88 protein-coding genes, 2 tRNA genes, 2 pseudogenes and 1 riboswitch are annotated in these 115,113 nt (G+C 60.0%); of the genes and pseudogenes, 42 read left to right on the top strand and 50 right to left on the bottom strand.

Annotated elements, in window-relative coordinates; genetic code table 11:
- The 4 genes from AXW79_RS11570 to guaB all read right to left on the bottom strand — a co-directional run.
- Positions 1–1,722, bottom strand: a 1,722-nt coding sequence (locus tag AXW79_RS11570; protein ID WP_043151378.1) for a P-loop NTPase family protein, incomplete at its 3' end; no start/stop codon positions are given.
- A 296-nt stretch (positions 1,723–2,018) separates the two neighbouring features.
- Positions 2,019–2,291, bottom strand: coding sequence for a hypothetical protein (locus AXW79_RS11565; RefSeq protein ID WP_005315337.1), 273 nt, complete (start codon positions 2,289–2,291; stop codon positions 2,019–2,021).
- A 393-nt stretch (positions 2,292–2,684) separates the two neighbouring features.
- A complete protein-coding gene (gene guaA / locus AXW79_RS11560; RefSeq protein WP_005315336.1) occupies positions 2,685–4,265 on the bottom strand; it encodes a glutamine-hydrolyzing GMP synthase in 1,581 nt (526 codons plus the stop codon).
- A gap of 83 nt (positions 4,266–4,348) precedes the next feature.
- Complete coding sequence (guaB, locus tag AXW79_RS11555) at positions 4,349–5,812, bottom strand: IMP dehydrogenase (protein ID WP_005315330.1); 1,464 nt, start codon at positions 5,810–5,812, stop codon at positions 4,349–4,351.
- Between the two features lie 785 nt (positions 5,813–6,597).
- On the opposite strand from guaB, the gene AXW79_RS11550 reads away from it, so the two are divergent.
- Genes AXW79_RS11550 through AXW79_RS11540 form a run of 3 tightly spaced genes read left to right on the top strand, consistent with a single transcriptional unit; the run spans position 6,598 to position 8,524 of the window.
- Entirely contained in the window at positions 6,598–7,347 is a 750-nt protein-coding gene (locus tag AXW79_RS11550) for an energy transducer TonB (protein ID WP_005315328.1), read from the top strand.
- Between the two features lie 2 nt (positions 7,348–7,349).
- The gene (locus tag AXW79_RS11545; protein WP_005315317.1) at positions 7,350–8,102 is read left to right on the top strand and encodes a MotA/TolQ/ExbB proton channel family protein; all 753 of its coding nucleotides are present in this window, start codon (positions 7,350–7,352) and stop codon (positions 8,100–8,102) included.
- Positions 8,102–8,524 (top strand): ExbD/TolR family protein, encoded by a 423-nt coding sequence (locus AXW79_RS11540; RefSeq protein WP_005315311.1) that lies wholly within the window; start codon positions 8,102–8,104, stop codon positions 8,522–8,524. Before AXW79_RS11545 ends, AXW79_RS11540 begins: the two co-directional genes overlap by 1 nt.
- Before the next feature lie 284 nt (positions 8,525–8,808).
- Here the strand turns inward: AXW79_RS11540 and AXW79_RS11535 are convergent, their stop codons facing one another.
- A complete protein-coding gene (locus tag AXW79_RS11535; RefSeq protein ID WP_005315310.1) occupies positions 8,809–9,360 on the bottom strand; it encodes a cytochrome b in 552 nt (183 codons plus the stop codon).
- A 315-nt stretch (positions 9,361–9,675) separates the two neighbouring features.
- Between AXW79_RS11535 and xseA the strand changes: the two genes are divergently transcribed.
- Positions 9,676–11,046: an exodeoxyribonuclease VII large subunit gene (gene xseA, locus AXW79_RS11530; protein ID WP_005315309.1), complete on the top strand. Its 1,371-nt coding sequence runs from the start codon at positions 9,676–9,678 to the stop codon at positions 11,044–11,046.
- Positions 11,047–11,110: 64 nt separating this feature from the next.
- Here the strand turns inward: xseA and hutW are convergent, their stop codons facing one another.
- The gene (gene hutW, locus AXW79_RS11525; RefSeq protein ID WP_005315308.1) at positions 11,111–12,478 is read right to left on the bottom strand and encodes a heme anaerobic degradation radical SAM methyltransferase ChuW/HutW; all 1,368 of its coding nucleotides are present in this window, start codon (positions 12,476–12,478) and stop codon (positions 11,111–11,113) included.
- A 262-nt stretch (positions 12,479–12,740) separates the two neighbouring features.
- On the opposite strand from hutW, the pseudogene AXW79_RS11520 reads away from it, so the two are divergent.
- A pseudogene (locus AXW79_RS11520) lies at positions 12,741–14,333 on the top strand (methyl-accepting chemotaxis protein).
- A gap of 93 nt (positions 14,334–14,426) precedes the next feature.
- Here the strand turns inward: AXW79_RS11520 and aroG are convergent.
- The 5 genes from aroG to AXW79_RS11495 form a co-directional block, all read right to left on the bottom strand.
- On the bottom strand, positions 14,427–15,482 hold the full coding sequence (gene aroG / locus AXW79_RS11515; protein ID WP_005315306.1) for a 3-deoxy-7-phosphoheptulonate synthase AroG: 1,056 nt from the start codon (positions 15,480–15,482) through the stop codon (positions 14,427–14,429).
- Between the two features lie 228 nt (positions 15,483–15,710).
- A complete protein-coding gene (gene aroA / locus AXW79_RS11510; RefSeq protein WP_005315305.1) occupies positions 15,711–16,994 on the bottom strand; it encodes a 3-phosphoshikimate 1-carboxyvinyltransferase in 1,284 nt (427 codons plus the stop codon).
- A 170-nt stretch (positions 16,995–17,164) separates the two neighbouring features.
- Entirely contained in the window at positions 17,165–18,253 is a 1,089-nt protein-coding gene (gene serC / locus AXW79_RS11505; RefSeq protein WP_005315304.1) for a 3-phosphoserine/phosphohydroxythreonine transaminase, read from the bottom strand.
- 224 nt (positions 18,254–18,477) lie between these two features.
- Positions 18,478–19,407, bottom strand: a complete 930-nt coding sequence (locus tag AXW79_RS11500) for an electron transfer flavoprotein subunit alpha/FixB family protein (RefSeq protein WP_005315303.1) — start codon at positions 19,405–19,407, stop codon at positions 18,478–18,480.
- A gap of 94 nt (positions 19,408–19,501) precedes the next feature.
- The gene (locus AXW79_RS11495; protein ID WP_005315299.1) at positions 19,502–20,254 is read right to left on the bottom strand and encodes an electron transfer flavoprotein subunit beta/FixA family protein; all 753 of its coding nucleotides are present in this window, start codon (positions 20,252–20,254) and stop codon (positions 19,502–19,504) included.
- Positions 20,255–20,380: 126 nt separating this feature from the next.
- On the opposite strand from AXW79_RS11495, the gene AXW79_RS11490 reads away from it, so the two are divergent.
- From AXW79_RS11490 to AXW79_RS11480, 4 genes are all read left to right on the top strand, one after another.
- A complete protein-coding gene (locus AXW79_RS11490; RefSeq protein WP_005315298.1) occupies positions 20,381–22,030 on the top strand; it encodes an electron transfer flavoprotein-ubiquinone oxidoreductase in 1,650 nt (549 codons plus the stop codon).
- Positions 22,031–22,042: 12 nt separating this feature from the next.
- Positions 22,043–22,135, top strand: a complete 93-nt coding sequence (locus AXW79_RS24155) for a 4Fe-4S dicluster domain-containing protein (RefSeq protein WP_100766231.1) — start codon at positions 22,043–22,045, stop codon at positions 22,133–22,135.
- A gap of 350 nt (positions 22,136–22,485) precedes the next feature.
- A complete protein-coding gene (corA, locus tag AXW79_RS11485) occupies positions 22,486–23,433 on the top strand; it encodes a magnesium/cobalt transporter CorA (RefSeq protein ID WP_005315297.1) in 948 nt (315 codons plus the stop codon).
- A 151-nt stretch (positions 23,434–23,584) separates the two neighbouring features.
- Complete coding sequence (locus AXW79_RS11480) at positions 23,585–24,046, top strand: DUF2919 domain-containing protein (RefSeq protein ID WP_005315296.1); 462 nt, start codon at positions 23,585–23,587, stop codon at positions 24,044–24,046.
- Positions 24,047–24,061: 15 nt separating this feature from the next.
- Here the strand turns inward: AXW79_RS11480 and AXW79_RS11475 are convergent, their stop codons facing one another.
- Complete coding sequence (locus tag AXW79_RS11475) at positions 24,062–24,814, bottom strand: hypothetical protein (RefSeq protein WP_042468070.1); 753 nt, start codon at positions 24,812–24,814, stop codon at positions 24,062–24,064.
- A gap of 256 nt (positions 24,815–25,070) precedes the next feature.
- Between AXW79_RS11475 and AXW79_RS11470 the strand changes: the two genes are divergently transcribed.
- From AXW79_RS11470 to AXW79_RS11450, 5 genes are all read left to right on the top strand, one after another.
- Complete coding sequence (locus tag AXW79_RS11470) at positions 25,071–26,309, top strand: siderophore amonabactin export MFS transporter (RefSeq protein ID WP_005315294.1); 1,239 nt, start codon at positions 25,071–25,073, stop codon at positions 26,307–26,309.
- A 57-nt stretch (positions 26,310–26,366) separates the two neighbouring features.
- On the top strand, positions 26,367–28,340 hold the full coding sequence (locus AXW79_RS11465; protein WP_005315289.1) for a siderophore amonabactin TonB-dependent receptor: 1,974 nt from the start codon (positions 26,367–26,369) through the stop codon (positions 28,338–28,340).
- Positions 28,341–28,410: 70 nt separating this feature from the next.
- Entirely contained in the window at positions 28,411–29,427 is a 1,017-nt protein-coding gene (locus AXW79_RS11460; protein ID WP_005315288.1) for an amonabactin ABC transporter permease subunit 2, read from the top strand.
- A gap of 14 nt (positions 29,428–29,441) precedes the next feature.
- Entirely contained in the window at positions 29,442–30,509 is a 1,068-nt protein-coding gene (locus AXW79_RS11455) for an amonabactin ABC transporter permease subunit 1 (protein WP_011898657.1), read from the top strand.
- The gene (locus tag AXW79_RS11450; protein ID WP_005315285.1) at positions 30,509–31,324 is read left to right on the top strand and encodes an amonabactin ABC transporter ATP-binding protein; all 816 of its coding nucleotides are present in this window, start codon (positions 30,509–30,511) and stop codon (positions 31,322–31,324) included. Before AXW79_RS11455 ends, AXW79_RS11450 begins: the two co-directional genes overlap by 1 nt.
- Before the next feature lie 58 nt (positions 31,325–31,382).
- Here the strand turns inward: AXW79_RS11450 and amoD are convergent, their stop codons facing one another.
- Positions 31,383–32,108: an amonabactin biosynthesis phosphopantetheinyl transferase AmoD gene (amoD, locus tag AXW79_RS11445; protein WP_005315278.1), complete on the bottom strand. Its 726-nt coding sequence runs from the start codon at positions 32,106–32,108 to the stop codon at positions 31,383–31,385.
- Between the two features lie 158 nt (positions 32,109–32,266).
- Here amoD and AXW79_RS11440 point away from each other — a divergent pair, with 158 nt between their 5' ends.
- Positions 32,267–33,211 (top strand): amonabactin ABC transporter substrate-binding protein, encoded by a 945-nt coding sequence (locus tag AXW79_RS11440; protein WP_005315275.1) that lies wholly within the window; start codon positions 32,267–32,269, stop codon positions 33,209–33,211.
- An 82-nt stretch (positions 33,212–33,293) separates the two neighbouring features.
- Here AXW79_RS11440 and amoH read toward each other — a convergent pair whose 3' ends face one another.
- From amoH to AXW79_RS11405, 7 genes are read right to left on the bottom strand one after another with little or no spacing between them, the layout of a single operon-like run.
- The gene (gene amoH, locus AXW79_RS11435; protein WP_005315273.1) at positions 33,294–34,904 is read right to left on the bottom strand and encodes an amonabactin biosynthesis glycine adenylation protein AmoH; all 1,611 of its coding nucleotides are present in this window, start codon (positions 34,902–34,904) and stop codon (positions 33,294–33,296) included.
- Positions 34,901–41,137 carry an amonabactin biosynthesis non-ribosomal peptide synthetase AmoG gene (gene amoG / locus AXW79_RS11430; RefSeq protein ID WP_005315270.1) on the bottom strand — a complete coding sequence of 2,079 codons (6,237 nt, stop codon included), beginning with the start codon at positions 41,135–41,137 and terminating at the stop codon, positions 34,901–34,903. Before amoG ends, amoH begins: the two co-directional genes overlap by 4 nt.
- Before the next feature lie 8 nt (positions 41,138–41,145).
- Positions 41,146–41,895: a 2,3-dihydro-2,3-dihydroxybenzoate dehydrogenase gene (gene dhbA / locus AXW79_RS11425; RefSeq protein WP_005315268.1), complete on the bottom strand. Its 750-nt coding sequence runs from the start codon at positions 41,893–41,895 to the stop codon at positions 41,146–41,148.
- 29 nt (positions 41,896–41,924) lie between these two features.
- Positions 41,925–45,014, bottom strand: a complete 3,090-nt coding sequence (gene amoF, locus AXW79_RS11420; RefSeq protein ID WP_005315267.1) for an amonabactin biosynthesis non-ribosomal peptide synthetase AmoF — start codon at positions 45,012–45,014, stop codon at positions 41,925–41,927.
- Positions 45,011–45,919: an isochorismatase family protein gene (locus tag AXW79_RS11415; RefSeq protein ID WP_005315266.1), complete on the bottom strand. Its 909-nt coding sequence runs from the start codon at positions 45,917–45,919 to the stop codon at positions 45,011–45,013. Before AXW79_RS11415 ends, amoF begins: the two co-directional genes overlap by 4 nt.
- A gap of 24 nt (positions 45,920–45,943) precedes the next feature.
- Complete coding sequence (locus AXW79_RS11410; RefSeq protein WP_005315264.1) at positions 45,944–47,614, bottom strand: (2,3-dihydroxybenzoyl)adenylate synthase; 1,671 nt, start codon at positions 47,612–47,614, stop codon at positions 45,944–45,946.
- Positions 47,611–48,789: an isochorismate synthase gene (locus tag AXW79_RS11405; protein ID WP_017412289.1), complete on the bottom strand. Its 1,179-nt coding sequence runs from the start codon at positions 48,787–48,789 to the stop codon at positions 47,611–47,613. The genes AXW79_RS11410 and AXW79_RS11405 overlap by 4 nt, the downstream gene beginning before the upstream one ends.
- A gap of 429 nt (positions 48,790–49,218) precedes the next feature.
- On the opposite strand from AXW79_RS11405, the gene AXW79_RS11400 reads away from it, so the two are divergent.
- Positions 49,219–49,770 carry a lipoprotein gene (locus AXW79_RS11400; RefSeq protein WP_005315260.1) on the top strand — a complete coding sequence of 184 codons (552 nt, stop codon included), beginning with the start codon at positions 49,219–49,221 and terminating at the stop codon, positions 49,768–49,770.
- A 146-nt stretch (positions 49,771–49,916) separates the two neighbouring features.
- Positions 49,917–51,917, top strand: a complete 2,001-nt coding sequence (locus AXW79_RS11395) for a hypothetical protein (RefSeq protein WP_005315258.1) — start codon at positions 49,917–49,919, stop codon at positions 51,915–51,917.
- A 96-nt stretch (positions 51,918–52,013) separates the two neighbouring features.
- Here AXW79_RS11395 and glgC read toward each other — a convergent pair whose 3' ends face one another.
- Complete coding sequence (gene glgC / locus AXW79_RS11390; RefSeq protein WP_005315256.1) at positions 52,014–53,288, bottom strand: glucose-1-phosphate adenylyltransferase; 1,275 nt, start codon at positions 53,286–53,288, stop codon at positions 52,014–52,016.
- Between the two features lie 187 nt (positions 53,289–53,475).
- Between glgC and AXW79_RS11385 the strand changes: the two genes are divergently transcribed.
- Positions 53,476–55,119 (top strand): EAL domain-containing protein, encoded by a 1,644-nt coding sequence (locus tag AXW79_RS11385; RefSeq protein ID WP_005315254.1) that lies wholly within the window; start codon positions 53,476–53,478, stop codon positions 55,117–55,119.
- Here the strand turns inward: AXW79_RS11385 and AXW79_RS11380 are convergent.
- From AXW79_RS11380 to AXW79_RS11305, 14 genes are all read right to left on the bottom strand, one after another.
- Positions 55,082–55,576, bottom strand: a complete 495-nt coding sequence (locus AXW79_RS11380; RefSeq protein ID WP_005315253.1) for a hypothetical protein — start codon at positions 55,574–55,576, stop codon at positions 55,082–55,084. The genes AXW79_RS11385 and AXW79_RS11380 overlap by 38 nt on opposite strands.
- A 180-nt stretch (positions 55,577–55,756) precedes the next feature.
- Positions 55,757–56,119: a DUF2750 domain-containing protein gene (locus AXW79_RS11375; RefSeq protein ID WP_005315249.1), complete on the bottom strand. Its 363-nt coding sequence runs from the start codon at positions 56,117–56,119 to the stop codon at positions 55,757–55,759.
- A gap of 113 nt (positions 56,120–56,232) precedes the next feature.
- Entirely contained in the window at positions 56,233–57,864 is a 1,632-nt protein-coding gene (locus tag AXW79_RS11370; RefSeq protein ID WP_011898654.1) for a methyl-accepting chemotaxis protein, read from the bottom strand.
- Positions 57,865–58,022: 158 nt separating this feature from the next.
- Positions 58,023–59,327 carry an inosine/guanosine kinase gene (locus AXW79_RS11365; protein ID WP_005315243.1) on the bottom strand — a complete coding sequence of 435 codons (1,305 nt, stop codon included), beginning with the start codon at positions 59,325–59,327 and terminating at the stop codon, positions 58,023–58,025.
- Positions 59,328–59,513: 186 nt separating this feature from the next.
- On the bottom strand, positions 59,514–59,906 hold the full coding sequence (locus tag AXW79_RS11360) for an MAPEG family protein (protein ID WP_005315228.1): 393 nt from the start codon (positions 59,904–59,906) through the stop codon (positions 59,514–59,516).
- A 71-nt stretch (positions 59,907–59,977) separates the two neighbouring features.
- Positions 59,978–60,952 (bottom strand): ferrochelatase, encoded by a 975-nt coding sequence (gene hemH, locus AXW79_RS11355; RefSeq protein ID WP_005315225.1) that lies wholly within the window; start codon positions 60,950–60,952, stop codon positions 59,978–59,980.
- A gap of 105 nt (positions 60,953–61,057) precedes the next feature.
- Positions 61,058–61,702: an adenylate kinase gene (gene adk, locus AXW79_RS11350; RefSeq protein WP_005315223.1), complete on the bottom strand. Its 645-nt coding sequence runs from the start codon at positions 61,700–61,702 to the stop codon at positions 61,058–61,060.
- A 257-nt stretch (positions 61,703–61,959) separates the two neighbouring features.
- Positions 61,960–63,873, bottom strand: coding sequence for a molecular chaperone HtpG (gene htpG, locus AXW79_RS11340; RefSeq protein ID WP_005315218.1), 1,914 nt, complete (start codon positions 63,871–63,873; stop codon positions 61,960–61,962).
- A 217-nt stretch (positions 63,874–64,090) separates the two neighbouring features.
- Entirely contained in the window at positions 64,091–64,693 is a 603-nt protein-coding gene (recR, locus tag AXW79_RS11335) for a recombination mediator RecR (protein ID WP_005315214.1), read from the bottom strand.
- A 195-nt stretch (positions 64,694–64,888) separates the two neighbouring features.
- Entirely contained in the window at positions 64,889–65,713 is an 825-nt protein-coding gene (gene fdhD / locus AXW79_RS11330) for a formate dehydrogenase accessory sulfurtransferase FdhD (RefSeq protein WP_005315205.1), read from the bottom strand.
- A 12-nt stretch (positions 65,714–65,725) separates the two neighbouring features.
- On the bottom strand, positions 65,726–67,840 hold the full coding sequence (locus AXW79_RS11325) for a sigma 54-interacting transcriptional regulator (RefSeq protein ID WP_005315202.1): 2,115 nt from the start codon (positions 67,838–67,840) through the stop codon (positions 65,726–65,728).
- A 362-nt stretch (positions 67,841–68,202) separates the two neighbouring features.
- On the bottom strand, positions 68,203–68,601 hold the full coding sequence (locus AXW79_RS11320) for a hypothetical protein (protein WP_005315184.1): 399 nt from the start codon (positions 68,599–68,601) through the stop codon (positions 68,203–68,205).
- An 81-nt stretch (positions 68,602–68,682) separates the two neighbouring features.
- Positions 68,683–70,827, bottom strand: coding sequence for a formate dehydrogenase H subunit alpha, selenocysteine-containing (locus AXW79_RS11315; RefSeq protein WP_011898652.1), 2,145 nt, complete (start codon positions 70,825–70,827; stop codon positions 68,683–68,685).
- Positions 70,828–70,862: 35 nt separating this feature from the next.
- On the bottom strand, positions 70,863–71,552 hold the full coding sequence (locus AXW79_RS11305; protein ID WP_005315182.1) for a 4Fe-4S dicluster domain-containing protein: 690 nt from the start codon (positions 71,550–71,552) through the stop codon (positions 70,863–70,865).
- Positions 71,553–72,142: 590 nt separating this feature from the next.
- Between AXW79_RS11305 and AXW79_RS22275 the strand changes: the two genes are divergently transcribed.
- The 21 genes and pseudogenes from AXW79_RS22275 (at position 72,143) to hypB (ending at position 95,953) form a co-directional block, all read left to right on the top strand.
- Entirely contained in the window at positions 72,143–72,454 is a 312-nt protein-coding gene (locus AXW79_RS22275) for a P-loop NTPase fold protein (RefSeq protein WP_005315180.1), read from the top strand.
- A 133-nt stretch (positions 72,455–72,587) separates the two neighbouring features.
- On the top strand, positions 72,588–73,286 hold the full coding sequence (locus AXW79_RS22270; RefSeq protein ID WP_129712356.1) for a P-loop NTPase fold protein: 699 nt from the start codon (positions 72,588–72,590) through the stop codon (positions 73,284–73,286).
- A complete protein-coding gene (locus AXW79_RS11300; protein WP_129712358.1) occupies positions 73,237–75,423 on the top strand; it encodes a hypothetical protein in 2,187 nt (728 codons plus the stop codon). Before AXW79_RS22270 ends, AXW79_RS11300 begins: the two co-directional genes overlap by 50 nt.
- Before the next feature lie 487 nt (positions 75,424–75,910).
- Positions 75,911–77,766, top strand: a pseudogene (gene kup, locus AXW79_RS11295) (low affinity potassium transporter Kup).
- Between the two features lie 536 nt (positions 77,767–78,302).
- Positions 78,303–78,998 carry a 4Fe-4S dicluster domain-containing protein gene (locus tag AXW79_RS11290; RefSeq protein WP_005315173.1) on the top strand — a complete coding sequence of 232 codons (696 nt, stop codon included), beginning with the start codon at positions 78,303–78,305 and terminating at the stop codon, positions 78,996–78,998.
- On the top strand, positions 78,998–80,881 hold the full coding sequence (gene hyfB, locus AXW79_RS11285) for a hydrogenase 4 subunit B (protein ID WP_005315170.1): 1,884 nt from the start codon (positions 78,998–79,000) through the stop codon (positions 80,879–80,881). Before AXW79_RS11290 ends, hyfB begins: the two co-directional genes overlap by 1 nt.
- Before the next feature lies 1 nt (position 80,882).
- Positions 80,883–81,836: a respiratory chain complex I subunit 1 family protein gene (locus tag AXW79_RS11280; RefSeq protein ID WP_011898650.1), complete on the top strand. Its 954-nt coding sequence runs from the start codon at positions 80,883–80,885 to the stop codon at positions 81,834–81,836.
- A gap of 79 nt (positions 81,837–81,915) precedes the next feature.
- Positions 81,916–83,634, top strand: coding sequence for a hydrogenase large subunit (locus AXW79_RS11275; RefSeq protein ID WP_005315165.1), 1,719 nt, complete (start codon positions 81,916–81,918; stop codon positions 83,632–83,634).
- 9 nt (positions 83,635–83,643) lie between these two features.
- The gene (locus tag AXW79_RS11270) at positions 83,644–84,201 is read left to right on the top strand and encodes a formate hydrogenlyase complex iron-sulfur subunit (RefSeq protein ID WP_005315161.1); all 558 of its coding nucleotides are present in this window, start codon (positions 83,644–83,646) and stop codon (positions 84,199–84,201) included.
- A complete protein-coding gene (locus AXW79_RS11265) occupies positions 84,201–85,016 on the top strand; it encodes an NADH-quinone oxidoreductase subunit B family protein (protein ID WP_005315156.1) in 816 nt (271 codons plus the stop codon). Before AXW79_RS11270 ends, AXW79_RS11265 begins: the two co-directional genes overlap by 1 nt.
- Complete coding sequence (locus tag AXW79_RS11260; RefSeq protein WP_005315153.1) at positions 85,009–85,422, top strand: formate hydrogenlyase maturation HycH family protein; 414 nt, start codon at positions 85,009–85,011, stop codon at positions 85,420–85,422. The genes AXW79_RS11265 and AXW79_RS11260 overlap by 8 nt, the downstream gene beginning before the upstream one ends.
- Positions 85,422–85,913, top strand: coding sequence for a hydrogenase maturation peptidase HycI (hycI, locus tag AXW79_RS11255; protein ID WP_005315151.1), 492 nt, complete (start codon positions 85,422–85,424; stop codon positions 85,911–85,913). The genes AXW79_RS11260 and hycI overlap by 1 nt, the downstream gene beginning before the upstream one ends.
- A gap of 213 nt (positions 85,914–86,126) precedes the next feature.
- Positions 86,127–86,218: transfer RNA gene (locus tag AXW79_RS22915), tRNA-Sec, on the top strand.
- Positions 86,219–86,485: 267 nt separating this feature from the next.
- Positions 86,486–87,955 (top strand): L-seryl-tRNA(Sec) selenium transferase, encoded by a 1,470-nt coding sequence (gene selA, locus AXW79_RS11250; protein WP_005315148.1) that lies wholly within the window; start codon positions 86,486–86,488, stop codon positions 87,953–87,955.
- Positions 87,956–87,959: 4 nt separating this feature from the next.
- Positions 87,960–89,879 carry a selenocysteine-specific translation elongation factor gene (gene selB, locus AXW79_RS11245; protein ID WP_005315145.1) on the top strand — a complete coding sequence of 640 codons (1,920 nt, stop codon included), beginning with the start codon at positions 87,960–87,962 and terminating at the stop codon, positions 89,877–89,879.
- A complete protein-coding gene (gene hypF, locus AXW79_RS11240) occupies positions 89,876–92,302 on the top strand; it encodes a carbamoyltransferase HypF (RefSeq protein WP_005315144.1) in 2,427 nt (808 codons plus the stop codon). The genes selB and hypF overlap by 4 nt, the downstream gene beginning before the upstream one ends.
- A 5-nt stretch (positions 92,303–92,307) precedes the next feature.
- Positions 92,308–92,559 (top strand): HypC/HybG/HupF family hydrogenase formation chaperone, encoded by a 252-nt coding sequence (locus AXW79_RS11235; RefSeq protein ID WP_005315143.1) that lies wholly within the window; start codon positions 92,308–92,310, stop codon positions 92,557–92,559.
- Complete coding sequence (hypD, locus tag AXW79_RS11230; protein ID WP_005315141.1) at positions 92,553–93,671, top strand: hydrogenase formation protein HypD; 1,119 nt, start codon at positions 92,553–92,555, stop codon at positions 93,669–93,671. The genes AXW79_RS11235 and hypD overlap by 7 nt, the downstream gene beginning before the upstream one ends.
- 85 nt (positions 93,672–93,756) lie before the next feature.
- On the top strand, positions 93,757–94,761 hold the full coding sequence (hypE, locus tag AXW79_RS11225) for a hydrogenase expression/formation protein HypE (protein ID WP_011898647.1): 1,005 nt from the start codon (positions 93,757–93,759) through the stop codon (positions 94,759–94,761).
- A 9-nt stretch (positions 94,762–94,770) separates the two neighbouring features.
- The gene (gene hypA, locus AXW79_RS11220) at positions 94,771–95,112 is read left to right on the top strand and encodes a hydrogenase maturation nickel metallochaperone HypA (protein ID WP_005315136.1); all 342 of its coding nucleotides are present in this window, start codon (positions 94,771–94,773) and stop codon (positions 95,110–95,112) included.
- Position 95,113: 1 nt separating this feature from the next.
- Positions 95,114–95,953: a hydrogenase nickel incorporation protein HypB gene (hypB, locus tag AXW79_RS11215; protein WP_011898646.1), complete on the top strand. Its 840-nt coding sequence runs from the start codon at positions 95,114–95,116 to the stop codon at positions 95,951–95,953.
- A 216-nt stretch (positions 95,954–96,169) separates the two neighbouring features.
- Here the strand turns inward: hypB and AXW79_RS11210 are convergent, their stop codons facing one another.
- The 11 genes from AXW79_RS11210 to hybO form a co-directional block, all read right to left on the bottom strand.
- Positions 96,170–96,811 carry an ATP-binding cassette domain-containing protein gene (locus AXW79_RS11210; protein ID WP_005315125.1) on the bottom strand — a complete coding sequence of 214 codons (642 nt, stop codon included), beginning with the start codon at positions 96,809–96,811 and terminating at the stop codon, positions 96,170–96,172.
- Positions 96,811–97,599, bottom strand: a complete 789-nt coding sequence (locus AXW79_RS11205) for an ATP-binding cassette domain-containing protein (protein WP_005315122.1) — start codon at positions 97,597–97,599, stop codon at positions 96,811–96,813. Before AXW79_RS11205 ends, AXW79_RS11210 begins: the two co-directional genes overlap by 1 nt.
- Positions 97,593–98,408: an ABC transporter permease gene (locus AXW79_RS11200; RefSeq protein WP_005315119.1), complete on the bottom strand. Its 816-nt coding sequence runs from the start codon at positions 98,406–98,408 to the stop codon at positions 97,593–97,595. Before AXW79_RS11200 ends, AXW79_RS11205 begins: the two co-directional genes overlap by 7 nt.
- Entirely contained in the window at positions 98,398–99,408 is a 1,011-nt protein-coding gene (locus tag AXW79_RS11195; RefSeq protein ID WP_011898645.1) for an ABC transporter permease, read from the bottom strand. Before AXW79_RS11195 ends, AXW79_RS11200 begins: the two co-directional genes overlap by 11 nt.
- Positions 99,393–101,000, bottom strand: coding sequence for an ABC transporter substrate-binding protein (locus AXW79_RS11190; protein ID WP_005315114.1), 1,608 nt, complete (start codon positions 100,998–101,000; stop codon positions 99,393–99,395). Before AXW79_RS11190 ends, AXW79_RS11195 begins: the two co-directional genes overlap by 16 nt.
- 115 nt (positions 101,001–101,115) lie before the next feature.
- The gene (hybE, locus tag AXW79_RS11185) at positions 101,116–101,643 is read right to left on the bottom strand and encodes a hydrogenase-2 assembly chaperone (RefSeq protein WP_005315112.1); all 528 of its coding nucleotides are present in this window, start codon (positions 101,641–101,643) and stop codon (positions 101,116–101,118) included.
- Entirely contained in the window at positions 101,625–102,155 is a 531-nt protein-coding gene (locus AXW79_RS11180) for a HyaD/HybD family hydrogenase maturation endopeptidase (protein ID WP_005315110.1), read from the bottom strand. Before AXW79_RS11180 ends, hybE begins: the two co-directional genes overlap by 19 nt.
- Positions 102,155–103,858: a hydrogenase 2 large subunit gene (gene hybC / locus AXW79_RS11175; RefSeq protein ID WP_005315108.1), complete on the bottom strand. Its 1,704-nt coding sequence runs from the start codon at positions 103,856–103,858 to the stop codon at positions 102,155–102,157. The genes AXW79_RS11180 and hybC overlap by 1 nt, the downstream gene beginning before the upstream one ends.
- Positions 103,855–105,042, bottom strand: a complete 1,188-nt coding sequence (hybB, locus tag AXW79_RS11170; protein WP_005315106.1) for a Ni/Fe-hydrogenase cytochrome b subunit — start codon at positions 105,040–105,042, stop codon at positions 103,855–103,857. The genes hybC and hybB overlap by 4 nt, the downstream gene beginning before the upstream one ends.
- Positions 105,035–106,075, bottom strand: a complete 1,041-nt coding sequence (gene hybA, locus AXW79_RS11165; protein WP_005315103.1) for a hydrogenase 2 operon protein HybA — start codon at positions 106,073–106,075, stop codon at positions 105,035–105,037. The genes hybB and hybA overlap by 8 nt, the downstream gene beginning before the upstream one ends.
- A gap of 2 nt (positions 106,076–106,077) precedes the next feature.
- Entirely contained in the window at positions 106,078–107,211 is a 1,134-nt protein-coding gene (gene hybO, locus AXW79_RS11160; protein ID WP_005315099.1) for a hydrogenase 2 small subunit, read from the bottom strand.
- Between the two features lie 1,235 nt (positions 107,212–108,446).
- On the opposite strand from hybO, the gene alr reads away from it, so the two are divergent.
- On the top strand, positions 108,447–109,550 hold the full coding sequence (gene alr / locus AXW79_RS11155) for an alanine racemase (protein WP_005315097.1): 1,104 nt from the start codon (positions 108,447–108,449) through the stop codon (positions 109,548–109,550).
- 150 nt (positions 109,551–109,700) lie between these two features.
- Positions 109,701–109,901 carry a hypothetical protein gene (locus AXW79_RS11150; protein WP_017413071.1) on the top strand — a complete coding sequence of 67 codons (201 nt, stop codon included), beginning with the start codon at positions 109,701–109,703 and terminating at the stop codon, positions 109,899–109,901.
- Positions 109,902–109,991: 90 nt separating this feature from the next.
- Here AXW79_RS11150 and AXW79_RS11145 read toward each other — a convergent pair.
- Positions 109,992–110,079: transfer RNA gene (locus AXW79_RS11145), tRNA-Ser, on the bottom strand.
- 237 nt (positions 110,080–110,316) lie between these two features.
- Positions 110,317–110,772, bottom strand: coding sequence for a type III secretion system chaperone family protein (locus AXW79_RS11140; protein ID WP_080561576.1), 456 nt, complete (start codon positions 110,770–110,772; stop codon positions 110,317–110,319).
- Positions 110,773–110,930: 158 nt separating this feature from the next.
- Between AXW79_RS11140 and AXW79_RS11135 the strand changes: the two genes are divergently transcribed.
- Entirely contained in the window at positions 110,931–112,268 is a 1,338-nt protein-coding gene (locus AXW79_RS11135) for a flavohemoglobin expression-modulating QEGLA motif protein (protein ID WP_005315095.1), read from the top strand.
- Positions 112,269–112,327: 59 nt separating this feature from the next.
- On the opposite strand, the gene AXW79_RS11130 is transcribed toward AXW79_RS11135, so the two are convergent.
- Together AXW79_RS11130 and AXW79_RS11125 are read right to left on the bottom strand one after the other, a co-directional pair.
- Positions 112,328–112,909, bottom strand: a complete 582-nt coding sequence (locus tag AXW79_RS11130; RefSeq protein ID WP_005315094.1) for a thymidine kinase — start codon at positions 112,907–112,909, stop codon at positions 112,328–112,330.
- Positions 112,910–113,013: 104 nt separating this feature from the next.
- On the bottom strand, positions 113,014–114,594 hold the full coding sequence (locus tag AXW79_RS11125; RefSeq protein WP_005315093.1) for a Na+/H+ antiporter NhaC family protein: 1,581 nt from the start codon (positions 114,592–114,594) through the stop codon (positions 113,014–113,016).
- Positions 114,595–114,680: 86 nt separating this feature from the next.
- Positions 114,681–114,852: riboswitch (Lysine riboswitch) on the bottom strand.
- Positions 114,853–115,113: the final 261 nt, after the last annotated feature.

The raw sequence follows: 115,113 nt of genomic DNA, 5'->3' as shown, positions 1-115,113 counted from the left end.
TTCGGAACAGCTATTTAGCAATGCTTCTGGAGCAACTGGCGCGATATAGTTCAGTATTTTGTCATATATATCGCTTAATTCTGTTAACCGTCCCAACAGCCCGTCAGGCTGAAGCCAACATTCAGCAATCTCTTTCGCCACGGGATGCTCGTGCAGCAGCCCTAACCTGTGCGCGAAAGACATGAGTAAGCGTTGACGACCGGCAGCTTCAAAGGTCGCCCTGAGTTGATCAACAGGAATACTATCAAGTGCCGATGACGCCAACCTGTTGGCAATCGCATGAGGCAGTATGGCTCGCCAATGGGCCCTCTTCTGTACGATATGGCGGTCTGACAACTTGCTTGTTGCCCTGAACAACTGGTTTGCGGAATACCCTGAGATAGAGCCCAATACCTCCAGTTCGTTTTGACCTTCCTCAGCCGTTGAAACCGAAAATGAATAGACCAGAGACAATATTTCAGCCTGCTCCCGCAGGTCATCGTCCGGATGATTACGCTGCTCAAATAAGCGGTTAAACAACTGAGCATGAGAAAGCTGAGCAAGACTTTCACCTTCCTCAACTCTCTCGGCGATAGCCAGAGAAACCCGCGTATTGCCATCAGAAAATTCGGCTATTCGGCGGGCGTTACTCCGACCAATGCTCGGAAAACGACGCAGAAGAAGCTGTTCGGCCACCTCAGGACCAATCGCTTCTATCTGAATGACCTCTGTGGTCTGAGGCTTGTCATCTCTGATGTCGTATTCAACCGTGATAAGGCTGATCGTACCTTTGGCCGCTACTTTACTGGCTAGAAGTGTGTGCAATTCAGAAGGGCAATTATCGAGGATCATAATGGCCCGTCGCCCCTCAGCGATCAGTCGATCCAGCATTGCTGTAGCAGAGGGATCCGGGCTTTCTCCGGTATCAACATAAACTGCGATAGTCCGATCGAGCGCATCTGTTCCGACCGTTTCATCGAAAAGTGCTTGTACGATTCGGGTCTTCCCAACACCGGATAATCCCGTGATGCGAACTGCTTTATTGGTTGAGCGAATCAGCTCGCGCATTGGACCGATAGCGTCCTGAATGGCTAGCTTTTGCCCCTTTCCGGATGGCAGATTAATTGTCACCCCAGGTGCTGAAATCAAGGTATCTACTGACCCCTGAGGCGGATTGCTCCAAGCACCATATGGCTGCCACCCAGAATATCCCTGACCAAGTATTCTTTTTGCCCAGAGCATCACTGATGGATGCTGTCGCAACCATTGCACCAACTTCGAACGGTCGAAAAAATCCAAGTGAATATTGGAGCGATTAGGATCATCCGCTACAGCATCCTGCATTGCTTGGAGGCGGTCCTCTTTCATAGGAGGAGAGCAATCATCACCCAAACTGACGATGATATAACTCCCTCCCTTTGCCGCTTGCTCTGCAATAGAGCGTGATAATTTTCCTGCGGGAGCCATTTCCTTGCTAATTGCCGATTTCGGCATACAGTGTATTTTGGCTTGAAAGATGGTATCAGGTCTTTCGATAAAGCCCGTACTCATGTGCTCGACCGGTACTTGAACGTGCACATCGATACCACCATCAGGAGCATTTATAGAGCCAGACCAGTGTACATAGGCAGGGCTATGACCGCGGGCTGAAATTTCCGCCTCGGCAAGGCGTGCTATTAACTCTTCAAGCAAGGTATCAGAGAGCCGGAGTAATTCGTCTTTCTCAATATCAAAAATCGCCACGATGCCCTCTGATGTTTACGAGTTATAGGCAACTATATTATTCATATATAAATCAATAATCTACTTGTATAGGAAGTTGTGTGACCTATATCGGAAGGTGATTATATTTCAACCAAAAATTATCTGCGCATGTCAACAATCGCATGAGTTTCATTCTTCACTGTTCCGTTGTCAGAACAAAAATTGACACGCAAACTCCTGGAAGAAAAAAGACGCCCTCGGGCGTCTCTCTTGTTGTGGAGTTTGCGGCAAGCCAGTTGGAAGCTATACCCTCCCCGCCTTGCCCCGCAACCCACTCAGATCGGGGTAATGGAGGTGATATGGGCCGAGCCATCCAGAGACTGGAAGATCTGCACCACGGCTTCGCCATGGATCGGTTTGGCAAGCGGCACTGTGCTCTTGCACTTGAAGCGGTAGTTGGTGCCGGCCACCACCTGGGTGCAGACTTCAAAGGGTACGTACTGCACCCCGACAAATCCTTTCAGCGCCTGGTCAAATACCGCCTGATCCTCGGCGGTCAGCTTGTGATATGCGGTCCATCCACCCACCAACACTGCTTGTTCTGACATAGCAAACCCTCCGTGATCTCTTGTCCCTACTCGTTTGGCTGTTCGGGTTCCGCCCCGTTGATTCAAGTGGTTTCCGGTCTCCACCGGGGTGACATACCGAGAAAGTTCAATGGTATGACGGTGGGCCATCTTGCGCTGGTTAACGCGCCTGTTGGCCCTCCCCTCTTGCCACGACCGCCACCTCACGCCACCTCACAGTAACGGTCTCAATTGGCATGGCAGAGCCTAGTACCGGATCCGCAAAGCGCCTCTGTCATATCTGACAGGGGCGAAGAGGTCCAAAAGCGGCTAATGAGCAGAAAATTAAGGCGCAAACGATTGGAAAAAGAAAAGACGCCGCAAGGGCGTCTTTTTTGCATTTTTATGCTCGAAGGGCAGAAGGGCGCGAGCCGCTTATTCCCATTCGATAGTGGCGGGCGGCTTGCCGGAGACGTCGTACACCACGCGGGAAATGCCATTGATCTCGTTGATGATGCGGTTCGACACATGACCCAGGAAGTCGTAGGGCAAATGGGCCCAGTGGGCTGTCATGAAGTCGATGGTTTCGACGGCGCGCAGGGCAATCACCCAGTCGTACTTGCGGCCATCGCCCATGACGCCGACGGAGCGCACCGGCAAGAAGACGGCGAACGCCTGGCTGACCTGGTTGTAGAGGTCTGCTTTGCGCAGCTCTTCGATAAAGACGGCGTCGGCGCGGCGCAAGATATCGCAGTACTCTTTCTTCACTTCGCCAAGGACGCGCACGCCCAGACCCGGGCCCGGGAAGGGGTGACGGTAGAGCATGTCGTAGGGCAGACCCAGCTCCAGACCGACACGGCGTACTTCGTCCTTGAACAGCTCGCGCAGCGGCTCCACCAGACCCATCTTCATCTCGGCCGGCAGGCCACCGACGTTGTGGTGGGACTTGATGACGTGGGCCTTGCCGGTCTTGCTGGCAGCCGATTCGATCACATCCGGATAGATGGTGCCTTGTGCCAGCCAGCGGGCATTTTTCAGCTTCTTGGCTTCGTCGTCGAACACTTCGACGAAGACGCGGCCGATGATCTTGCGCTTGGCTTCCGGCTCATCTTCACCCGCCAGGGCGGAGAGGAAGCGCTCTTCGGCTTCGACCTTGATGATGTTCAGACCAAAATGATCGCCAAACATCTCCATCACCTGCTCACCCTCGTTCAGGCGCAGCAGACCATTGTCGACGAAGACGCAAGTCAGGCGATCACCGATGGCGCGGTGTACCAGCATGGCAACCACGGAGGAGTCGACGCCGCCGGAGAGGCCCAGGATCACTTCATCGTCACCCACCTGCTCGCGAATGCGGGCAACGGCGTCGTCGATGATGGTGGCCGGGGTCCACAGGCATTCGCAGCCGCAGATGTCCTTGACGAAGTGCTCCAGCATGCGGGCACCCTGACGGGTGTGGGTCACTTCCGGGTGGAACTGCACGCCGTAGAAGTGCTTGGACTCACAGGCCATGGCGGCATGGGGGCAGGTGGCAGTCTGGGCTATGGTGGTGAAGTCGGCCGGGATGGCGGTGACCTTGTCGCCGTGGCTCATCCAGACGTCCAGCAGCGCATTGCCGTTGGGGGCGATGGCATCTTCGATGCTGCGCAGCAGGGCATTGGTCTGGCCCAGCACTTCAACCTGGGCATAACCGAATTCACGTTCGGTGGAGGATTGCACCTTGCCACCCAGCTGTTCGGCCATGGTCTGCATGCCGTAGCAGATGCCGAACACAGGCACACCGGCGTTGAACACATACTCGGGGGCACGGGGGCTGCCAGCCTCTGTCACGGACTCGGGGCCGCCGGAGAGGATGATGCCGCTCGGATTGAATTCGCGGATCTGCTCTTCGGTCACGTCCCAGGCCCACAGTTCGCAGTAGACGCCGATTTCACGGACACGGCGGGCGATAAGCTGGGTGTACTGGGAACCGAAATCCAGGATCAGGATACGGTGCTGGTGAATGTCTTTAGTCATTTTATTCCTGCATCAGGCTGATGTTGTAACAAAAGGCTCGGGGATAAAAACTGGTGGAGAAACGGGGCCGCTGCCCCGTTTTATCAGCCCATCCGATAGTTGGGGGCTTCTTTGGTTATGGTCACATCGTGGACGTGGGACTCTTTCATCCCGGCGCCGGAGATGCGCACGAACTCGGCCTTGGTGCGCATATCGTCTATGGTGGCGCAGCCGGTCAAGCCCATGGAGGAGCGCAGGCCGCCCATCTGCTGGTGAATGATCTCTTTGAGGCGGCCCTTGTACGGTACGCGCCCTTCGATCCCTTCCGGCACCAGCTTGTCAGCGGCGTTGTCAGTCTGGAAGTAACGGTCACTGGAGCCCTTGGACATGGCGCCCAAAGAACCCATGCCACGGTAGGACTTGAAGGAGCGGCCCTGATAGAGCTCGATTTCGCCCGGCGCTTCTTCAGTACCAGCGAACATGGAGCCCACCATGACGCAGCTGGCGCCAGCGGCGATGGCCTTGGCCACGTCGCCTGAGAAGCGGATGCCGCCATCGGCAATCACGGGCACGCCAGTGCCTTCCAGCGCGTCAACGGCGTCGGAGATGGCGGTAATTTGGGGGACACCGACACCGGTCACGATGCGGGTAGTACAGATGGAGCCCGGGCCGATACCCACCTTGATCGCATTGACGCCAGCGGCGACCAGCGCCAGGGCGCCAGCGGCAGTGGCCACGTTGCCACCGATGATTTGCAGCTCAGGATAGGCATCGCGGGTCGCCTTGATGCGATCCAGCACCCCCTGGGAGTGGCCATGGGAGGAGTCAATCAGCAGCACGTCCACACCGGCTTCCACCAGGGCTGCAACGCGCTCTTCGTTGCCGGCACCGGCACCGACGGCGGCACCGACGCGCAGGCGACCGCGCTCGTCTTTACAGGCGTTCGGCTTGCGTTCGGCTTTCTGGAAGTCTTTGACGGTGATCATGCCCTTGAGTTTGAAATCGGCGTTGACCACCAGCACCTTCTCGATACGGTGCTTCTGCATCAGGGCAACCACCTCTTCACGAGGGGCCCCTTCACGCACTGTCACCAGACGATCTTTCTGGGTCATGATCTGTTCGACTGTCTGGGAGAGATCGATCACGAAGCGCACATCGCGGCCGGTGATGATACCGACCAGCAGGTTGCCCTCGGTCACGACCGGGTAGCCGGCGAAGCCGTTCTTGTGGCTCAGCTCCTTGACCTGGGCAATGGTCATGTCAGGGCGTACTGTGACGGGGTCAGTGACCACGCCGCTCTCGTACTTCTTGACCTTGCGCACTTCTGCAGCCTGCTGCTCGATGGACATGTTCTTGTGGATAAAGCCAATGCCCCCTTCCTGGGCCAGTGCGATAGCCAGACGGGCTTCGGTCACTGTGTCCATGGCAGCGGAAATCATGGGGATATTCAAGCTGATAGAGGATGTCAGCTGGGTACGCAGATCGGCAGTATTGGGAAGAACATCGGAGTGGGCGGGAACCAACAGTACATCGTCGAAGGTTAACGCTTCTTTGGCAATCCTGAGCATGGCAATATCTCACCGTTGAGGAAGTGGGAGTGTAAAATATTGCCGACGAAGTTTACTCACCGATTGGTCACTGGTAAAGAAGTTTTTTGAATTTTTTATGGCGTAGCCCGTGTTTGACGTGCCAAGAGGCCAAAAAACCAAGATTATCAGTCCTAAAAGGGCACTTTGGGGTCAGAAGAGTTGCCAGACTGCTGTTTTATGCAAAAAGCGCCCAACGACTTTTTCTTGCCAACGGCTGCACCCCTTTCCCCACTCCCGTCCCTCAACGGCATCCCTCCCCTCGCAAACCGGAGCATGAGCCGACAACACAAGATCCTCGTCGCCCATACCTGAATACGATTGTGAATATATTGATCAATATCCATTTAAAATAATGACCATCACCTGTCGCTATCTATCACTGGGCCCTCATTGATTATCTTTGACAAGATAGACAACAAAATAAACGCTATTTTTGATGTTCAAAAAGCCATCAAATAAACAAATCTAAAAATCCTCACCAGAATATTTAAGCGCCTTGAATTGCTCATGAAAAATAGAACTAAAAATAGAGGGGTTTAATTAATTTTATAATTTCACCTGACCCCTCTCGCGTCTTTTCATTCCAGCATTCGCTCTGAACAGGCCCCCTGATCGACGCTGAAACGTGCACCATATGATTAAAACGCGATTGATAATAGTTATTGTTTGAGGTGCTGAATATGGGGCATGCTGCCGCCATTGGAGCCTGCTTTCATGGCTTAACGCACACTTTTGAGTATCAATATCCGGAGGATAGAGAAGTGATGGAGGCTTGTAATCCGAGGCCAGCGCTGACCACTGACAACCCTGGTTCGGTCCGCCTGTGTTGCCTTGCCATCACTGTCGTCTTGCACCTGGCTGTGTTGTGGCTGATATATGAAAACCGCCCCGCAGCCATCACGCCCCCCCTACCGCTGACCCTGTCTGCCCGCTGGGTCGGCGATGCCAGCGTCAATGACTCACCGGCCAAAGCGGCAGCGGCGGCAATCCCAACTCAAGCTGTCGTTAAAAAACCTGTACCCGCCCAAAAGCAGGCAGTTCAAAAACCGGCCAGCAAGCCCATTCCCAAACAGGTACCCAGACCACCAACCCCCAAGGCCACTCAGGTGGCCAGGGCCGAACCGGTCGCGGCGCCCTCGGCCTCCGCCACGCCGGTGGCTGCCAATGCCCCACAAGGCGACAGTGGCAGTGCGCCGGTCAAGTCCCGGCAGAGCGGCAGCGGGGCTGGCAGCAGCGCCCCCATCGCCCGTGATGCACGGCTGAACAACCCTGAGCCACCCTATCCCTATGAATCCAGAAGACGTGGCGAGGAGGGACACGTCATTCTGAATGTACTGGTGGCGGCTGATGGCACAGCCTCCTCGGTGGACGTAGACAAGGGCAGCGGTTATCGGCGGCTGGATATGACGGCACGCCGGACAGTCAGTCGCTGGCGCTTTATTCCCGCCAAACAGAACAATGCGGCCGTCGAGGCCTGGGCAAAGGTCACCATCATTTTTAAATTAAGGGCTTGAATATGGATCCGGAAATTGCAAACAACGGGATGGGCGTCGCCCATCTGCTCAGTCAAAATACCGGCGTGGGGCTGCTGCCATTCATTTTGCTGGTATTGATGTCCCTCGGCACCTGTTATTACACCCTGCTGAAAATAGTGCTGGGTCAGCGCGAGCGCCGCCTCAACGCACAATTCGTGACCCGCTTCTGGCAGCACGAAAGCGTGCAGGATATGGAGCGCCAGCTGGCCCATCTCACGCCGCAGGAGGCCTATGGGCGTGTGACCAGCACGGCGCTGGCGACGGTGGCGCAACTGAACCGGGCTGGGGAGCGGACAGTGTCGCTCAAGCTGGGTTCACCGGATGAGTTTTTGCTGCGAGCACTGCGCCAGGCCATTACCCATGAGCGGGTACGGCTGGAACGGGGCCTTGCCTTCCTCGCATCGGTAGGTTCGGCGGCCCCTTTTATCGGGCTGTTCGGTACCGTCTGGGGTATCTATCATGCACTGCTGGCCATAGGTGCGGCAGGCCAGAGCAGCCTGGACAAGGTGGCAGGCCCCGTGGGTGAAGCCCTGATCATGACGGGATTTGGCCTCGCCGTCGCCCTGCCGGCTGTGCTTGTCTACAACTTCTTTGTGCGGCGCAACCGCCTGAAATTGGCAGCGCTTGAGGCCTTTGCCTACGACCTGTTTGCCCTGCTGGTGACGGGATTTGAACAGAGCACCTCCAACGTGACCCAGCTGGCCGAGCGGGAAACCGGCAAGGGGCGCAGATAATGGCATTTGGCAAATTGTCGGACGACGGGGACGATCAGCCCCTCTCCGAGATCAACATGATCCCCATGATCGACGTCATGCTGGTGCTGCTCATCGTCTTCATGATCACGGCCCCCTTGCTCACCAATGCGATCAAGCTCGAGCTGCCCGAAGCCAGCAGTCAGATCAATCAGCCGGAGAAGGAGGATATCGCCATCTCCATTGATGAGACCGGCAAACTCTACTGGAACGACAAGGAGGTCGATGAGGCCGCCTTGCTCGCCCAAATGGAGACTGCCGGCAAGGCCGAGGGGGAGCTGCCCGAGATCCAGCTGCGCATCGACAAGCGGGTCGAGTACGGCATCATAGCCAGGGTGATGGCGCAGGCGTCACAGCATGGATTGCACAAGATTGCCTTTGTCAGTCAGCCTGACGGCAAGTAAGGGGACAGAGGAGGGTCATGTCAGAAGCAGGGGCCAGATAACGGCTCCTGCCGCGCGCCAGGTTAAGACAGCGGCCATCGTCTTATCCCGGCGCAGCCAGGACAGACAACAGGTATTCCATTGACCCCATATACCCTATCCAGTACGGCGACAGGTCGTGAGCCGCGGGTCTTTACCATCCCCCCATCTCAACAACACCCAGCCAGTAACAACTGCCCTTGCCCCTTTGCCGCGGCACAACCGACCACTTGATATTTCCCTCGACCCAACCCCCATAGAACCGGTTATTTCCGGCCAAGCATTCGCAGCAAGGTAAGGTCTTTATCCAACAGGTGATGTTTTAACGCCCCGACAATATGAGCCAGCAACATGGCCAGCATGATATAGGGCAAATAAACATGGACGGTATGGGCAATATCCCGAATGGATTCACTGTATGGAATGACATTGGCAGGATCATTGATATCTGGATTCATCGGGATAATAAACCAGCCAAACAGGGCAACGCCACGCCCGGCCGCGCCGGAATAGCAGAGACCTGAAACCGGAATAAGCAGGGTCGAAACAAGCAATCCCCAATGGATCGCCTTGGCAGCCAATGCCTCGTAAGCGGGATATTGGCGAACTGGCGTCGGCCACCCTTTGCCAAAACGGATAATGGCGCGTGGCAGGATCAATACCAGTGCAATGACCCCCAGAGATTTATGCAGGGCGTAGAGATCCCATATTTCAAATTTCACCATCAGATAACCCAGCAGGGTCAAGCCAATCATCAGCAAGGCGACCGACCAGTGCAGCAAACGGGTCGTCAAACTTAACGGGATCGAGGAATTCATGAGCTACTCCAAACAGGGTTGTTGATCACACGCAGCCACAGCCGGTGGTGTCGCAGATATCAGTGGCATCGAGACGATACCGCAAGATGTACAGCTGCTGCGGTCGCAGGCAATCTTGCCGGAAAACATGCTACTCGCCCCCATGGCCAAGCGCGTTTCCAATCTTGCTCTTCTGCCGCTTGCTCCTGACAGATGCCCCCTCTCTTTGCAAAGACATGTCACCATTGCCATCCTTCGCTCCCGCCCCCCGTTTCGGGTTAAGATAGCGGCCATCGTTTTATCCCGGCGCAGCCGGAGCAGACCAGAGGTGCGCCATTGAACCGATATACCCCATCCAGTGCGGCGAACGGCCGCGAGCAGCAGGTCTTTACCGTCACCCGCCTCAACAGCGCCGTACGCATGATCCTGGAGCAGGATCTGGGGCTGGTGTGGCTGACGGGGGAGCTCTCCAATCTGGCGATGCCAAGCTCGGGCCACTGGTACTTCTCGCTAAAAGATCTGGGCGCCCAGGTGCGCTGCGCCATGTTCAAGGGCAACAACCGGCGGGTGGCGTTTCGTCCGCAGGATGGCATGCAGGTGCTGGTGCAGGCCCGAGTCTCCCTCTATGAGCCCCGCGGCGACTATCAGCTGATCATCGAGTCGATGCAACCCGCTGGCGACGGCGTGCTGGCCCTGCGCTTTGAAGAGCTCAAGCGCCGGCTAGGGGCAGAAGGATTGTTTGACGAGGGCCGCAAACGGCCGCTACCTCGCGAACCGCGCGCCGTGGGGCTGGTTACCTCCGCCACCGGCGCCGCCCTGCACGACATGCTGACCGTGCTCAAGCGCCGCGCGCCGGATCTCCCCGTCTTCATCTACCCGACCCAGGTGCAGGGCAGCGCGGCCATCGGCCAGATAGTGGCGGCCATTGCCCTGGCCAACCGCCGCGCCGAGGTGGATGTGCTGATCGTCGGTCGCGGCGGCGGCTCCCTTGAAGATCTCTGGTGCTTCAACGAAGAGGTGGTAGCGCGTGCCATCGCCAACTCTGCCATTCCGGTGATCAGCGCTGTGGGCCACGAGGTGGATGTCACCATCAGCGACTTTGCCGCTGATCTTCGCGCCCCCACACCATCGGCTGCCGCCGAACTGGTGGCACCGGATCAAAGCGCTCGCGCCCAGCGCCTCGCCCACCTCTGGCAGCGACTGGTGCAGGCGATGAATCGCCACCAAACCGCCGCCCGCCACGGCTTTGTGCTGCTGCAAAAGCGGCTCGACCATCAGGATCCCAAACGCCGACTGGAGCAGCAATCCCAACGTCTCGACGAGCTCTCCGCCCGCTTGCAGCAACTGCTGAACCAGCGGCTGCATCAGGGGGAGCGGCGCCTCGCCAACCTCGAACTTCGCCTGCAGGCCAAAAGCCCGGAGCGGCTGCTGGCAATCGGTCGTCGTCGCCACCAACTGGCGCAAGAGCGGCTGTATGCATTGATCACCAAGCGCCAGGATCAGGCCAGCCATCGCCTCGCCATGCTGACTGCCCGCCTCGACGGCGTAAGCCCGCTCGCCACCCTGGGGCGCGGTTACTCCATCACTCGCACCCAGAGCGGCGACGTGATCAACCGCGCCGCTCAGGTGAACGCCGGGCAAACCCTGGTCACCACGCTGGCGGAAGGGCACTTGCAGGTACGGGTAGAAGAAGTGCACAACCGATGACTAAAAACAGGGGCACTGAAAAGTGCCCCTGTTTTATCTCCCCCCTCTTTTTGACGCCAGCCTGTTACACCAGCGAGTGACGCACGGCTTCAGTCGAATGAACGGCGCTCTGCACACCACCCAGCGGGTTGAGCTGCAAGAACTCGAACAAGCCCGCCTGCAGATTGACGTTCCAGAAACGCCCCGCCAGGGTCAACACAAGCTTGTCCTCTGTCAGCGCTACCAGCCCGTGCAACTGCCAAGCCTGAAAGAGCGGCAGCAGATGGGCCCTCAGCGGCACGGGCAGGCGATCCAGCGTCAACCTGCCGCTGTCGAGGGCACCGCGCAGCAGGCCGTCCATGGGAGCATTGGGGTTCTGCCCCATCACCATGCCAGGCGCTCGCACACCGCCAGCCAGCGCCTCGTGCCAGAGGGCAAGATCCCGGCCATACATGAGGCCATGGCCATGCACGCTACCTCCGGCCCCCGCCCCGAAGGGAAGGATCTCGGCGCCGCGCTTGGCCATCTGGTTGTAGCGGCTCTGCTCGGCATCGTCGCGCCGCCAGTGGCTGCAGGAGAGCCGCTGCCAGCCGCCCTGCTCCAGTGTCTGGGCACCGTAGGCGTACATGGCGGCCCTCTGCTGACCATCGGCCGCCCAGCCCAGCTTGCCGCTCGCCTCGGCCCGCTCCAGGTTGGTACCTGCCATGGGGATGAGCTGATAGAGATCCACGCCGTGTACCCCGCTTGCCATCACATCCGCAATATCCTGGCGCCATACCTCGTCATCCTGACCCGGCAGGCCGAAGATGAGATCCGCCACTATTACGGCCGCATCATCTTGGGTCAGCTCGCCGAGACGAGCCAGCAGGGTCTGCCTGTCATCGAAGCGGGCAGCCTGCTGGCGCACCCGGGTGTCAAAACTCTGTACCCCGAACGAGAAGCGGTTGAAGCCCCCCGCCAGCGCTGTCTGCCACTTGGCATCATCAAAACCGTTGAGGCGCCCTTCCAGGGTCACCTCGGCATCTAGGGTCAGTGGAAAGCGTTGAATCGCCCTGGCCAGCCTCGCCAGATCCTCGAGTGCCATGTCGGTCGGCGTGCCGCCTCCCACATAGACAGCCGAAAAGGGTCTGCTTTGGGCCAAGGGAGTATCCGCTGCCCGGTTCAGGCTATCGCACAAGGCGGCCATATAGCGGCTCATTCGCGCCGGATTGGCGCCATTTTCGAAGAAATTGCAGAAGCTGCAGCGCTTTCGGCAAAACGGAACATGGATGTAAAGCGCACGCTCATCGGCCTGGCTCCCTTGCTGCCACCAGGCTTGCCAGCCTGCATCGTCGAGGGAAAAGGGGCGAATGCCGCCCCGGCTGGCGTGGGCAGAGGTTTTGGCGCTGAAGGCAAACTTGAGAGGATCCGGCGTAGAGAGTCCGGTCATGGTCGGGGTCAGGTGTAATGTCATCGCTGGCTGGTTACCGCATGGAAATAATGCAAATGATAACCACTATCAATTAATACCAAGTTTGTGCTGGATCAAACCAATCTCATCCAACTCACCCTTGCTACCCACTATTAACCTCTATCATGGATCCAGTTAACAGATAATTTACTCAAGATGAGGTAGGGTGTGCCGATAGAGAACCATCTCCCCCTCCCTGACGAGCGAGCGTGGGGAGAGTCGCCCACCATTGACGATCGCCCACCTGCGCATGGACCAGCTAACTATGCAAAATCTGTCACTGAACTGGAAAATTTTTCTCCCTCTCACCCTGGTCATCGGCTGTACCTTCGCCCTCAGTTTCGAACTCTCAGCCTGATGGCGAGATCTCGCCATCAGGCTGGCCGGTGAAAAAGTCGACAGTGCTGCCAACACCTATATGGATCAACTCAACGTTCTCATGATGACTGGCGGCATGGCCAACCGACAAATTGTGCAGACCAAACTCAAGAGCGAGGCCGGGATAGTCGAGGCTCGTCTGATCCGCGCCCCCGCCGTGAGCGATCTGTTCGGACCCGGCCACCCGGATCAGAAGGTGCAGGACAACCTGGATGAAAGAGCCATAGTTCAGGGAGAGACCATCATCGAGCAGCAGGGCAACCAGCTCACCCTGATCAAACCCTTCAAGGCTTTCAAAGAGTATCGCGGCACCCAATGCACCACCTGCCATCAGGTACCGGAAGGCACCGTCATGGGGGCAGTGCGGATCAGTTACGATCTCAGCCACACCTTTGGCGAGATCCGCCATAACAACCTGATCCTGAGCGGCAGCCTGGTGGTGGTGTTCGGGCTCGGTTTCGGGCTGCTGGCCTGGGTGCTGCAACACTACATCAAGCGACCTGTGCGCCACCTGCAACTGACCATGACCCGCATGGCCAAGGAGCGGGATCTCTCCCTCCCCCTGCTCAATCCGAGCCAGGATGAGCTGGGCCAGATGACCCGCGCCGTCAGTGACATGGTGCAAGGTTTTCGCCACAGCCTGCAGGAGGTGGAGCACGCGACTCAGCAGCTCTATCAGGAGTCAAACCAGATCCGCCAGGTCGCCACCCAGACCGAAGGCTCGGCCCGCCAGCAGGAGGGCATGACGACCCAGGTCGCCGCCGCCGTCAGCGAATTGGCCGCCAGCTCCCACGAGGTACGCGAGCATGCCCGCCACAGTGCCGAGCTCTCCGCCCTCACCAACCAGGATGCCGCCAACACCAGCCGCCTCGCCCAGCACTCCATCACCGACATGGGGGAGATGTCAGCCGAAATTGAGCGGGTCGACCGGGTGATCCAGCAGCTCGACAGCCGCTGCCTGGCCGTCGACGGTGTGCTGGAAGTGATCAAGGGCATAGCGGATCAGACCAACTTGCTGGCGCTGAATGCCGCCATTGAGGCTGCTCGCGCTGGTGAACAGGGACGCGGTTTTGCGGTGGTCGCCGACGAAGTGCGGGCCCTGTCCAACCGCAGTCGCGCCGCCAGCGAAGAGATCTCCCAGATGATTGCCGCGCGGCAAAAAGAGGCACAGAGCGCCGTTGAGGTGATCGGGGATGCAAAATCCAAGGCAGATGAAAGCATTCACAAGACGGAAGCCACCCTGGCCGCCATGCAGAACATCATTGGCCGCATCGCCAGCATCAACGACCTCAATGCCCAGATGGCGCAATCTGCCGAGGAGCAGGACAGGGTTTGCAGCGAAGTGGACAGCTCGGTGAGCGACATTCGCAACACCTCCAACGACACCCTGGGTCAGGCCCACGCCGCCAATCTCGCCAGTATCCAGCTGGTAGAACAGTGCAAGAAGCTGGATCAGTTGCTCAAGACGTACCGCTGGTAAGACACAGCTGTACTCAGCAAAAGCGCGACCATGAGGTCGCGCTTTTTAGTTTCTTGCTGTTTGCCTGCGGGGCCAGCCGCGGGCGGGCACAGATCAGCCTGCGTTGCGGGTAGCCACCGCATCCGCCAGATTGCGCAGCAGGACTTCGGTATCGGCCCAGCCGATGCAGGCATCCGTGATGCTCTGACCGACGGTGAGCTCGCACCCTTCCACCAGATCCTGACGGCCTTCCACCAGGTGGCTCTCCACCATGACGCCAAATACCGCCTTGCTGCCGGCACGCAGCTGACCGGCCACATCTTCGGCCACCAGCATCTGGTTCTTGAACTGCTTGCTGCTGTTGGCGTGGCTGAAGTCGATCATCACCTTTTGCGGCAGACCGGCCTTGTCCAACCCCTTCACTACCTCGTCAACATGGGCGGCGCTGTAGTTCGGCTCGCGGCCACCGCGCAGAATGATGTGGCAATCCGGGTTGCCCCGGGTGGCGACGATGGCGGAGTGGCCATACTTGGTGACCGACAGGAAGTGGTGCGGCGCGCTGGCGGCACCGATGGCATCGATGGCCACCTTGATGGTGCCATCCGTGCCGTTCTTGAAGCCCACCGGGCAAGAAAGACCGGAGGCCAGCTCACGGTGCACCTGGGATTCGGTAGTACGGGCACCGATGGCGCCCCAGCTCATCAGATCCGCCACGTATTGCGGGGTGATCATGTCGAGGAATTCGGAGGCGGTCGGCAGCCCCATGTCATTGAGATCCAGCAGCAGCTTGCGACCGATGCGCAGGCCGTCGTTGATCTTGCAGGTGTTGTCGAGGTAAGGGTCGTTGATCAGCCCCTTCCAGCCCACTGTGGTGCGGGGCTTCTCGAAGTAGACTCGCATCACGATTTCCAGCTGGCCCTTGAGCTCGTCACGCAAGGTCTTGAGACGCTTGCCATATTCCAGCGCGGCCACGGGGTCGTGGATGGAGCAGGGACCTATCACCACCAGCAGGCGCTGATCTTCACCGGCCAGGATCTGATGAATGGCCTGGCGGGATTCGAATACGGTATTTGATGCGGTCTCGGTGGCCGGAAACTTCTCGAGCACCGCAACCGGGGGTAATAACTCTTTGATTTCACTGATACGAACGTCGTCGGTTTGATGCTGCATGACAAGGCTTCCTGCTAGATGACTGCGATAAAGAAACTTCAATCTAGCCCGCAGCAGAGACGGTGTAAATAGAAAATTACATTACCTCACCAGGAATTTTCTGATCGTGTCTTGCAAGTTTGGATATTACTGCTAGCGATCTGGAATGAGTGGGTTGAACAGAGCAATAACGGGGCAGACAAGCGGGGCAGATATGAAAAGGCCCGCACCAAGGCGGGCCCGACAGGGTCAAACGGCCTGGCTGACGCTGGCCAATTTATCGAAGTAGTCCGGGAAGGTCTTGGAAGTACAACCCGGATCATTGATGGTGACGGCGATATCGGACAGCGCCACCAGCGAGAAGCACATGGCGATGCGGTGATCGTTGTAGGTGTCGATCTCGGCGTGCTTGAGCTGGGTCGGCGGCGTCACGGTAATGAAGTCGTGCCCCTCTTCCACCTCCACACCCAGCTTGCGCAGCTCGGTGGCCATGGCGTGCAGACGATCCGTCTCCTTCACCCGCCAGTTGTAGATGTTGCGAATGGAGGTGGGCCCCTCGGCAAACAGTGCCGCGACCGCTATGGTCATGGCCGCATCCGGAATATGGTTCATGTCCATGTCGACGCCGTGCAGCGGGCCTTGCTCTGCCTCGATGAAGTCGTCACCCCAGGTGATGCGGGCGCCCATCCTCTCCAGCACGTCGGCGAAGTGGATATCGCCCTGAATACTGTGCTTGCCGATGCCGGTCACCCGCACCTTGCCCTTGATGGCACCTGCCGCGAGGAAGTAAGAAGCGCTGGAGGCGTCCCCTTCCACCAGGAAGTCACCCGGGCTGACATAGCTCTGGTTGCCCTTGATGTAGAACAGCTTGTAGTTGTCGTGCTCGATGACCACCCCGAACTGTTTCATGATGTGCAACGTGATGTCGATGTAGGGCTTGGAGACCAGCTCACCCTTGATGTGGATACGGGTATCACCGGCCGCCATGGGCGCCGCCATCAAAAACGCCGTCAGGAACTGGCTGGAGACGGACCCATCGACGTGTACGTCACCGCCCCAGAGACCCTTGGCATCCACCACCAGCGGCGGGTAGCCATCTTTTTTCAGGTACTGGATATGGGCGCCCGCTTCACGCAAGGCATCCACCAGATGGCCGATGGGACGCTCTTCCATCCTGGGTTCACCGCCCAGCATGTATTCACCGGATCCCAGACACAGGGCCGCACAGAGGGGACGCATGGCAGTACCGGCATTGCCGAGGAACAGGTTGACCGGTGCCGATACCGCAAAGCTGCGACCCAGACCGTGCACTGTGCACTCTGTCTTGTCGGCGGAAAGCTTGTACTTGACCCCGAGCTGGGTCAGCGCCGCCAGCATATGACGAATATCATCGCTGTCGAGCAGATTGGTCAGCCGGGTGGTGCCACGGGCAAGGGCCGCCAGCAACAAAGCCCGATTGGATACGCTCTTGGAGCCGGGCAGATTGACCTCACCGGCCACACGAGAAATGGGTTCCAAACGCAACGAATTCATAGACTTCCTGTACTATCTCAATTAAATCACCTGACCGGACGTTAGCAGCCCGCGCCTTGCTCGGCAAGACCGCTCGTGGCACAAAAGCGGGCCAGACTCGCGGCCGATCAGGATCCACTGAAAAAACAGACGCCGGGGACTCCCCGGCGCCTGCAATTGGGGAAAACGCCTCAGCCGTGGCGCTTGGCAAAGCCATCCATAAAGCTCACCAGGGCCTTGACCCCTTCCAGTGGCATGGCGTTATAGAGGCTGGCGCGCATGCCACCGACGATACGGTGCCCTTTCAGTGCCAACAGACCGGCGGCTTCGGACTCGGCCAGGAACTGCTTGTCCAGGGCGTCATTTTTCAGCTGGAAAGGTATGTTCATGCGGGAACGGCAGCTGACATCCACCTTGTTGCCGTAGAAGCTGGAGTCGTCGAGGTAGCCGTAGAGGAAATCGGCCTTCGCCTTGTTGCGCGCGGCCATCGCCTCGAGCCCACCCTGTTCTTTCAGCCACTCGAACACCAGACCGGCCAGATACCAGGCATAGGTGGGCGGGGTATTGAACATGGAGTCGTTCTTGGCAGTGAGCTGGTAGTCAAAAATCGAGGGCACGTCGGCTCTCGCCTGGTTCAGCAGATCGTCACGTACGATGGCGATGGCCAGCCCTGACGGGCCTATGTTCTTCTGGGCTCCGGCGTAGATGACCCCAAAACGGCTCACATCCATGGGACGGGAGAGGATGGTGGAGGAGAGATCGGCGACCAGGGGCACATCGCCGGTGGCAGGGATGTCGAACATCTCTATGCCATCAATGGTTTCGTTCGGGCAGTAGTGCACATAGGCTGCATCGGCGCGAAACGCCGGACTCTGCAGCAAATGGGAGATCCCCTGCTCGTTCTTGGCAACCCCTTGTACCGTCTGGATATCACCATACTTGCGGGCTTCATCCACTGCACTCTGGGACCAGACACCGGTCAGCAGGAAGTCAGCCTTCTTGTTGGCCCCGCCCAGCAGATTCATGGGCACGGCGGAGAACTGGCCGCGACCACCACCGTGCATGAAGAGCACCTTGTAGTTGTCCGGCACCGCCAGCAAGTCGCGCAGATCGGCTTCGGCCTTCTCGGCGACCGCCATATAAGGCTTGCCGCGATGGGACAGCTCCATGACCGAGGCTCCCAGCCCCTGAAAATTACAAAATTCGCGCTGGGCGCGCTCCATGACTTCAACCGGCAACATGGCTGGGCCGGCGCAGAAGTTGTAAATCTGTTTGCTCATGACGCTTTCCGTGAGTGGATGAGAGTAATCGATGACTTGTCTGGTTTTACACAAGAGCCGCCCCGGGATCAAAGGCTTTTTGGGAGCTGGCTCAAGCTTTTGTCACCCGGGTCAAGTCGGGCTGCCATCGAAAAAGCCCTGAACGGGTCAGGGCTTGCGGGGAATGTGCATGGAAATGGGGCTTTGCACGCATCCAAAGCAGCAAACCCCCATTGCAGACAAGATCAGAGTTTGGCGGTGAGCTCGGGCAGCAGGGTGAACAGATCCCCCACCAGACCGTAGTCTGCCACCTGGAAAATGGGGGCCTCGCTGTCCTTGTTGATGGCCACTATCACCTTCGACTCCTTCATGCCCGCCAGATGCTGGATGGCCCCCGAGATGCCGACTGCGATATAGAGCTCGGGAGCGACCACCTTGCCGGTCTGACCCACCTGCAGATCGTTGGCCACAAAACCGGCGTCAACGGCGGCGCGCGAGGCCCCCACCGCCCCGCCCAGCTTGTCGGCCAGCGCTTCAATGAGGGCAAACTGCGCCTTGGAGCCAAGGGCCCGTCCGCCGGAGACCACGACCCGCGCTGCCGCGAGTTCCGGCCTGACGGACAACACGGCGCGGCGCTCGACCAGACGGGTACGACATGCCACATCGGCCACCGGCAGCCGCTCAACCGCAGCCTGCCCAGTCCCGAACTCGGCTTTGGCAAAGGCGGTCGGCCTGATGGTCAGCACCTTGATGGGCGCCGAGCTCGCTACCCTGGCAATGGCGTTGCCCGCATAGATGGGGCGCAGGAAGGTATCGCCACTCTCTATGCCGATCACCTCGGAGAGCATCTCCATCCCGAGCCGTGCCGCCACCCTGGGCAACATATCCTTGCCCTGGGTACTCGCCGCCATCAGGCAGTGCTGATAGTCCCGTGCAATATCAGACAGCAGGGGATCGACGCCGTCGTTCAACCCTTCCGCCAACATGGGATGCTCGGCCAGCAGCACCCTGTCCACTCCTTGCAGGCTGGCACCCTGCTCGCCCGCCTCGGTCAGTCCCTGGCCCAGCAGCAACAGATGCACCTCGCCGCCGAGCTGGCCCGCTGCCGTGACCAGTTGGGCCACATTGTCGGCAAGCTTGCCCTGATGATGTTCAGCAATAACCAGTACGCTCATGGCTGCACCTTATCGTTAGCGACTCTTTTCACCGCGCCAGCCCTTATCCCAGCCAGGGGGCGACACCCAATATGTTCCATCATGACCAGAGTGCTCATGGCAGCACCTTGGCTTCGTTCCTGAGTTTATCCAGCAACTCGTCCACAGAGCCGACCTTGATGCCTGCACTGCGCACGGCTGGCGCCATCACACCGAGCAGCCGGGTGTGGCCGGCAGGTTCGACGCCAAGGGTCGCGAAGGGGGCACTCTCGAGTGGCTTGCGCTTGGCTTTCATGATGTTGGGAAGCGAGGCAAAGCGGGGCTCGTTCAGGCGCAGATCCACCGTCACCACGGCAGGCAACGGCATGCCGAGGGTCTCCAGGCCGCCGTCGATTTCGCGGGTCACCTGCAACTCCTCCTCCACCAGCTTGATGGCAGAGGCGAAGGTGGCCAGCGGCCAGTCGGTGAGGGCCGAGAGCATCTGGCCCACCTGGTTGTTGTCAGAATCGATGGACTGCTTGCCGAGCAGCACCAGTGATGGCTGCTCCTGCTCACACACCTTTTTCAGGGCGCGAGCAACCGTCAGCGGAGTGAGCGTCTCATCGGTCACATAGTGAAGGGCCCGATCCGCCCCCAGCGCCAGGGCATGGCGCAACTGCTCGGCGGCCGCCTCAGGTCCGAAGGTCACCACCACCAGCTCGTTTGCGATGCCGGCTTCCCGTAGCCGAACACCTTCCTCTACCGCAATTTCACAAAACGGGTTGATCCCCATCTTCACATTGGCGAGCTCCACGTTGGAGCCGTCTCCCTTCACCCGGATCTTGACGTTGTAGTCGACTACCCGTTTGATCGCGACCAGCAGCTTCATGACGCGCATCCCTCGCTTTTCTTGAGTGAATCCATTGACGAACCCTCGCATTTTTTTGCTTACAATTGCTTTACGTTTACGTAAACTACCAGCACTACCCTAGGCCAAGTCGAGCGCAGAGGCAAGATGGAACGCGAAGCAATGGAATTTGATGTCGTCATCGTCGGTGGCGGCCCAGCAGGACTCAGTGCAGCCATCGCCCTGAAGCAGCACAATGCCGATCTCTCGGTCTGCGTGCTGGAAAAAGGAGCGGAAATCGGCGCCCATCTGCTCTCTGGCGCCCTGTTCGATCCCGTCGCCCTCAAGGAGCTGTTGCCGGACAGCTGGCAGCAGGCGCCCCTTGGCATCCCCGTCAACGATGACCAGGTTCATCTGTTGCAAAACGAGCGTCGCGCCCTGCAACTGCCCCACTGGGCCGTGCCGCCGCGCATGCACAATGATGGCAGCCATATTCTGAGCCTGGGCAACCTCTGCCGCTGGCTCGGTCAACAGGCCGAGCAGCTGGGAGTCGAAATATACCCGGGTTTTACCGCAAGCGAGCTCATCATGGAAGCGGGACGGGTGCGGGGTGTGATCACCGGCGATCTCGGGCTGGACAGAGCGGGCAATCCCAAATCGGATCACGTGCCCGGCATGGCGCTCCATGGTCGCTATACCCTGTTTGCCGAAGGTGCTCGCGGCCATCTGGGCAAGCAGTTGATCGCCGAGTTCAATCTGGAAAACAGCGCCCAGCCGCAGCATTACGCCATCGGTTTCAAGGAGTTGTGGCAAGTCCCCCCTGGCCAGGCCAAACCGGGCCAGGTGCTGCACGGCAGCGGCTGGCCACTGGCCGGGCTGCGCACCGGCAAGAGCCAGGGCGGCTTCTACCTCTATCATATGGATGGCAATCAAGTGGCGGTCGGGCTGATTGTCGATCTCAACTACAGCAACCCCTGGCTCAGCCCGTTCGACGAGTTCCAGCGCCTCAAGCACCATCCCCTCATCGCACAGACTCTGCTGGGGGGCGAGCGCATCAGCTACGGTGCCCGCGCCATCACCAAGGGTGGCTGGCACTCCCTGCCCCGCATGCACTTCCCCGGCGGTCTCTTGATCGGCTGCGACGCCGGTACCCTGGATTTTTCCCGCATCAAGGGCATCCACACCGCCATGAAGTCGGGGATGCTGGCGGCGAAAACCGTCGCCATGACGCTGCGCGGCGGTGATGAGGGGGGCCGGGATCTGGCCGAGTATCAGGATGCGCTGCAACAAAGCTGGCTGGGGCAGGAGCTCAAAACCGCCCGCAACTTTGGGGCGGCCCTGCATCGTTGGGGCCGCTGGCTCGGCGGCGCCTTCAACTGGCTGGAGCAGCGGGGTGCCTCCTTCCCTCTGCTGGGCTCTATCACCCTGTTGGACAAGGAGCCTGACTACCGTCAGCTGCGCATGGCCAGCCGTTGTCAGCCCATCGGCTATCCCAAACCGGACGGCAAACTCAGCTTTGACAAGCTCTCTTCTGTTTATCTCGCCAACACCAGCCACGATGAGGATCAGCCCTGCCACCTCAAGTTGCAGGACGCGAGTATCCCGGTGGCGGTCAACCTGCCCACCTGGGCCGAGCCCGCCCAGCGCTATTGCCCGGCCGGGGTGTTCGAGATAGTGGAAAGCGAGAGCCAGCCTTATTTGCAGATCAACGCGGCCAACTGCATTCACTGCAAGACCTGCGACATCAAGGATCCGAGCCAGAACATCATCTGGACACCACCGCAGGGAGGGTCCGGGCCCAACTATCCCAATATGTGATGAAGTGCAGCGATACCAAGAGGTGACATCAAAGATGCTCAGCCCCAGAACATCGTCTGGACGCCACCACAGGGAGGGGCAGGGCCCAATTATCCCAATATGTGACAGGTAGCTACCAGACCGTCTGGACACCACCGCAAGGAGGGTCAGGACCCAACTATCCCAATCGGTGATACCTGTCCCCTCGGGTGGGTACTTGGCACAATGCGGCAATGAACAGACAGTCACTTTTACGGCCGGATCCGCTGATCCGACCTCGATGTTTTTTTGAGCAAACAGGCTGAACCTAGGATGAATAGGCCCTGACAAGCGCTCCCCGCCCCTGTATAGTTCGCCGCATTCAGGTTTTCCATCGGCCCGTTTCGCTTATCCACGGGATCGCTTTCTACGCGATCTAAGGCCGCATGACCTGTGCAACCATCCCTGATGACCCACGACTTTTTAAGGGGGGACAGATGATCACCGCCTACATTCTCAATAACAAGGTACTGGACATAGTCACGCTCGGGCCTGACGACATACTGCCTGACAACACCGTCTGGCTGGATGCCTACAAGCCGGACACGGCGGAGCGAGAATGGTTGACCGGCCTGTTTCTGGAAGAGGTCCCCGACAAGGAAGAGCTGGACGACATCGAAGCATCCGCCCGCTTTTACTGGGATACCGATGGTCTGCACATTCACTCCCTGTTTCCCCAGCGGATCGGCCGTGACACCAAGGGTGTCCACGTCTCCTTTACCCTGCGCAACAATCTGCTGATCAGCATCCGCGAGGATGACATCGGCCTGGTGCGCCTGCTGCGCCACTACATGCGCCAGGACAGGCTGGAAGTGGAGGATGCCCTCGACATACTGCTGGAGGTGCAGAACCTCAAGGTGGAGTATCTCTCAGATCTCATCGAAGATGGTTACAAGACCCTGGAAAACACAGCCGATCAAATCTTCGAGCCGGATCAGATCAATCCCATGCTCAAGGAGTTGATGGCGCAGGAAGAGGCCAACGGCCAGATCCGTCTCTCCCTGCACGATACCCGCCGCGCCCTGCGCTTTCTCAAACGCAGCCTGCGCCAGCGCATGACGGGCGAGCAGAACAAGTGGATCGACGAGATGCTGCACGACGTGGAGTCCCTCTTGCCCCACACCCAGTTCCTGTTCGACAAGATCAACTTCCAGCTGGAGGCCTCCATGGGGGTCACCAATCTGGAGCAGAACAAGGTGATCAAGATCTTCTCGGTGGCCGCCGTGATCTTCCTGCCGCCCACCCTGATCGCCAGCATCTACGGCATGAACTTCGGTCGCATGCCGGAGCTCGCCTGGGAGTATGGCTATCCCATGTCGCTGGTGCTGATGGTGATGTCATCCCTCGGCACCGGCCTCTTCTTCAAGCGCAAAGGCTGGCTGTAAACGCCGCCAGAAAGTGCGATAAAAAGAGACGATGGATTGGGGGGCACTGGCCCCCCGATTAATTCGTGTCACCCGGCACGCCTTGCAAAGGGCGCCACTCTGCCCCATATCCTCTTCATCATTTGCACAACCCAGGCGATAACGGGCGACCATGACCCTCTACCCCGAACACAGATATGACGATCACGGCCAGTTGCGCCCTCCCCTCTGGTTTTGGCCCATCGCCCTCTTGCTGACCCGCTCGGTCTGGCTGTTTCTGATGGCCGGGGTCACCCGCGAGAGCGGCAGCGAGATCCTGACCCTCTTCTATCCGGACAAGATCAGCCTCTACATCAGCCTGCTGACCGACGTGCCCGCCATGCTGGCACTGCTCGCCTTCGGCGGCACCTATCAGCAGACTGACAGCGTGCGCGCCTGGCTCAGACGCCACAGCCGCGGCCTCTTGCTCTGCTCCACCGTCAGCGGCCTGGTGATGCAGCTGCACAGCCTCAACCTGCAGAAATGGTCGTTCAGCTGGCCCACCGCCCTGGTGCTGATCGGCAGCCTCTGGGCACTCTGGTATCTGCTGCGCAGCCGCCAGATCCGCGAATACGCGGCCGATCAATCTCACTGAGAAAATAGGGGTCACTCATTGCCGCGTGACCCGGATCTGCAGGGTCTGGCGATCGCTCTGAGTACCACTCCCCCCCTGCAACTGGGTACCCAGGCTGCTCCCTTGCTGCGCCGAGCTGGTGGATAACTCCCCTACCGTCAGCCACTGACCCGGGGCGCCGCTCACCTCGGTGGCATTCTGCCCCGTGGTGACGGTGCCCTGCTCCAGCCTGGCCTGCTCGCTGCTGAGCGCTATCTGCACCCTGTCCCCTATCAGGGTGGCGGTGGCGTAGAGACCGTTGATGAGCGGCATCAAGCCCACCACCTGACCACCGCGCCACTGATAGAAGGTGACCGGCTGGTAGGAGCCCATCTGCAGCAACACGGGCCGCCCCGACAGGCCGCGCACCTGCCAGCTGTCGTTCTGGCTGCGCTGGTATTGCCGGGCATTGCCCTCAAGCAGCCATTGCCGTTTGGCCGCATCACCACCGATACCCGCCTCTATCTGCTGACCGCTTGAGGCACCATCCACCCGCCATTCGACAAACAGGCTCTGGGGCGGCTGGTTGAGTTTGGCCAGGGTCGCTTCGGCCTCCTGCAACTGGGCCGCACTGCCGCTCAGCACCAGCTGGTTGCCCATGGCACTCACCCCGAGGTCCGGGTAGATCTCCTTGAGGGTCTGCACCATGGCCTCGGCCTCGAATACCGGGATCACCTTGACCTCGGCCCGCAGCGGCAGGCACCAGAACCCCCACAGCAACAAGATCCCGCTCCAACGCCACCTTTTCATCTCTCTCTCCTGTCCGGAAGCCCGGCTCACCGCTTCTGCCAGTCTGGCTATCACCATCATGATCCATCTGCCTCGCTTTTCAATGACTTTGCACCCCAGGGGCAATGGCGGCATGGGCCGGAGCGCCCCCCTTGGCAGCCTGCGAGCGGAAAGGACGGAGATAGATCAAATAACACAAATAAAAATGATTACCATTTGTTGTCACGTAAAAATCGCTCGGATACAATTCGGACTCATTTTTTCGAGCCCACTTCTGATGAAGCCAGCAAACGCCGTCACCACTACCCCTGCTGCCATCCATCTGGCGATGCTGATCAACATGCTCTCCATGGGCAGCATGATGATGGTGATGCCGCTCGGGCCGGATCTGGTCATCAGCCTCGGCATGCAACCGGAGCAAACCGGTTATTTCAGCGGCGGCGCCACCCTTGGCGCGGCCCTGATGGGCCTCATCGCAGCCCCCTGGCTCGATCGCGTCAACCGCAAACCCGCCCTGCTGGTGCTGCTGACCCTGCGCTTCTTGCTGCTGATGGCCTGCGCCCTGGTCCAGAACAGCCAGCAGCTGCTGATGCTGTTCATACTGTCCGGCTGCGTGGCCGGGCCTCTTTCCGCCATCCTGATGGCCGCCGTGCTGGACCTGGTTCCTCCGGCCGAGCGGGGCCGCCGCCTCGCCTATGTGGGAATGGCGTTCTCGCTGGCCGCCATCCTGATAGTGCCCATTGCCCTCATCCTGGCCCAGTGGCTCGGCTGGCAGAGCCCCTTCCTGCTGTTCGGTGCTGGCGGCCTGCTGCTGGCCCTGCTGTGCGCCCTGCTGCTGCCCTCCCTGCCGGTCACCCGTTCTCCCCAGGGTAGCGGACTGCGCCAGCTGCTGGGATCGCCGCTCTGCCAGGGCGCTCTGCTCATTCTCTGTTTGCAGATGTTCGGTCATTTCCTGCTGATCCCGCATTTTGCCAACTACTTCCAGTTCAACCTCGCCTTCCCCCGCGAGCAGATCGCCGCCCTCTACCTGTGTGGCGGCCTCGCCAGCATGGCAACCATGCGGCTGTGCGGTGGCTGGATCGATCAGGGCCGGGCGCTGGCCGCCATTCTGATCACCAGCCTGTTGCTGGCACTGATCACTCTGCTCGGCTTCGCCGCCCCCATTGGCGTGCCCGTCTATCTGTTGTTTACCCTCTTCATGGCGCTGAGCTCGGCACGCTCCAGCACCACGCTCGCCATCACGGCAGCCATTCCGGCCCCCCATCAGCGCGCCGCCTTCATGTCTTTTCAGGGCACGGTGACCAATGTGGCGGCAGGTCTCGGCAGCCTGATCTCGGCCAGGTATCTCTTCTCGGACAGCACTGGTGCCCTGCACGGCTTTGCAGGGCTTGCCTGGATCAATATTACCTGCAGCCTGCTGGCCTGTGGTGGCGTCTGGCTCCTGCTCAAGGGGCTGGCGCAGACAAGGAATAACAATAACCCCACGTCTGGTACGGCCAGACAGGGAAGTCAGTGAGCCACCGGCCCCAGAGCCGGACCCCATAACCTCTGTTTTATTCATGGAGTTTTGACTATGCAGTTGCAGCCTGGCGTATTTCGCTTGAACCCGATTTTGCTTTCCCTCGGTCTGTTTGCCCTGCCGGGCCTGGCCCAGGCCGAGTTGCCCAAAGCCAACGAGACCATGGTGGTCACCGCCACCCAGACCAAGCACACGGAACTGTCCGCTCCGGCCAGCGTCTCTGTGGTGACCCGCGCCGATCTGGACAAGATGAACGCCAACAACATAGGCGATGCCCTCAAGCATGTGCCGGGTGTCAACATCATAGGCACCAACCCCACGGGTCGCAGCGAGATCAAGATCCGCGGTATGGGCGGCGACTACACACTGCTGCTGATCAACGGCAAACGGGTCAACGCCCGCGAGACCCTGGGCAGCTCCTTTGGCAATGACTTCGACTTGAGCTCCATCCCCATGGCGGCCATAGAGCGCATCGAAGTGATCCGTGGTCCCGTCTCCTCTCTGTACGGTGCCGACGCCCTCGGCGGCGTGGTCAACGTGATCCTGCGCCAGGCCAAGGAGAAGACGGAAGCGGCCTTCGGCTACACCCACTCCATGCCCACCAAGGGCGACGGGGGCGATGCCAACCAGGGCAGCGCCTTTGTCTCCGGTGCCCTCATCGACAACAAGCTGCTGGGCAGCGTGGTGGTCGAAGGCTACCAGCGTGACCGCTGGCACAGCGATCAGTCCAACAACCTGGATGCCGATGCGCTGGAAAAACGGGAAGTGGTCAATGTGCTCTCCAGCCTGAAGTGGCTGGTCAGTGACAACCAGGATATCGATTTCGATCTGGGCTACAACCAGAACGACATGGACAGCTACTTCAACAACGTGCCCCGTGCCCCGACCGCACCGGCCACCCCGCACAACGTGCAAAAACTCGATCGTCTGAGCCTGGGGCTGACCCACAACGGCCGTTGGGAGCACTTCGACAGCCGCGCCCGCTACTACTTCGAGCAGACGGATCTGATGGATGACTCCCAGCTCAATGGCGGCGCCGCCGATGTCACCCAGACCAACCACACGGTCGATGGCCAGCTGAGCGGCTATCTGGGGAATCACCTGCTGACCTCGGGTGCCGAGATGCGCAAGACCGAGCTGGAGCACAGCCGCAGCATCACCAACGGCAGCGTGGATGCCAGCCAGAGTGCCCTCTATCTGCAGGACGAATTCAGCCTGGGGGATCTGGCGTTGACCCTCTCCGGCCGCCTCGACCACCATGAAACCTATGGCAACGAATTCAGCCCGCGCGCCTATGCCCTCTACAAACTGACCGACGAGTGGGTGATCAAGGGTGGCGCCGGCAAGGCGTTCAAGGCACCGACCCTGGCCCAGTCCAGCGAAGGCTTCGCCACCACCGCCTGCCGTGGCGCCTGCAAGGTGGTCGGCAACCCGAACCTGAAACCGGAAACCGCCGTCAGCTATGAGCTGGGCACCGCCTACGAGAGTGAGCGTTTCGGCGCCGGTGTGACCGGCTTCCACAACGACATCGAAGATCTGATCCAGAGCGATCAGTGGGGCCCGGGCTACCGTCCGACCGTCATGACCTACCTCAACGTCAAGAAGGCACGGGTGAAAGGGCTGGAGCTGACCGGCTGGGTCGACGTACTGGACAACGTCAAGCTGACCGGCAACTGGAGCCTGCTGGATTCCCAAGACAAGAGCACGGGCGACGATCTGACCAAGACCCCGGACCACACCGGCAACCTCAGCCTGGATTGGCAAGCCACCGAGATCGTCAGTACCAACCTGGCCTGGCAATACGTGGGCAGCCAGTTCATCAAGGTGCCGATGCACAACTCCCAGGCGCTCAAGTCCAAGCACTATCAGACCCTGGACCTCAACACCAACTGGAAAGTCACGCCGGCGCTCGACTTCAAACTCGGCATCACCAACCTGACCAACACCCAGCGTGACCAGGTCGCCACCGACGCCGATTTCATTCTGGAAGGTCGCACCGTCTATGCCGGGGTGAATTACAAGCTGTAATCCCCCGTTCGGGAGCCCAAGCGGGCTCCCTTTTTCCGTTTTTATCGCCTCGACAATAAGGAGTATCCGGGTGCTCAGACACCAAACACAGCTGTTCTGGCTGGGAGTTGTTCTCCTGTTTATGCTGATCTGTCTGTCACTGGCCACCGGTGCCGGTGTCTATGGTGGCCGCGAGGTCGCCGGATTTCTGCTGGGCGATCCCGCCCTCATGGCCGACGAAAAGCTCGCCATGATCATTCATACCCTGCGTCTGCCCCGCACCCTGTGTGCCCTGGTGGTGGGCGTCTGTCTCGCGCTGGCGGCTTCCATGCTGCAAAGCGCCACCCGCAATCCGCTGGCCGAGCCCGGCCTGCTCGGCGTCAACGCCGGCGCCGTCTTCGCCCTGGTGATAGGGCTGACTTATTTCGGCGTCGAATCTGCTTACGGTTATCTGCTCTGGTCCGGCATGGGTGCCCTGCTTGGCAACCTCATAGTTCTGGGCCTCGGCCTGATGGTGGGTCGCTCCAATCCGCTCAAGCTCATCCTGGTGGGGGTCGCCCTCTCCGCCACCTTTGGCGGCCTCTCCAACTTCCTGCTGCTCTCCAACAAGGTGGTGCTGGAGCAGTTCCGCTTCTGGAACCTGGGGTCTCTGGCCGCCTCGGATCTCGACGCCGTGCTCACCGTGGTGCCCTTCGCCTTGGCCGGTCTGCTGCTGACCCTGGCCCTGTGCCGCCAGCTCACCCTGATGCAGATGGGAGATAACCAGGCCCAGGCCCTCGGCATACGGCCGACCCGGGTGAGGATCGGTGTGCTGCTGGCCGCCACCCTGTTTACCGCCTGTGCCATCGCCATCGCCGGCCCCATCGGCTTCGTCGGCTTTCTGGCCGCCTACTGCGCCCGTCTGGTGGAGCCGGTGCGCCTCGCCATCCAGGTGCGTTTCTCCGCCCTGTTTGGTGTGCTGTTCCTGCTGGGGGCCGACATACTGGCCCGCTGGCTGATCCAGCCGTTCGAGCTGCCCAACGGCGTGATCCTGGCGCTGATCGGCGCCCCCGTGCTCATCATGGTGGTGCGCAGCGGTGGCTTCCGCTCCCTGCTGGCCGTCAAATAAGGTCACCCTGCCTCATGAACAATCCAATGAACACATCGCTGAACGCTTCACTCCCCTCCGGCACCCTCTGCCTGCGACTGGGTGAACGCACCCTGCTGCTGCACCGCCGCGCCTGGCTTATCACGCTGGGCTTGGTGCTCACACTGGCGTTGCTCTCCCTGCTGGCGCTGACCCTGGGCTCAAGCAAACTCACCATGCTGGGGGTAGTGCAAACCCTGCTTGGCGAGGGGAGCCGGCTCGATGAGGTGACTGTCTTCAAGATCCGGCTGCCGCGCATCGTCGCCGTCTTGGTGGCAGGCGCCGCCATGGGCCTCTCCGGCTGCCTGGTGCAGACCCTCATTCGCAACCGCCTCGCTACCCCGGACATGATAGGGGTCAACGAGGGGGCATCGCTGACCATCATCGCCTTCTCCCTCTACCTCACTCTCGGCAGCTGGCCCTGGTGGGCCGCGCCCCTTGGCGCCCTGTTTGCCGCCGCCGTGCTCTATGCCCTGTGCAACAAGCCGGGGGAGCAGGGCTATCTGTTCGTGGTGATCGGCATCGGCGTCTCCGAGCTGATGAACGCCATCGGCCAGTTCGTCATGTCCACCCAGTCGCTGGTGCACCTCACCAGCCTCTACCTGTGGAACATGGGCAACTTCGTCGGCCAGGGCTACGGCACAGTGGTGCCTGTGGGGATCCTGATCCTGCTGGTCTGCCCCTGGATCATTTATCTCTCACGTGCCCTGGGCGTGCTGCGTCTGGGCCCTGTCACCGCACAGAGTCTGGGGGTAAACGTCAACCGGGTGCAGCTCGGCGTGCTGGCTCAGGCCATCGTCGTAGCGGCCCTTGGCACCGCCATCGGCGGTCCTGTGGTGTTCATCGCCATGGCGGCCCCCATACTCGCCTCCTGGATGAGCCGGGATCGCATAGTGCCGCTGTGGATTGCCGCCCTGTGTGGCGCCCTGCTGCTGCTGGCCAGTGACACCCTGGTGCGGGTACTGGCCAGCCCCCATGAGGTCGCCACCGGCATCATGACCCGTATTCTTGGCGGCATACTGCTGCTGTTTATTCTGATAAAAGACAGACAGAGAACCGACTGATGACCCTCACCCTAAATCGCCTCCACTTCGGCTATCAGCAAAAACCCGTCTTCAACGACATCTCCTTCACCATTCCCAAGGGCAAGCTGGTCGGCATCGTCGGCCCCAATGGCGGCGGCAAATCCACCCTGCTCAAGCTGCTGGCCGGCCAGGAACAGCCCCAATCCGGTGAGATACTGCTCAAGGGCAAACCGCTGGAGAGTTACGGCATGAAGGCGCTGGCCCGGGAGCTCGCCTACCTGCCCCAGCGCCCCCTGGTGCCCGCCGGCATTCAGGTCGAACAGCTGGTGCAGTACGGCCGCCATCCCCATCAGGGCTGGTTCAATCAGTGGAGTGAAGAGGATGCCCGCATGGTGCGCTGGGCCTGCGAGCGGATGCAGCTTGGCGACATCTTGCAACAGAGCGCCAGCTCCCTCTCCGGTGGCCAAGCCCAGCGGGTGTGGCTGGCCATGGTGCTGGCCCAGGACGCGGACATCATATTGCTGGATGAACCCACCAGTGTGCTGGATATCGGCCACCAGACGGAAGTGATGGAAGCCATCCACCAGATCACCACCGAGGGCAAGACGGTGCTCATCGTCATCCACGATCTCGCCACCGCCGCCCGCTACTGCGACGAGCTGATCGCCATCGGCGAGGGCAAGATCCAGGCCATGGGCCCGGCTCGCGAGGTGGTGACCAAACCCCTCATCGACCGCCTCTATCAGACGGACGTGGACATACTGCACGCCCCCGGTGATGGCGCCCCCATCATAGTGCCGCGCCGCCGCCCGCAGGCCTTTGCCATGAAGCATGCAAGCCTGAACGCAGGATAAAAAAAACCGTCTGATGACGGTTTTTTTTATCCCATGACACCGAGCGGCAGCGGCACGTTCAGAGCACAAGCGTGGTCAGCACGCCCCCCGGCAAGCGTTGCCAGTGCAGGGTACAGTGCCAGCCTGCGGGCAGATCCGGGGTCAGCGCGCTTTTTAGTTCGAGGGTGAGGGTCTGCTCCGTCACGGCCAGCCAGCGAGCATCGAGAAAGTCAAAATAGCGCCCCACCCTGGGGTAGAGCGCCTTGAACAGGCTCTCCTTGGCAGAGAACACCAGGGTCAACCCCTGGGCCGGACCGAGCGGACAGCGCTGCAGCCGTCCCCACTCCTCATCATTCACAATGCCTAGCCAGAGATTGCACGCCTGCTCATCCTCCAGCCAGGCTTCCAGATCCAGCCCCATCCCCCCCTGGCCCGGACGCACCGCACACAGGGCCATGCCGCGCCCCAGCAACAGGCTGTGGCTGATGCTGCCCTCAAACCCCGTAGGCCAGCGCGGCTCGCGGGCCGATCCTATGGCCACCACATGATCACCAAGCCCAAAGCGGCGCAGAGCCTCACGGGCCGCCAGCCGACCGGCCAGAAACTCCCCCAGCCGCTTGGGGGCCGCACGCTGCAAGCTGGCGGGCAGCAGGATCTCGGCCTGCTCATAGCAGGCCGGGGTGAAGGCGGCGGGATCGAAGCAGACCCGGTGCAGCGCAAGCGGCGCAAAACCGGGCAGCGGCAGGCAGTCGGCATGCAGGATAAAGCTGCCTCGGGATCCGGCAGCCAGGGGAGCAATTGGCATCGAAAAAGCCCTTGGTTCGAGAGCGGTCATGGTAGCAAATCACCCCCTCTCAGCACCACAAACGCAAATGACAATTTTTATCATTTGAATTTTTGATAGCATAAGTCCGCCCGTTTGGGGCCCGGTTTTTCGCTGATTTCACCAAGAAGGATGTAACGATGAAGATCTCCTCCCCTCTGGCCGCCGCGCTCATGCTGGCCAGCCTGGTCGGTTTTCAGGCCCAGGCCAGCACCGAGACCCGTCAGGTGACCGATGCCGATGGCAAGACCCAGGTCGTGCCCGCCCAACCCAAGCGGGTGGTGGTGCTGAGCGAAATCGATCTGGATACGGCCCTGACCCTGGGGTTGCAGCCAGTCGGCACGGTCAACGGTCGTGGCCAGGGCACATTGCCCCGTTACCTGCTGAACAAGGCGGGCAAGGATATCGCCGTGGTCGGCGACCTGGACAACCCCAATCTGGAGCGGCTGATCGATCTGGAGCCGGATCTCATCCTGACCGGCCAGACCAAACCCGAGCTGCTGACCCTGCTGCAAGAGATAGCCCCCACAGTCGTCACCGGCAACTGGGGTGATTCCTGGAAGGAGATCTTCAATCGCAGCGCCCACGTGCTGAACCGGGACGCCGAGGGCAAGGCCTTCCTCGCCCAGTATGACGCCCGCCTGCAAGAGGCCCGCAGCAAGCTTGCCAAGCATCAGGGCGAGCGCCTGAGCATAGTACGCTGGAACCCGAAGGGCCCGAGCTACATGCACAGCGGCACCTTCGCCAGCAGCGTGGTGGAAGAGATGGGGCTGGCCCGTCCGACCCACCAGATCGGCGACAAGACCCCCCACTCCCCGGCCCTGAGCCTCGAATCCCTCAACCTGCTCGACGGTGACTGGCTGGTGATAGGCACCCTGAGCGCCAGCGGCGATGCGGTGGATGCCATGAAGCAGGCCGAGCAGACACCGGCCTTCCAGCAACTGAACGCCATCAAGGGCAAGCGCTTTGGCGCCGTGGATGGCTCGCTGTGGACCTCCACCGGCGGCCCCCAGGCGGCCCTCAAGGTGATCGACGACGTCGAGCAGCTGCTCGCCAAACCGGACGCGGCCCCCATCACCCAATAAGCCCGCGCTCATATGACAGCCAAAAAGAAGCCCGCATCATGCGGGCTTCTTTTTTATGGACGTTTGGCGCTTTCCAGTCGCCCTATTCAGGCAGTGGCAGCGCCTTTCTATCCAATTTCCCGCTGCCTGTCTTGGGCAGGGCATCGAGCAGGAGGATCCGCGCCGGCACCATGTAGTGCGGCAGCGTGGCCTGCAACCCCTTGCGCAGGGCGAGGCGATTGAGGGTCGCCCCGGCTTTGGCCTCCACATAGCCCACCAGCATGGCCTCGTCCCCCTCACCGACCAGGCGCACCGCCGCCTCCTGCACCCCGGGTTGACGGCGAAGGCCCGCCTCCACCTCCCCCAGTTCGATGCGAAAACCCCGCAGCTTGACCTGATCGTCCCGCCGCCCCAGATAAAGGAAGTTGTCTGCCCCCAGCCGCCGCACCCTATCCCCGGTGCGATAGAGGCGATGGGTGTCAAGGCGTAGGAAGGCGGCGCTCGTCAAGGCCGGCTTGCGCCAGTAGCCTTCACACAGGGCCGGGCTCTCGATGCAAAGCTCCCCGCACTCCCCCTCAGATACCGGCAACCCCGCCTCGTCCAGAACCCAGTGGCGGTAGCCGGGCAGGCTGTGGCTGATGGTGATCTGCCCATCCGCCGGTGGCCAGCGCACCTCGCTCACCAGGGACCAGACGGTGGCCTCGGTCGGCCCGTAGCAGTTCCACAGCCGCTGGGTACGACTGCAAAGCTGCTCGGCCAATCCCGAGTCCAGCGCCTCGCCGCCACACAGGGCGGTGAGGGTATCGCGCCCCTGCCAGCCCGCTTTGAGCAGCATGCGCCAGCAGGCCGGGGTGGCTTGCAGCCAGTTGATGGAAGGATCCGCCTCGAGCAGCGCCATCATTCCCAGCGGATCCTTGTTGTGCTGGCCGCCGGCCACCGTCAGCCGGCCACCACCCCAGAGCGGGCCCAGCATCTCCAGCAAGGAGATGTCAAAGGCCGGGGTGGTGATAAAGAGCCAATGGCTGTTAGGTGATAGCCCGAGCCGCTCGCGGATCCCGTCGAGGAAGCAGAGCAGGGCCCGCCGGCTGATGACAACCCCCTTGGGCTCGCCGGTGGAGCCCGAGGTGAACATCATGTAGGCCGCCAGCGCATCGTCCACGCTGGGCCAGGAGACGACAGCTGGCGGTTGCTCCCCCTCTTGCTCGAAAGCTGGGATAGATCGCAATGGACAGCCAAACGCGGGCACATCACCATGCCCATCACAGATCACCGCCGAGAGCCGGGCCTGACGGGCGATACCCTGCAGCCGCTCCACCGGAAAATCCGGCTCGAGCGGCACAAAGGTGAGGCCGAGGCGCAGGAAGGCGAGCAGGCAGGCCACCAGATCCGGGCCTCTCTCCAAGTAGAGGCCGACCCGCTCTCCCACCGCCAACCCCTGCAGGCGGGCGGCGATCTGACCGACCCGCAGACTGAGCTCGCCATAGTTGAGCCAGGCGTCGGGGCCGGCCTCGCCCGTACCGTGCTCACTCATGCCTTGCTCACTCATACCGACCCCGCCCATGCCGATGGCGGGGGCCAGCGGGGTGGCGGCGAGGCAATCGGCCAGGCGCGAGCCCAGGGTCTGCTCGGCTGCTGTACGGCGTTGCAAGCTGTCCATCTCCCGGCTTGCGAGCGGTCTGACGATCTCTTTTTCAACTTGGGGCAGGGCCGTCATAGCACCTCCTCGGGCAGTCGCACCAGCCAGTGCTGATAGAGCCGGCTGGGGGATGAATGGGCCTTGAGATCCCGCAAAGTGAGCGGCGCTCGCTCGCCGGCAAAGGCGGCATTGAGGGCCGCCAGCAAGGCGAGCTGCTGCACCGAATCCACCCCGAGTTCACACAGGGTCTGTTGCCAGACGCCGGGCACGCCGCACTGGCGCTCCCACAGGGCCACCAGCGGACGAGCCGCAGGCGGGCAGGGCTCAGCGACTGGCGCCGCGACGCGCGCTGCCACGGGGGCAGGCAGGCTCATCTCATCGGGTCTGGCCGGCAGCGCAAGGCTCGCCCCCGCCAGCCAGCCAAGCTCGGTCAGCCAGGCGGCCAGCACGGCTTCGGCCTTCGCCATGGGGATCAGATCCCCGTCGAACTCAAAGCGCAGATTGAACTGACCGCCGCGGGCGTTCACCACCAGGGAGAGCGGCAGCTCCACCTTCTCCACCACGGCGCCAAAGCGCGGCACCAGCTGATGGGGCTCCGGCTCCTCCGGCAGCGCCGGCACAGGGTAGTTCTCGAACACGAACAGGCTCTGGAACAGGCGCGCCCTGCCCTGCGTCAGCGCGGCGAGCGACTGGGTGCCGTGCTCATTGAGGGCCATCAAATCCGACTGCAGCCGGGCAATATGCTCGGCCAGGGTCGCCTCGGTGCGCCAATCCAGGATAAGCGGCAGGCTGTTGATATAGAGGCCGACGCTCTGGGTGATCCCCTCGATGGGGAAATCCCGGCCTGGGGTCACGTTGCCCACCAGGGTGATGTCGTCGCCACAGCAGCGGGCCAACAGGCGATGCCAGGCATACTGGGCCAGCAAGCCCGTGGTCACCCCCAGCTCGCGAGCGCGGGCTTCCAGTTGAGCCGACACGTGCGGCGCCAGGGTCTGGCCGCACACCGCAGGCCTGTGCTGCGTCAGCTGCGGCTCCAGCGCCACCCCAAACAAGCGGGAGAGATCATTGGGTCGGGCCAGCTGCTCCGCGCGTCCCTGCCAGTAGGCCTCGCTGGCGCGGGTTTGGCTCGCGATATGGCGGCCAAATTCGAGCCAGGCCCCATCCGCTTCGGCTTGCGGCAGCAGGCCGTTCATCAGGGCTTGATAGCAGCGATGCAGGGAGCCCAGCAATACGGGACCACTCCAGCCATCCAGCACGCCATGGTGGGCACTGAAAATGACCTTGTGGTGATCGGGTGCCAGTTTGAAGCAGGCGACCCGCAGCAAGGGAGCCTGCTCCAGCGGGATCGGGCGGGCCAGATCCTGCTGGCGATAGGCCGCGATGCGCGCCTCGGCCTGCTCATCCCCCACCAGATCCTGATAGTGGAATGGCAGCTCGGCATGGCGCAGGATGCGCTGCAGTGCCACCCCATCCGCCAGCACCAGCTCGCTGCGCAGGGCCGGCCAGCGAGCGATCTGCGCCTGCCAGGCCTGGCGGTAGACCGCCAGGTCCAGTGGCTGGTGATACGCCATTTCGGTCTGCAGATGGTAAGCCGTATCACGAGGCGCCAGCGCCCTGTGATAGAGCATGCTCTGCTGCAAGGACGTCATGGGCAGCAGTGTCTCCACCTCGCGCCCGCTCAGCACCTGGTCGAGCGCCGATTGCGAGAGGCCAAGCCCCGGGAAGTCGCTCGGGGTGTGGCGCGGGGCGCTCACCCCACAGCAGTGATCCACTAGCGCCTTCAGGTTGGCAAAAAGCCGCACCATCAAGGCGTCGCTCCCTTGCTGGTTGAGGGCGCCGACCTGGCGCAGGGTGAGACAGCCGTCATAGACGCCCCCGTGCAGGCTGATGAGCTCCCGCGGCAGGTTGTCCGGCGAAGTAGGCGCCCCCGGCGCCATGGGCAGGGGCTGCCAGGGCTGACCTGCAGCGCCCTGATGGCTGACCCCCAGGTAATTGAAGACGATGAGGGCTTCGGGCAGCTCCCAACCACGGGGATGGTGCAGACGAAGGGCGTTGAAGCCTACCCCCTTGTCCGGTACGGCCCGCAGCCGCTCCTTGGTGGCGCACACCAGCGCATCCCACTCTTGCTCATCGGCCAGCGCCAGCGGATAGGTGCTGGTGAACCAGCCCAGGGTACGGCTCACATCGATTTCAGCATCGATTGCCTCACGGCCGTGCCCTTCCAGCATCACGCAGTGGCGTGCGCCATAACCCAGCTCGCTCAAGGTGCGGGTCAGGGCGGCCAGCAGCAGGTCGGGCACCCGGGTGAAGAAGGCCTGATTGGCCGGGTCTATCAAGCGGGCCGTGGTCTCCTTGTCCAGTTGCAGCAGGCTGGCGGCGGCGCGGCCATCTTCGGCGCGTTCGGCCTCCAGCAGACCTTGCTGACTACCTTCCCCCTGGGCCAGCCAGAACGCCAGTTGATCCTCTTCGCGCAGGGCGTAGGCGGCCAGCCCTTCGCCCCACTGGCGATAGCTGCTGCCCTTGGCGGGCAGGGGCTCGCCCCTGCTCACCCGGGCGAGATCCTCGGCCAGAATGCGCCAGGAGACGGCATCGATGACCAGATGGTGGAAGGCGAGGAAAAGCCCCTCCACCGGCTCTGCCTCGCCCTCGATGGCCAGGTTGCGCAGGCGGGTCCAGGCCAGGGTGTGGCCGCTGGCAGGCTCCAGATCCCCTTGCAACTCGGTCAGGCGGGCCTGCAGTTCAGCCCCGCCGAGTGTTCCTGCATCCAGGGTCGGCAGCGGCGGCAGCGCCAGCTCGGCCAGATAGCGCTGACCGCTCGGGGTCACCGCCAGACGCAGGGCGTCATGATGCTGGCGCAGTGTGGTCAGCCAGCCGGCCAGGGTGTCATCATCGATCCCGGCGGGCAGGCGCAGTATTACCCCCTGGTTCCAGTGGCCTGGCTTGGCGAAGCCCTGCTCGAAGAACCAGTGCTGGATGGGATGGAGCGGGAAGTCGCCGACCAGGTTGCCCTGTTCGGTCTGGTGGCTGACCGCCTGCTGCTGGCCGAGCTGGCGGCAGAGGCGGCGCACAGTCTTGGCCTCGAACACGTCCTTGACGCTGCAGTGCAGCCCCGCATCCCGCAGCCTTGTGGTGAGCTGGATGCTGAGGATGGAATCTCCCCCCAAGCGGAAGAAGTCATCCTCCACCCCGAGGGGTTGCTTGAGCACCCCCTGCCAGATGGCGAGCACAGTCTGCTCCAGCTCGCTTTGTGGCTCACTCTTGCTCTGCTGCCAATCAATGGCGGGCAGGCGGCGCACATCCAGCTTGCCGTTGGGGGTGAGCGGCATCTCGGGCAGCCAGCAGAGCCGCACCGGCACCATGTATTCGGGCAGGCATTCACCGGCCCGTTGCAGCAGGGCCTCGCCGTCCGGCTCGCTCGCCCCCTCATGCAGGCAGGCGTACGCCAGCAGGCGACCCTCCTGCACCACCACCTTGATCTGGCGGATGGCCGGGCACAGCGCGGCGACTTGCGTCTCTATCTCGCCGGGCTCGATGCGATAGCCCCGCAGCTTGATCTGCTCGTCAATCCGGCCCAGATATTGGATGTTGCCGTCGCGGCGCCTGAGCGCCCGATCGCCTGTGCGGTAGAGGCGATAAGTACGACCCGCCAAGGCGAGATCGATAAAGGCCTCTTGAGTACGCTCAGGCAGATTGAGGTAGCCACGGGCAAGGCCGAGACCACTCAGGCAGAGCTCACCGGGCACACCGACGGGGCAGAGGTTGCCCCCTTCGTCCAGGATCAGCGCTTTTAAATTGCTGATAGGCTGGCCTATGGTGATGGGCTGACCCGGCACGAGCCGCGCGCAGAGCGCCGTGACTGTGCACTCGGTCGGGCCGTACATGTTAAAGAGTGCTATCCGCTCCCCCCAGCGTTCCACCAGGCTGCTCGGGCAGGCTTCACCGCCAAAACCGATGGCGCGCAGAGAACCGAGATCGGTCGGTGGCAACAGGTTCGCCAGCAGGGCGGTGGGCAGGATCATATGGCTGGCGCCACAGTTGATCGCGGCCGTGATGGCCCCCTCGCCCGGCTCGCCAAAGTGCAGGGCCGCGCCGCAGTAGAGCGGCAGCAGGGTTGTCATGTTGCCCGCATCGAACGACAGGGACATGCAGTTGAACATGGCGCCATCCTGATCAAGGACGATGCGCGCGCCGTGATCCGCCATCAGGTTGACCAGGCTGCCCTGCTCCACCATGACCCCCTTGGGCAAGCCGGTACTGCCGGAGGTGTAGATGATCTGGGCCAGCATGGCCGCGTCCCGGGGGATGGTGGGAGCCTTGCTTGGCAGCCCATCCAGCGCCAGCCGATGCAGGTTGTGGTAACCGGCATCTGTGCCCTTGATGGCTTCGGCGAGCCGGGCATCCGGCTCTCCTCCCAGCACCAGCACAATGCTGGCGTCACCGAGGATATGGGCCAATCGCTCGGCGGGATAGGCGGGATCGAGCGGCACATAGGCCGCCCCCGCCTTCCAGCAGGCGAGCAGGGCGACCGCGAAAGCCACATCCCGTCTGGCCTGGATGCCGATGGCGGCGCCCGGCTTCACGCCTCGGGTCAGCAGCCAGTGGGCCAGCCGGTTGGCGCGCGCCTCCAGCTCGCCGTAACTCAGGGCGCCTTCGCCATCACTCACCGCCAGCGCGTCGGGACGCTCCGCCGCGCGGCGCTCTATGTGGCAGAGCAGGGTGTCGCGGCTGGGGTAATCCAGGGGCAGGCTGGCGAGCTCGGCGGCCAGCGCTGCTTGGTCTGTGCCCGCCTCCAGCGGCAGCTGCCAGATGTCGGTCTCGGGGGCCGCCACCACGGCGCGCATCAGGTGCAGCAGACGATCGGCGTAAGACTGGATGGTCTCTCGCTCGAACAGGGCGGTGGCGAACAGCCAATCCACCCTGACGGAATCCATCAACTCGGTCACCTTGACCGAGATGTCGGTCTTGGCGGGCAGCACCGGCGAGGTCTCCTCCACCAGCTGGCAGCCAGGGATGAGATCGTTGAAATCCACCTTGGCCTGATAGACCAGCATGATCTGGAAGATGGGGTTGATGGCGGTGGTGCGATCGGCGCCTATGGCCTCGGCCAGCGCCTCGAAGCGGTAGAGCTGGTGATCGAAGGCCGCCAGATCCTCCTCCCGACACTGCTGCAGGTAGTCGACAAAGCTGGGGCGACCGTCGAGCCGGGTGCGCAGTACCAGGGTATTGACGAAGAAGCCCACCAGGGACTCTATCTCGTGGCGCTCGCGGTAGGCGAGCGGCGTGCCTATGACGACCTCCTTCTCGCCACTCTGGCGCACCATCAGCAGGGCAAACAGGGCATGCAGGCCGATGAAGTTGGAGGTGTTGTGGCGCTGGCACAGCCGTTTGAAGCTCTCCCACAGGGTGTTGTCTATGGTGGAGAAGACCAGCTCGCCGCCGCTGGCCTGATGGGCCGGGCGGGGCTTGTCCAGCGGCAGGCCGTGCACCTCGGGGCTGCCACCGAGCCGGTCGACCCAGAACGGCTTGAACTCGGCGTGATAGTCAAGAAAGCGCGGCGAATTGAACCAGTGGGCATAGTCGAGATAGGTGAGCGGCAACTCGGGCACGCTCAAGGGCTCCCGGTTCTGATGGGCCAGGAAGGCGCGCTTCAAGTCGGCAAACATGTTCTTGACCGACCAGCCGTCCGAGACGATGTGGTGCTGGGTGATCAACAGCACATGTTCATGAGACCCCAACCGAATAAGGTGCACCCGACTCAAGTCCCCTTTGGTCAGAGAGAAGGGGCGCCCTATCTCCTCGCGCACCCGCCTGGCCACATAGGCCTCGCGTTCGGCTTGCGGCTGCTGGCTGACGTCTTCAACAGGCAAGGTGAAGGGAAGGTGCGGCAGTATCTCCTGGGCCCCCCTGCCCGCCTCGTCCTTGATGAAGCGAGTGCGCATGCTGGGGTGGCGGGCAAACAGGTGATCGAAGGCAAATTCCAGGGCTCGGGTATCCAGCTCGCCACGGACCCTGAAGTAGACTGGCATATTGTAGAGATGGGAGGCCTCCTCATACTGCTCGATAAACCAGAGCCCGCTCTGGGAGGAAGAGAGCGGCCCGCTCTGGGCTCCCTGGGCGACGATAGGTGCCTCGAAGGCGGCGCGGGCCGCCAGACAGCGCACCAGCTCATCCTTGTGCGCCTTGATTTGGGTGCCGATGGCGGGGGTCAGTGCCTCCTTGCTCGACTGGGAAATCAGCTGCCCTTTCTCGTTGAGGGCCAGCCTGACACCCTGGCGTTCCAGCTGTTTTAGCAGCGTTATCATATTGTTCATGACTTACCTCAGGCGCTCAGGGTGGCGCCGCCATCGACGACCAGATCCTGCAGCGTGATATGGCTGGCCAAGTCCGAGGCCAGGAAGAGCACTGTATTGGCGATCTCCGCCGGGGTGGCGATTTTGCGCAGGGGAATACCGAGCTTGAACTGATCCGGCAGCCCGGCAATGGTGCGGGCCATGGCCCCCTCGTCCGGCAGCATGCCGCGCAACATGGGGGTATCCGTCGAGCCCGGCGACACCAGGTTGACCCGCACACCGAAGGGGGCCAACTCCAGCCCCACCGTCTGGGTCAGGCTGGTGACCGCCGCCTTGGAGGCGCAGTAGGCCGCCATCTGCATGCGCGGCACATGGGCCGCGTTGGAGCCTATGGTGACGATGGCGCCGCGCCGCTGCGTCTTGAAGTGGGGCACCAGGGCCCGCAGCAGATAGAAGACGCCGGTGGCGTTGACCGTCATGCAGTCGTGCCAATCCTGGTCGCTCAAGTTTTCGGTGGGGCCGAGGCGCAGCACCCCGGCCCCGTTGACCAGCACATCCAGCCCGCCGTCTGCCAGCAGCGCTGCGCAACAGGCGTTCACCGCTGCGGCATCACCGATGTCGAGCAGCCGGGTGGCATAGGGGTAGTCTGCCTCGGGGAACGCCAGATCCAGCCCCACCACGGCGGCGCCGGCGGCCACGAACTGCTCTGCCACCTCGCGCCCTATGCCACGGCCAGCTCCGGTCACCCAGACCCGCTTGCCACTGAAATCAAACGCCATTTTTTGCGGCTCCTTCGTCATCTTGCTCATCACCAGACCATCTCCACACTCTCTTCATCCTCGGTCAGCTTGCCGTCGAGGAAGCGGCAGAAGTCGTCCAGACGGGGGTGGTCGAACACATCGGATACCTTGACCTGCACCCCGAACTCGGCACCGAGCCGGTTCACTATCTGTATGGTCTGCAGGGACTGCCCCCCCAGCTCGAAGAAGTTGTCCGCCGGCGCCATGGTGGCCAGCCCCAGGATCTGCTGCCAGATGGCGCCGACCCGGTTCTCGGTTTCACTGCCGAGGGTCAGTGCCTCATCCGTGGACTGGTACTGAGCCAGCAGGGCCTTGCGATCCAGCTTGTTGGAGCCGGTGCGGGGCAGCTGGTCATAGTGGCGATAGTCGGTGGGGATCATGGCGGCGGGCAGCATCTTGGCGAGCTGCGCCTTGATGGCCCGACTGTCGCGCTCGCTGCCTGCCACGAAGGCCACCAGCCGGCGTACGCTGCCGATGCTCACCCCCTGCACGCAGGCCTCGTCCACCCCGGGCAGGGCCAGCAGTTGAGCCTCCACCTCGCCGGGCTGGATGCGATAGCCGCTGATCTTGAATTCGTTGTCGCGCCGGCCCAGATAGACCAGCCGGCCGGCCGCCAGCCGCACCCGATCGCCTGTGCGATAGACGGGCAGCGCCTGCTCACCGACCCTAAGGGTCTCAAAGCTCCCCTGCACGCCACCCACATAGCCGTTGGCAAGCTGTGGGCCGAGCAGCACCATCTCCCCCTCGCTGGCAGGCTGTTCCCCTGCCCCCAGAATGAGCGCCTGCATGCCGGGCAGCGGCAGACCGATGGGCAGCTGGGCCTGGTTCGGGTCTTCCTGCTGCAGCTCCTGGGTAGTGACCACCACAGTGGTCTCGGTGGGGCCATAGGTGTTGAACAGACGCACATCTGAGCGACCTTGGCGCTGCCACTGGGCCAGTTGCTCGGGGTAAACCGCCTCGCCGCCTATGATGACGGTGGCAAGGGAGGCCGGAATGTGGGCCTGGCCCGCCGTCAGCGCCACCACCCACTCGTTCCAGAAGGCGGTGGGCAGGTCGAGGTGGGTGATCCCCATCTGCTCCACCCCGGCCGCGAAGGCGGCCATGGATTCGAGCAGGGCGTCGGTACGCAGCACCAGGGTGGCACCGGCGCTCAGTGTGGCAAACACCTCCTCTATGCTGGCGTCGAAATTGAAGGGGGCAAATTGCAACATCCGGGCCCCCTCGTTCAGGTGATAGCGGCAGCGGGCGGCAGCGGCGAAGTGATCGAGCGCCCCGTGACTGACCGCCACCCCCTTGGGTAGGCCGGTCGAGCCCGAGGTGAACATCAGGTAGGCGACGGCGCGGCCGGCGGCTGGCTGGTTCAAGCGGTTGTCGCTCACCAGATCCCCCGCCAGGAGCGTGCGCCCCTCGAACAGGCTGGCCAGCTTGTGGCGATACTCCGCCTGGGTGATCAGGGTCTTGACCTCCCCAAGGCGCAGTATATGGCCCTGGCGCTCCAGCGGCTGCTCGGGGTCGAGGGGCACATAGACGGCGCCCGCCAGCAGCACCGCCAGCTGGGTGAAGATGGCCAGGGGAGAGCGGGCCAGCATGACCCCGACCCTGTCCCCGGGTTGCACGCCGGACGCCTGCAGGGCCGCTGCCATCTGCTCGCAGCGGGCCAGCAGTGCCTCGTAGCTGACGCTCGCCTCCCCTTGTATCAGGGCAATCTTGTTCGGGGTCTGGGCGGCGAAGTGGCAGAGCGCGTCCAGCACCGGCCGCACCTTGATCACTTCGTGAGCGGGAGCCGTGATCATGGCTCCCTGCCGCTGCTCGGCCAGCCAGTCGGCCTTGAGGCTGCCCAGGTTCTGGGCGGGCTGGGCCAGCCAGCGGCCCAGCAGGGCGAACAGGGTATCGGCGATGGTCGCCAGATCTTGCTGCTGGTAACAGCCGGGGTTGGCGTCCAGATCCAGTCTGGGCTGGCCATCGGCGCCGACCTGCACCTCAATGGTGAGATCCTCCACCGGGCCGGCGCTGATGTTGAGGATATGGGCACTGAGCGGCCCGAAACGGCGGGCGTGATCGAACGGCATGATGTTGACCAAGGGGCCGAACAATCGCTTGTCGCCCCCCACCAGGCCAAGGTCGCGGCGCAGCAGTTCGTAGCGGTAGTGCTGGTGCTTGCGCACGCCGCGCTTGGCCTTGGCCACGGCGCCGGCCGCCCCCGCCAGATCCAGTTCTTCACCGAGCGCCAGCGCCAACGGGGTGATGTTCATCTGCATACAGGGCACGGTCAGGGAGGCCGAGCCGATGCGGTTCATCATCATCAGGCCAAGCAACGTTTGTTGCTGGCCACTGGCAAGGGAGAGCTGGGCCGATAGGCCGGCCAGCAGCAGCTCAGGCCAACCCAGCTTGTGCTCGTCGGCAAAGCCGGTCAGGGATTGCCACAGCGCCGCGGGCAGCGGACGGCTCTCGCGGATAAATTCGGCGGCGATGGGCGCGCGGGTCTCGCCAAAGGACTTCACCTCGGGCCAGGCCTGCAATTGCTCCTGCCAGAAGCTGCGGGCGGCGGCGTTCTTGCCGCTCTCCTCACGGGCCAGCTCTTCGGCCAGCACCTCATCCAGCAGGCCAAACGGCGATGGCGACGGCACAGCCCCTGCCAGCCCTTCGCCATAGAGTTCGGCGATACGCTGGAACAGCAAGGTGGTGCCAAAACCGTCCAGCGCTATGTGGTGCACGCAACTGTAGAGGTAATCCCGACCGGGGCCACGCAGCAGGGCTAAGCGGCAGGGAGCCTCTTCGGTCAGTTTGAACGGGCGGCGCAGATCGGCCCATGCCCAGGCGCGGGCGACGACCTCGTCATCGCTTTCAAGGTTCACCTCGCCATAGGCGAGTGGCGCCTCGTCCGAGACGAAGCAGACCGCCTCCCCATCGTCTTCGAAGTGGCCCTTGAGCGCCTCGCACTCACCCACAGCCCGGGTGAGCGCGGCCACCAGCACGGCCACGTCGACCTTGCCATCAAAGGCGATGCACTCGGCGGTGTTGAACATGGCCTTGTCGTCGTTGAGCAAATGACCGGACCAGAGCCCCTGTTGGGGTATAGTCAGAGGGAAGCGGCTCATCGCGTCACCTCCAGCGCCTGTGCTGCCAGCTTGGCCTCGATCAAACGCCACCAGCCATTGAGGGTCGGCAGCTTGGCCAAGTCCACGAAGCCCAGCTCCACCCCGGCGGCGCGCCACTCTGTGAGCAGAGACATGATGCGCACCGAATCCAGGCCGTAGTCGATGAGGTTCTCGTCCGGGTCAAACTCCCCTTCGTCTTCATCGATATGGCTCAGCAGCCGCGCCTTGAGCCCCTCATACGTCAGCAACGGATTAGTCTGGACGGCGAAAGTGGAAGCCGGGGCAAGTGCCAGCACCTCCTCGCAGGGGATTACCTTGCCGCAGCGGGTCGCCACGTAGTCGAGCGCCATCTGGTGATCGGCCAGGGAGAAGTCCGCTATCCCGTCTGCCAGGAAGAAGGGCTGGATGTCGCGCATGAAGGCGTCACAGGCGGTCATCATGCAGCCAATATGGCCGTAGATGCCGCCTATGATGAGCTGATCCCGCCCCAGGTCTTTGAGCATCTGTTCGAATTCGGAGCGCTGGAAGGCGCTGTAGCGCCACTTGACCAGCACTGTGTCGTCACGCTCCGGGCGCAGCCCTGCCACCACCTGTTGCAGCTCGGGACTCTTGTTCAGACCCGGGCCCCACATGTCGTTGAGCAGGGCACGATCTTCGGGGGATTGATCCTTGGGCTGGGCCGTGTAGAAAACCGGGATGCCGAGGGCCTTGCACTGCTTGCGCACCGCGGCGAGTCGCTCGGTGAGGGCCTGGATCAGCGGGCTGTCCTCACCATAAAACGCGGTGAAGTACTCCTGCATGTCGTGGATCAGCAGGGCGGCGCGCTTGGGGTTCAGGGTCCAGTTGACCTTGTTGGCCTTCCACTGGCTGGGCATGGCGTAGTTGTTCAGGGTTGGGATAGCCATAACGTCATGATTCCTTTTTTAGTTTTAAGCTGTGGTCAGGGGCTGGCCGGCGGCGATTAACTCGGCGATTTGCGCGCGCAGCCCCTGCTTGTCAATCTTGCCCACCGCCGTCATGGGCAGGGCATCCAGAGTTTCGAAACGGTCGGGCAGCTTGAAATCCGCCACGCCGCGCTCACGCAGAAACTTGCGCAAGGCCAGCGGCTTCAACCCGGGATCCGTGCTGACGATGAAGGCGCAGCTCTTCTCCCCCATGGCGCTGTCGGGCATGGAGACCAGGGCCGCCTGGGTGATGGCCGGGTGGTGCAGCAGCTGGTTCTCCACCTCTTCCGCCGCGATTTTCTCGCCGCCCCGGTTGATCTGATCCTTCTGCCGCCCCACAACAGTGAGGTAACCATCGGCATCCTGCACCACCAGATCGCCGGAGCAGTAGAAGCCATCTGCATCGAACACACGGGCGTTGTGGGCCTGGCTCTGGTAGTAACCGCGGAAGGTGTAGGGGCCACGGGTATGCAGGGCGCCAGGCTGGCCCGGGGCGACCGGCTGGCCCTCCTCGTCCAGAATGCCCACCTCGTCATCCAGGCTCATGGGGCGGCCCTGGGTGTGGATTATTTTGTCATCGCTATCGTCCAGCCGGGTGTAGTTGACCAGCCCCTCCGCCATGCCGAACACCTGTTGCAGCTGGCAGCCGAGCAGCGGGGTGATCTTTCTGGCCACCGCTTCGGCCAGCTTGGCGCCGCCTACTTGCAGCAAGTCGAGGCTCGCGAGCTGACTGCGGACGGACGGGTCAGATTCGGTGGCCTGCAACCAGAGAGAGACGGCCGGTGGCACCAGGGAAGTGAGGTTGACCTTGTGGCGGGCCACCAGCGGAAAACAGCTCATGGGGCCGGGATCCGGCGCCAGCACCACGGCGCCGCCCGCCTCGAACACACCGAGGGCACCTGGGGAGCTCAAGGGGAAGTTGTGGGGAGCCGGCAGGGCACAGAGATAACGGGTATGGGGGCCGAGTCCACAGATTTCATTGCTGCGGCGCACGCTGTAGTAGTAGTCGTCATGGGTGCGCGGGATCAGCTTGGGGGTGCCGGTGCTGCCGCCGGAGAGCTGGAAGAAGGCCACCTCGTCCGCAGGACTCGGGCCATAGGCGGGGACAGCCAATCCTTCGGTCTTGGCCAGATCACTCAGCCAATGAGTCAGCCCCAGCTCCCCGCTCTCACCATCGAGCAGCACCAGCTCGGCGCCTATGCCTCGCAGCAGGTCACTGTGGCGCGCCCCATTGGCAAACAGCGCATGGGCGAGCGAGCCGATAAAGAGGCGGGGGGTGATCTGCTCGGCGTAAGAGATGAGCTCCAGCCGGTTGTGGCTAAAGAGCGCGTTGACCGGCGCTATGCCTGCTTTGAGCAGGGCGAAGAAGACCAGATAGAATTCGGCCACATTGGGCAGCTGCACCAGGGCTGTGTCCCCGACCCCCAGACCATGGCGGGCCAATCGCCCGGCCAGTCGGCTCGAGGCAGCGTCCAGCTCGCGATAACTGAAACTGCGTTCGCCGCAGAGGATGGCGGTGGCATCCGGCGCCACTTCGCACTGGCGATCCAGCATGGCGGTCAGGGGCTCGCCGCGCCAATAGCCCTTGGCACGATACTGCTCCGCCAAGGCTTCGGGCCAGCGGGTATAGGGCAGGAAGCGGTTGGACTGCGTCATTGTGCCACCTCCAGATCCAGACCAAGCGCGTTGAGCATGGTGCCCAGCTTGGTGCCGGTCTCGGCCCACTCCATGGCGGGATCCGAGCCTGCCACTATGCCGGCGCCGGCAAACAGCTCCACCTGATGGCCATCGAGCACACCGCAGCGGATCACCACGGCCCACTCGCCATTGCCCTGACTGTCGCACCAGCCGACGATGCCGCTGAACAGGGCACGCCGGAAGGGTTCCTGCTCGCGGATGAACTGGCGCGCCAGCTCGGTGGGATAACCGCACAGGGCTGGGGTCGGATGCAGCTGGCAAGCCAGGGAGAGCACAGAAGCCTGACCCGGATTCAGCTGGCCGGCGATGGGCGTGCCCAGATGCCAGAGGGTATCCGTGCTCATCAGGGTAGGATTGGCGGGAATGGCCAGCTCACGGCAGTGCGGTGTCAGCACCCGGCGGATCTCGTCGATCACCAGGCGGTGTTCATGCTGATCCTTGCGGGAGGCCAGCAGATCCCGGGCCACCCGTTTGTCCTGTTCTGGCTCGTTACCGCGCTTGGCAGAGCCCGCCAGCGGGTGAGTGAACACCTCTCCCCCGCTGACCCGCAGCAGCAGCTCGGGGCTGGCCCCAAGCAGGCGGCGATCTTGCCCGAGCGGCAGGGAGAAGTGGAAGGCATGGGGGTTCTGGCTCATCAGCCGGGCCAGCACCTGCTCGGGATCGGCTGGCTTGTGCAGAGTGAGCGATAGCTTGCGCGACAGCACCACCTTGGAGAGACGACCTTGTGCAAACGCATCCAGCGCCGAGCTGACCGAAGCTTTGAACTCGGCCGCCGCCGGTGTGCTCTGTACCGAAATGACCTGGTTGCTCGCAGGTGCACTGGCAAGGGCGGCTTTGGCTGCAAACGTCATCGGCTCGGAGGCCATGCGCACGCCCCGCTCATAGCGGCCAGGCACATAGAGGCAAGAGGCTTCGGCCGGATCGAAGGCAAAGGCACCGACCAGCAGCGGATTGGCTTGCCCTGCGGCCTCGGCCGCCGCCAGCGCCCGGGCTATCTGTCGCTCCAGCAAGGGCCATTCACAGGCGGGCGTGGTGATAGGCTGGCCCAGGTCGTAGGCACTGATCGTGCCCTGACCTGAGGTAAACAAGAAATCGGGCGGGGACGCAGCCTGGGCAGGCGCGCTATTTTCCATCGCAGCCTGGGCAGGCGCGCTATTTTCCATCGCAGCCTGGGCAGGCGCGCTATTTTCCATCGCAGCCTGGGCAGGCGCGCTATTTTCCATCACAAGAGTATCCACGTTACACCCTCAAACATGATTCAAAATGATAATGATTATCAATTTGTATTTGTGCGGCGGTAAAATACTCGCTTTGAAATCACCCGGTCAATGGGATTTTTATATCGTTAAAACGGGAACTTATCTGTGGATATTGGGTGGGCCGCGCCAGCCGCGGGCTGCCTTGTCATTACACCCGCAGTTACTCGTATGAAGACGCAGCTCACACCCCATATGAGGCTGCGACAAAAACGGGGGCTAGGTGCTCATGCTGGCAGCCAGGGGCGTTTCCCCCTAAGATGGCGCCATCTTTTTGGTCATGTCTCTCAACTCACGGAACTGTCGATGTTAAAGCACCTGCTTCTGCTTCCCCTCAGCCTGCTGCTGGCAGCCTGTTCGCTCACCCAGTACAACGTCAGCGAAAGCGAAATCAACCAATACCTCAAAGAGAGGGTCGCCTTCGAGAAACAGCTGGGGATCCCCGGCATCATGTCGAGCAAGGTTCGTCTCGACGAGATGCAGAGCCGCATCGGCCGCAGCAGCGCCGATCGGATCGAGCTGGATGCTGCCGGTGATCTGCAGGTCAGCAGCCCCCTTGGCAGCCAGCAGATGAAGATCCGCTTCTCCCTCAGCGCCCGCCCCGACTATGTGGCCGAACAGGGTGCCATCTATCTGCGCGATCTGGAGCTCGTCTCGGTCAAGACGGAGCCAGCCGACGTGGGCGCCGCCCTCACTCCCCTGCTCTCCACCTTCAACCAGTCCCTCTCCCTGTTCTTCTCCCAGACCCCCGTCTACCGTCTGGATGGCAGTCGCAAAAACGAAGCCAGGATCAAAGACAAGATAGAGGCTCTCAAGGTAGAACCGGGTCGACTGGTCATCCCCTTCAAGCTGCTGTGACCCTCTGGCCGCGCCCCTCTTCTCTTCAACCCCCGGGGCGCGGTTTTTTCTTCTCAAGCTCCCCCCTTTGTCTCATAATGCACACCATTCTCATTTAGATTCATGAGAAGCGTCATAATAAAATCAAACATATGGTGAGAAGGGACATGAGAAAAACCGTACTGGTACAGGCGATCGCCTGCGCACTGCTCAGTGGCGCCGCACAGGCTGCCGTCAAGGTGGAAGACAAGACGTTCAACACAGCCGCCAACATGCTGGCCTATACCGAATTCGAGCTCTCCGGCGAGCCGCTGGCCGAAGCGCTGGGACTGGATCTGGATGTGCTGGATGCCAACCGCGCCGATGAGCCGACCCCGTTCGACTTTGCCGCCGGTATCGAATCCTATGAATATTCCGAAGAGGCCATGTACGCGCTGAACTATCAGTCCGGCATGGGCCCCCATCTGGTGAACGGTCCGCAAAACCTGGCCCGCGGCGGCACCCTGGCCGACCTCGGCAAGCGAGTGCTGGCCATGGCCGAGGCTGTCGGCTTCCCGGCCGATGAAGTGCCACAGGGCATGTATCCCCTCTCCCTGCCCTATGCTTCCGCCAATCCGGAGTTTGCCCAGGCGGTAAACACCACCCCGGTCAACGGTGATCAGGTCACCATCAAGACCGCCAAGGGCACAGAGAAAACCGTCAAGACTCAGGTGCCCGCCTATTTTCGTGACTACGCCACCCTGCGCTGGAGCGGTGCCGACAACCTGCTGAACCCGGCGGCCGTGGGCGGCATACTGCTCAAGGAAGTGATGTGGTCCCAGGATTTCCTCGGTGGCATGCACGTGGCCGAGAGCGATGAAGAGGTGGAAGCCGCGTCCGCCACCATGGATCAGGACGGCAAGCACAAGCTCGGCGTCTCTGCCGCCGACGGCTTCAACGGCATGATGCTGACCGAGCAGTCCATCGACAAGCTGGCCATCATGCAGGGCCAGCTCGGCTTCGATGGCAAGCAGCTGGGTGCCAACATCACACCGCAATACGATCCGTCCAAGGGTATCGTCTACTTCCCCCATCAGGTGAAAGTGACCGAAGCCAGCAAGAATGACGTGGGCGCCATCGGCAAGCTGGAGGTGGTGGATGGCTCAGCCCAGCTGCGCGATGCCTGGATGATGCTGTGGCCGCTCTCCGAATTCTACGCCTTCAGCGATCAACGCACGGCCAACACCAACCAGAACCCGGCCTTCCACGCCGTGTTTGACGGTGCCCCGTTCGCCGCTGCACCTGCCGCCAACAAGGGCAGCGATGCCGCCAAGCTGGTGGCAGGGGAAGATGCCTTCTCCCTGGCGCTGAATCTCTCCGGCATGGTGTTCAAGAACCTCAACGCCCTGCACTTCGAGCCCAAGGCCGGTACCCTGGTCGACAGCTGGCAGGCCGGCAAACAGGGCAAGCACGTCACCACTTTCGACGCCGCTTACGCCCTGGTCGCCTTGCAGATTTTTCAGCGTGCGCAGGATGCTCTGCCGGTCGGTTATGCCGCCGGTGATAACGGCGAGCTGGATCTGAAAACCGCACAAGGCCAACAGGCGCTGGTACTCATTCGCCAGCAGGCTGATTTCATTCTCGGCCAGTTGATGGGCAAGAACGGCCTGGTGTATGACGGCCTGACCCTGGGTGGCAAGCCGGATGCGGGTCAATCCGTGGATGCGCAATTTGCCGCCGTGCGCGGGCTGACCGCGGCCTTCCTCGCCACCTCCGATGCCAAGTACCGCAATGCCGCACGCGAGCTGTTCATCGCGACCGACAAGGCGTACTTCAATACCAAGGCAGGCACCTGGCTTGCGGGCAAGCAGGGTGAATACACTCCCTGGACCCAGGCCGCAATCTCTGGTGCCCTGCGTGCTGCCATGCTGAATCTGCGCAACGAAGGCACGGAGAAGGCCCCCGAGCTGGAGCTGGCACAGCTGACCCAACGCTATGTGGGCTGGTTCCGTGGCACAGTCAACGGCGGCATGCAGATGGCCGAGTGGATCGGCGACTCCGGTGAAAACGTCATCGAAGGGGCCGGTGGCGACACCGACGAAGATGGCGTGCCGCAAGTCACCGCCGCCGGTGGCAAGCACGGCACCGCCATGGTGATGGCCGCCAAGGCCATTGTGAGCGAAAAATAAGTCCGCGAGTAAATCCAGCGATCACACCATAAAGAAAGGGAGCCGATTCGGCTCCCTTATGCATTACAACGTCTGACACAGTTTCAAGCTTCTCTCTCACGCCAGCTTGGCCAGCATCTCCTTGGTCACCAGCACGATTCCCTGCTCTGAACGGTAGAAGCGACGCACATCTTCATCGGCGTTCTCACCCACTACCAGTCCATCTGGCAACACGCAGCCTTTATCCACCACCACCCGGCGCAGACGGCAACCGGCACCTATCTCGACACCGGGGAAAATCACCGCCTGATCCAGGGTACAGAAGGAGTGCACCCGCACATTGGTAAAGAGCACAGAGTTGAGTACGAAAGAGCCGCTGACAATCGATCCCCCCGCGAACATGGAGTTGATGGTCATGCCATGCTGGCCGTTTCTGTCCTGCACGAATTTGGCGGGGGGAGACATGTTCTGGCTGGTCCAGATGGGCCAGCTCTCGTCATAAATGTCGAGCTCGGGCACCACAGAGGCGAGATCCATGTTCGCCTCCCAGAACGAATCCAGGGTCCCCACGTCACGCCAGTAGGGTTCCTGCCCTTCCTTGGCACCGACACAGGACATGGTGAAGGGGTGAGCAAACGCCTTGCCCTCGTCCACGATGCGCGGGATCAGGTCCATGCCGAAGTCATGCTTAGACTCCAGATTGTTGATGTCCTCTTCAAGCAGCTGATAGAGGTACTCCGCCTCGAAGGTATAGATGCCCATGGAGGCCAGGGAGCGATCTTCGCAGCCGGGCATGGCCGGTGGATTGGCCGGTTTCTCCACGAAGGCGCGGATCTTGCGCTGCTCGTCTATGTCCATGACACCGAAGGCAGACGCCTCGGCGCGCGGCACCTCGATACAGGCCACTGTCACCTTGGCACCGAGGCGCACATGATCGAGCAGCATGGCGGCGTAATCCATCTTGTAGATGTGATCCCCCGCCAGCACCACTATGTATTTGGGACCGTAGTCGCGAATGATGTCAACGTTCTGATAGATGGCATCGGCAGTGCCGCGATACCAGTGCACCTCGTCCACCCTTTGTTGGGCAGGCAGCAGGTCGATGAATTCGTTCATCTGGTAGCGCAGGAATGACCAGCCCGATTGCAGGTGGCGCAGCAGGCTGTGGGACTTGTACTGGGTCACCACACCCACCCGGCGAATGCCGGAGTTGATGCAGTTGGAGAGCACGAAATCGATGATCCGGAACTTGCCGCCGAAATGGACGGCAGGCTTGGCGCGGTTGTCAGTCAACTGCTTCAAGCGACTGCCGCGTCCCCCCGCGAGCACCAAGGCCATACTCTGATTCAATAGTTGCCGTGCTTTGGCAGTATTTACGGGTTCTAACAACATAATTACCTCTGCCTTGTTTGATCTATTTTCAACCCATCTTCGCCTTTTTAAGGGCTTATGAAAGTGGTTTCACTCACATTTAGCCGATTTCAATTGGCCCTTTTCCAGGAGTTGAGCGGTATCCCATGCTTTGCGTCGTGAGCTTGGTTAGAATTTCAGCATCACAAACATCATCAAGGATGACAAGATGTTGAACAAGCTCGGGAGTAACCTGTTACTGATCGCAGCCGTCACCTGTGCTCCTCTGCTGCTGTTGCAAGGCATCTGGCTCGCCGCACAGGCAACCCCTCTCACCCTGACACTCATTCTTGGCACCTCTCTGCTCGGTTTCGGACTGATGTTCATGCTGGCCTATCGCGCCCGCAATGCCGAGCGGGCCCAGCAGGACCGCGTCTGGATCAAAGCCCTGCAACTGCGTGACCCTGCGGTTCTGGAGACGGCAGAGGCCCAGGCTGCACTGCAGCAGTTGCTTTCTCACTTCAATGAAGCCGATCTTGATGCCCATCGCCAGATAGACGAGTTGCACAATCTGGCGACTCAGGATGAGCTGACCCAGCTGCAAAACCGCCACGCATTTCGCCGCGACATGACGGCTCTGCTGCAACGGGATCAGGATACCCAGACCGCCACCCTGGTGCTGATCCGTGCCACCGAGCTTGGCAAACTCAATGCTCAGCGCGGCTTTCAGTCGGGGGATGCCTATATCAAGGACATCGCCAATCTGATCACCCGGGTGGTGAGCCGCTTTCCCGGCCATCAGGTTTACCGTATCTCGGGGGCCGACTTCGCCGTGCTGGTGCAGCCGGTGGCCAACATACCGCCCCCCCTGCTCGGGCGAGATCTGAAGATTGCCTTTGACCACTATCAACAGCAGCACGAGCTGGAGAGCGCCGCCTATTCGGGGCTGACGCGCCTGAGCAGCGGGCAGAAGATAGAAGCCATACTGGCGCGGGCCGATCTGGCGCTCGCTCGCGCCCAGACGGAGACAGTCAACGGCTGGGCCATCCAGCAGGACGATGATGAGGTAGTCGACTTGCAGGGTCAGCACCACTGGAAACTGGTGCTCAACGAGCTGCTGGATCAGGAACGGATAAGCTTCACCTATCAACCCATTCAATCCATGCACCGCAGCATGCTGGCCTACAACGAGATTTATACCCGCTTCAGCAGTGCTGACGGCACTGTGCTGCCAACGGACACCCTGTTTGCCATGGCCCAGCGCCTCGACATGGTGATGAAGCTGGAACAGATGCTGGTGGTTCACATCATGCGCCAGTACCGGGCATTTGGCGCCAACCAGAGCCGCTGGGGCATCAACCTCTCCAGCAACCTGTTGCAAAACAGCACCTTCCTGATCTGGCTGGACAGGCAGCTGCTCAAGGATCCCAACACCAGCGCCAATCTGGTGTTCGAACTGGATGAGGAGCATCTGGAGCGCAACATGACGGGGGCCAAACGGGTGTTCGAGCTGCTCAGGCGCAACGGCAGTCGCTCCGCCATCTGCAACTTCGGCAAGGGAATAGGGTCATTCAACCTGTTTCGTGAGCTCAAACCCGATTACATCAAGCTGGATCCCGCCCTCATCACAGGGCTGGAGCAGGATCTGACCAACCAGCAGTTCGTGCGGATGATCGTCGATGTGTCACACCGCATGGGTTGCCAGGTGATAGCGGAAGGGGTGGAGCAACTGGGGCAGAAGCAATTGCTGCAAGGCATGTATGTGGACGGATTGCAGGGCTATCTCATCGCCAGGCCGCAACCGCTGCGACCGGACATCAGCCAGCTGGGGCTGTTTACTGAGGACGTTTCAACTTCAGCAGAGTCAGAATGATGTCGTTGAGCTGGCGATAGCGCTCCAGCTCTTTCTGATCGTAACGGGTCGCCAGCGTGGTGGGATTGTGGCGATTCTTGAGGTAACGGTTGATCTGCAGGCGATTGAAACCCGCCACCTGATAGATTTGACCAAGCAGCGCATTGAGCTCTTCATGTTCAAAGCCGGCTCTGGCGAGGTAATCGGTCTGGGCGGGACTCTCCAGCTGGCTGCTCTGCCTGGCGATACGGCCAGTCTCCTGCAAATAAGAGAGCCACTGTTCCACATAGAGGGGCTTGCTGCCGGCCAGCAGATTGAAGAAGCCGACCGCATCACAGCGACAGTCGGTGAGCAGCAGCACCGCCAGTTTATCGTCATCACAGCTGAAGGTGACAGGGCCTGTCTGCCCCCAGTCCAGCGCCTGGACCCGGATCTCGGCACGCTCCCCTGCAACGCCGGTTACGTCAAATACAAACATGGCTCCTCCCGATCGGCAAAAGAGTGATGATGGACCATCCCCCTGACAGGTGCAAAGCCAAATCGCCTTTTAATCCATCATGGTGGCGCTGGGCCACAAAAAAACCGACATCCTTGCGGATATCGGTTCTTTGTTGCTGCCGGTGGCCTTGTTAGGGGCCATCCATCAATGCAGAACTGTTCAGGCGTCCAGTTCAACCAGCGCCTTGGCCAGCTCGATGGGCTCGAGCTCCTGGCCTTCCAGATCGGCGTTCCAGTTCGGACCGATCAGCACATCATCCTCGTTCAGGTCATTGATCCAGATGTCGAGGAACTCTTCCAGCTCGATCACTTCCGGCTCGTAGTCAGCCCACTCGTCTACGCAGTGCAGGCGGGCATCTACTTCGGCGGACCAGAGCGGCATCACATCGGCATCTTCGAATTCGGCAGAGCGGCAGACAACCCAGTCTTCACCGTAACGCAAGCCCCAGACCTGACCCGACTCGCGGACTTCTTCGATGAACAGTTTGAAATTGGCGTCAAGATTGTCAGTTAGTTTGCTCATGGGGTCTCTCTCTTACAGGCTGTCGGCCAGTGCTGGCCAAGAATGGGGCAGATGGTGTCCCAAAAGCCCCCCAGACTCAAGTCAAATCCCTAAAAAGGCGGGAGCCCCCCTCATTAAGTGCGATATCGCCCCACCAGGGCACTCAGCTCATCGCTGGAGTGAGCCAAGGTACCTGCCGCCTGCCCTGTGCGCTGATTTTCAGCAAGTGCCTTGTTGGCAAGCTGGGTGATGGCGGAGAGGCGCTGCGTGATCTCGTCCGTCGATCGACTCTGCTCGCTGGCGGCCTCGGCTATCTGATTGTTCATGGTCATGATGGTGCCGACCGCCTCATCGATGTCACCGATGGCGCCCTCGGCATCCCCGGCCTTCTCTGCCGTCGAACGCGAGAGTTGTTGCAACTGCCCAATCCCGGTCGCCACCTTGCCAGCCCCCTCTTGCAACCGCTGGATCATCTGCCGGATCTCGTCGGTCGAGTTATGGGTGCGGGTCGCCAGTGTACGCACCTCATCGGCCACCACCGCAAATCCACGCCCCTGTTCACCGGCGCGCGCCGCTTCAATGGCCGCATTGAGCGCCAGCAGGTTGGTCTGCTCGGCGATCCCCCTTATCACGTCAAGCACTGAGCCTATCTGCTTGGTGTCCTGCTCGAGGCGTGCCACCGCCTGCACAGTCTCCTCCATCTCATCGGCCAGTTGCCCTATGGTGGCAATGGTCTGCGCTACGACCTGGCGGCCATGCTGAGCCAGGTGCTGCGCCGTATCGGCTGCCGTTGCGGCCTGCTCGGCATTCACGCCGACGGCGCGACTGCTGATGGTCATCTGGGCCATGGCGTCGGCGACCCGCTGGGTATCCTGTTCCTGATCCGTGACGATGGCGCTGGTTCGCACCACAACCTGCTCCAGTTGATGAGCCGCCTCCCGGTTCTGATAGGCGATCTGCTGGGTGCGAGCCACCAACTGAGCCATCTGGTTGGCAAAGAGGTTGAAATTGGCCGACAGCAGACTCACCTCATCTCGTCCGCTCTCTGGCAGACGAAAACGCAGATCCCCCTCACCCTTTGCAATATTGCCCAGGGCCGAGACGGACTGAGCCAGCGGTGTCACTATGCTGCGCCCAATCAGGGTCACGGCGCCCAGCAACAGCAAGGCCAAGACGGCACCGATCCCCAGCAGGGTGCGCAGCACTTCCTGATACTGGGCATCGACATCATCCACATAGACACCGGTACCTATGATCCAGTCCCAGGGGGCAAAGTGCTTGACGTAGGAGATCTTGCGAACCGGCTCGTCAACGCCGGGTTTGGGCCAGTAGTAAGCCACCTCACCACCAGCAGCCTGCTGCTTGACCCGCTCGACAAAGGCAACGAATAGCTTGAGTCCCTGCTTGTCTTCCACCCCGGAGAGATCCTTGCCATCGAGTTCGGGTTTCATGGGATGCATCACCATGGTGGGGTGACTGTCATTGACCCAGAAATAGTCGTCCTGGCCGTACCGCAATCCCCGCAGGGCCGCCAGGGCCTGGGTCCTGGCACTAGCGTCGTCCAGCTCACCCTGTCTTGCCCTCGCCTCGAAACCGGCAACCAGACTGTAGGCGGTCTCCACCTGGGCGCGGGTCTGATTGCTCTTCTCCGCCATCAATCCCTGATGATAAACCCGCAGGCAGGTAACGAGGAGCGCAGCCACTATGACCAGCACCATCAACGCCACCAGCAATAACCGGTGGCCAATACTCCATTGCCTCAACATAGCGTGAACCCGACCTTGGTACAGTTTGTTAACAAGGTATGTCGCCAGCTTGATAAATGTCCATGACCATAGCCAAATGAGCGTCAGAAACATGATCCAGCCCCAAAACAGAAAGGCGCCCTGTTGGGCGCCTTTCTCGATACGGGAAAACGGGGGGATCAACGCTCCCAGTAAACCTCTTCCAGACTGTCTTCCTTCTCGGGCAGACCACGGGAAAGACGGGGGCTGCTCTGGGCCAGCACTTCATAGCTCACCCGGTTGGCGTACTTGCACACCTGGGCCAGGGAGGAGTAGGTCAAGAACTCGGACAGGTGCTTGGCGGAGTTCGGCACATTCATCCGGTGATAGGCGTTGGCCACCATGTCATGCAACACGGCAGACAGGGCACCATCCCCTGCCCCGTTGGTGTTCTTGATCTTCTCCGGGCCCCCCATGTAAGGGGAGATGTGGGAGTAGATGCGCGCCGGATTGCGGCACTTGTCACGGGCCATGGGGCGGCTGAACTCATACATGTTGAACTCGGGGATGACGCCGGGCAACAGGGTATGGGTGGTCTCGCGCTTGTAGTCTTCCTCGGTGTAACTCGCCATGTAGAGGCCGATGGGGCCTGCGGTGCAGAGCACCATGTCGGCCCAGTCCAGCGCCTTGTCGGCTGCGCCGAGGGGATCGGCGATGCCGGTCAGGGCCTCGGCCTCATCTTCATTCATCGCAAGCACTGTCACGTTCTCGGCGATGAAGTCGCGCCACCACTGGGGATTGCCTTCAATCACGAAGCGGGTGCCCAGAGTCAGTACCACGGGCACACCGGCCTCGCGGGCGTAGCGCACGGCGGCCATGGCGGCCTCCTTCATGAGAGTGCCATCTTCACCGCGCACCAGATAGGCGGTGATCACCAGAGCGGAGGACTCCTTGATGATGGCTTCGGGAATGTGCGCCACATCGAGGTGATCCATCTTGCCGGCATTGATGCCGAAACTGCGCTCTCCCCCCTCGGTAATGAAGGTGAAGCAGCGACCGACAGGGCCATTGACCGGCTGCAGGTAGTCGAGGTTGACGCGAGAAGAGGTATTGCACAGATAACGGTAGGCGTAGCTGCCGATGCGGATGTCCTGGCTCATGACCCCGAGCAGGATGGAATGGGAGTCGGCCAGCACTGAGTAGTTGTGCATTGTGTTGCCAATGGTGCCACCGGCAAACTCGCTCACCACCATGTTGTTGGCCTTGAGCTCTTCGTAAACACGCTCGGCCACGTCGTCGCTGATCACCACTGAGTGGCCTTTGCTCAGGCCATAACGGTTCAGGAAGTCTTCATCCACATGGGCTTCGATGTCCACCAGTGTCTGATCGATACCCACTACATAGGCTTTGCCCAGTTCGGTAAGCAGGGGATTTTGCGGGATCAGAGGATCGCGTCTGTCGACCGGGAAGTAGTGTTTGGACTTGCGCTGACCGGAAAATTTCATGGCAATCTTCTGTGCTCTGGGGGAAAGAGGGGCGGGATTTTAACACAATCCGCCGTGCCGAAAAGTCGCCTGATTAAAATATGGGGTCAGTATAGACAAGGGCTGCAGAGGAAAACGTTTACCATGATTCATCTTAAAAACCACCTCGCCGGGAGGTGGTTTTTCGGGTCGGCCGAGACGAGGATATCAGCCGAACGAGAGCCCCTGTACCAGTGCCAGCACAGAAAACAGCCCCAGTGCCAACCAGAACAACAGGGTACCAAACAGCCGCGGCATGTTGGGGGCCTTGGGGATCTGGATACCGATGGCGTGCAGGATACGCCCCACCAGGAGGCAAAGACCGCCGACGTGGAGCCAGAGCGCCCCCACCCCAGCCAGCTCACACAGGGCCATCAGCAGCAGGGTCAGTGGCACATACTCGGCGAAGTTGCCATGAGCACGGATCGCGGAGCGCATCTCGGGCGCCTCCCCTTCCCCTATCATCACCTTGAACTGGGCACGGCGCTTGACCACCCAGAAGGAGAGCAACAGAAACAGCAGCCCCAGCAGGCCTGCGTAAATCAACGTGATATGCATCATCATGACACTCCTTATCCTTGGGTTCTGAACGCGGGAAACTTATGCCAGCTGGCGGCACATGAAAGAGACCATCATGCCAGCTCGCGGCAAATAAGGGAGACCATCATGCGAATGTGAGCCTGATCGCTGTTGAGCGCAGGTATGTATTCGAACTGCTCGCCACCGGCTTCCATGAAGATCTCCCGGTTCTGCACTTCGATCTCTTCCAGGGTTTCGAGGCAATCGGCGGCAAAGGCCGGACAGACCACATCGAGCCGCTTGATGCCCGCTGCCGGCAAACCGGCGATGGTCACATCTGTGTAGGGTTTGAGCCACTCCTCCTTGCCAAAGCGGGACTGGAAACAAGCTGTCCACTGCCCGGCTTCAAGCTCGAGCGCCTCGGCCAGCAAGGCGGCGGTACGACGACACTGGTGACCATAAGGGTCGCCTTCGTTTTCGTAACGCTCGGGAATGCCGTGAAACGACATCAGCAGATGATCGCCCTGACCTTTCTGCTCCCAATGACGGCGCACGCTCATGGCCAGCGCCTGAATGTATTCGGGGTGTGCATGGTAATCACGAATGAGCCGCACCACAGGCAGGTTGCGCTCTTTCTTCATCGCCTTGGCCCAGGCATCAAACACAGAGGCTGTGGTGCTGACCGAATATTGCGGATAGAGCGGCAACAGTATCACCCGGTTGACCCCCTTGGCCTTGAGCGCCTGCCAGCCATCGTCCATGGAGGGCGAGCCATAGGTCATGGCCAGTTCCACCGGCACATCGACCCCTTCCCGCTTGAGCTCCTGCTCCAGCGCAGCACGCTGCTGCTTGCTGATCACCATCAAGGGTGAACCCTGCTCGGTCCACACCTGCTGATAAAGCTTGGCGACTCTGGGAGAGCGGGTTGGCAATATGATGAAGTGGAGCAGCGGGCACCAGAGATAGCGAGGCAAGTCGACCACTCGCGGGTCGTGCAGAAACTGGCTGAGAAAGGCCTTGACGGCCGCCGTGGTTGGCGCGGCTGGGGTACCCAGATTGACCAGCAAGATCCCGGTTTTTGTGGTCACGATTGCTTCCTGTCTTTCTGTTGTTCTATCTGAATGCAAGAAAGGGCCCTGCATGGACCCTTGTCTAATGGCACAGTGCCATTGCTCATTTTCGCAATGTCGGGCTTAGCCCAGGATTCTCGCCAGCTGCTTGCTGACCTGATCCACCGGCTGGGTACCATCAATCTTGACGTAACGGGTGTTGCCCGCCTCCGCCTCTTTACCGTAGAAACCGATGAGCGGCGCAGTCTGCTGATGATACACATCCAGACGCTTGCGCACTGTGGTCTCTTCGTCGTCGGCACGGATCACCAGATCTTCGCCGGTCACGTCATCCTTGCCTTCCACTTTCGGCGGGTTGAACACCACGTGGTAGGTACGGCCGGAGCCGGAGTGAACGCGACGACCGCTCATGCGCTTGACGATCTCTTCGTCCGGCACGTCGAATTCCAGCACGAAATCGACCACGACACCGGCATCCTTCATGGCTTGCGCCTGGGGAATGGTGCGCGGGAAACCGTCCAGCAGGAAGCCGTTGGCGCAATCTGGTTGGGCAATACGCTCTTTGACCAGGCCGATGATGATGTCGTCAGAGACGAGCTGACCTGCGTCCATCACGGCTTTGGCATTGAGGCCCAGCTCGGTGCCCGCCTTGATCGCCGCACGCAGCATGTCGCCGGTGGAGATCTGCGGAATACCGTGTTTTTCCATGATGAACTGAGCCTGAGTACCTTTGCCGGCACCCGGAGCCCCCAACAGAACAATGCGCATACACGCTCCTATTGATTGGTTATTCAATTCTTGAGAAGGCAAAAAACTACACGGTTTCGCTCATTTTCACAAGCTTGCCCCGTGTGAGTGGCTTATTTTTCACCATGTTCCCGCAGCGGCGATGCGACTCGAGCCGCAATGCTGCCCTGAAAAAATGAGTGAAAATGCAGCGTCCCTCAATAACGAAGAGAGGCGCTTGCCCCTTGTCGGACAAGCGCCACATAAAAAAAGCCCACTGCATGCAGTGGGCCGAAACATCATGCCTGGAGTAGCAGACGGTTGATACGGGAGACGAAGCTCGCCGGATCATTCAGACCGCCCTGCTCTGCCAACTGGGCCTGTTCGTGCAGCAGGGTGACCCACTCGCCAAACAGCGCCTCGTCTTCGATGGTGTCGAGTTTCTTCACCAGAGCGTGATCCGGGTTCAGTTCCAGAATGTATTTCTGCTCCGGCACCGGCTGACCGGCGGCGCGCATCAGCTTGATCATCTGGGTGCTCATGCCGTGGTTATCGGTGACGATGCAAGACGGTGAATCGGTCAGACGGTGGGTGACACGTACCTCTTTCACCGCTTCACCCAGGCTGGTCTTGACCCGCTCCACCAGACCGGCGTTGGCCTTCTCGGCCTCTTCCTGCGCCTGCTTGGACGCTTCATCTTCCAGATCGCCCAGATCCAGCTCGCCACGGGTGACGGAGACCAGCTGCTTGCCATCGAACTCGGTCAGGTGGCTCATCAGCCACTCGTCGACACGCTCCCACATCAGCAGCACTTCGACACCCTTCTTGCGGAAGATTTCGAGGTGCGGGCTGTTCTTGGCAGCGGCGAAGCTGTCGGCGGTGATGTAGTAAATCTTCTGCTGGCCTTCCTTCATGCGGCCAACATAATCCTCGAGAGAGACGGTCTGGGCTTCGCCCTCGCCCGCCGTGCTGGCAAAGCGCAAGAGCTTCGCGATCTCTTCGCGGTTGGCGTAATCCTCGGCCGGGCCTTCTTTCAGCACGTTGCCGAACTCGCTCCAGAACTTGGCGTACTTCTCGGCGTCATCCTTGGCCAGTTTGGCCAGCATGGTCAGCACCCGCTTGGAGCAGGCCTTGCGCAGGGAGACGGTCACCTTGTTGTCTTGCAGAATTTCACGGCTGACGTTGAGGGGCAGATCGTTGGAATCCAGCACCCCTTTCACAAACCGGAGATACGTCGGCATAAACTGCTCGGCGTCATCCATGATGAAAACGCGCTGCACGTAGAGTTTCAGGCCGTGCTTCTGCTCGCGGTTGTAGAGGTCGAACGGTGCTCGGGCCGGCACGTAGAGCAGACTGGTGTACTCCTGCGCCCCTTCCACCCGGTTGTGACCCCACAAGAGCGGATCTTCGAAATCGTGGGCAACGTGCTTGTAGAACTCCTGATACTCCTCGTCCTTGATCTCCTTCGGATTACGAGTCCAGAGTGCGGTGGCGCGGTTGACCTGCTCCCACTCGCCCGGCGTACCGACGACGGTCTCGCCATCTTCTTCGCGATCCGGGGTGCCCTCTTTGAACATCTCCACCGGCACGCTGATGTGGTCGGAATACTTGGCAACCACGGCGCGCAGACGCCAGTCGTCGAGGAACTCTTCCTCTTCGGCACGCAGGTGCAGGATGACGTCAGTACCACGGCCCTCCTTGGTCACATCGGCCACGGTGAAGGAGCCTTCCCCTTCCGATTCCCACTGCACGCCCTGCTCTGGAGCAGTACCGGCGGCGCGGGAGACCACTGTCACCTTGTCGGCGACGATGAAGGCGGAGTAGAAGCCCACACCAAACTGACCGATCAGTTGGGAGTCGCGGCCCTGATCACCTGACAAGTTCTTGAAGAACTCGGCGGTGCCGGACTTGGCGATGGTGCCCAGATGCTCGATCACCTGATCACGGGTCATACCGATACCGTTATCAGAGATGGTCAGGGTCCGATTTTCTTTATCAACCACCAGGCGAACGCGCAACTGGCCGTCGTTTTCGAACAAAGAGGCATCGGAAAGCGCCTTGAAGCGCAGCTTGTCCGCCGCATCGGAGGCGTTGGAGATCAGCTCGCGCAGGAACACTTCTTTGTTGGAGTAGAGGCTGTGGGCCATCAGGCTCAGCAGTTGTTTGACTTCAGTCTGAAACCCGTGGGTTTCGGCATGAACGCTTTGGGTCATCGACACTATCCTCAGGCGATTCGGGTTGAACATATTCCTGATACAAGATGGGGCCTGGGATCCCCATTTCAAGGGGGAAAAATATCTTGGCAGTGCGAATGGCGATTTTTACGCCAACGCCCACGATGCGCCGCACAGCAGCCAAACAAAAACCCGCCGAAGCGGGTTTGAGAAACAGTGAGCCTGACGCGGACTCAATTCAAGGGCTGACGCGGCCTCAATTAAGGGGCTGACGCCCCATCAAGGAGTGAGAAAGCGTGGTGCCATCCACCAGCTCCAACTCGCCGCCCACCGGCACGCCGTGGGCAATCCGGCTCACCTTGACGCCAGCGGCGCGGGCCATGTCGGCGATATACCAGGCGGTGGCATCCCCTTCGATGGTGGGGTTGGTGGCCAGGATCAGCTCGCTGATGGACTCTGCTTTCAGACGCTGCTCCAGGATCTCCAGCCCCAGCTCCTCAGGGCCGATGCCATCGAGGGGGGACAGGTGCCCCATCAGCACGAAGTAACGGCCGGAGAACTGGCCTGTGTGCTCGATGGCAGCCACATCCGCCGGGCTCTCCACCACACACAGCAAGCCGCTCTCTTCGCGCTTGGGATTGGCGCAGATCTCGCAAAGCGCATTCTCGGTGAAGGTGCGGCAGTGGCTGCAGTGGCCTATCTCGGTCAGCGCCCGATTGAGCAGCTGGGCCAGACGCAAGCCGCCGCTGCGCTCGCGCTCGAGCAGGGTAAAGGCCATGCGCTGGGCCGACTTGGGGCCGACACCCGGCAGCACCTGCAGGGCCTTCATCATCTCATCCAGCAGGGGGCTGAATTTCATGGGCTAAGTATCCTTTGACGCTGTGTTGGCGGGCGGCGACCTCAGGCACCCTTACGGGTGCGGGTTGCTCTTCGCCCGGCCGAACCAATCTTGTTGGCGCAGGACTATACCCGAGCCGCCCCCCGTCCGCCAATGGCCTTGTACCTGCCAACCCTCTAAAACCACCGACCGGATAACCCGGCATCCATGGCTGCACTACCCCAGCCCAATGCGCTGACAACCGCTGTAGATCTCTGCCCGCCCCGGGCGGCAAAAGCCCACCAGGGTGAGCCCGGTCTGCTCCGCCCGCTCGACCGCAAGTTCGGTGGCGGCCGAGATGGCGAGCAGGATCTCCACGCCAGCACTGGCGCACTTTTGCACCATCTCGAAGCTGGCGCGGCTGGTCACCAGGATGGCGCCGTCACGCCGACCGGTGCGCTGCAGGTGCCCCACCAGCTTGTCGAGCGCTATGTGGCGCCCCACGTCCTCGCGAATGGCGAGAATATTGCCCTCCCCGTCCACATGGACGGCGGCATGGGTGGCGCCCGTGCTCTGCCCCAGCAACTGCAAGGGCCGCAGCGCCGCCAGTACCTTATCGATCAGGGTCACCTCGAAGCGCTGGCTGTCCGGCAGTTGCGGCAGGGTGCGCACCACCTGCTCCAGGCTCTCGCTGCCACAGATGCCGCACCCCGTGCGCCCGGCCAGGGTGCGCCGCTTCTCTTTGAGGCGATACACACAGCGATTGGCAAGGGTGATATGCAGCTCGATCCCCTGACAGCCGTCAACTTGCTCGATATCGTGGATGTCCTGCAGGCCATCGATGATCCCCTCAGAGAGGGAAAACCCGATGGCAAAGTCCTCCAGATCGGCGGCTGAACACATCATGACGCTGTGGGCGATGCCGTTGTAGACCAGCGCCACCGGGGTTTCGCAGGGCAGCTGCATGGCGCTGTCCGTGGTGACACCATCGCGCTGGTAATGGACCACCTCCCGGTGGGCGCAAAGCGCCTGCGGGGTATCGCTATCGAGTTCGAGCAACATCTGTAGTGTCCCTTAGTTGAGGGTCTGGGGGGCTTTCGCCGAGATACCGAGCCGTTTCATCTTCGACAGCAGAGTGGTGCGTTTCATGCCGAGCCGGTTGGCGGCGCCCCGCTCCCCCGCGACTATGCCGTTGCATTCGCGCAAGGTGTCTATGATGGTTTGGCGCTCGTCCTCCACCCCGTCACTCTGGCCGTTGCCGCCCTTGAACAAGGCCTGCTCGGGCTCGTCATAGACCAGGGTCTCTATCTTGTGATAGCCCTTGAGCGGCATCAGTTCATCCGGGGAGAGGTTGAGCACATGGCCCCGGGTCATTACCACGGCGCGCTCTATGATGTTTTCCAGCTCGCGGATATTGCCGTACCAGGGGAGCGACACCAGCATCTTCATGGCGTCTGCCGGGATAGAGGTGATGTTGCGGCGCATCCGCTTGGCGATCTTCTTGATGAAGAAGTTGACCAGCAGCGGTATGTCTTCGCGCCGCTCGCGCAGGGGCGGCAACTCGATGGGAAAGACGTTGAGCCGGTAGTAGAGATCGCTTCTGAAGCGCTTGTTCTTGACCATGGAGAGCAGATCGCAATTGGTGGCCGCCACCAGCCGCACGTCGATGGCGATGGGATTGCTGTTGCCGACCCGCTCCAGCTCGTGTTCCTGCAATACCCGCAAGAGCTTGGGCTGCAAGTCCAGCGGCATGTCCCCCACTTCGTCGAGGAACAATGTGCCCTTGTGGGCCCGCTCGAAGCGACCGATGCGCTGGGCCAGGGCGCCGGTAAAGGCCCCCTTCTCGTGGCCGAACAGATCGCTCTCGATGAGGCCGGTGGGAATGGCGGCGCAGTTCACCTTCACCATCTCCTGTTCGCGGCGATCGCTCAGCCGATGGATGGCCTGGGCGATCAGCTCCTTGCCGGTGCCGGTTTCCCCCAAAATCAACACTGAGCAATCGCTCTGGGCCACCAGTTTCACCTTCTCCAGCACGCTCTCCATGGCGGCGCTTTGATAGATGATGCTGGAAAAATCGGCGTTTGGCTCGAGCTCCGCCACCCGGATCGTCTTCTCGCGGGCGCCGTTGGTGTTGGAGATCTCCTGCTGCGCCTGCACGTTGTTCATGGCAATGGCGGTGCGGGCCGCCACCTGTTCGAGCAGGGAGATGTCGATGTCGGCAAAAAAATCGGCATCCGGGTGGGAGAGGATCAAGACCCCCAGCATATTGCCCCGATAACGCAGCGGCAATATGCAGGAGCTGTCCGCATCGGCCGGCAGTATCTGGGTGCTGAAGCGGCAGCTCGAATCGCAACCGTGGCCCTGCTCCCGATAGATGAAGAAGGGCTCGCTATGACCGAGCGCCCCCTGCAGACAGTTCTTCTCGAAACAGGAGTGGTTGATGATGCCGGGCTGATCGCTCTGCTGCTGATTGACCAGATAGCTTTTGAAGCTGTCGGAGGTGGCATTGTACTCCGCCAGACACAGGCTGCTGATGGCGAAGTGGTGCTGCAGTATGGAGAAGAGGCTCCTCGGCAGCTCGGCGATGCGCACCAATTTAATCACCGCATTGGTGACATCCACCAGGATCTTGCAGCTGTCGCGCTCCAGACGCAGGGAGTTGGCCTGCTCCAGGGTGCGCTCCTTGTCGAGCACGTTTTCGAGCGCAATGGCGACGATGGCCGCCAGCTGGGTCAGCTTGGCCAGGGTCTCCATCGGGAAGGCATTGACCGCCGGGCTGATGAATTCCACCCCGCCCAGATGGCTGCGGGCCGTGGTGATGGGCAGCTGGCAGTAAGAGTGCAACCCCTCATACACTCTGGCCGCCGCCAGCCACTCGCAGCGGTTGTGAAAGCGGGCCATGGGCAGCACTATGGCCTGCTCCCTGGAGAAATAGAGATCGGCCTTGGCGCAGACCAGGTGCTTGGGGCCCTTCTCCCCCATGAAGTAGAAGAGGGCCTCCTCCCCCGCCCCCAGATTGAGGATCAGGTTGACCCGGGTCACCCCGGCGAAGCAGGCGTCGATCCGGTTCAGCTTCTTGATGAAATCATCCAGAGTGACGGCGGAGAGCAGGTTCTTGGAGAGGGAGAGGAAGCCGTCATCCCAGATGGGTGAGATGTCGGTTAACGGAATGGCACTCACATTCAGCATTCTGGCCTCACGTTACATCTATATGGGCAAAAGATTGCGGGCACATTGCGGTCAGCAACGACGGTAAACAACAGGTCAGCCAGATCCATCAGATGTTATAATTAATTTTTAAAAACTTAACGCTTAATTATAAAAACTAACATGCCTTGAAATAGCCGCTCACTGCCTGTCGCATAATAAGGTAGCCCTACCCCCATTACAACCAGACAGGCTTGGGCCAATATCCCGCCATCGCCAAAAATATGCCCACTTTGGCGCATATATATCGCCGCGATCCGCCAGAAGCTGTCGGTCTGCGTTGCCGTATTGCGTAGCGTGATGGATTGACTGGATAGCCGCCGGTTGCCCATGCCTGCGCTGCGTCAGGAGGAGATGAGCTGGTAGTTGTAGAGCTTGAGCCCACCCAGGATGAAACCGGCCGACAGCACTTGAAAGGCCATCAATAACCCACTGATATTGTCAGCTATTTCTGCCGAGACGGCCTGATGGGTCAGGTAGATGGTCAGCGTCATCAGACACATCAGCAGGCAGTTGACCAGGGTGGTGGAGAGAAAGGCAATCAGCCAGGCCGCCTGCACGCTCAGCGCCGCCAGCACGGCGCCCATGGCGATGCGCGCGGCGATAAAACAGCCGAAGAAACCAAACCCCAGCAGAAATATCAACTCATCGTGCCACCAGAAGCAGACCAGCCCCAATAACATCACCAAAAAATAAGCGGAAACATAAAAGATCCCGAATGAGAGAGTTAATTCATTTTTCATGAAGGACACCTCCAGCTGAAAAAAGGATGAGGGGATCCGGGCCCTGTGAACAGAGCCTGGATCCACTTTATTTAACGACGATTACCCCTTGGCGGCGCTGCGCAATTTCGCCTTGAGCGCGCTGTATTCAGTCTGGACGTACACTTCCGCCTCAGGCTGATCCTCAATACGCTCAATCTTCACCGCGCAGTACTTGTACTCGGGGGTGTAGGAGACGGGATCAAGGTGCTCTATGGTCAGCTCGTTGCACGCCCCGATCCACCACTGGTAGGTCATGTAGACCACACCGGCGTTGACCCGCTCGTTGTAGTTGGCCCGGGTGATCACCTTGCCGCGTCGCGACGAGATCCACACCAGCGCCTGATCCTTCACCCCAAGCTTTTGCGCATCGCTCGGGTGGATCTGCACATAGCCGGGCTCATCGGCCAGGGTCTGCAGCGCCGAGCAGTTGCCTGTCATGGAGCGGCAGGAGTAGTGTCCCACCTCCCGCACGGTGGAGAGCACCAGCGGATACTCAGCACAAGGCTGCTCCAGCGGCGCACGCCACTCGGAGGCAATCAGCTGGCCCTTGCCACTCGGGGTGGTGAACACATTCCCCTCGAACAGGGTGCTGGTGCCCGGGTGATCCTCGGTCGGGCAAGGCCACTGCACGCTCTTGAGATCCGCTATCTTGTCGTAGCTGACCCCGGTATAGAGCGGGCAAAGGGCGCGCATCTCGTCCCAGATCTGTTGGGTGTCGCGATACTCCATGGGGTACCCCATGGCGGTGGCCATCAGCGAGAAGATTGCCCAGTCCGGTTTCACGTTCTCGGGTGGCGTAACTGCCTTGTAGAAGCGCTGGAAGCCGCGATCTGCCGAGCTGTAAACCCCCTCGTGCTCACCCCAACTGGTGGCGGGCAGGATCACATCCGCCATCTCGGCGGTCTGGGTCATGAAGATGTCCTGCACTATCACCAGCTCCATGCCGCCCAGGGTGCGCCTGAACTGGGCCAGATCGGCTTCAGTCTGCGCCGGATCTTCGCCAAAGATATAGAAGGCCTTGCACTTGCCCTCCTCCACCTTGTGGCCAAGCTCCGTCAGACGGTAGCCGGGCTTCTGGGAGAGCGCCGGTACGCCCCACGCCTTGGCAAACTTGGCGCTGATCGCAGGATCGCTCACCGACTGATAGCCCGGGAACTGGTGTGGCAGCATCCCCATGTCACAGGTGCCCTGCACGTTGTTCTGCCCGCGCACCGGACCGCAGCCGGTGCCACGGCGACCGAAGTTGCCGGTCAGCAACGCCAGACCCGCGAGCCCCTTGACCACATCCACCGCCTGACCGTACTGGGTCACCCCCATGCCCCACAGGATCATGGAAGCAGGCGAGGCAGCATAGGTGCGAATGGCGGCGCGGATATCAGCGGCTTTGAGGCCGGTGATCCCCTCCACGTATTCCGGGGTGTACTTGGCGACCGTGGCCTTGAAGGTGTCAAACCCCTCGGTGTAGTTGGCGACGAACTCCTTGTTGTAGAGCCCTTCACTGATCAACACGTTGGCGAAGGCGTTGACCAGCGCCATGTTGGATCCGTTTTTGAGCGGCAGCCACTGATCGGCGATACGGGCGGTTTCCACCATGCGGGGATCACACACAATCACCTTGGCCCCGTTCGCCTTCGCCTTGAGGATATGGCGGGCGACTATGGGGTGAGAGTCAGCAGCGTTGTAACCAAACACCAGCAGGCACTTGGTCTCTTGAATTTCGGGAATGGCGTTGCTCATGGCGCCGTTGCCTACAGTTGTCTCCAGACCGGAGACTGAGGGTGCGTGTCACACCCTCGCGCAGTGGTCGACGTTGTTCGTCCCCAGCACAGCGCGGGCAAATTTCTGCATCACATAGTTGGCTTCGTTGCCAGGGCCACGGGCCGAGCCGGTGGTCATGATGGCGTCGGCACCGTACTTCGTCTTGATGGCAGACAGACGGCTGCTGGCAAAGTCGATCGCCTCATCCCAGGAGACGGATTCGAGCTTGCCACCGCGCTCGCGGCGGATCATCGGGCTCTTGAGACGGGGGGTCAGCAGGTTGGTGTCGTTGAGGAAATCCCAACCGTAATAACCCTTGAGGCAGAGCTGCCCCTCGTTGGTCCGGCCGTTGGCGCCTTCGGCCCCCACCACCTTGTCGTTTTCAACCAGCAGGTTGATCTTGCAACCGGTGCCGCAATAGGGGCAGACGGTAATGACTTTTTTCATGACTCACACTCTTGTTTGTTAACGGTAAAAGGCTGTTAACGATAAAAGGCCTTTAACGAAAATGGCTTGTCAGGGATAGAGAGCACAGAGGCGCAAGCGGCGGCCAGCAAGGGCCTGCGCACGCCATCCAATGCATTACCCTTGTGCCAAGACCGGCTGGCGCTGGCCAACTGCTTCTGGCGGTTCAGCTCGCCGAGGGATTCCGGGGTCACCAAGCGCAGCGCCTGGGTCGGGCACACCTCGACACAGGCCGGGCCCGCTTCACGGTGACGGCAGAGATCGCACTTCAAGGCTTGCGCCTTGGTCTGCGGGCGCTTGAACAGCGCATCGGCAGCGGGCGCCACCTCTTTCACCACCACCGCCATGGCACCGTAAGGACAGGCCACCACGCAGGATTTGCAGCCGATGCAGCGCGCCTGCAGCACCTTGACGCAACCATCCTCACTGACAATGGCATTGTTGGGGCAGGCCACAGCACACGGCTTGTCTTCACACTGGCGGCACAGCACAGGCGTGGTCACCTTGCTGCCGACGATCACCTTCAGGCGCGGCTGGAAATAGCTGTCCTTGGAGACCAGATGTCCATCCTCGATGGCAAGACGCAGGCCGCCCTCCCGCTCAACGGTACCCGCGCAGGACGTTGACTGGTGTGACACGGCGCAGGCCACCTCACAGGTACGACACCCAATACAAAGACTGGGATCTGCAATCACGAAGCTGTTCATAGAGAGGGATCCTAAATGGTTCGTTACTGCCGCACTGGCATCGTCCGGCGTGCCCAAGTGTCATCACCACAAGGGGCGCACACTCGCACACCGACGACGCAGCCAGCTCACCCACAAAGCATTTATCAGACCAGAAAAGAAAATGAGCGAAATGAAATTGGCAAACAACTGAAAATAAAGGGGTAATCAGAATCGTAGACGAAGGTTTTCAGGCTGGTGACGATGACGACAGCAGGCCGTAACAGTGATCGACACGACAAAAGTGACGAGCTCGACACCGGCTGACAAAGGCGTATCACCCTGCCCTTTCCGTTCAAACACACAAAAGAACGCCAATCAATGACCAATTTGTTGATCTTGGGCAGATTTTTCGCCAATCGCTCTTTTTCCCCCCTATCCGATTGGATAACATGCTTCAGTTGGCAACCAGCTCCGCTAAGGGAGTTTCTATACTGTTGCCAGAAATAACCGCACAGATTTACAGATTAGAGCTGCACACTGGAAATTCAATCTTAAGACAGAATAATTTTTAAGTTAACAATTACAATCTCAACTTTATAATAATGATGACCATAAGGTAATGTTCATATATGAATAATGAAGAAACAATATCAAGTTTTGATTTTTCAATTTTATGTGAGGATGCTTCCAATGAAGACCTTTTTGAAGATCAGACTCATCAACGCATAAGTGACAACTTACATAACCTCATAGATAAATCTCCTAAAGGAATAACCATAGGGCTAGAAGGATCGTGGGGCTCAGGAAAGTCTACCGTAATTAATCTTCTTAAAGACAAACTGAATTCTAGCCCACGAGATAACAGATTGTTCTTTATGTTTGATGCCTGGGCTCATGACGGTGATCCATTAAGAATGGATTTTCTTAGAGTCATTAATTAGAAAAATAGATCCACAAGAAAAAAACAAAGAATTAAATGAGATTAAAGGCAAAATAACTGGAAGAACAAAAACTATAACTGCAAAAGCTAAAAAAAGCACATCAAGATTAGGTAAATTTATATCATTATCTGCATTGCTAATTCCATTAGGCACATCACTCCTGAATAAAGTAAATTATAGCCACCTAGTTTTCCCTTGGTCAGAAAATAATGGGCCTTATTATACATTTATATTTGGTCTAATGCTTTGCTTAGCTCCTGTTATAGTTTTAGCTTATTGGTTTTTCTGTGGAGATAAAGATCCTGACACTAAGAAAATATCATGGGAATTTTTTAGAATAGACTCTCAGGAAAACTACACACAAGATATTACAGAGGATGGAGAAAGAACCTCTATTGAATTTGAGGATTATTTCAGGCAAATAATAAATACGGCAATAAAAAACCATAATATCGAAAAAATTATAATCGTCATAGATAATTTGGATAGAGTAACACCAGAGCACGCTAAAAATGTATGGTCTACCTTACAAACATTTTTCCAGCGGCTCTCTACAACAGGCACAACTGAAACTTGGCCTGACCAAGTTTGGTTTATAGTGCCATTTGATAGAGATGGATTTAAAAAAATATGGAACTCAGATGACAATGACAAAAAAATCTCTGATTCCTTTTTAAAAAAATGTTTTCAGTTGGTTGCGGAAGTCCCACATCCTGTAATGTCTGGTTGGTCCCAATATGTTGAAAAATGTATTAATCTTTCATTACATAAATGGCCATTAGATGAAAAAAAAAGTTGTATCAACATATATACGCTATGCAAGCCGCCTTGATAAATCACCAACACCTAGAGACATAAGGATATTTGTGAATCAAGTCGGCCTACTCGGTTCCATGTGGGGAAACGAGACTTCTGTTGAAGCCATGAGCTTATATGTTTTATTAAGAGAAAATTCTTCAACCGATCAACTAAGATCATCTTTAATCAGCAATGATGCACTAGGTAATTATCAACCAGATACAGAACGCTCTGTTTTATTGCCCCAGCTCGCTGGTTTGCTGTTTGGGGTCAATTCTAATAAGGGCCTTCAGTTGCTACTTGCTCCTGAGATTCATTCCGCATTTAAAACTGGTGATGGCAACGCTCTTAAAAAACTATCTCAAGATCATAACAATGCCTTCTGGATAGCTTATGAAGCATCGAAGGATTTATGGGAATTGACGATGAAAAAGACTGATGATTATAAGTATTCATTCACCACCGCATTATTTCTAGGTCTAGTAAATAGCAGACATAAAATAAAAAGAGAAATAAATTGCCTTCCTAAGATATGGATAGATTCATATCCAAGTCTCAATTTTGATAGTAATGATTATTCGAGCGTAATAAATTACACATTCCAGCTATGTGGAGATAATAACTTTCTTAAAAAGATCAAAGAACTCACAACTGAAAAGATTTCACAAGAAATTTCAAAAATCGATAATGAAGCATTCTCAGTGAAGGTTTTTCGCAATCTACTGTCCTTAATTGAGTTATTAAAAGAACACCAGTATAAAATAGAACCAAAAGTCAATCCTAAGTTAAATTGTAAAAATTGGATGTTATGGCTTGAAAAGATTAACGATGAAAAAATATCATTCAATCTTGTTTTACCTAAAAAACAAGCAATTATAGACCTAGCAAATGAAGTTCAATTCTCATACTCAAAGTTAGAAGACCAAGCGTTAGACCATCTTATTCAAACGTATAAAATACATCCAACATCTAACGAATGGGATGAAGTAACTAATAGCATTGTTAGTTGGCTCAATATGTCTAATCGTGATGTTGATTGTGAGAAAATATATGATTTTGCACTTAAGCTAGTTATCGGCGATAATGATAAAATTTCAGATAAAATTACCAATTGTATTGATGGGAGTGACTTCTGGTATAACATGGAAGACGCCTCAATATCAAAAAAACCCTCTCTTCCAATTTTGACAGCATTATCCATTCAGCAGAAATTACAAAATCATGATTTTGTTTCTTCTGCGGTGAAATCATACTGGAATAATTCAATAGACAAGAACTCTACAGATGAGATATATAATAAACTTAAAGAAATAAATAGCTTGTATGTCTTGTGGCTTTTATCTAGAGACTGCAATAATGCCGTAGCTATAGAAATAGTCAAAAAATATGTAACGCCTGAGTTATATGGTGATCTTAATGGTGTAAGATTTATTGATGAGTTTACATGGGCTGATGAAAAAACCATATCAGAAATCGCTCACAATCTTATTGTGCATGGTGCATTCATTAAAAATCAACCTGATATGGTAGACAGGGCGACTATTTATGATAAGGTTTATCAAATTTTTTATTCATTAAATGATAAAAACACCTCGCACTTTATCGATTCAGAGACTAATAAGCTAGCTCAGGAAGCATGGTATAAGTCTATTGAGACAAATAGTCCGCTAACCCTTCTTGTAAAAGAAAAGAATCCACATTTTTCAGATGCTCTATGCAACTATTTAATTAAGACCATACAAGGTGAAGCTAAGAAACCTCGAGGTTGGGATTTTTCTATAGTTTCCGGCTTCGTTGCAAAAGTGGCAGATCTTGAAAAGACTTTTTTACCCGCCATTACAGAATCATATTTCAGTCATACGGGTGATAACTTGGATGCTTTAGAGTTTAATACTCTTTCACCATACTTTTCATCATATATAAATAAAATAAGCAGTACCCGAATCATGCAAAAAATAAATCTTTGGCTGGATAATAACCAGTGGGATAAAATAGAGTGGCTATTTTCCCACAATATTATTTTCAACGAGGCCCCTTTAGAAAGTTTGATTGGTAGAATCCATCTGTTTATGGAATCAAATGATGACAATAAAATATCCATTGCAAATATTATTTGCAATGGATTAAATATAATTATAGAAAAGAAAGATGGCTTGGTTGAAACTACATAAACATAATTAAAGTTAGTGACCGTCAGCATGACGGTCACTAATCTCTTTTTTATATTACGCAGACAGACGAAATAAAGACTCTATCGCCACCCAATTTCGACCTCTTTACCCACAGCACCATCAATTTATTGGTCAGCATTTTATAGTCTATTTTTCAGCCAGCCAGACTGAAAACTCTGGCAAAAATGGATACTCAGAGAAAACAAACGCTTGTACGCATCCCGACGGGTTATTTCAATCAACGAATAATTAATGATTTCGTTCAAAAGTCCCTTTTGATTATTTATACCAGAGCATAAACCCACGATGTGTGTGTCATCATACGCTTAACGGCAGATGAACAGACTGTGTCCCATAATGAGCCCCTTTATATCCAGTTAGCTCCCTTTCCCATCGCAATTTCTTAATGCTATCCCGATTGAATATCAGGGTTTGTCCTGATCGTTCGGGCCCTTGTGCTTTGGCAAACGTGTAACAAGATAACCTCATGAGCTGTGATAACAAACAAGCCCTGTCCGGCGTCACGCTGGCGGCGATTGGCGTGGTCTATGGTGATATCGGCACCAGCCCCCTCTATACCCTGCGAGAGTGCCTGTCGGGTCAATTCGGGATTAGGGCCGAACCCGCCGCCATCCTGGGATTTCTCTCCCTCATCTTCTGGCTGCTGATCCTGGTGGTCTCGGTCAAGTACCTCTCCTTCGTGATGCGGGCCGACAATGCCGGTGAAGGGGGCATTCTCACCCTGATGTCGCTGGCCACCCGCAACGCCTCTCCCCGCTGGACGCCAGTGCTGATCATCCTCGGGCTGATTGGCGGCAGTTTCTTCTATGGGGAGGTGGTGATCACCCCGGCCATGTCGGTGATGTCGGCCATCGAGGGCTTGAGCCTGATGGCCCCCTCGCTCGACCCTTATATAGTGCCGCTCTCGGTGCTGGTGCTGACCCTGCTGTTTGCCATTCAAAAACATGGCACCGCCATGGTGGGCAAGCTGTTCGCCCCCATCATGCTCACCTGGTTTCTGACCCTGGCCGTGCTGGGACTGCGCAGCATCATCCAGAATCCCGAGGTGCTGGGAGCACTCAACCCCATCTGGGCGCTGCGCTTCTTCGCCGAGTACCAGACCACCTCGTTTTTTGCCCTCGGCGCCGTGGTGCTGGCCATCACAGGGGTGGAGGCGCTCTACGCCGACATGGGCCACTTTGGCAAGAACCCGATCCGGCTCGCCTGGTTTGTGGTGGTGCTGCCCTCCCTGGTGCTCAACTACTTCGGGCAAGGCGCGCTGCTGCTGGACAACCCGGCGGCCATCGCCAACCCCTTCTTCCTGCTCGCTCCCAAATGGGCGCTGCTGCCGCTGCTGGTGTTGGCGACCATGGCGACCGTGATCGCCTCCCAGGCGGTGATCTCCGGGGTCTTCTCCCTCACCCGGCAGGCGGTGCGGCTCGGTTATCTCTCACCCATCCGCATCGTCCACACCTCCGAGCAGGAGTCCGGCCAGATCTATATTCCCGTCATCAACTGGATACTCTATATCTCTGTGGTGATCGTCATCATGAGCTTCGAGCACTCCAGCAATCTGGCAGCGGCCTACGGCATCGCCGTCACCGGCACCATGGTGCTCACCTCCATCCTCTTCTGCTCCGTGGCCAAGAACAGCTGGCACTGGCCCACCTATCTGGTGGCTGCCCTGTTCGCCCTGCTGCTGGCCATCGACGTGCCGCTGTTTGCCGCCAACCTGGGCAAGATCTTCTCCGGTGGCTGGCTGCCGCTCACCCTGGGCGCCGTCATGTTCACCCTGATGACCAGCTGGAAGAGCGAGCGCTTCCAGCTTATTCGCCGCCTGAACGAGCACGGCAATTCGCTGGAGCCCATGATCGCCTCGCTGGAAAAATCCCCGCCGACCCGGGTGGCAGGCACCGCCGTCTATATGTCGCGTGTGGTCAATGTGATCCCCCATGCGCTGCTCCACAACCTCAAGCACAACAAGGTGCTGCACGAGCGGATAATCCTGCTCACCCTGCGGGTGGAGGATGTGCCCTACGTCCACAACGTGCGCCGGGTCTGCATAGAGCAGCTCTCCCCCACCTTCTGGCGGGTGGTGGCCAGCTACGGTTGGCGCGAGACCCCCAACATGGAGGAGATCTTCCACCGCTGCAACGCCGAGGGGCTGAGCTGCCGCATGATGGAAACCTCGTTCTTTATGGCCCACGAGTCGCTGATCATGAAGGAGCGTCCCTGCGCGGCAAACTGTTTATGCTGCTGCAGCGCAACGCCCTGCGCGCAGCGGATCAGTTCGAGATCCCGCCCAATCGGGTGATAGAGCTGGGCTCGCAGGTAGATATTTGATGGCGTTCTGAGGGCAGAAAGAACGCCAGCAAGAGAGAGGGAGGCATTGGCCTCCCTCTTTTTTTTCCGTTAACCCCAATTACCGGCCCCCTCATCCCCAGCCCTGCTCCCCCGAGGGAAGAAGGGGGCAAACCGCGATTACACCAACAGGCACGCCACCGTAGGGTGCAACAAGCGCAGCGCCGTGCACCGCGAACATATATTGGAGAGCGGTGCAATTCACTTCGTTCATTGCACCCTACTCCCTCCCCCCGACTCCCGACCGCAGGCGAGTAACCCTTTCTCCCCTTATCACGGCCCAGCATTCATCCATCTCGACACCGTTTTTACGGGGTGACGAAACCTCTCCCGCCCTTCGTCACAAGTGACGAATGTCACAATTCGACACTGTACTGCGTCCTCGCCATGGCTCGACATGAAAATTAAAACCATTTAAAAACAGTAGCTTAAACTAATTTTTGGCATCACCTAAGATTTGGCCCGCATTTTGCCATCCTGCCCCTATTCTCTCCGTTCGCGACACGACAAGGTAGGCTATGAACCGCTTCGTTATCGCTGACCCCAAGCTGTGTATCGGCTGTGGCACCTGTATGGCGGCCTGCAGCACGGTTCACAAGGCGCAAGGTTTGCAGCAAGCCCCCCGTTTAACCGTTATGCGACACGAGCAGGCGACCATGCCGGTTCAGTGCCGTCACTGTGACGATGCCCCCTGCATCAAGGTGTGCCCGGTCGAGGCAATTGCCCAGACCGGCGATTGCGTGCAGCTCAACGAGTCGCTCTGCATCGGCTGCAACCTCTGCGCAGTGGCCTGCCCGTTCGGCGCCATCCAGAGCGGTGGCAGCCGTCCGGTAGCCATGGCCAACAGCTACGACACCTATATCCCCTGCTCCATCCGCTCCAGCAACCCCTCCACCTCCGCCGGTCTGCGCTGCTTTGGCGAGGATCTGCTGAGCTGGGAGCCGGGCGTGCGCAGCATTGCGGTCAAATGTGACCTTTGCGAGTTTCGCGCTGAAGGCCCCGCCTGTGTCAGTGCCTGCCCCTCCCAGTCACTGAGCATCGTCAACGACACGGCCTGTGCCAACGCCGCCCGCGACCGTCGCCTGCAAGCGGCCAATGCTCACCCGCAAGGTGCCCCCGCATTCTCGGCCTCTGCTTGCACGACCGCGTCTTGTTCGACCGCCACGACTGCGCCGGTTTCACCCGACGCTTCAATCACTGAGGGATCCTACTGATGTTGTCCCCCCTTGTTATGGGCACGCTCCTGCTCTTTTTGCTGGGCGCTGCCGCCGGTCTGATGCTGCAAAAGCAGCCTTGGCTGGCAAACCGTCTCAATAGTGGCTTCGCCCTGCTGGGCTCGCTCGTCGGTGTTGTTGCCGCCATCAAGGCGCTGGCCCAAGATGCAACCATCGACGGCCAGCTCTGGCTGCTGGGCTCGGTGCATCTGGATATGTTGGCAGCCCTGATGCTGCTGGTGATCACGCTTGTGGGCTTGGCTGTCTCCCTCTACTCCTTTGCCTATATCCGCGAATATCAGGGCAAGGGGGATGTGGCCATTGGCGTGCTAATGAACCTCTTCCTGTTCGCCATGGTGGGCATGGTGCTGGCCGACAACGCATTGGGCTTTTTGCTCTGCTACGAGCTGGTGACCCTCACCACCTACTGGCTGGTCAAGACCAATACGGATGCTACCAAACAGAGCCGCCTTTATCTGGTGATGAACCATATCGGCATGGCGCTGGTGCTGGTTGCCTTCTGGCTGCTCTGCCGCGAGTCTGGCTCGCTGGAGTTCGCCGCGCTGCGTGAGCACCATCTGGCGGGCGGATTGGCATCCCTGGTGTTCCTGCTCAGCTTCTGCGGCTTTGGCCTGCGCGCCGGTTTCGTGCCGCTGCACGGCTGGCTGCCAGTAGCCGAGCCCGTCGCCCCCTCCCATATTTCGGCGCTGATGTCTGGCGTGATGGTGAAGCTGGGTCTGTTCGGCATTTTGCGGGTCAGCATCGATTTTCTCGGCGCCAGCCAGCTCTGGTGGGGCTACATGGTGCTGATCTTTGGTGCCTGCTCGGCAGTGCTCGGGGTGCTGTTTGCGCTGGCCGAGCACGATCTCAAGCGGCTGCTCGCCTACCACACGGTGGAGAACATCGGCATCATCCTGATGGGGATGGGGATCGGCATGATCGGCATCGCCAACCAGCAACCGGCACTGGTGGTGCTGGGGCTGCTCGGCGCGCTCTATCACCTGCTCAACCACGCCATCTTCAAGAGCCTGCTCTTTATGGGCACCGGATCTGTGATGTTCCGCCTGCACACCCGTGACATGGACAAGATGGGTGGCCTCGCCAAGCTGATGCCCTGGACCGCGCTGGCGTTCCTCATCGGTGCCATGGCCATCTCGGCGCTGCCGCCCCTCAACGGCTTTGTCAGCGAGTGGTTTATCTATCAGGCCTTACTTTCCATGACCAAGCTCGGCACCTCTGTGGTGGCCCCGCTGGCGGTGGTGATGCTGGCGGTGACCGGCGCCATGGCGGTGATGTGTTTCGTCAAGGTGTATGGCATCTGCTTCTGCGGCGCACCGCGGAGCGAAAAAGCGAGTCAGGCCCGCGAAGTACCCAATGCCATGGTGGCAGGCACCCTGCTGCTGGCCGCCGTCTGTCTGGTGCTGGGTCTGGGCGCCCCCTGGATTGCCCCCTTTGTCAGCGGCTACGGTCAGGCCCTCGTCTCTTCTCACCTTATGGGCCAGATGAGCGTGGCCACTGGCGCCACCCTGCTGCCGCTCGACAGCTCACAGGCGATCCTCTCCCCACCGGTGATTGCCATCACCCTGCTGGGGCTGTTCCTGATCCCGCTGCTGGTCGTGGCCATCTTCAAGGGGCCCAAGCTCGGTCGTCGTCACGCCGGTACCCCCTGGGCCTGTGGTTACGCCTACGAGGAGCGCATGAGCCTCACCTCCGGCGGTGTCACCCATACCCTGCGCCAGCTCTGCGCCCCGCTCTATCGCAAACAGCCGCAGCTCGATCTGGCCACCGCCCTGCACGGGGTGAGCGCGTCTCCCTCTGCCGCTGGCTGGCTCTTGCACGGCCTGGTGCTGGCGCTCTTTATCCTGATGGCTGTAGGAGTCTGATATGCCTGTTCTTGAAATGCCGAGCTGGGGCATGGTTGCCCTCGCCCTGACCCAGGCCATCGCCATGCTGGCGCTGGCGCCGCTGGCCACCGGTTTCAACCGGGTGCTGCGGGCCAAAATGCACTCCCGTCAGGGGCCGGGCCTGCTGCAGGATTACCGGGATATCGGGAAGCTCCTGCGCCGTCAGGAAGTAACCCCCGAGCCTGCCGGCATCATCTTCAACCTGATGCCGGCGCTGCTGATCGCAGCCCTCTTGCTGGTGGCGATGGCGCTGCCAACCCTGACCCACGAGTCCCCCTTTCCCATCGCCGGGGATCTCATCACCGACATCTACCTGTTCGCCATCTTCCGCTTCTTCTTCTCTCTGGCGGGGCTCGACAGCGGCAGCATGTTTGCAGGTATCGGTGCCCGTCGCGAGCTGACCTTAGGCATTCTGGTGGAGCCCATTCTGATGCTCGCCTGCTTCATCATGGCGATGATGGTGGGCAGCTCGGATCTGGGCAACATCAGCAGCTATGTCGCGACCCAGCCGCTGGCCGCGCCCATCGCCACCCTGCTGGCGGGGGCCGCCTGCGCCTTCGCGGTGTTTGTGGAGATGGGCAAGCTGCCCTTTGACTGCGCCGAAGCCGAGCAGGAGTTGCAGGAAGGGCCGCTCACCGAGTACTCCGGTGCGGGCCTCGCACTGCTCAAGCTCAGCATGGGCCTCAAGCAGCTAGTGGTGGTGCAGCTCTTTTTGGTGATCTTCCTGCCTTTCGGCAAGGCGGCGAACTGGAGCCTGCCCGCACTGGCGCTGGCAACCCTGATCCTGCTCTGCAAGCTGCTGGTGGCATTTGGACTTGCGGGCATCATCGAGAACTCCATGGCCCGCACCCAGTTCGTGCGCACCCACAAGCTCACCCGCTATGGCTTGGGGCTGGCACTGCTGGCGCTGCTCGCCTATCTGGTCGGGGTATAACTCATGCCCGCCATCACAGCTGCTTTTTTCGATTTCACCTTTTCCGATTGCTCATTCCCGAACATAAAGTGAGAACTGCATGACCATCGCCATTTCGGATCGCATCGGTTGCGACTATATCCAGCAACTGCGACAGCAACTGCCCCACGCCATCATCGACGAGCAGTGGCAGACCGCCGATCAGGCCACCCTGACCGTCAAGCCCACCAGCCTGGTGGCCCTCACCAGCCTGATCTTCCACAAGCAGGGAGGCTGGCTCTCGGTTTCGTTTGCCAATGACGAGCGCAGCCTCAACGGCCACTTCGCCGTCTACCACGTCTTCTCCATGGAGGGCGACACCAAGAGCTGGATCACCGTCAAGGTGCTGGTCGAAGCCACCTCGCAGGAGTACCCCTCCATCACCCCGACCATTCCGGCGGCGGTGTGGGGCGAGCGGGAGATCCGCGACATGTACGGCCTGCGCGCCGTCGGCCTGCCGGACGAACGCCGTCTGGTGCTGCCGGATGACTGGCCGGAGGATATCCACCCGCTGCGCAAAGATGCCATGGATTACCGCCAGCGCCCGATGCCCACCACAGACACCGAGACCTACCCCTTCGTCAATGAGCTGGGCAATGAGGCCAACCGCATCGTGCCGGTGGGCCCGCTGCACATCACCTCGGACGAGCCGGGGCACTTTCGCCTGTTTGTCGATGGGGAAGACATCATCGATGCCGACTACCGCCTCTTCTATGTCCATCGCGGCATGGAGAAGCTGGCGGAAACCCGCATGGGCTACAACGAAGTGGCCTTCCTGACCGACCGGGTCTGCGGCATCTGCGGCTTTACCCACAGCGTCGCCTACACCACCTCGGTGGAGAACGCCATGGGCATTAAGGTGCCCGAGCGGGCCAAGATGATCCGCGCCGTGCTGCTGGAGGTGGAGCGCCTGCACAGCCACATCCTCAACATCGGGCTGTCGAGCCACTTCACCGGTTTCGACACCGGCTTTATGCAGTTCTTCCGGGTGCGGGAGAAATCCATGACCCTGGCCGAGCTGCTGACCGGCGCCCGCAAGACCTACGGCCTCAACCTGATTGGCGGGGTGCGCCGCGACATCTTCAAGGAAGATCGCATCAAGGGTGCCCAGCTGGTGCGGGAACTGCGTGATGAGCTCAAACCCCTGGTGGCCATGCTGCTCGACACCGCCAACATCACCTCCCGTCTGGTGGGGATAGGCCGCCTCGATCCGCAAATCGCCCGCGATTTCAGCTGCGTCGGCCCCATGGTGCGGGCCAGCGGCTTCAAGCGTGACGTACGCCGGGTCCACGACTTTGCCGCCTATCGCGAGCTGCCGATGGAGATCCAGACCCTGGCCGGTTGCGACGTGCAATCCCGGGTGCTGGTGCGCATCCACGAGCTCTACGACTCCCTCGACATGATTGAGTTTGGCCTTGAGCACCTGCCGGAAGGGCCGCTTTTGACCGAAGGCTTCACCTATCAGCCGGGCAAGTTTGCGCTGGGCTTTACCGAAGCGCCCCGTGGCGAGAATGTCCACTGGAGCATGACGGGGGATAACCAGAAGCTGTTCCGCTGGCGCTGCCGCGCCGCCACCTACGCCAACTGGCCTGCTCTGCGTTACATGTTGCGCGGCAATACCGTCGCCGATGCGCCGCTGATCATCGGCAGTCTGGATCCCTGCTACTCCTGTACCGATCGGGTCACCCTGGTCGACCCCAAGAAGGGCAAGTCCACCGTGGTCTCCTACAAGGAGATCGAGCGCTACGGTATCGACCGCAAAAACTCTCCGCTCAAGTAAGGGGTCATCATGATCAAGCTGTTCAAGACCATCCTCAAGGCTGGCACACCGACCGCCAAGTACCCCTTCGCACCCATTGATGTGAACCGGGATTTTCGCGGCAAACCCAAATATCAGGCGGATCAGTGCATCGCCTGCGCCGCCTGCACCAAGGCCTGCCCGGCCAACGCGCTGGTGATGGAAGTCGATATGGAGACCGGCGAGCTGCGCTGGGAGATCTCCATGGCCCGCTGCATCTTCTGCGGCCGCTGCGAGGAGGTCTGCCCGACCCACGCCATCGCCCTCTCCCCCGAGTTCGAGCTGGCGGTGACCAACAAGGCCGATCTCTATGAGGAGGCCCGCTTCGCGCTGGCCCCCTGCACTCTGTGCGGCACCTACTTTGCCCCGAGCAAGCTGGTGGCACTGGTGGAGGACACCCTCAAGCAGGCGGGCACGCCGCTGGCGACCCCGGAGCGCCTGCACCACTGCCCCGACTGCAAACGAAAACAGAGCATGCTGAGCCAGCCTGACTCAGCCATGACCACACCGATTGCCGCACCGATTACCACACAACAGGAGTGGATGTGATGAGCAAGATCAAAGGCATAGAACCGGTTGTCGGCCATGCCCATACCCGCGCCGTGCCGCTGGCACAGGATCCCGAGATCACCAAACTCAAGAAGACCCTGCTCAAAGACATTCGCCGCTCGGCCTATGTCTATCGGGTCGATTGCGGCGGCTGCAACGCCTGCGAGATCGAGATCTTCGCCACCATCACCCCGCTGTTCGATGCCGAGCGCTTCGGCATCAAGGTGGTCGCCTCCCCCCGCCACGCCGACATCCTGCTCTTTACCGGCGCGGTAACCCGGGCGATGCGGGTGCCTGCCCTGCGCGCCTATGAAGCGGCCCCCGATCCCAAGATCTGCATCGCCTACGGCGCCTGCGGCTGTGACGGCGGCATCTTCCACGATCTCTACTGCGTCTGGGGCGGCACCGACAAAATCGTGCCGGTGGATGTCTATATCCCGGGCTGCCCGCCCACGCCTGCCGCCACCATCTACGGCTTTGCCGTGGCGCTCGGTCTGCTTGAGCAGAAACTGACCGCCACCAGCCACGAGGTGCAACCGGGTGAGCGGATCGAGCTGCGCCACACCGGCATCCCCAATGAAATCCGGGTGATGATCGAGCGCGAAGCGCGCCGCATGGCCGGTTACCGTCAGGGACAGATCATCGCCGACGAGTTTATGGCGCTGCTCGAAGGGGCGACCCAGCAGGATGTGGATCTGCGCATCCAGAGCTACCTCGATCAGCACGACGACCCGCGCCTGTCGGAGATCGTCAACAACCTGGCCAACGCCTGCCTCAACCGGGCAGCAGGCAAGGGAGAGGCTGTGCATGGCTGACCAAGTTTTCTTCTACCGCCTTTCGCGCAAGTTTGTCGACGAGCAGTTCGATGTGCCGGAAGAAGCCAAAGAGGTGATGTACTACAGCCTCGCCATCGGCCATCACCTCGGCATTGTTGACTGCCTCAGTGCCGATCTGGTCTGCCCGCTAACGGGTTATCGCGACTGGGTGGCCAAGCTGCCAGCCGGCAGCGAGGCCCGCCGCAAGATGGAGGGGTTTCTCACCTTTGGCGAGATCACCATCTATCGGGAGCACTGCCATATGCTGGCCTGCGCTTTCGATCGGTTGCGCAAAGCCGACAATGTGCTGGATGAGCTGCAGCTGGGCTGGACCAACACCTTTATGGATCAGCTCACCGCTCTCTATAACGATCCCCATATGTACCTGATGGTAAGGAGCCGCTGATGGGCTGCAATCTCGTGTTGACCGTAGGCAATGCCATGATGGGGGACGACGGTGCCGGCCCTTATCTGGCGGACAAGCTGCAAGCCGCCCCCCTGCCCGGCTGGATCCACATCGACGGCGGCATAGCGCCGGAAAATATGGTCTACAAGGTGCGGGAGCTGCAACCGGCGCGGGTGGTACTGGTAGATGCCGCCGAGATCGGCGAGAAGGCGGGCACCCTGCAGGTGATCCCCCCCGAAACCATCGCCGAGATGTTTATCTTCTCGACCCACAATATGCCGCTCAATTTCCTGATCGACGAGCTCAAGACCTTTGTTCCCGAGGTGATTTTTGTCGGGGTACAACCGGCCATTGTCGCGTTCTCCTTCCCGATGACCGAGATGGTAAGCGAGGCGATGGATTATCTTTATCAGCATCTTGATGCCGCCAAGGATACCAGCTTGTTAATAGAACGACTGGACCAGTGGAATATTACCAACGCCGAGCGATAACTATTTATCGAGTTGTTAACGACCGTTATTGACCAAGGGTTCCGACAATGTGATTGAGGCCCGATGTTAAATTAAAAACATCGGGCTAATTGTGCTGAACTTGATATAAAACAAGGTTCTTTGAATTTTTCAAAAAATCGCTAACCCTCGATTTTTTATGACAAAAAAAGCGTTGCCAGTCACATAAATTTGCCACAAAATGGCGGCCGTTACGGAAGTTGATGGGGTCTGGTGGCCTCCTCGGTCTTCAAAACCGATGTGAGCCGAGAAGGCTTTGGCAGGTTCGATTCCTGCCTCTTCCGCCAATTACATATATTGGACAAGTCGAATCAACCACATTTCAAAGCCGGTTGATGCTTGTTTAAAAACGGTGCTTGCCGCTTGCCAATATAATCCGACCACAGGTTGTCGTTCTGGCCAATAATTAATTTATCAGCAGAAATTCATCATTAATTTATGCGCGATATTTGCAAGAATCAGTAACCAGCCAGCACTGAAATAACCCGTCAACTCGGCCTCTCTATCGGCGAAGCTGTGTGCATGCCAAACCCACGCACTGCCCTGGTAATCCCATGCCGAACCCGTCTCACGCGCCAGCCATCGCCCACAGCCAGCCCGAAGCACGTCCCACTGCCGACGATTCACTGCCAGATTCACAGCCACAGCCCAGCCAGCAACAAGCGCGCCGTCTGCCACAAGTGGAACAACTGCTGCAGCAACCTTTTCTCGCCGGTTACATCGATGCACTGAGCCGCCCGCTGGTGACCCAGGCGGTGCGCGATGTTCTGAGCGAACTGCGCCAGAGCGAGGCGTTTCGCCAGCACGGGGTTACCCCCGAGCACCTTGAGGCGCTGATTGCCAAGCGTTGCCAGCTGCTGCTGCGCCAACGCCAGACCCGGGTGATCAACGCCACCGGCACCCTGGTGCATACCAATCTGGGGCGCTCGCCGCTAAGCAGCGAGCTGTGGGACGAGGTGCGCGACCTCAACACCGGATACAACAATCTGGAGCTGGATCTCGCCACCGGCAAGCGCGGCGGGCGCAAGGGGCTGATCGCCCCCCTGCTCCGTTGCCTCACCCAGGCCGAGGATTCGCTGGTGGTCAACAACAACGCCGCCTCGCTCTTTTTGCTGCTACAAGAGGTGGCCAAGGGGCGCGAGGTGATCGTCTCGCGCGGCGAGCAGATCCAGATTGGCGGCGGCTTTCGCATCCCCGACATTCTGGCCCTCTCCGGCGCCAAACTGGTGGAGGTGGGCACCACCAATATCACTACCGCCAAAGATTACCTCGATGCCATCAGCGATCAGACCGCGCTGGTGCTGATGGTGCACAGATCCAATTTCGCCATTCGCGGCTTTACCGAATCCCCCGATATCGGCGAGGTGGCCCGCGCCCTGCCCGAACATGTAGTGCTGGCGGTGGATCAGGGGTCGGGCTTGACCACCGAAGAGTTTGCACCGGATGAAACCTCGGTGCGCCAGTACATCAAGGCGGGGGCGGATCTGGTCTGCTACTCAGGCGACAAACTGCTGGGTGGCCCGCAATCGGGCATCATCAGTGGCCGCAGCGACCTTATCAAGCGGCTGGAAAAGCACCCCATGATGCGCACCTTCCGCCCGAGCCGCATCGTCTACTCCCTGCTGGAACGCCTGCTCATCCACAAGCTCAACAAATCCCCCAGTGGTGAGGGCATTGCCCAGCGCACCTTGAGCAACCCTGCCGCTATGCAGACACGGGCCGATCAGCTGATGGCCGCCCTGCCCGGCTGCTTTGTGCCCGTCCCCGCCCAGCTGGTGGTGGGCGGCGGCACCTTGCCGGACGAGTTCTACCCGGCGCCAGCGCTCGAATGCACCGACCCGCGCCCTGCCCAGCAGCTGCTCGATGCCCTGCGCGAACTCCCCGTCCCGGTCATTGCCACCGTGCGCCAGCAGAAGGTGCTGCTCAATATGGCTACCCTGCTGCCGACCGAGATGGAACTGCTGATCGCCCAGCTTAACGAGCTGCTGCTACCTGCCTCGATCAATGCAACTGAGGAGCCCTGATCCCATGACCCCCTATCGCGCCGTTATCGGCCTCGCCGGCCACGTGGATCACGGCAAGACCCTGCTGATCAAGGCCCTCACCGGCATCACCACAGCCCGCGCCCACGAGCAGGCCATCGGCATGACCCAGGATCTCGGCTTTGCCCACTTTGACGACGGTCAGGGCAACACCATAGGCGTCATCGATGTGCCCGGCCACGAGCGCTATATCCGCAACATGGTGGCGGGGCTCTGGAGTCTGGATCTGGTGCTGCTGGTGATTGCCGCCGACGAGGGGTGGATGCCGATGACCGGCGATCACCTGCGCCTGCTCAAGGCAATGGGGGTGCCGCGCCTGTTGGTCTGCATCAACAAGTGCGATCTGGTGGAACCCGACGAGCTGGAGCTCCTTGAGGAGAGCCTGCTGGAGCGGGTGATGGACGAGAGCGGCATGGTGCCCGACATCGTCAGCGTCAGCGCCAAAACCGGCGAAAACATCGATGCCCTGCACACCGCCATCGTCTGCCAGCTGGGTGATATGGCCGAGCATCATGTTCTTCTCGAACAGGCTGCCCCGCGACTGTATGTAGACAGGGTCTTTACCGCTAACGGCACCGGCACAGTGCTCACCGGCACCCTGCAGCAGGGCAGCCTCAAGGTGGGGGACAAGCTGCGCCTCTACCCCGCCGATCGGGAGGTGCAGGTACGCTCCCTGCAGGCCTATCACCAGAGCGTCGAGGATATTGGCGCCGTCTGCCGGGTGGCGGTGGGCCTTAAAAAAGTGCCACACAAGGAGGTGGCCCGCGGCCATTGCCTTACCAGCGCAGCAGGCCAGTGCGAGGCGGAGACCCACCTTATCGTGCGACTCAACGGCGAGAGCCTGAGCACCAAGACGCTACGCACACAGGAAGTGGAAGTGGCCCTCGGCAGCTGGCATGGCCGGGCGCGCTTTGTCCCTATCAAAGAGGCGCCTATAAAAGAGATGCCCATCAAAGATACCCGGCTGGCGCGGCTGATCTTTGCGACGCCCATCCCCTGCTTTTTCGGCCAGCCGCTCGCCATCATTCGCCACGGCAGCAGCGAACTGCTGCACGGCGCCCGCATCGTCTGGTGCGGCGATATTCATCCCGCCAGGCGCAAAGCACTGCACGCCCTGCTGGGCGAGCTGCCTGATGACTTGGAGTGCTACAACCCGGACTCTCTGCAGCTTGGCCTCAATGGCTATGTGCTGGCCTGCCGCTTTGATGCGCTGCCGGACCATGTCACACAGCTGGATGACTGGGTGCTGGATAGCAGCTGGCTGGCCCAAAGCCGCGCTCAACTGCTCGCCACACTGAAAAACGAGCCCCTGAGCGCCGCCGAGCTCGCAACTCGTCTTGGCATAGGGCTGCCGGTGATCCAGACCTTGCTGCAACAGCTCAAGAACGAGGAGCTTGTGCGCCTGCATCATGACAAGTGGCAGCCGGGCAGTGGCGAGTCGGAAGATGACCTGGGGGAAGAAGCGCAGCTGGTGCTCAAACTGGTGCGAGATCAAGGCAAGGGGGGTTACGAGCCCGGTAAACTGGGCCCCGGCGGCGTGGCAATGGATCCTGTCCTCAGCCTCAAGCTGCCCCCCGCGCTGAAGCTGGGATTACAACAAAAAGGCGCACTGCAAAAACAGCTGCGCAATCTGGCAAGGCTCAAATACCTGGTGCAGCTCGACGGCCCCATCTACTACGACGCCGTGCTTTACAACCAAATGGTCAATGCCGTGCTGGCAGGCCATCAGGTGGGGGATCTGATCGACATGGCGTCACTGAAAGAGATCACAGGGCTGTCGCGCAAATACGCCATTCCGTTTTGTCTGCGCATGGAGATGGACGGCTGGGTACGGCGCGAAGAGAACGAGCGTCGGGTGCTGCGCCTGCCACAGACTCAAAATGCCGTGCAACAGGCGCTGGCATGACAGCCACCCTGGCCCCCAACCTTGCGGCCACCCGGCTGCGCCGCGAATTTCATATCGACGGCATAGTGCAGGGGGTCGGCTTTCGCCCCTTCGTCTATGGGTTGGCACTGCGCCACGGCCTTACCGGCTATGTGCTGAACGATGCCAACGGCGTCACCATAGGTGCCGAGGGATCCCCCGAGCAGCTGGCCGCCTTTGCCCGCGAACTGCGCGAATTGGCGCCACCGCTGAGCCGTATCGATCATTTCAGCGAGCGGGAGCTGCCCCGCGATCATGATCCCGACCATAACCCCGACTATGAAGGCCAGTTTCATATCAAGGCCAGCCAGCAGCAGAGCGCCGCTACGGTCGCCATTTCGCCGGATCAGGGGATGTGCGAGGGGTGCGCCCGCGATGTGGCCAACCCCGCGGATCGCCACCACCACTACCCCTTTACTAACTGCACCCACTGCGGCCCGCGCTACACCATTATCCGCCGCCTCCCCTACGATCGGCCCCACACCGCCATGGCCGACTTTGCCATGTGCCCGCGCTGCGCGGCGGCTTATGAAAACCCGCTGGACAGACGCTACCACGCCCAGCCGGTGAGCTGCCCCGAGTGCGGGCCCCATCTCAGCTGGCGCTCCGACTGTGGCGATGCCCTGGCCGAGAGCGAGGAGGCCCTGCAAATGGCAGCCCGCGCCCTGCAAACCGGGGCGCTGATTGCGGTCAAGGGGATGGGGGGGTATCACCTGATATGTGATGCCCGTAATGAACGGAGTGTTGCCAGATTGCGAACGCTCAAGCGGCGCGCGCGCAAGCCGCTGGCGGTGATGATGGGCTCCCTTGCCGAGGCCAAATTGCATGTCACCGGCAGCGCAGATGAGTGGAAGCTGCTCGCCTCTCAGGCCAGACCCATCACCTTGCTGCGCAAGCGCAAAAACGATGATCGGCTCTCAGGATCCCGACCGTCAGCCGCGCCGCTGGCCGAGGGGATCGCCCCCGGCATCCCCTACCTTGGGGTCATGCTCCCCTACACCCCGCTGCATCAACTGCTGTTGGACGCCTGCGCCATACCGCTGGTGGCCACCAGCGCCAATGGTCGCGGCAGCCCCATTCTGATCGAATTCGATGCTGTGGTCAGGGAACTCGGGGGCAATATTGACGGCATTCTGGATCACAACCGCCCCATACTGCACCCCTGCGACGACAGTCTGGTGCAGTGGGCGGGCGGACGGCGCCAGACTTTGCGCCTCGCCCGGGGCTATGCCCCCTGCACCCCCAGCCTGAAACAGGCGGTCAAGGTGCCGCTACTGGCGGTCGGGGCGCAGCAGAAGAACCAGCTGGCGCTGGCTTTCGGTCGTCAGCGTATCTACAGCCCCTATATCGGCGATCTGCACAGCCTGCCGATGCAGGGCCACTTCGAACAGACCCTCGCCACCTTTCGCGATCTCTACGATCTCAAGCCCGAGCTGCTGGTATCGGACTGCCACCCGGGCTATCTCAGCCACCAGTGGGCCAAGGGCTATTGCCACGAGCAGGGTGCGACCCACCTTGAGGTGCAACACCACCACGCCCACCTGCTAGGGGTGATGGCCGAGCATGAGATCACGGGCCCTGTGCTGGGTTTTGCCTTCGATGGCACCGGCCTTGGCGATGACGGCACCCTCTGGGGTGGCGAGCTGCTGCTGGCCGATGTGAAGGGCTTTACCCGGGTTGCCCACCTTCAGCCTTTCAAGCTGATCGGCGGCGAGGCGGCCATCCGCGAGCCGGTACGCCAGCTGTTGGGGCTGCTGTTTGAATCACACAGCCCTGAGGAGATCAGCGCCCTCGATATTCCGTTGATCAACACGTTGCCACCTGAGCGGATCAGCAACCTGCACCAGCTCTGGCATCTCGGTCGCAACGCCCCCTACACCAGCTCCATCGGTCGGCTGTTCGATGCCGTGGCGGCGCTGCTGGGGGTGATCGATGCCCCCGACTACGAGGGAGAGGCGGGACTCTTGCTGGAGGCAGCCGCCTTGCAGCTAGCACCGAATGAGTTGCCCTTCCCCCTCGCCTTTGGTCTGAACCAGAGCGCGGAGGGGCCGCTTAAAATCGAGTGGGCAGCGCTGCTCAATACCCTTGTCGGCGAGCGGTGCAAAGGCACCTCAACCGCCAGCCTGGCCGCCGGTTTTATCCACGCCATCAGTCATCTGGTCATCGCCCTGGCCGGGCGCTTCCCCGGCTATCCGGTGGTACTGGGGGGCGGCGTGTTTCAAAACCGGGTGCTGATGGATCAGCTTGTGCCCGGCCTCGAAGCCACCGGTCGCCAGGTATTGACCAGCGAAACCCTGCCGCTCAATGACGGTGGCATAGCCGCCGGTCAGCTCTGGTTTGCCATCCACCATATTGCCACGCACCAGCCTGCCACAACCGGTTGTGCCACCTTGTCGGAGTCCTGAAATCCATGTGTCTATCCATACCTTCTCAGGTGGTGCAGCTGCACCCAGAAGATAACTGCGTCACCGTCGATACCCTGGGGGTGCAGCGTCGCGTCAGCTGCATACTGCTCGAAGAGCCCCTCAACCTTGGCGACTATGTGCTGCTCCATATCGGCTTTGTGATGAGCAAGATTGACGAAGAGGAGGCGCAGGCCAGCCTCGAGAGCTTCCGCCAGATGGTGGCCCTGATGCCCAAGCAGGATATCTTGCCATGCTGACCCTCAATGATCTCTTTCAGGGCTTTCGCCAGCCCGAGGTGATCCGCGCCCTCGCCGCGCAAATTACCGAACTGGCAAAGGATCTGCCCGAGCCGCTGCGGGTGATGGAGGTGTGCGGCGGCCATACCCACACCATCATGAAATACGGACTGCCCCAGTTGCTCCCGGCCAGCATAGAGTTCGTCCACGGCCCCGGCTGCCCGGTCTGCATCATGCCCAAGGAACGCATCGATCAGGCCATCGAGCTGGCTAGAGAGCCCAACGTCATTCTGGTCACCCTGGGGGACATGATCCGGGTGCCGGGCTCCAAGGGCACGCTGGCCCAGCAGCGGGCCAAGGGGAGCGATATCCGCCCCGTCTATGACCCCCTCGATGCCCTGCGCATCGCCAAGGAGAACCCGGAAAAAACCGTGGTCTTCTTCGCCATCGGTTTCGAGACCTCCACCCCCATGACAGCCGCGCTGCTGGCAGCAGCCGACGCTGCGGGGGTGGAGAACCTGCTGTTTCATATCAACCATGTGCTGGTACCGCCCGCCATCCACGCCGTGATGGCCGACGGGGTTGCCAAGGTGAACGCCTTTATCGGTCCCTCCCACGTCAGCGTCATCACAGGTGCCGATATCTACCTTCCCATCGTTGATCGCTATCAGGTGCCTGTGGTGGTGAGCGGCTTCGAGCCGGTGGATGTGATGGAGGCGCTGCTGATGATGGTGCGCCAGAAGGTGGAGGGTCGCTACGCGCTGGAGGTGCAGTACAGCCGCGCCGTCACCGCCAGCGGCAACCGGGCCGCCCAGCGGCTGGTCGACCAATATTTTGAGACCCGCGAGCACTTTCGCTGGCGAGGTCTCGGGGACATCAACGCCTCCGCCCTGCGCCTGCGCGATGCCTTTGCCAGGCGCGATGCGGAGCGCCACTTTCAACTCAGTGAGACCCCCATCGATGATCACAAGGCGTGCCAGTGCGCCGACATTCTGCGCGGGCTGGCCAAGCCGAACCAGTGCAAGGTCTTTGGCCGGGGCTGCACCCCGACCCAGCCCATGGGCAGCTGCATGGTCAGCTCCGAGGGAGCCTGCAATGCCTACTACCGCTATATGGGGATCCAGCAGCAATGAGAGAAACTCAACTTAGCCACGACGGTCGGGTGATGGGTGGAGATGAACCAGCCTGTTTCGGCAATCTTGTGGAGAACCAGACCCGATGAGAGAAATTCAGTTAAGCCATGGGGGCGGTGGCGTCGAGATGAACCAGCTTATCAATAAGCTCTTCTTTCACCACTTTGGCAACGAGATCCTGTTGCGCGGTGAAGATGCCGCCCTGTTGCCGGTGAGCGGCCCCGTCGCCTTCACCACCGACAGTTTTACCGTCTCGCCGCTGTTCTTCGAGGGGGGCGATATCGGCAAGCTGGCCATCGCCGGCACGGTCAACGATCTCGCCATGATGGGGGCCAAACCGGAATACCTCAGCTGCAGCTTCATTATCGAAGAGGGGTTCCCCTACGCGGATCTCGTCCGCATCGTCGAGTCGATGGCCGCAGAGCTGGCCAAGAGCGGCGCCCGCATCGTCTGCGGCGACACCAAGGTGGTGCCGAGGGGAGCGGCCGACAAGATCTTCATCAACACCAGCGGGGTCGGCACCTTCCCGCTACCTGAGCAGAGCCGGGGCATCTCGGTACGAAACCTCAAGGCCGGTGACGCCATTCTGGTGTCACGGGATATCGGCAGCCACGGCGCCTGCATCCTGATGGCCCGCGACGCCCTGCAGCTGGGCTCGACACTCAAGAGCGACTGCACCACCCTCTGGCCGCAGGTGGAGGCACTGCTGCAAGCGGGGCTTACCCCCCATGCCCTGCGCGATGCCACCCGCGGCGGCCTCGCCGCCGTGCTCAACGAGTGGAGCACCGCCTCCCAAGTAGGTATCGAGCTGGAGGAGTCCGCCATTCCGGTCTGCGATCCGGTGCGCGGCCTGTGCGAGCTCTACGGCTTCGAGCCCCATGATCTCGCCAACGAGGGCACCATGGTGCTGGCTCTGCCTGCCGAACAGGCACAGGACGCGCTGGGCATATTGCGGCAGTTCAACCCCTCCGCCAGCCAGATCGGCGTGGTGCAGGCGAGCGAGCGTCACAAGGTGATCCTCAATAACCCCTGGGGCAGCCGCCGTTATCTTGAGCTGCCCCAGGGGGAACTCCTCCCGCGGATCTGTTAAGGAATCACCATGCATGAAATGTCTCTGGCCGTGGCCGCCATCGATCTGGCTGCCGAACAGGCCACCCAGCGGGGCTTTAACAAGGTGACCGCCCTCTGGCTCGAGGTCGGCAGCTTCTCCTGCGTTGACCCGGACACCATTGCCTTCTGTTTCGAGGCCGCCGCCAAGGGCACAGTCGTCGAAGGGGCCCAACTTCACTTTCAGCACCAGGCGGCAGAGGCCTGGTGTTACGACTGCGACAAGACGGTCACCCTCACCGAGCGCGGGCAGGCCTGTCCCGAGTGTGGCGGATACAAATTACGCGTCGCGCAGGGCGATAGCCTGCGCATCACCGACATCGAGGTAAGTTGATATGTGTAGCGTATGCGGATGCGGCCAGGCGCGGATCGCCGGCCATGAAGATGAACACGACCATGCCCACCCCCACGACCATCATCATGATCATGACCACGAGCATTCCCACGCTCATCCGCATGACCACGGCCATGAGCAGGCTGATCTCCACTACGGCAAAGGGGAAGCGGGATTGTCGGTTCCGGGCATGGGGCAGCGCCAGCTGATCGCCATCGAGATGGATGTGCTGGCCAAGAACAACGCGCTGGCAGCCCACAACCGCGAGCACTTCGACGAAGCGGCCCAGCTGGTGCTTAACCTAGTGTCGAGCCCGGGTTCAGGCAAAACCACCTTGCTGTGCGAAACCCTGCGCCAGCTGGCCGACAAACGCCCTTGCGCCGTGATCGAAGGGGATCAGCAGACCAGCGCCGATGCAGACCGTATCCGTGCCACCGGCGTCCCTGCCGTGCAGATCAACACCGGCAAGGGCTGCCATCTGGATGCCCAAATGGTCCACGACGCCTGCCACCAGCTGCCCGCCAATGAAGGAGGCATCCTCTTTATCGAGAACGTGGGCAATCTGGTCTGCCCCGCCAGCTTCGATCTCGGCGAGAAGTACAAGGTGGCGATCCTCTCCGTCACCGAGGGGGAGGAGAAACCGCTGAAATACCCGGACATGTTTGCCGCCGCCCAGCTGATGGTGATCAACAAGATCGATCTGCTGCCCTACGTCAGCTTTGACGTGGCCAGCTGCATCGAGAATGCCAAGCGGGTCAACCCCTACATTCAGGTGATCCAGGTCAGCGCCACCACAGGCGAAGGGATGGATGCCTGGCTCAACTGGCTGGCAACGGCCTGAAGCGGTTAAACACCGCTGATAACTGTGGGTAACAAAAGAGGGAGGCTGATGCCTCCCTCTCTTTTACCTGCGCGCTTTGCCAACGATTCTCTCTGTCCAGAATGACCAGCATTTCATACTCGCCCCCTCACCCTGGCCCTCTCCCCAAGGAGAGGGAACCATCTGCTCCCTTCTCCCCTTGCGGGAGAAGGGCTGGGGATGAGAGGGAACTAACCCTCAGGCCGCATTTTCAGCCAATACACCAGTCACGGGCTGCAACTCACCAAAGCGCAGCACCCGATGGCAGATCTGGCGCAGCAGTGCCTGCTGGTGGCTGAATATCACCATGCCAAGCCCACGTTGCTCACACTCAATCATCAGCTCCCGCCAGAGCTGGCGCTGAATTTGCGGATCCAGCTGGGCGGTCACCTCGTCGGCAATCAGCAGACGGGTGCGGGGATCGAGGGCGCGCAGCAACGCGATGCGGGCCAGCTCGCCACCGGAGAGCTGGCCGGGTTTACGACCAAGCCACTCGGGTTTGACCATAAAACGGGCCAGCATGGCGTCATCGGGGCGCCACACATCCCACAGCGCCTGCCCTGTGGTGCGATAGGGATTGAAGGTGAGTTCCGGGTGCTGAGGCACCAGCTGGATGGGGTTATAACCTTTTACCAGTTCAGGTACAGGCTGCCCATCCAGCCGTATTTCCCCGCTTCCCCGAACCGGTTGCCAACCGGCCAGTACTCGCCCCAGCGTGGTCTTGCCATAACCGCTCGGGGCAGAGATGCCGAGCCGCTCCCCCGCTTTGACTGCCAGCGATAGCTCCTGCCAGAGGGGGCATTCCCCTTGGGCAATGGTAAGATCCCGTACTTCAAACATCAGGAAACCTCCGGCACAGAGAAGAGCGAGTTGAACTCCGGCAGCGCCTGCCAGTGGGCACGAAGCATCTCGCTCCCCTGCCCCTGGCGCAGATGGTGGCTGCTCAAGGTATCGCTCACCTGCCCCTGATGCAGCGCCACGATGCGATCGGCAAAACGGGCCGCCAGCGCCAGATCGTGAGTGACCCAGAGGATACCGCTGCCCTGATTGGCCAATTCGCGCAATTGGCCGAGCAGCAGACAGGCCAGCCCTTCGTCGAGCCAGGCGGTGATCTCGTCCGCCAGAATGTAGCGGGCGCCGCCGAGCGCCGCGGTACAGGCCAGAATGCGCTTGGCCATGCCGCCGGAGAGCTGGCGCGGGTAGCGATCCAGCGTGGCCGCGGGCAGCTGGTAACGCTGCAGTTGCTCGCCGAGCCGCTCGCGAGAACCATTCTGGCCGCAGAGACGAGCCGCGCGGCCCAGCTGGCGCTCCACCGTCAGCAGCGGATTGAGGGCGCTCACCCCCTGCGGCACATAGCAGAGGGTGTGGCCGCGCAGACGGGCCCGGCTGGCGTCGCACAGGGGCACGCCATCGAGGGAGAGGGTGCCGCGCATCCGCAGGTTGTCCGGCAGCAAGGTCAGGGCGCTTTGTAGCAGCAGGCTCTTACCCTCGCCGCTCCCCCCCACCAACGCCACTATCTCCCCCGGCGCCAGTTGCAAGCTGATATCGGTCAGCAATGGCTGCCAGCTGCGGCGCCCCAACCAGGAGTAGTGGGCCGCCTCTATGGTCACATGGTCAAAACTCAACATGGTTCACTCCTGTGCCACAGCAGCTGTTGCAGGGCGCGGGTAGCCAGATCAAACAGCAGTACCAGCAGCAGCAACATCAGGCCCGGGAAGAGGGCCAGCCACCAGCCGCCACCGGCCAGATAACGCAGGGCATCGGCCAGCAGCAGGCCAAGAGAGGCCTCGTGGGCCGCCAGACCAAAGCCGAGAAAGCTCAAAGCCGCGCTGTGCAGCACCGCATGGGGGAACATCAGCAGGGTACCGATAAACCACTGGGGCAACAGCCCCGGCAGCAGGTGGGTGCGCCAGCGACGCAGCGCCCCCATCCCCTGACAGCGGGCCAGCACCATGTAGTCGCTGCAGGCGATCCGCCGCGCCGCCGCGCAGAGGATCAGCGCCAGCTTGGGCCAGTGGGTGAGCGCCACCGCCAGGATCACCCCGCGCATGCCGCCCCCCACGGTAAAGCAGATCAGGATCAGCAGCAGCATATGGGGCAACGCCAGCATGGCGTCGATCACGAGGCGCACCGCCACATCGCATCTGGGATGAATAAGCGACACGCTTGCCGCCACCATGGCCAGCAGCCCGCTGCACAGGGCCGTGCTGATCCCCAGCTCCAGACTGGTGAGGGTACCCTGAAAGGCCCGCAACCAGAGATCCCGCCCCATCTGGTCGGTCCCGAACCAATGCGCCAGCGACGGAGCCTGCTGACGAGCCAGCAGATCCATGGGCACATCCTGAGCCGACAAGCTCCAGCCGTAGGCGGCCAGCAGCGCCAATCCTATCAGCGCCACGCCGAGGCGCACTATGGAGGGAAGCGGATTAAACAGCATGCTCGCCCTCCCAACCCCGATTGATTCGCGCCAGCAGCACACTGGCCACAGTGTTGCCAATAAAGACCAGCAGGGTGCAAAAAAGCACTATGCCCATCAGCAAGGGGATATCTCCCCGCAGCCCCGCATCCACGGTCGCCTGCCCGAGCCCCGGATAAGAGAAAACTTTCTCCGCCAACAGGGATCCACCGATCAGCTCACCGAGGGAGGCAAACTGCAGGCAGAGCGCCGGGGTCAGGGCGTGGCGCAGCACATGAAAACGCAGCATGGGCCAGCCGCCATCCCCCTGGGCGCGGGCGTAGCGGATAAAGTCGCTCTCCAGCACCTCGGCCACCCGCCCCCGGGTATGCAGGGCAATGTTGCCCACCCCGAGCAGCGCAAGCGTGGTCACCGGCAGCAGCAGATGGCGCAATCGCATCAGCCAGTCAGCCTCATCGGCAGAGAGCCCCGGCGTCCAGGCGCAGCAGACCGGCAACAGCTGCCAGTGCACCGCAAACAGGGCGAGCAGCAAGAGACCAACCCAGAAGGTGGGCAGGGAGGCGAGCAGGTAGGCAAAGCGGCAAATAAGACGATCGGGCCAGCGGTTGAGATAGCGACCGGCGCACAGCCCCAGCAAAATGCCGAAAAAGCCGGAGAGCAGCCAGGCCCCCGCCAGCAGCAGGAAGGAGGCGGCAAAGCGGCTGCTAATCACCTGAGCCACAGGCGCGTTGTAGAGCATGGAGTAACCGAGATCCCCCTGCAGCACCTGACCGAACCAGTGCCAGTAGCGCAGCCACAGCGGCTGATCCAGCCCCCAGCGGGCGGCAATGCGAGCGTACTGCTCGGGCGGCACATGGAGCAGATCGTTGCCGATATAGGCCTTGATGGGATCAATGGGGGAGTAGCTCAGCAGCACAAAGGTGGCGACAGAGACCAGACACAAGAGCCCTGCCAGACGCAGCAGGGCTTTTAGCAACAGATAACCGGAATGACTCAAGGTCGAACTTAGCGGCACGTCCACCGCCAGTCAGAGAGGTTGTTGAGCAGGGACCAGCTACCGTGAATTTCCGGCGCCCCCTTGCCAAGGTCGATGCAGCGGTTGGCCAGATAGGTGTGCTGCACATTGAGCAGCCAAGCCCAGGCGGCATCCCCCTGCACCCCGGCGCCTGTCTTGCCATCCCACTCCACCTGCTGCCAGAACGGCACGGCCGCCTGCCAATTCGGGGCATCGAGCGCCTGCTTGAGGTGGCCATCCACCACGGGGTTGCTGTAGTAGCCCGGGTTGTAGAACTCAACGCCGCCCGAACCACTCTGGTAGTGGTGATAGAGCTCCATGGGATCCAGACTCCCCCACCCCATCAGCACCGGATTGGTGTGCATCTCGCGCTCCACCTGCTCCCAGCTGCCGGACTTGAGGCTCACCTCCAGACCTATGGGTTTGAGCATGGCCCGCACCGCTTCCGCCAGATCCCGGCGGGTACTGTCGCCACTGGTGTACCAGAGGGTAAAGGCGGCGCGCTGGTCACCCTTGTGGCGAATGCCATCGCTGCCCATCTTCCAGCCAGCCTCGTCGAGCAAGGTGTTGGCATGGGCGACATCGCCGTCCTTGAAGGCGGTGGCTTTGTTCAGCCAGGGCAAGCCTTCCACCGCGCTGTAAGCGGGGATGGCGTGCCCTTCCAGCAGCTGGTCGGCCAGCAGCTTGCGGTCGATGGCATAGTTGATGGCGCGGCGCACCGCCACATCGGCGGTCACGTCGTTGCCGACGGGATAACCCTTGGCATCCTTGCTGTCCGCAGGGGGGATCGGGAAGACGATGCCGCGGTTCTCCACGCTCGGCCGTACCCACAGCTTGAGCGAGGCAGGCACAGTGGGCGCCAGCGACGGGGGAATGCGCACCAGATCGAGCTGGCTGCTCTGGGCGGCGGCATAGGCGCTCTCTTCATCGATAAAGACAAACACCAGCCGTTTGAAATCATTGTTGCCACCGGCGTAATAGGGGTTCGCTTCCACCACCAGTTGCTGACCGGGCAGGAAGCTCACCAGCCGGTAAGGGCCGGCACCGACAGGCTTTTGAGCGTACGCTTTTGCGTCGTAATCCTTCTTCGACACGATACCGAGCGAGCCCAACACGTTGACGAAGGTGCTCTGGGGGGCACTCAGGGTGATGGCCACCTCGGTGGGCGAGAGCACTTTGGCCGAGACAAAGTTGCCCATGTCGATCTTGCCGCCGCCCTTGGCTGCGCTGTTATAGGTAAAGGACACATCCTCGGCAGTCAGGGGCGCGCCATTGGAGAATTTCAGGTCGGGCTTGAGGGTGATAAGCCACCCCTTGCCATCCTGGTTCGGGGTCACCGCTTGGGTGAGCAGATCCTGCCAGCTGAGATCGGCGTTCTGCTTGAGCAGCGGGCTATGCAGCAGCAGATAGCTGCCGTGACTCCAGCCAAGCAGGGGGTCAAACCCTTCGGTGGGCTCGGCGCCAATGGCGAGTTTGAGTTCGGCAGGCACAGGTTGGGCGGCCAGTACGGAGTGAGAGAGTCCGCTTGAGAACAGGGCCAGCAAAGTGGCCGCGACGACAGGCACACCCTTGCGGCGGCCATGGCATTGAATGGTCATAAGATTCCTTGTTCGTTTGTACCACTCACCTCGAAGAAAAACGTCAAACGAAGAAGCGAGTGAGGGGCCAAAACGGGCCCCTATTCTAAACTTGATTTCGCGTGAAACCTAGCGGCTATGCCGGTTGGCCACGACGAGCACCAAACAGCCGTCTGCGCCCCAGATCCACACCGACGGCACCTTGATGCAGCGGCAAGGAGTGCAGCATCTTGAGGGTGCTGCTCACCAGCGAGCTCCCCTGCTCGGCCCCGAGATGGGGATCGAGCGGCGACATCAGAGAGCAGGCCAGCAGCTGTCCCGTCTCGGGCAATTCACCCACCATAAAGGTCATGTTGCCGCAGGGGAGCTGCAGAGCGAGCCGATCGCTGCTGCGGCGCACGGGCCAAAGCTGATCCGGCCCCGGCAACACCACCAGGCTCAGCATCCAGGGGGTGAGCACGCAGCCGAGCCACTGCTCTTCAAACAACACGCACTCGGCCACAATAGGCATGGTGGCGTGATAGAAGGGCAGCCCTTGCATCTCTTCCCGGGCGATCCGCTCGTACTGGGCCACCAGCAGGGGCGCTGGATTGGTGGCGAAACCGGCAAACTCCTGCACGCGTTCCTGTACGGCGTCAGCCTCGCTCAAATGGGACTGCGCCATAGGCCCTCCTGCTCTTGTTTTGCCTTTTCCTGTTCGGAAAGCGGCATTGCGGGGGCGCCAACGCTGGCCAGCAGGGTCAAAATCCGATCCTTCGCCTCCCCCATCGCGGCCGCCACTCGCGGGGTGAGGCCGATGCGGGGTTCGAGAGATTCAGGCTCTATGCCGATCAGAGTGAGCCGCTTTGGCGACTCCCCCGTCATGTGCAGCGCCGAGAGCACGTCCGCCAGCCCCAGCTGGTGCGGGGAGATCTTGCGGCCAAACAGGGTCGGGATCTCCTCGTCCTTCAGGGTCACTACTGTGCCCGGCGGGTTACCGCTGCGCACCGCATCCGCCAGAATGATGTGATCGCGACTGGCCATGGCTTCCAGCAGCTCCATGCCGGCGGTGCCGCCGTCCAGCAGCTCGATGCCGGGGGCGAAACGGTATTCGCGCCCCAGCGCCTCGACGAGGCGCACTCCCACCGCCTCATCGCTCAGCAGCAGGTTGCCCACTCCCAGGATCAGGGTGTTCATCACAGCACCTTCACCTGAGTCACTTCGCCATTCTGGGTATCCACCACGTGCACCGCGCAGGACATGCAGGGGTCGAACGAGTGGATGGTACGCACCACCTCCAGCGGTTTGGCGGGATCCGCCACCGGCGTGCCCACCAGTGCCTGCTCGTAAGGGCCGGGCTCGTCATTGAAGTTGCGCGGACCCGAGTTCCAGGTCGACGGCACCACCGCCTGATAGTTAGCGATCTTGCCCTCCTTGATGACGATCCAGTGAGAGAGCATGCCGCGCGGCGCCTCTTCAAAACCCACCCCGCGAAACTCCTTGTCCGCCGGGATCTCGGCCTTGATGTAGGCGGTGAAATCCCCCTTGCCGATGTTGTCGATGAGCGCCTTCCACTGGTGCGCCAGGGTGTCTTTCAGCACGCAGCAGCGCACCGCGCGGCCGATAATGCGCCCCATGGTGGAGTGCAGCTGTTCGGTCTTGATGGCCGAACCGGTGAGCGCCTTGTAGATACCGTTCAACTGGTCGAAGTGCGCCACCGTTTCCGGGTGCTTGGCAGCCAGTTTAACCAACAGATCTGCGAGCGGCCCCACCTCCACCACCTTGCCGTAGAAGGTGGGGGATTTGACCCAGGAGTATTTGCCATCGTCCTGCCAGCCGGTGTAGTTGGGCTCGGTTTTGCCCTCCCACGGCTTGAGCGGCTCGTCATCCTTGTACCAGGCGTGCTTGTTGCTCTCGGCAATGCCATCCATCAGCCAGGCATCCTGATGGCTCTCGATGGGGCGATAACCCACCAGATCACCGTTTTCGATGTAGCCACCCGGCATCAGGAAGCTGCCGCCGTTGGCATCGGTAGGAAGCTCGGGCACGCTCAGGTAGTGCTTGGCCCCCTGCCCCAGCGCCAGCCACTCGGGATAGTGAGCGGCTATGATGGCGGCATCCACCTTGTAGACCTGCTCGATGAACTCGCCGAGCCGGTCAATAAAGCTCTTCACATAGAGCAGCCGTTCCAGGTTGAGCACGCTTGGCGCATCCAGGTTGATGGGGTTGGCCACCCCGCCCACAGCCAGGTTCTGGATGTGGGGCGTCTTGCCACCCAGGATGGCGACGATGCGGTTGGCATCGCGCTGGCACTCCAGCGCCTGCAGGTAGTGGGCCACGGCGATGAGGTTCACCTCCGGGCTCAGCTTCATGGCCTTGTGACCCCAGTAGCCGTTGGCAAAGATGCCGAGCTGACCGCTCGCCACCAAAGCGCGGATCTTGTCCTGCACCTTGGTCAGCTCGTCGGCACTGTTGAGAGACCAGGTAGAGACCCCCTTGAGGATATCCGCCGCCTTCTGCGGATTGGCCTGCAGCGCGGCTGTGATGTCCACCCAGTCCAGCGCCGAGAGCTGGTAGAAGTGGACTATGTGATCGTGGATGTTGTGGGCCGCGATGATGAGGTTGCGGATGTACTGGGCATTGACCGGCACCTTGGCGCCGATGGCGTTCTCCACCGCCCGCACCGAAGCGATGGCGTGAATGGAGGTACATACCCCGCAGATCCGCTGCACTATCATCCAGGCATCGCGCGGGTCGTTGCCCTTGACGATCTCCTCCATACCGCGCCACATGGTGCCGGACGACCAGGCCTTGGTGACTATGCCGCCTTCGATCTCGCAGTCGATACGCAGGTGCCCCTCAATGCGGGTGATGGGGTCTATGGTGATACGTTGGCTCATACGTTGGCTTTCCCTCGGGCCTGATAATCTTGGTGAACACGTTCAAGTGATGGCAGTACCGGCAAGAGCCGGATCAACAGCAAATAGGCACACACCTCGATGGCGACGAAGCCCAGGGAGATCAGCACCTCCTCCGCGGAGGGGAAGTAGTGGTAGCCATTGCCGGGGTTGAAGGCGAGCAGGGAGTAATCCAGTCGCCAGAGGGCCGCGCCCAGCAGCATGCTGAGGGCGCCCAGGAACAACATGCGCGAATCCCGGCGGCTCTTGTCCCAGTGGAACACCAGCAGCGGGAAGAGCATCAGCGCAATCTCGCTCCAGAACATGACGGCGTAGCGATTGAACTCGGAGAGATAGGCCGACTTGTCGTTGATGACGATCTCGGCAAAGCGCAGCGCCACAAACAGGATCAGGAAGATGTCGATCACCTGGGTCAGCTTGTAGAAGAGCGACTTCTCGTTGGGACCCCGCCCCGCCAGCCCCGCCTGCACCAAAGAGCCCTCGAACACTACGATGGAGAAACCCATGATGAAGGCGGTCAGCAAGGAGAAGACAGGCAGCAGCTCGTAGCTTTGCCAGAGCGGATGTATCTTCTCCCCCGCCACTATCATCAGAGAGCCCATGGAGGACTGGTGCATGGTGGGCAGCAGCGCCCCCAGCGCCAGCACGAAGAACATGATCTTGTTGAGGCGAATGAGTGACGCCTTCCAGCCAAACTTTTCCAGCAGCACGGGCGCGAACTCCAGCGCCATCACCCCGATATAGATGGTCATGCAGACCGCCGTCTCGAACAGCACCGAGGAGGTGTTGAAGTGGCCGGGCAGGTAGAAGTACGGCAGGTTCCAGTAACGCCCCACGTCGATGGTGATGGAGAGGCCCCCCAGCGAATAGCCGAACAGACTGGCCAAGAGCGCCGGTCGCACCAGGGGGTGATACTCGCCCCGGTTGAACACGTAAACCGCCCAGGCCAATGCCCAGCCGCCACAGGCGAAACCGGTGCCGATCAGCAGGTCAAAGGAGATCCACAGCCCCCAGGGATAACCCCCGTTGAGATCGGTGACCGAGCCCAGCCCGAAGAAGAGGCGTTTGAGGATCAGCATGCCGCACAGCACGGCAAAGGGGGCCAGCACCAGCACAGGCCAGCTGACCAGCTTGCCGCCGAGCGGATACGCCTTGTGATTACTCATGATCCTTGCCTCCCTTTTCATGGCCCTGCTTGCCCGAGCCCTGATCATGGCCATCGCCTTGATGGTGATCGTGACCGTTCTTCTTGCTGTTGCGACGAATGAGCACGGAGAGGCCGGTCAGCACCACCATGGGCAGCACCATCCCCTTGTAGAGGGTGTGCTGGATATGCTCGGAACGAGCACCGGAGGAGAGCTCCGGCAGGTCAGGCATGTCGAGCTTGGTGTAGGGCACCCCGGCCAGTACCAGCACCTGGGTACCGCCCCCCTCCTTCTCGCCATAGACGTAAGGCTGGTAGCTCGGCACCTCATGTAGGTAAGGGTCGTTGGCGGTAAGGGTCTGGCGCGGATAGGCGTATTCGCTGCCGGGGCTCGCCAGCAGGCGGCGCTTGGCCTCGGCCATCAGATCCTCGCGGGTGCCAAAAATCACGGCGCCGGTCGGGCACACCTCGACACAGCCGGGCAGCTTGCCCTGGCTGATCCGCTCAAGCCCTTTCTGGTTACAGAGTTCGCACTTGTGGATCGCCCCCAAGGGGTTGTCGTAGTCATATTTGGGCACATCGAACGGGCAGCCCACCATGCAATAGCGGCAACCGGTGCAGACGCTCGGGTCATAGTGGACTATGCCGGTCTTGGGATCTTTTGTAAGAGCCTGCACCGGACAGACCGAGACGCAGTTGGGATCGACGCAGTGCATGCACTGCTTCTTGATGTAGGCATAGCCATCCACCAGCTGATCCTTGTGCTCACCCGTGCCGCTCTTCCACACCTGAATGATGTTGTTGGTGTAGGGCGTCAGCTTGTCGTTGGTGGACCAGGTCTGTGCTCCCTCCGGATTGGACGGGTTGCCATTCAAACGCTGGCACTCCGCCACGCAGGCCTGACAGCCGACGCAGAGGGTGGAGTCGTAGAGCATGCCGAGCGACCCGGGAATGGGCGGCTTGTTCTTGGCCGCCGCCATGGCTCGGCCGGGCACGCTTGCCCCTGCCGCCAATGCACTGGCGGAGGCAAATTTGAGGAAATTGCGTCTGTTCACGGTCACTCCTCCCGTGATGGGTGCTGCCCGGCTTCGTGGCGCTTCTGCTGGCGGCCGAGTTCACGCACCGTCATCAGACTTACCCCCACCAGCACCCCGAGGGCTCCCCCGATGAGACCCGTGGCTGTGGGCGAGGTATAGCCCCCCTCCTGGATCTTCACATCGGGTTTATCCACCCGCGGGGTCGGGTTCTCGACCTTGGCCAGCTGGAAGATCCCCTTGCTGAAACCCACCCCCTTCTCGTTGCAGCCATAACAGGGGTGGCCGATGCCGACCGGCCAGATGCCGCCGCCCACATCGCAGAACTCCAGGGTCGAGCAGTTGCCGTAGGTCTCCGGTCCCTTGCAGCCCAGATGGTAGAGACACCAGCCCTGACGGTGGCCCTCATCGCCAAACTCCTTGGCAAAGCGGCCAGCGTCGAAGTGCGGACGACGTTCGCAGTTCTCATGGATCAGGCGCTCATAGGCAAACAGCGGGCGCTTCTTGCTATCCAGCGCCGGCAGCTTGCCGTAGGTGATGTAGTAGGCAACCGTGGTGAGGAAGTTGTGGGGATTGGGCGGGCAGCCGGGAATATTGATGATGGGGGTGCCGATATTGCCGAGGGCCTCTTCGAGGCTGACGGCGCCAGTCGGGTTGCTGCCGCTGGCAGGCACGCCACCCCAGGCGGAGCAGGAGCCGATGGCAATGACCGCAGCCGCATCGACGGCAGCACGGCGAATATGGTCGACGATGGGCTCACCGGCCACCATGCAGTAGACGCCACCATCTTTGAGCGGAATGGAGCCATCCACCACCAGCACGTACTTGCCTTTATAACGCTTGATGGCGTTGTGCTTGTTCTCTTCCGCCTGATGACCAAAGGCCGCCGAGAGCACCTCGTGATACTCCAGCGAAATGGTATTGAGGATCAGGTTTTCGATGGTGGGGTGGGTGGCGCGCAACAGTGACTCGGTGCAACCTGTGCACTCCTGCGCCCCAATCCAGATCACCGGCGGTCGCTCGGGGCTGGTGAGCGCAGTAGCCATCTTGGCCACGGCATTCTGGCTTAGACCCAGGGTTGCGGCCATCCCGGCGCACAATTTCATAAAGTCACGGCGATTAATTCCATGAGCCGATAAAAAATTATCCTCGACCATTCTTCTTATTCCCGTTAGTGAGCACTTGTTTGATAAATGCTTAATGACGGAAATGCTAAGGACTCCCCTCTCCTCACGTGTTGATCTTTATCAAGCCACAGGGCATTACCAAAATATAAAACCCATCACCATTAATCAAAAAAATCATATGTAGCAAACTCTTAACTCTTCCAGCACTGGCTTACACAAATATCCACAAGGGGGTAGTTAATGCTGAGATTGAATTAACAACATTAAAATTACACGTTAATTCTCGATGCTAAATATTCAGAGCGGATACCTGATCACACAAATTATCCCATGCAGGTGTTACTGACACTGAGTAATCCCGATGAAAATAAACACCGCTACCAGATACACCTTTATTTAATGTAAATGAAATATTACTGAAGCGAACGGAGATAGCAATAAGACGCGCTATCACATGGCCAGGTATTTAATCAACTGACATGAGAAGCTGACACGAAGAGCCTCAAAAGGGTCGTCCACTTGCTGCGCAGGCTCCCCCAATGGCGACACCGTATCATAAGCACGCCAACCAACGACTCATACGACAGCCTTCATCATTGCCTCGGAGGCCCTGCTTGTACATATTGCCCTGTTCCAAATACCTGCGACATATCATCGCTCATCAACACAGGGTTTCTCGTATCAGGCATACAGAGATAATGGAAAAGAGGGGGGAAACCACTGTGGATTTTTCTCTTGTCGCTATGCCCCCTTGCGATCCTCCGGGAGCAATTCGTTTCCTGGCTGCAGACAGAAATAATTCCCCGACAAGAAAACGCGATAGAAATCACCAGCCAAAAAACATTGGCAGATGAAAATGCCATGATTTTGTCAAAAAACGATTATTCATCATACACTATTTACCATTACAAGCACGACTGATAACATAATTAAAACATAAACAGGTGTATGTGCTAACAGCGTAGTGACCATGCCCCTACAAAGTCGCTACCTGTATTGAAGCAGTTCACCATGGAGGGCTCAGACAAACTGGCCGATATTTTATATCCATATACCAGTGAGGGTTTATTTTTAAAATAGGTATTAACTCGTCAGCACATGGCTGAATATAAAGATAATGCCTATGCCAATTAGATATTCAAATGACATTGTAAATCTTTAATCGCACAAGGAGTGCGATGACTGAATGACGTTTGCCAAACACGCCATGCTTATTGTGCTGCCGGCAATATCCATCTTCATTTTCATGGAAGAAATAACCCATCATGAATACTGTTACTGCCAGCATCGATGTGGATGCACTGCACCATAATTTTGCCGTTGTGCGGCGCCATGCTCCCCACAGCAAGATCATCGCCGTGCTCAAAGCCAACGCATATGGACATGGTCTGTTGCAAGTCGCCAATACCCTGTCTCAGGCGGATGCCTATGGGGTGGCGCGGATCGAAGAGGCGCTGGTTCTGCGGGCAAACGCCATCACCAAGCCCATTCTGGTGTTGGGTGGATTCTTCTCGGCAGAGGCACTCCCCCTGCTGGCGGCTCACGACTTACAGACCACCATTCATACCTGGGATCAGCTGGCACTGCTTGAGCAGGCCGACCTGCCGACACCGATCACCGTCTGGCTCAAGCTTGATACGGGAATGAACCGGTTGGGGCTCAGGGCGCAGGATATTCCCGCCTTTGTCGAGCGGCTGGCCAACTGCAAGAACGTGGTGCAGCCCTTTCATCTCATGACCCATTTCAGCCAGTCCGACGAGCAGGATAGCCAAGCCACCCCGCAGCAGATCGAGGAGTTCAATGCACTCACAGCACGGATGCAGGGCGAGAGGGCCATGGCCAACTCGGCGGGGATCCTGGCCTGGCCAGACTCTCGCAGCGACTGGATAAGGCCGGGTATCATGCTCTATGGCGCCTCCCCCTTTGGCGGACAGCTGGCATCCGATCATGATTTGCGTCCCGTCATGACCCTCAAGAGCCAGCTCATCGCCATCAGACCATGCGAGCAAGGGGAGTCGGTAGGATATGGCGGCCATTGGGTGGCCCATCATGACACCACTCTGGGCGTGGTTGCGGTCGGCTATGGGGATGGATATCCACGCATGGCACCCCAGGGAACCCCCGTACTCATCAATGGTCGGCGGGTCCCCATAGTGGGGCGAGTGTCCATGGACATGATCACGGTCGATCTTGGGCCCGGTGCCGGTGACAAGACGGGGGATGAAGTGATCCTGTGGGGGGATGGCCTGCCGGTGGAGCAGGTGGCAGAAAAGATAGGAACCATCCCTTATGAGCTCCTGACCCGGCTCACGTCGAGAGTCGTCATCAAACCCGCCAGCAAACGGGGAGCGTTGACGACAGCAAGCTGATGTGGCCTGCATTGTCATCTCTCACTCGCACAATGGCGTACCTCCACCATTGAGGTGAATAAAACCGGCACCATCAATTTGCTTGGCGTGTGGCTGGCATCATGACCAGCCACCTTTTGCTGTCCTGTTGCATATTCCATGCGTCGCTGCATGCAGCTGGCCCTGACACTCGATGTATTCATGCCTTCCCTGCCGCAGGATGCACAGATTGCCCAACTCCTCCATGCAGATGCCACGTCGCGGCTGACAATATCTCCTCTGCCACAGCATCAGCCGGTGCATCTTCAGGCACAAAAAAGCCCCATGGATCTCATGGGGCTTTATCCATTCATAGCGGTACGAAAGACATGACCTAATAGCATCGCACACAAGGGGGATATCGCAGAAAAATGGCACATCTGAAAACAAAAAAACCGACCATCAGGTCGGTTTCTTTAAATATGGCGGTGAGGGAGGGATTCGAACCCTCGATACGTTGCCGTATACACACTTTCCAGGCGTGCTCCTTCAGCCACTCGGACACCTCACCAAATTTTTACTTCTTTGAAGTGGCTTTCGGAGCACGCTACGCGCGCTTTTTTGCCGACTTCGTCGGTGGGCAGCCACTCGGATACCTCACCAAATTTTGGTCTGTTAATTAACGTGTTCAGCCAACACTAGGTTCGCAGCACTGTTGCGCTGGAACGGGGCGTAATTTAGGGGAAAGCCCCGCCTGCGTCAACGGCTTTTTTCGCCAAAGAAACCGTTCGCACATTTAACGCACAAATCAATGCACAGATTCGGATCCGACCTGTATTTCAGGCAGATTCAGGAAGCCAAGGCGCTCGCATTCAGAGACCACTTCGTGGGTCGCGGCCGTGGTGCTTTCAACGAACAACAGGAACTGCTCCACGGAGAGGCCCGCCTTGGTGAAGACAGTGTGACCGACGATGAGGCGCGGCAGGTTGTCGTCGATAATATCGAGGAACACCTTGAGCGAGGGGTATTGCATGTTGAGACGACCCAGTTCGGCCATCAGCGGCAGCAGCGCCGAAGGGCGCACTTCCAGTTCGGATGAAAACAGCAACCCTTCCTCTTCGACAAAGATCCGGCTCTCCTGAATGCCGTCGACAGACTGCAGGGAGACAATGTGGATGCCATGACACTGGTCGCAAACATAGTGCTCGATGCGAGCCTGCTGCAACCAACGCATTATCATTTCAGAGCTGGGGATATTCATCATTTCCACGACACGATAAGGATCAAGGGGCGCAGTCTAAACCAATTTTCCGGCAACCAAAAGTGCAGTGGCCGGATAAGCAGGGGCTCCGCTTCTTTTTGGCAAGCGCTATGCATATACTCAGCCCATTCTCGCACCACCTTCGCTCGACAGAAGGCCAGATGACCATCCAAGAAAAGTATCGCCTGCATCTGAAATCCCTCTCCGATGAACTGCTGACTCTGCAAAAGCCCATCCGTATTCTGGATGCCATCAAGTGGCCCCGTCATCTTCAGGCCGAGTTTCTGGCCAAGGGGGGACGAGAGTTGCCCGCCATCGGCCAGCACTTCTACGAAACCCTCCCCCTTGGCTTCGATCCACGCAACAAGTATCTGGAGCTCAAGGAGCTGAGGGACAGGATCCGCAGAAAGCTGGGCCCCCAGGACGATCTGGGCCGCATCCTGCAAGAAACGGTCGATCAGTACATGGTGGTGATCGAGATGCTCCGCCAGCGCGGGCAACCTGATTTCCTGCGCTACAGCCAATTGCTCTATGGCTCCGCCAGCGACCACCTGCGCGGCGATCGCAAGACCCTCAAGGAGCTGGGTGCCCGTCTGTGCGATATCTTTTCCCTGCCCGGCGCCCGTCATCTGGTGCGCCCCTATCCCAAGGAATTCGAGGGAGAAGCGGCGGTCGCCAAGCTGCAGGGAAAGCTGTCGAGCTACTTCAGCGAGGGGACTGTGCAGGTCAAGTTGAGCGATGGCATTGTCTCGGATGCCGCCGCCGGCGGGGATTACATCAAGCTCAGCTCCCACGCCCGCTTCTCCGAGCTGGATCTGCAAGTGCTAGAAGTACACGAAGGCTGGGTCCACGTGGGCACGACCTTGAACGGCCGCCAGCAACCCTACGCCACCTGGCTCAGTGCCGGCTCGCCGCGGATCACCGCTTGTCAGGAGGGGCTGGCAGTATTGATTGAAACCCTCACCTTCAGCTCCTTTCCGGATCGGGCCAAGCGTATCTCGGACAGGGTGATGGCCATCGACATGGCGGAGCATGGCGCCGACTTTGTCGAAGTGTTCCAGCACTTTGTGAAACAAGGCACCAGCGAGCACGATGCCTACAAGATCACTCAGCGGGTATTTCGCGGCGGCATGGTCGAAGGGGGGGCCTGCTTTACCAAGGATCTCTCCTACGTGCGTGGCTACGTGGAAACGGTCAACTTCATTCGCAGCGCCGTGCTGGAAGGGGTACCTGAAATCCTGCCCATGCTGTTCGTCGGCAAGGTGACGCTGGATGACATTCCCGTGCTCTATCAGCACTATCTGGAGGGCTTGATCGATGCCCCCCGCTATCTGCCCCCCATGTTTCGCGACCTCACCGGACTCTATGTCTGGTTTGGTTTCGCCTCCGGCATGTCTCTGGTGGACATAGGCCGGGTACAGCACCATTTTCGCCAACTGTTTCACCGCCTGCCGGTGGCCGACCCCATCATAGCGCCGGTGGATATAGAGATAGACTGAGCCGCGGGCGGCAACAAAAAAGGCGCCATAGAGGCGCCCTTGCTGTCATTCCTATCAGACTATTTATATGCCCGCCCGGCCAGATAGTGCTTGCGGCACAGGGACACATAGCGATCGTTGCCGCCTATCTCCACCTGCTCCCCATCGCGCATCACCTGCCCTGCTTCGCTCACCCGTGAGTTCATGTGGGCCTTGTTGCCACACCAGCAGATGCTTTTGAGCTCCTCAAACTTGTCAGCGAGGCATAGCAGATGGTAGGAGCCGGGGAACAGCTCCCCCCGAAAGTCGGTCTTCAGGCCATAGGCGATCACCGGAATATCCTGCTCATCGACAATGCGGGCCAGCTGGTAGACCTGTTCGCGGGTCAGAAACTGGGCCTCATCGACGATGAACACATCGATGCGTTTTACTGCATGGCGCGCCTTGACCATGTCGAACAGATCGCAGGTATCACTGAACACCTCCACCTTCAACTCCAATCCAACCCGGGCACTGATCACTCCGGCGCCGAAGCGATCGTCGATGGCCGGTGTCATGGCCAGGGGCTGCATGCCACGCTCCAGATAATTGAAGTGGGCCTGGATGAGCTGGGTGGATTTGCCTGAATTCATGGTGGCAAATTTGTAGTGCAGTGAAGCCATTATGCTGTTCCGAAACTGAATTTATGGGGCGCATGCTAACCAAAGCCCCGGACAAAACCAAGGGGCCCATGGGCCCCCTGCTCTTCAAGTGTGTTTTTTGTGCGTTATGCGGTGGCCAGCGCCGGCCGTGTTTTCGCTTTGCGCAGGTGATAAGTGGTAAACACCACGAACCAGAGCGCACTGACGCTAAAGCCCGCCAGCACGGAATGCATCAACCCCATGGCCAGGTAGCCGAGCGCGGCACCAAAGGCGATGGTCAGCGCATAGGGCAGCTGGGTCATGACGTGATCGATATGATGGCAACCGGCACCCGTGGCCGACAATATGCTGGTACTGGAGATGGGCGAGCTGTGATCACCGAACACTGAGCCTGCGAGTACGGCGGCCAGCATAGGCAACATCAGGCTGATGTCGCTGGCGGCCGCCATGTCACCGGCCAGGGGCAACATGATGCCGAAGGTGCCCCAGCTGGTACCGGTGGCAAATGCCATGGCGCAGGAGAGGATAAACACCACAGCAGGCAGCACTTCGATCGGCAGGTTGCCGTTCGCCAGGGAAGCCAGATATTTGCCGGTTTCCACATCCCGCACCACAGAGCCGATAGCCCAGGCAAACAGCAGAATAGTGATCGCCGGCAGCATGGCCATCACCCCTTGGGGCGCGGCCTTGATCCAGTTCTTGGCACCCAGCTTGAGGCGCAGCGCCAGGCCGATGGAAACCACCAGGCTGCACAGGGCACCATAAACCAGAGAGGAGCCGACATTGGTGTTCTCGAACGAACCGAGCACGCTGAAGGGCAGCCCCTTCTCGCTCAGCACGGAAGCCCCTGAGTCAATCATGAAGTAGACGGTGGCGGCGGTCAGCGTCAGGATCGGCAGCACCATGTCAATCATGCCGCCATTGCTCTCCTCCGGGCTCTCCATATCCAGACCGATGGGACGGCCCTTGGATTCATCCCACAGCTTGCCTTCCAGCGCCCACTGCTCATGTTGACGCATGGGGCCGATATCGAACTGAAACGCGATCACCACCAGCACCATGATCAGGGTGAACACGGCGTAGAGGTTCATCGGGATCATCTCGACAAACGCGGCAATCGGGCTCTGCTCGGTCAGACCGTGCGCAGCCATGATACCGCCTACCAGGGCGATAATGTAGGCGCCCCAGGAGGAGATGGGCATGAGCACACAGACGGGAGCCGCAGTGGAGTCGAGCAGATAAGCCAGCTTGGCGCGGGAGATCTGGAAGCGATCCGTCACCGGACGGCAGATGGCTCCCACCGACAGACTGTGAAAGAAGTCATCAATAAAGAAGGCAAACACCATCATGCCGGTGAGCGCCTTGGCCCCCTTGCGGGTCTTGGCACGGCGCTCGGCCCACTCGGCAAAGGCGCGGGTGGCGCCGGAGACGCTCATCAAGCTGATGAGGCCACCCAACAGCAGCATGAACAGTATCATGTTGACGTTGTCACGATTGAGCGCACCATCGACCCAGAAGATCTTGAGCACTGTGTTCAAGATGTAATGCAGGGAATCGAGGGGAGAAAACTGATTGAGCAGCAGGCTGCCGGTCAGGATCCCCGCCCCCAGCGACAGCAGGACGCGGCGGGTCAGGATCGCCAAGGCGACGGCCAACAAGGGGGGAACGACAGACCAACCTGAGTCGGCGTACTGAATGATGTCCATGATCTCTTTGCACCTAAAGACAGCAGGTGGAGATCTACCGAGAGGATAAAGAAACAAAACCCATGGGGAGGTTATACTCCTCAGCCCCTTCAGGTAGCGCTCCATAGTGGATGACTATGGCAGTCCTGCACCTGTTCGATGCAGAACCAGCAGCCCGGTATGATGGCCTGGCTACTTCGGCGCTGACTCCTTTCCTTGTGCATCACAGGCATCACCCTCCGCACAAGTAGTCATAGGCAGCGCGCCTCTACTTAAAGGTATTCGGCGCACATTTTATCGTGCTGGCACGTTATGGCAAGTTTTTTGATTAAATCCCCACGTTGGCCATTTTAAAATGGGGAAAAGGTAGTCAAATGGTGCAAATATTTTGGTTTTATCGCTATTTTCACCTACTTGGAACTCAGTCGGGTATGACGTATTCAATATTACTGAATCCAGTCTGAACTCAAAACAGTTCACTTATTTTGCACGCTGAATTTATTATTTTGCTTATCTTGACTTAAATAACTGATCCTAATA

Source organism: Aeromonas salmonicida subsp. salmonicida (genome assembly GCF_001643305.1).
Lineage (GTDB): Bacteria > Pseudomonadota > Gammaproteobacteria > Enterobacterales > Aeromonadaceae > Aeromonas > Aeromonas salmonicida.
The sequence above is the reverse complement of the archived record's forward strand: the minus strand, read 5'-3'. Positions and strand labels throughout refer to the sequence as shown.

Coding starts and splice junctions, on each gene's coding strand:
- AXW79_RS11200 (WP_005315119.1), bottom strand. CDS start 98,408: ATGCTGTTTAATCCGCTTCCCTCCATAGTGCGCCTCGGCGTGGCGCTG.
- dhbA (WP_005315268.1), bottom strand. CDS start 41,895: ATGGCGTTTGATTTCAGTGGCAAGCGGGTCTGGGTGACCGGAGCTGGC.
- glgC (WP_005315256.1), bottom strand. CDS start 53,288: ATGTTGTTAGAACCCGTAAATACTGCCAAAGCACGGCAACTATTGAAT.
- hypF (WP_005315144.1), top strand. CDS start 89,876: ATGACAGCCACCCTGGCCCCCAACCTTGCGGCCACCCGGCTGCGCCGC.
- AXW79_RS11300 (WP_129712358.1), top strand. CDS start 73,237: ATGAAAAAAAAAGTTGTATCAACATATATACGCTATGCAAGCCGCCTT.
- recR (WP_005315214.1), bottom strand. CDS start 64,693: ATGAAATTCAGCCCCCTGCTGGATGAGATGATGAAGGCCCTGCAGGTG.
- guaB (WP_005315330.1), bottom strand. CDS start 5,812: ATGCTCAGGATTGCCAAAGAAGCGTTAACCTTCGACGATGTACTGTTG.
- AXW79_RS11140 (WP_080561576.1), bottom strand. CDS start 110,772: ATGATGAATATCCCCAGCTCTGAAATGATAATGCGTTGGTTGCAGCAG.
- hypB (WP_011898646.1), top strand. CDS start 95,114: ATGTGTAGCGTATGCGGATGCGGCCAGGCGCGGATCGCCGGCCATGAA.
- selA (WP_005315148.1), top strand. CDS start 86,486: ATGCCGAACCCGTCTCACGCGCCAGCCATCGCCCACAGCCAGCCCGAA.
- aroG (WP_005315306.1), bottom strand. CDS start 15,482: ATGCAGCATCAAACCGACGACGTTCGTATCAGTGAAATCAAAGAGTTA.
- hybO (WP_005315099.1), bottom strand. CDS start 107,211: ATGGTCGAGGATAATTTTTTATCGGCTCATGGAATTAATCGCCGTGAC.
- adk (WP_005315223.1), bottom strand. CDS start 61,702: ATGCGCATTGTTCTGTTGGGGGCTCCGGGTGCCGGCAAAGGTACTCAG.
- aroA (WP_005315305.1), bottom strand. CDS start 16,994: ATGAATTCGTTGCGTTTGGAACCCATTTCTCGTGTGGCCGGTGAGGTC.
- amoH (WP_005315273.1), bottom strand. CDS start 34,904: ATGACGGCCCTGCCCCAAGTTGAAAAAGAGATCGTCAGACCGCTCGCA.
- AXW79_RS11415 (WP_005315266.1), bottom strand. CDS start 45,919: ATGGCTATCCCAACCCTGAACAACTACGCCATGCCCAGCCAGTGGAAG.
- hybE (WP_005315112.1), bottom strand. CDS start 101,643: ATGGCGCAGTCCCATTTGAGCGAGGCTGACGCCGTACAGGAACGCGTG.
- hypE (WP_011898647.1), top strand. CDS start 93,757: ATGAGAGAAATTCAGTTAAGCCATGGGGGCGGTGGCGTCGAGATGAAC.
- AXW79_RS22275 (WP_005315180.1), top strand. CDS start 72,143: ATGAATAATGAAGAAACAATATCAAGTTTTGATTTTTCAATTTTATGT.
- AXW79_RS11130 (WP_005315094.1), bottom strand. CDS start 112,909: ATGGCTTCACTGCACTACAAATTTGCCACCATGAATTCAGGCAAATCC.
- AXW79_RS11280 (WP_011898650.1), top strand. CDS start 80,883: ATGCCTGTTCTTGAAATGCCGAGCTGGGGCATGGTTGCCCTCGCCCTG.
- AXW79_RS11535 (WP_005315310.1), bottom strand. CDS start 9,360: ATGAATTCCTCGATCCCGTTAAGTTTGACGACCCGTTTGCTGCACTGG.
- AXW79_RS11400 (WP_005315260.1), top strand. CDS start 49,219: ATGTTAAAGCACCTGCTTCTGCTTCCCCTCAGCCTGCTGCTGGCAGCC.
- AXW79_RS11450 (WP_005315285.1), top strand. CDS start 30,509: ATGACCCTCACCCTAAATCGCCTCCACTTCGGCTATCAGCAAAAACCC.
- amoF (WP_005315267.1), bottom strand. CDS start 45,014: ATGAGCCGCTTCCCTCTGACTATACCCCAACAGGGGCTCTGGTCCGGT.
- selB (WP_005315145.1), top strand. CDS start 87,960: ATGACCCCCTATCGCGCCGTTATCGGCCTCGCCGGCCACGTGGATCAC.
- AXW79_RS11405 (WP_017412289.1), bottom strand. CDS start 48,789: ATGGAAAATAGCGCGCCTGCCCAGGCTGCGTCCCCGCCCGATTTCTTG.
- AXW79_RS11385 (WP_005315254.1), top strand. CDS start 53,476: ATGTTGAACAAGCTCGGGAGTAACCTGTTACTGATCGCAGCCGTCACC.
- AXW79_RS11360 (WP_005315228.1), bottom strand. CDS start 59,906: ATGATGCATATCACGTTGATTTACGCAGGCCTGCTGGGGCTGCTGTTT.
- AXW79_RS11545 (WP_005315317.1), top strand. CDS start 7,350: ATGGATCCGGAAATTGCAAACAACGGGATGGGCGTCGCCCATCTGCTC.
- AXW79_RS11440 (WP_005315275.1), top strand. CDS start 32,267: ATGAAGATCTCCTCCCCTCTGGCCGCCGCGCTCATGCTGGCCAGCCTG.
- corA (WP_005315297.1), top strand. CDS start 22,486: ATGATCACCGCCTACATTCTCAATAACAAGGTACTGGACATAGTCACG.
- fdhD (WP_005315205.1), bottom strand. CDS start 65,713: ATGTTGCTCGAACTCGATAGCGATACCCCGCAGGCGCTTTGCGCCCAC.
- amoD (WP_005315278.1), bottom strand. CDS start 32,108: ATGCCAATTGCTCCCCTGGCTGCCGGATCCCGAGGCAGCTTTATCCTG.
- AXW79_RS11550 (WP_005315328.1), top strand. CDS start 6,598: ATGGAGGCTTGTAATCCGAGGCCAGCGCTGACCACTGACAACCCTGGT.
- hyfB (WP_005315170.1), top strand. CDS start 78,998: ATGTTGTCCCCCCTTGTTATGGGCACGCTCCTGCTCTTTTTGCTGGGC.
- AXW79_RS11465 (WP_005315289.1), top strand. CDS start 26,367: ATGCAGTTGCAGCCTGGCGTATTTCGCTTGAACCCGATTTTGCTTTCC.
- AXW79_RS11135 (WP_005315095.1), top strand. CDS start 110,931: ATGACCATCCAAGAAAAGTATCGCCTGCATCTGAAATCCCTCTCCGAT.
- AXW79_RS11395 (WP_005315258.1), top strand. CDS start 49,917: ATGAGAAAAACCGTACTGGTACAGGCGATCGCCTGCGCACTGCTCAGT.
- hycI (WP_005315151.1), top strand. CDS start 85,422: ATGGGCTGCAATCTCGTGTTGACCGTAGGCAATGCCATGATGGGGGAC.
- AXW79_RS11455 (WP_011898657.1), top strand. CDS start 29,442: ATGAACAATCCAATGAACACATCGCTGAACGCTTCACTCCCCTCCGGC.
- AXW79_RS11210 (WP_005315125.1), bottom strand. CDS start 96,811: ATGTTTGAAGTACGGGATCTTACCATTGCCCAAGGGGAATGCCCCCTC.
- alr (WP_005315097.1), top strand. CDS start 108,447: ATGAATACTGTTACTGCCAGCATCGATGTGGATGCACTGCACCATAAT.
- AXW79_RS11150 (WP_017413071.1), top strand. CDS start 109,701: ATGCAGCTGGCCCTGACACTCGATGTATTCATGCCTTCCCTGCCGCAG.
- AXW79_RS11470 (WP_005315294.1), top strand. CDS start 25,071: ATGAAGCCAGCAAACGCCGTCACCACTACCCCTGCTGCCATCCATCTG.
- AXW79_RS11290 (WP_005315173.1), top strand. CDS start 78,303: ATGAACCGCTTCGTTATCGCTGACCCCAAGCTGTGTATCGGCTGTGGC.
- AXW79_RS11125 (WP_005315093.1), bottom strand. CDS start 114,594: ATGGACATCATTCAGTACGCCGACTCAGGTTGGTCTGTCGTTCCCCCC.
- AXW79_RS11410 (WP_005315264.1), bottom strand. CDS start 47,614: ATGACGCAGTCCAACCGCTTCCTGCCCTATACCCGCTGGCCCGAAGCC.
- hypD (WP_005315141.1), top strand. CDS start 92,553: ATGCTGACCCTCAATGATCTCTTTCAGGGCTTTCGCCAGCCCGAGGTG.
- AXW79_RS11540 (WP_005315311.1), top strand. CDS start 8,102: ATGGCATTTGGCAAATTGTCGGACGACGGGGACGATCAGCCCCTCTCC.
- AXW79_RS11480 (WP_005315296.1), top strand. CDS start 23,585: ATGACCCTCTACCCCGAACACAGATATGACGATCACGGCCAGTTGCGC.
- AXW79_RS11180 (WP_005315110.1), bottom strand. CDS start 102,155: ATGAACACCCTGATCCTGGGAGTGGGCAACCTGCTGCTGAGCGATGAG.
- serC (WP_005315304.1), bottom strand. CDS start 18,253: ATGAGCAAACAGATTTACAACTTCTGCGCCGGCCCAGCCATGTTGCCG.
- AXW79_RS11320 (WP_005315184.1), bottom strand. CDS start 68,601: ATGAAAAATGAATTAACTCTCTCATTCGGGATCTTTTATGTTTCCGCT.
- AXW79_RS11205 (WP_005315122.1), bottom strand. CDS start 97,599: ATGTTGAGTTTTGACCATGTGACCATAGAGGCGGCCCACTACTCCTGG.
- AXW79_RS11500 (WP_005315303.1), bottom strand. CDS start 19,407: ATGAGCGTACTGGTTATTGCTGAACATCATCAGGGCAAGCTTGCCGAC.
- AXW79_RS11475 (WP_042468070.1), bottom strand. CDS start 24,814: ATGAAAAGGTGGCGTTGGAGCGGGATCTTGTTGCTGTGGGGGTTCTGG.
- AXW79_RS11490 (WP_005315298.1), top strand. CDS start 20,381: ATGGAACGCGAAGCAATGGAATTTGATGTCGTCATCGTCGGTGGCGGC.
- AXW79_RS11265 (WP_005315156.1), top strand. CDS start 84,201: ATGAGCAAGATCAAAGGCATAGAACCGGTTGTCGGCCATGCCCATACC.
- AXW79_RS11325 (WP_005315202.1), bottom strand. CDS start 67,840: ATGCTGAATGTGAGTGCCATTCCGTTAACCGACATCTCACCCATCTGG.
- AXW79_RS11235 (WP_005315143.1), top strand. CDS start 92,308: ATGTGTCTATCCATACCTTCTCAGGTGGTGCAGCTGCACCCAGAAGAT.
- hybB (WP_005315106.1), bottom strand. CDS start 105,042: ATGAGTAATCACAAGGCGTATCCGCTCGGCGGCAAGCTGGTCAGCTGG.
- hypA (WP_005315136.1), top strand. CDS start 94,771: ATGCATGAAATGTCTCTGGCCGTGGCCGCCATCGATCTGGCTGCCGAA.
- AXW79_RS11270 (WP_005315161.1), top strand. CDS start 83,644: ATGATCAAGCTGTTCAAGACCATCCTCAAGGCTGGCACACCGACCGCC.
- AXW79_RS11565 (WP_005315337.1), bottom strand. CDS start 2,291: ATGTCAGAACAAGCAGTGTTGGTGGGTGGATGGACCGCATATCACAAG.
- AXW79_RS11375 (WP_005315249.1), bottom strand. CDS start 56,119: ATGAGCAAACTAACTGACAATCTTGACGCCAATTTCAAACTGTTCATC.
- hybC (WP_005315108.1), bottom strand. CDS start 103,858: ATGAGCCAACGTATCACCATAGACCCCATCACCCGCATTGAGGGGCAC.
- htpG (WP_005315218.1), bottom strand. CDS start 63,873: ATGACCCAAAGCGTTCATGCCGAAACCCACGGGTTTCAGACTGAAGTC.
- guaA (WP_005315336.1), bottom strand. CDS start 4,265: ATGACTAAAGACATTCACCAGCACCGTATCCTGATCCTGGATTTCGGT.
- AXW79_RS11370 (WP_011898654.1), bottom strand. CDS start 57,864: ATGTTGAGGCAATGGAGTATTGGCCACCGGTTATTGCTGGTGGCGTTG.
- AXW79_RS11275 (WP_005315165.1), top strand. CDS start 81,916: ATGACCATCGCCATTTCGGATCGCATCGGTTGCGACTATATCCAGCAA.
- AXW79_RS11260 (WP_005315153.1), top strand. CDS start 85,009: ATGGCTGACCAAGTTTTCTTCTACCGCCTTTCGCGCAAGTTTGTCGAC.
- AXW79_RS11365 (WP_005315243.1), bottom strand. CDS start 59,327: ATGAAATTTTCCGGTCAGCGCAAGTCCAAACACTACTTCCCGGTCGAC.
- amoG (WP_005315270.1), bottom strand. CDS start 41,137: ATGAACAATATGATAACGCTGCTAAAACAGCTGGAACGCCAGGGTGTC.
- AXW79_RS11305 (WP_005315182.1), bottom strand. CDS start 71,552: ATGAACAGCTTCGTGATTGCAGATCCCAGTCTTTGTATTGGGTGTCGT.
- AXW79_RS11190 (WP_005315114.1), bottom strand. CDS start 101,000: ATGACCATTCAATGCCATGGCCGCCGCAAGGGTGTGCCTGTCGTCGCG.
- AXW79_RS11380 (WP_005315253.1), bottom strand. CDS start 55,576: ATGTTTGTATTTGACGTAACCGGCGTTGCAGGGGAGCGTGCCGAGATC.
- hutW (WP_005315308.1), bottom strand. CDS start 12,478: ATGACATTACACCTGACCCCGACCATGACCGGACTCTCTACGCCGGAT.
- AXW79_RS11495 (WP_005315299.1), bottom strand. CDS start 20,254: ATGAAGCTGCTGGTCGCGATCAAACGGGTAGTCGACTACAACGTCAAG.